99 protein-coding genes and 2 tRNA genes (2 of these 101 running past the window's edge) are annotated in these 113739 nt (G+C 65.4%); 54 read left to right on the top strand and 47 right to left on the bottom strand.

The features are described from left to right. On the top strand, window positions 1-456 hold the 3' end of the coding sequence (locus FFS35_RS03910; protein ID WP_137785796.1) for a glycoside hydrolase family 3 N-terminal domain-containing protein. It extends 555 nt beyond the left edge of the window; the window shows 456 of its 1011 coding nt (coding positions 556-1011); its start codon lies beyond the left edge, outside the window; it ends in the stop codon at window positions 454-456. A gap of 16 nt (window positions 457-472) precedes the next feature. Here the strand turns inward: FFS35_RS03910 and FFS35_RS03905 are convergent, their stop codons facing one another. Further along, complete coding sequence (locus tag FFS35_RS03905; protein WP_137785795.1) at window positions 473-1387, bottom strand: neutral zinc metallopeptidase; 915 nt, start codon at window positions 1385-1387, stop codon at window positions 473-475. Window positions 1388-1497: 110 nt separating this feature from the next. Here FFS35_RS03905 and FFS35_RS03900 point away from each other — a divergent pair, with 110 nt between their 5' ends. The 3 genes from FFS35_RS03900 to FFS35_RS03890 are packed head-to-tail and all read left to right on the top strand — an operon-like array spanning window position 1498 to window position 4106. Next, window positions 1498-2631: a patatin-like phospholipase family protein gene (locus tag FFS35_RS03900; RefSeq protein ID WP_137785794.1), complete on the top strand. Its 1134-nt coding sequence runs from the start codon at window positions 1498-1500 to the stop codon at window positions 2629-2631. A gap of 8 nt (window positions 2632-2639) precedes the next feature. Beyond that, window positions 2640-3425: a 3-hydroxybutyrate dehydrogenase gene (locus tag FFS35_RS03895; RefSeq protein ID WP_137785793.1), complete on the top strand. Its 786-nt coding sequence runs from the start codon at window positions 2640-2642 to the stop codon at window positions 3423-3425. A gap of 3 nt (window positions 3426-3428) precedes the next feature. Beyond that, window positions 3429-4106 (top strand): DUF4893 domain-containing protein, encoded by a 678-nt coding sequence (locus FFS35_RS03890; RefSeq protein WP_137785792.1) that lies wholly within the window; start codon window positions 3429-3431, stop codon window positions 4104-4106. A gap of 34 nt (window positions 4107-4140) precedes the next feature. On the opposite strand, the gene trpE is transcribed toward FFS35_RS03890, so the two are convergent. Both trpE and FFS35_RS03880 read right to left on the bottom strand, forming a co-directional pair. Beyond that, on the bottom strand, window positions 4141-5646 hold the full coding sequence (gene trpE, locus FFS35_RS03885) for an anthranilate synthase component I (RefSeq protein WP_137785791.1): 1506 nt from the start codon (window positions 5644-5646) through the stop codon (window positions 4141-4143). Continuing rightward, window positions 5630-7567 (bottom strand): peptidylprolyl isomerase, encoded by a 1938-nt coding sequence (locus FFS35_RS03880; RefSeq protein WP_137785790.1) that lies wholly within the window; start codon window positions 7565-7567, stop codon window positions 5630-5632. Before FFS35_RS03880 ends, trpE begins: the two co-directional genes overlap by 17 nt. A 118-nt stretch (window positions 7568-7685) precedes the next feature. Here FFS35_RS03880 and tpiA point away from each other — a divergent pair, with 118 nt between their 5' ends. Next, window positions 7686-8417, top strand: coding sequence for a triose-phosphate isomerase (gene tpiA / locus FFS35_RS03875; protein ID WP_137785789.1), 732 nt, complete (start codon window positions 7686-7688; stop codon window positions 8415-8417). A 301-nt stretch (window positions 8418-8718) separates the two neighbouring features. Here the strand turns inward: tpiA and FFS35_RS03865 are convergent, their stop codons facing one another. After that, window positions 8719-10098 carry a leucyl aminopeptidase family protein gene (locus FFS35_RS03865; protein ID WP_137785787.1) on the bottom strand — a complete coding sequence of 460 codons (1380 nt, stop codon included), beginning with the start codon at window positions 10096-10098 and terminating at the stop codon, window positions 8719-8721. Window positions 10099-10177: 79 nt separating this feature from the next. Here FFS35_RS03865 and trxB point away from each other — a divergent pair, with 79 nt between their 5' ends. Both trxB and FFS35_RS03855 read left to right on the top strand, forming a co-directional pair. Next, entirely contained in the window at window positions 10178-11146 is a 969-nt protein-coding gene (gene trxB, locus FFS35_RS03860; RefSeq protein ID WP_137785786.1) for a thioredoxin-disulfide reductase, read from the top strand. A gap of 63 nt (window positions 11147-11209) precedes the next feature. Beyond that, entirely contained in the window at window positions 11210-12733 is a 1524-nt protein-coding gene (locus tag FFS35_RS03855; protein ID WP_137785785.1) for a peptidase S10, read from the top strand. Here the strand turns inward: FFS35_RS03855 and FFS35_RS03850 are convergent. From FFS35_RS03850 to FFS35_RS03840, 3 genes are read right to left on the bottom strand one after another with little or no spacing between them, the layout of a single operon-like run. Beyond that, a complete protein-coding gene (locus tag FFS35_RS03850) occupies window positions 12717-13502 on the bottom strand; it encodes a hydrolase 1, exosortase A system-associated (protein ID WP_137785784.1) in 786 nt (261 codons plus the stop codon). The genes FFS35_RS03855 and FFS35_RS03850 overlap by 17 nt on opposite strands. Continuing rightward, window positions 13490-14098: a hypothetical protein gene (locus FFS35_RS03845; RefSeq protein ID WP_137785783.1), complete on the bottom strand. Its 609-nt coding sequence runs from the start codon at window positions 14096-14098 to the stop codon at window positions 13490-13492. Before FFS35_RS03845 ends, FFS35_RS03850 begins: the two co-directional genes overlap by 13 nt. A gap of 47 nt (window positions 14099-14145) precedes the next feature. Further along, the gene (locus FFS35_RS03840) at window positions 14146-14418 is read right to left on the bottom strand and encodes an acyl carrier protein (protein ID WP_137785782.1); all 273 of its coding nucleotides are present in this window, start codon (window positions 14416-14418) and stop codon (window positions 14146-14148) included. Window positions 14419-14496: 78 nt separating this feature from the next. On the opposite strand from FFS35_RS03840, the gene FFS35_RS03835 reads away from it, so the two are divergent. The 12 genes from FFS35_RS03835 (at window position 14497) to FFS35_RS03780 (ending at window position 29535) form a co-directional block, all read left to right on the top strand. Beyond that, window positions 14497-15987 (top strand): acyl-CoA ligase (AMP-forming), exosortase A system-associated, encoded by a 1491-nt coding sequence (locus tag FFS35_RS03835; protein ID WP_137785781.1) that lies wholly within the window; start codon window positions 14497-14499, stop codon window positions 15985-15987. Continuing rightward, window positions 15984-17216, top strand: a complete 1233-nt coding sequence (locus tag FFS35_RS03830; RefSeq protein ID WP_137785780.1) for a pyridoxal-dependent decarboxylase, exosortase A system-associated — start codon at window positions 15984-15986, stop codon at window positions 17214-17216. The genes FFS35_RS03835 and FFS35_RS03830 overlap by 4 nt, the downstream gene beginning before the upstream one ends. 94 nt (window positions 17217-17310) lie before the next feature. Further along, entirely contained in the window at window positions 17311-17958 is a 648-nt protein-coding gene (locus FFS35_RS03825; RefSeq protein ID WP_137785779.1) for an XrtA/PEP-CTERM system exopolysaccharide export protein, read from the top strand. A gap of 9 nt (window positions 17959-17967) precedes the next feature. Further along, window positions 17968-19482: an XrtA system polysaccharide chain length determinant gene (locus tag FFS35_RS03820; protein ID WP_137785778.1), complete on the top strand. Its 1515-nt coding sequence runs from the start codon at window positions 17968-17970 to the stop codon at window positions 19480-19482. Further along, entirely contained in the window at window positions 19479-20474 is a 996-nt protein-coding gene (locus FFS35_RS03815; protein WP_137785777.1) for an AAA family ATPase, read from the top strand. Before FFS35_RS03820 ends, FFS35_RS03815 begins: the two co-directional genes overlap by 4 nt. Next, entirely contained in the window at window positions 20471-22078 is a 1608-nt protein-coding gene (locus FFS35_RS03810) for a hypothetical protein (RefSeq protein WP_249341434.1), read from the top strand. The genes FFS35_RS03815 and FFS35_RS03810 overlap by 4 nt, the downstream gene beginning before the upstream one ends. A 33-nt stretch (window positions 22079-22111) precedes the next feature. Next, the gene (locus tag FFS35_RS03805) at window positions 22112-23131 is read left to right on the top strand and encodes an AAA family ATPase (protein ID WP_137785957.1); all 1020 of its coding nucleotides are present in this window, start codon (window positions 22112-22114) and stop codon (window positions 23129-23131) included. A gap of 3 nt (window positions 23132-23134) precedes the next feature. Continuing rightward, window positions 23135-23965, top strand: a complete 831-nt coding sequence (locus FFS35_RS03800) for an XrtA system polysaccharide deacetylase (RefSeq protein ID WP_137785776.1) — start codon at window positions 23135-23137, stop codon at window positions 23963-23965. Further along, the gene (locus tag FFS35_RS03795) at window positions 23962-24966 is read left to right on the top strand and encodes a FemAB family XrtA/PEP-CTERM system-associated protein (RefSeq protein ID WP_137785775.1); all 1005 of its coding nucleotides are present in this window, start codon (window positions 23962-23964) and stop codon (window positions 24964-24966) included. The genes FFS35_RS03800 and FFS35_RS03795 overlap by 4 nt, the downstream gene beginning before the upstream one ends. After that, a complete protein-coding gene (locus FFS35_RS03790) occupies window positions 24963-26126 on the top strand; it encodes a TIGR03087 family PEP-CTERM/XrtA system glycosyltransferase (RefSeq protein ID WP_137785774.1) in 1164 nt (387 codons plus the stop codon). Before FFS35_RS03795 ends, FFS35_RS03790 begins: the two co-directional genes overlap by 4 nt. Beyond that, window positions 26126-27643 (top strand): exosortase A, encoded by a 1518-nt coding sequence (gene xrtA / locus FFS35_RS03785; RefSeq protein WP_137785956.1) that lies wholly within the window; start codon window positions 26126-26128, stop codon window positions 27641-27643. The genes FFS35_RS03790 and xrtA overlap by 1 nt, the downstream gene beginning before the upstream one ends. After that, window positions 27643-29535, top strand: coding sequence for an XrtA/PEP-CTERM system amidotransferase (locus FFS35_RS03780; RefSeq protein ID WP_137785773.1), 1893 nt, complete (start codon window positions 27643-27645; stop codon window positions 29533-29535). Before xrtA ends, FFS35_RS03780 begins: the two co-directional genes overlap by 1 nt. 37 nt (window positions 29536-29572) lie before the next feature. On the opposite strand, the gene FFS35_RS03775 is transcribed toward FFS35_RS03780, so the two are convergent. The 3 genes from FFS35_RS03775 to FFS35_RS03765 all read right to left on the bottom strand — a co-directional run bounded on the left by FFS35_RS03775 (window position 29573) and on the right by FFS35_RS03765 (window position 32789). Continuing rightward, entirely contained in the window at window positions 29573-30232 is a 660-nt protein-coding gene (locus FFS35_RS03775) for a PEPxxWA-CTERM sorting domain-containing protein (RefSeq protein WP_137785772.1), read from the bottom strand. A gap of 137 nt (window positions 30233-30369) precedes the next feature. Then, window positions 30370-31449: a deoxyhypusine synthase gene (locus tag FFS35_RS03770; protein WP_137785771.1), complete on the bottom strand. Its 1080-nt coding sequence runs from the start codon at window positions 31447-31449 to the stop codon at window positions 30370-30372. Window positions 31450-31556: 107 nt separating this feature from the next. Further along, on the bottom strand, window positions 31557-32789 hold the full coding sequence (locus tag FFS35_RS03765) for an alanine racemase (RefSeq protein WP_137785770.1): 1233 nt from the start codon (window positions 32787-32789) through the stop codon (window positions 31557-31559). A gap of 139 nt (window positions 32790-32928) precedes the next feature. Here FFS35_RS03765 and FFS35_RS03760 point away from each other — a divergent pair, with 139 nt between their 5' ends. Continuing rightward, window positions 32929-33894 carry a pyridoxal-phosphate dependent enzyme gene (locus FFS35_RS03760; protein ID WP_171007494.1) on the top strand — a complete coding sequence of 322 codons (966 nt, stop codon included), beginning with the start codon at window positions 32929-32931 and terminating at the stop codon, window positions 33892-33894. A 58-nt stretch (window positions 33895-33952) separates the two neighbouring features. Here the strand turns inward: FFS35_RS03760 and FFS35_RS03755 are convergent, their stop codons facing one another. Next, window positions 33953-34120 carry a Flp family type IVb pilin gene (locus FFS35_RS03755; RefSeq protein WP_137785769.1) on the bottom strand — a complete coding sequence of 56 codons (168 nt, stop codon included), beginning with the start codon at window positions 34118-34120 and terminating at the stop codon, window positions 33953-33955. Window positions 34121-34258: 138 nt separating this feature from the next. Continuing rightward, window positions 34259-34465 (bottom strand): Flp family type IVb pilin, encoded by a 207-nt coding sequence (locus tag FFS35_RS03750; RefSeq protein WP_137785768.1) that lies wholly within the window; start codon window positions 34463-34465, stop codon window positions 34259-34261. Between the two features lie 39 nt (window positions 34466-34504). Here FFS35_RS03750 and FFS35_RS03745 point away from each other — a divergent pair, with 39 nt between their 5' ends. Next, window positions 34505-34921 (top strand): (deoxy)nucleoside triphosphate pyrophosphohydrolase, encoded by a 417-nt coding sequence (locus tag FFS35_RS03745; protein WP_137785767.1) that lies wholly within the window; start codon window positions 34505-34507, stop codon window positions 34919-34921. Here FFS35_RS03745 and FFS35_RS03740 read toward each other — a convergent pair. Beyond that, window positions 34918-35991 (bottom strand): sensor histidine kinase, encoded by a 1074-nt coding sequence (locus FFS35_RS03740; RefSeq protein ID WP_171007493.1) that lies wholly within the window; start codon window positions 35989-35991, stop codon window positions 34918-34920. The genes FFS35_RS03745 and FFS35_RS03740 overlap by 4 nt on opposite strands. Window positions 35992-36148: 157 nt before the next feature. Here FFS35_RS03740 and FFS35_RS03735 point away from each other — a divergent pair, with 157 nt between their 5' ends. From FFS35_RS03735 to FFS35_RS03725, 3 genes are read left to right on the top strand one after another with little or no spacing between them, the layout of a single operon-like run. Next, window positions 36149-37393 carry an efflux RND transporter periplasmic adaptor subunit gene (locus tag FFS35_RS03735; RefSeq protein ID WP_249341433.1) on the top strand — a complete coding sequence of 415 codons (1245 nt, stop codon included), beginning with the start codon at window positions 36149-36151 and terminating at the stop codon, window positions 37391-37393. Continuing rightward, on the top strand, window positions 37390-40548 hold the full coding sequence (locus tag FFS35_RS03730; protein ID WP_137785765.1) for a CusA/CzcA family heavy metal efflux RND transporter: 3159 nt from the start codon (window positions 37390-37392) through the stop codon (window positions 40546-40548). Before FFS35_RS03735 ends, FFS35_RS03730 begins: the two co-directional genes overlap by 4 nt. Next, entirely contained in the window at window positions 40545-41972 is a 1428-nt protein-coding gene (locus FFS35_RS03725; RefSeq protein WP_137785764.1) for an efflux transporter outer membrane subunit, read from the top strand. The genes FFS35_RS03730 and FFS35_RS03725 overlap by 4 nt, the downstream gene beginning before the upstream one ends. 7 nt (window positions 41973-41979) lie before the next feature. Here the strand turns inward: FFS35_RS03725 and FFS35_RS03720 are convergent, their stop codons facing one another. The 4 genes from FFS35_RS03720 to FFS35_RS03705 are packed head-to-tail and all read right to left on the bottom strand — an operon-like array spanning window position 41980 to window position 45623. Next, window positions 41980-42651, bottom strand: coding sequence for a response regulator transcription factor (locus tag FFS35_RS03720; protein ID WP_137785763.1), 672 nt, complete (start codon window positions 42649-42651; stop codon window positions 41980-41982). Window positions 42652-42692: 41 nt separating this feature from the next. Further along, a complete protein-coding gene (locus FFS35_RS03715) occupies window positions 42693-43247 on the bottom strand; it encodes a ParB-like protein (RefSeq protein WP_249341432.1) in 555 nt (184 codons plus the stop codon). Then, entirely contained in the window at window positions 43207-44895 is a 1689-nt protein-coding gene (locus FFS35_RS03710; RefSeq protein WP_137785761.1) for a SulP family inorganic anion transporter, read from the bottom strand. The genes FFS35_RS03715 and FFS35_RS03710 overlap by 41 nt, the downstream gene beginning before the upstream one ends. 53 nt (window positions 44896-44948) lie before the next feature. Further along, window positions 44949-45623, bottom strand: a complete 675-nt coding sequence (locus FFS35_RS03705; protein ID WP_212742162.1) for a TetR/AcrR family transcriptional regulator — start codon at window positions 45621-45623, stop codon at window positions 44949-44951. 89 nt (window positions 45624-45712) lie between these two features. On the opposite strand from FFS35_RS03705, the gene FFS35_RS03700 reads away from it, so the two are divergent. From FFS35_RS03700 to FFS35_RS03685, 4 genes are read left to right on the top strand one after another with little or no spacing between them, the layout of a single operon-like run. Next, on the top strand, window positions 45713-46939 hold the full coding sequence (locus FFS35_RS03700; protein WP_137785760.1) for an acyl-CoA dehydrogenase family protein: 1227 nt from the start codon (window positions 45713-45715) through the stop codon (window positions 46937-46939). A 21-nt stretch (window positions 46940-46960) separates the two neighbouring features. Then, window positions 46961-48001, top strand: coding sequence for an alcohol dehydrogenase family protein (locus tag FFS35_RS03695; RefSeq protein ID WP_137785759.1), 1041 nt, complete (start codon window positions 46961-46963; stop codon window positions 47999-48001). A 42-nt stretch (window positions 48002-48043) separates the two neighbouring features. Continuing rightward, on the top strand, window positions 48044-48223 hold the full coding sequence (locus tag FFS35_RS03690; protein ID WP_137785952.1) for a hypothetical protein: 180 nt from the start codon (window positions 48044-48046) through the stop codon (window positions 48221-48223). A gap of 9 nt (window positions 48224-48232) precedes the next feature. After that, on the top strand, window positions 48233-49411 hold the full coding sequence (locus tag FFS35_RS03685) for an NAD(P)/FAD-dependent oxidoreductase (protein ID WP_137785758.1): 1179 nt from the start codon (window positions 48233-48235) through the stop codon (window positions 49409-49411). Window positions 49412-49415: 4 nt separating this feature from the next. On the opposite strand, the gene FFS35_RS03680 is transcribed toward FFS35_RS03685, so the two are convergent. From FFS35_RS03680 to FFS35_RS03660, 5 genes are all read right to left on the bottom strand, one after another. After that, window positions 49416-50561, bottom strand: a complete 1146-nt coding sequence (locus tag FFS35_RS03680) for a DSD1 family PLP-dependent enzyme (protein ID WP_137785757.1) — start codon at window positions 50559-50561, stop codon at window positions 49416-49418. 92 nt (window positions 50562-50653) lie between these two features. After that, complete coding sequence (locus tag FFS35_RS03675; protein WP_137785951.1) at window positions 50654-51826, bottom strand: aminotransferase; 1173 nt, start codon at window positions 51824-51826, stop codon at window positions 50654-50656. A 40-nt stretch (window positions 51827-51866) separates the two neighbouring features. Then, the gene (locus FFS35_RS03670) at window positions 51867-52847 is read right to left on the bottom strand and encodes a phosphoribosylaminoimidazolesuccinocarboxamide synthase (RefSeq protein WP_137785756.1); all 981 of its coding nucleotides are present in this window, start codon (window positions 52845-52847) and stop codon (window positions 51867-51869) included. Window positions 52848-53007: 160 nt separating this feature from the next. Beyond that, on the bottom strand, window positions 53008-53382 hold the full coding sequence (locus FFS35_RS03665; protein ID WP_137785755.1) for a glycine zipper 2TM domain-containing protein: 375 nt from the start codon (window positions 53380-53382) through the stop codon (window positions 53008-53010). A 71-nt stretch (window positions 53383-53453) separates the two neighbouring features. Beyond that, complete coding sequence (locus tag FFS35_RS03660) at window positions 53454-54116, bottom strand: spermidine synthase (RefSeq protein WP_137785754.1); 663 nt, start codon at window positions 54114-54116, stop codon at window positions 53454-53456. Window positions 54117-54269: 153 nt separating this feature from the next. On the opposite strand from FFS35_RS03660, the gene FFS35_RS03655 reads away from it, so the two are divergent. From FFS35_RS03655 to yghU, 3 genes are all read left to right on the top strand, one after another. Next, complete coding sequence (locus tag FFS35_RS03655) at window positions 54270-55757, top strand: ATP-binding protein (protein ID WP_137785753.1); 1488 nt, start codon at window positions 54270-54272, stop codon at window positions 55755-55757. Window positions 55758-55975: 218 nt separating this feature from the next. Continuing rightward, window positions 55976-56176 carry a hypothetical protein gene (locus FFS35_RS03650; protein WP_137785950.1) on the top strand — a complete coding sequence of 67 codons (201 nt, stop codon included), beginning with the start codon at window positions 55976-55978 and terminating at the stop codon, window positions 56174-56176. A gap of 86 nt (window positions 56177-56262) precedes the next feature. Next, on the top strand, window positions 56263-57147 hold the full coding sequence (gene yghU / locus FFS35_RS03645; RefSeq protein ID WP_137785752.1) for a glutathione-dependent disulfide-bond oxidoreductase: 885 nt from the start codon (window positions 56263-56265) through the stop codon (window positions 57145-57147). 15 nt (window positions 57148-57162) lie between these two features. Here yghU and FFS35_RS03640 read toward each other — a convergent pair whose 3' ends face one another. The 5 genes from FFS35_RS03640 to rpoB form a co-directional block, all read right to left on the bottom strand. Next, entirely contained in the window at window positions 57163-57882 is a 720-nt protein-coding gene (locus FFS35_RS03640; protein WP_137785751.1) for a spermidine synthase, read from the bottom strand. A gap of 123 nt (window positions 57883-58005) precedes the next feature. Next, window positions 58006-58269, bottom strand: coding sequence for a hypothetical protein (locus FFS35_RS03635; protein WP_137785750.1), 264 nt, complete (start codon window positions 58267-58269; stop codon window positions 58006-58008). A gap of 23 nt (window positions 58270-58292) precedes the next feature. Next, a complete protein-coding gene (locus FFS35_RS03630; protein ID WP_137785749.1) occupies window positions 58293-58499 on the bottom strand; it encodes a cold-shock protein in 207 nt (68 codons plus the stop codon). 372 nt (window positions 58500-58871) lie between these two features. Further along, window positions 58872-63155 (bottom strand): DNA-directed RNA polymerase subunit beta', encoded by a 4284-nt coding sequence (gene rpoC / locus FFS35_RS03625; protein WP_137785748.1) that lies wholly within the window; start codon window positions 63153-63155, stop codon window positions 58872-58874. 77 nt (window positions 63156-63232) lie between these two features. Beyond that, complete coding sequence (gene rpoB, locus FFS35_RS03620) at window positions 63233-67381, bottom strand: DNA-directed RNA polymerase subunit beta (protein ID WP_137785747.1); 4149 nt, start codon at window positions 67379-67381, stop codon at window positions 63233-63235. Window positions 67382-67653: 272 nt separating this feature from the next. On the opposite strand from rpoB, the gene FFS35_RS03615 reads away from it, so the two are divergent. Both FFS35_RS03615 and FFS35_RS03610 read left to right on the top strand, forming a co-directional pair. Continuing rightward, entirely contained in the window at window positions 67654-69585 is a 1932-nt protein-coding gene (locus FFS35_RS03615; RefSeq protein WP_137785746.1) for a CocE/NonD family hydrolase, read from the top strand. Between the two features lie 42 nt (window positions 69586-69627). After that, window positions 69628-70812 carry a hypothetical protein gene (locus tag FFS35_RS03610; protein ID WP_137785745.1) on the top strand — a complete coding sequence of 395 codons (1185 nt, stop codon included), beginning with the start codon at window positions 69628-69630 and terminating at the stop codon, window positions 70810-70812. A gap of 134 nt (window positions 70813-70946) precedes the next feature. Here FFS35_RS03610 and rplL read toward each other — a convergent pair whose 3' ends face one another. From rplL to FFS35_RS03580, 6 genes are all read right to left on the bottom strand, one after another. Further along, window positions 70947-71324: a 50S ribosomal protein L7/L12 gene (rplL, locus tag FFS35_RS03605; RefSeq protein ID WP_137785744.1), complete on the bottom strand. Its 378-nt coding sequence runs from the start codon at window positions 71322-71324 to the stop codon at window positions 70947-70949. A gap of 66 nt (window positions 71325-71390) precedes the next feature. After that, entirely contained in the window at window positions 71391-71906 is a 516-nt protein-coding gene (gene rplJ, locus FFS35_RS03600) for a 50S ribosomal protein L10 (protein ID WP_137785743.1), read from the bottom strand. Between the two features lie 295 nt (window positions 71907-72201). Further along, window positions 72202-73371, bottom strand: a complete 1170-nt coding sequence (locus FFS35_RS03595; RefSeq protein ID WP_137785949.1) for an alpha-hydroxy-acid oxidizing protein — start codon at window positions 73369-73371, stop codon at window positions 72202-72204. 146 nt (window positions 73372-73517) lie between these two features. Further along, window positions 73518-74210 (bottom strand): 50S ribosomal protein L1, encoded by a 693-nt coding sequence (gene rplA, locus FFS35_RS03590; protein ID WP_137785742.1) that lies wholly within the window; start codon window positions 74208-74210, stop codon window positions 73518-73520. Window positions 74211-74212: 2 nt separating this feature from the next. Next, complete coding sequence (rplK, locus tag FFS35_RS03585; RefSeq protein WP_137785741.1) at window positions 74213-74644, bottom strand: 50S ribosomal protein L11; 432 nt, start codon at window positions 74642-74644, stop codon at window positions 74213-74215. Between the two features lie 154 nt (window positions 74645-74798). After that, window positions 74799-75563: a CAP domain-containing protein gene (locus tag FFS35_RS03580; RefSeq protein ID WP_137785740.1), complete on the bottom strand. Its 765-nt coding sequence runs from the start codon at window positions 75561-75563 to the stop codon at window positions 74799-74801. Here FFS35_RS03580 and FFS35_RS03575 point away from each other — a divergent pair. After that, window positions 75553-75870, top strand: coding sequence for a hypothetical protein (locus tag FFS35_RS03575; protein WP_137785739.1), 318 nt, complete (start codon window positions 75553-75555; stop codon window positions 75868-75870). The two genes, FFS35_RS03580 and FFS35_RS03575, sit on opposite strands and share 11 nt — an antisense overlap. A 54-nt stretch (window positions 75871-75924) precedes the next feature. On the opposite strand, the gene FFS35_RS03570 is transcribed toward FFS35_RS03575, so the two are convergent. The 5 genes from FFS35_RS03570 to FFS35_RS03550 form a co-directional block, all read right to left on the bottom strand. Then, the gene (locus tag FFS35_RS03570; protein ID WP_137785948.1) at window positions 75925-77235 is read right to left on the bottom strand and encodes an ATP-binding protein; all 1311 of its coding nucleotides are present in this window, start codon (window positions 77233-77235) and stop codon (window positions 75925-75927) included. Between the two features lie 38 nt (window positions 77236-77273). Then, window positions 77274-77993, bottom strand: coding sequence for a response regulator (locus tag FFS35_RS03565; protein ID WP_137785947.1), 720 nt, complete (start codon window positions 77991-77993; stop codon window positions 77274-77276). Between the two features lie 101 nt (window positions 77994-78094). After that, window positions 78095-78700 (bottom strand): hypothetical protein, encoded by a 606-nt coding sequence (locus tag FFS35_RS03560; RefSeq protein WP_171007492.1) that lies wholly within the window; start codon window positions 78698-78700, stop codon window positions 78095-78097. 121 nt (window positions 78701-78821) lie between these two features. After that, window positions 78822-79607 carry a thioesterase family protein gene (locus FFS35_RS03555; RefSeq protein ID WP_137785737.1) on the bottom strand — a complete coding sequence of 262 codons (786 nt, stop codon included), beginning with the start codon at window positions 79605-79607 and terminating at the stop codon, window positions 78822-78824. Next, window positions 79604-81136 carry a class I adenylate-forming enzyme family protein gene (locus FFS35_RS03550; RefSeq protein WP_249341430.1) on the bottom strand — a complete coding sequence of 511 codons (1533 nt, stop codon included), beginning with the start codon at window positions 81134-81136 and terminating at the stop codon, window positions 79604-79606. Before FFS35_RS03550 ends, FFS35_RS03555 begins: the two co-directional genes overlap by 4 nt. Before the next feature lie 31 nt (window positions 81137-81167). On the opposite strand from FFS35_RS03550, the gene FFS35_RS03545 reads away from it, so the two are divergent. Continuing rightward, window positions 81168-81995 (top strand): SDR family oxidoreductase, encoded by an 828-nt coding sequence (locus tag FFS35_RS03545; protein ID WP_212742161.1) that lies wholly within the window; start codon window positions 81168-81170, stop codon window positions 81993-81995. A gap of 135 nt (window positions 81996-82130) precedes the next feature. On the opposite strand, the gene FFS35_RS03540 is transcribed toward FFS35_RS03545, so the two are convergent. After that, on the bottom strand, window positions 82131-83339 hold the full coding sequence (locus tag FFS35_RS03540; RefSeq protein ID WP_171007491.1) for an MFS transporter: 1209 nt from the start codon (window positions 83337-83339) through the stop codon (window positions 82131-82133). A gap of 160 nt (window positions 83340-83499) precedes the next feature. Here FFS35_RS03540 and FFS35_RS03535 point away from each other — a divergent pair, with 160 nt between their 5' ends. The 4 genes from FFS35_RS03535 to FFS35_RS03520 all read left to right on the top strand — a co-directional run bounded on the left by FFS35_RS03535 (window position 83500) and on the right by FFS35_RS03520 (window position 88224). Further along, window positions 83500-84720, top strand: coding sequence for an acyl-CoA dehydrogenase family protein (locus FFS35_RS03535; protein ID WP_137785736.1), 1221 nt, complete (start codon window positions 83500-83502; stop codon window positions 84718-84720). A 119-nt stretch (window positions 84721-84839) separates the two neighbouring features. After that, a complete protein-coding gene (locus tag FFS35_RS03530) occupies window positions 84840-85904 on the top strand; it encodes an acyl-CoA dehydrogenase family protein (protein ID WP_137785735.1) in 1065 nt (354 codons plus the stop codon). 104 nt (window positions 85905-86008) lie between these two features. Continuing rightward, window positions 86009-87313 carry an MFS transporter gene (locus tag FFS35_RS03525; protein ID WP_137785734.1) on the top strand — a complete coding sequence of 435 codons (1305 nt, stop codon included), beginning with the start codon at window positions 86009-86011 and terminating at the stop codon, window positions 87311-87313. 248 nt (window positions 87314-87561) lie between these two features. After that, window positions 87562-88224 (top strand): helix-turn-helix domain-containing protein, encoded by a 663-nt coding sequence (locus tag FFS35_RS03520; RefSeq protein WP_171007490.1) that lies wholly within the window; start codon window positions 87562-87564, stop codon window positions 88222-88224. Here FFS35_RS03520 and FFS35_RS03515 read toward each other — a convergent pair. Then, complete coding sequence (locus FFS35_RS03515) at window positions 88221-89465, bottom strand: TetR/AcrR family transcriptional regulator (protein ID WP_137785732.1); 1245 nt, start codon at window positions 89463-89465, stop codon at window positions 88221-88223. The two genes, FFS35_RS03520 and FFS35_RS03515, sit on opposite strands and share 4 nt — an antisense overlap. A 155-nt stretch (window positions 89466-89620) precedes the next feature. Here FFS35_RS03515 and FFS35_RS03510 point away from each other — a divergent pair, with 155 nt between their 5' ends. The 6 genes from FFS35_RS03510 to FFS35_RS03485 all read left to right on the top strand — a co-directional run bounded on the left by FFS35_RS03510 (window position 89621) and on the right by FFS35_RS03485 (window position 95336). Then, window positions 89621-90928 (top strand): acyl-CoA dehydrogenase family protein, encoded by a 1308-nt coding sequence (locus FFS35_RS03510; protein ID WP_137785731.1) that lies wholly within the window; start codon window positions 89621-89623, stop codon window positions 90926-90928. Between the two features lie 71 nt (window positions 90929-90999). Further along, complete coding sequence (locus FFS35_RS03505; RefSeq protein WP_137785730.1) at window positions 91000-92088, top strand: Zn-dependent alcohol dehydrogenase; 1089 nt, start codon at window positions 91000-91002, stop codon at window positions 92086-92088. 68 nt (window positions 92089-92156) lie between these two features. Beyond that, complete coding sequence (locus tag FFS35_RS03500) at window positions 92157-93143, top strand: phosphotransferase family protein (RefSeq protein WP_137785943.1); 987 nt, start codon at window positions 92157-92159, stop codon at window positions 93141-93143. 14 nt (window positions 93144-93157) lie between these two features. After that, window positions 93158-93937 (top strand): SDR family oxidoreductase, encoded by a 780-nt coding sequence (locus FFS35_RS03495; RefSeq protein ID WP_137785729.1) that lies wholly within the window; start codon window positions 93158-93160, stop codon window positions 93935-93937. A gap of 15 nt (window positions 93938-93952) precedes the next feature. Then, entirely contained in the window at window positions 93953-94753 is an 801-nt protein-coding gene (locus FFS35_RS03490) for an SDR family NAD(P)-dependent oxidoreductase (RefSeq protein WP_137785728.1), read from the top strand. A 73-nt stretch (window positions 94754-94826) separates the two neighbouring features. Beyond that, complete coding sequence (locus tag FFS35_RS03485; protein ID WP_137785727.1) at window positions 94827-95336, top strand: nuclear transport factor 2 family protein; 510 nt, start codon at window positions 94827-94829, stop codon at window positions 95334-95336. A 70-nt stretch (window positions 95337-95406) separates the two neighbouring features. Here FFS35_RS03485 and FFS35_RS03480 read toward each other — a convergent pair whose 3' ends face one another. From FFS35_RS03480 to FFS35_RS03450, 7 genes are all read right to left on the bottom strand, one after another. Beyond that, window positions 95407-97230, bottom strand: a complete 1824-nt coding sequence (locus FFS35_RS03480; RefSeq protein ID WP_137785726.1) for a DUF885 family protein — start codon at window positions 97228-97230, stop codon at window positions 95407-95409. 26 nt (window positions 97231-97256) lie between these two features. Then, a complete protein-coding gene (locus tag FFS35_RS03475; protein ID WP_137785725.1) occupies window positions 97257-98174 on the bottom strand; it encodes an acyl-CoA thioesterase II in 918 nt (305 codons plus the stop codon). A 55-nt stretch (window positions 98175-98229) separates the two neighbouring features. After that, entirely contained in the window at window positions 98230-99357 is a 1128-nt protein-coding gene (locus FFS35_RS03470; RefSeq protein WP_137785724.1) for an acyl-CoA dehydrogenase family protein, read from the bottom strand. A gap of 51 nt (window positions 99358-99408) precedes the next feature. Beyond that, entirely contained in the window at window positions 99409-100593 is a 1185-nt protein-coding gene (locus FFS35_RS03465) for an acyl-CoA dehydrogenase family protein (RefSeq protein ID WP_137785723.1), read from the bottom strand. Next, on the bottom strand, window positions 100593-101912 hold the full coding sequence (locus FFS35_RS03460) for an amidase family protein (protein ID WP_137785722.1): 1320 nt from the start codon (window positions 101910-101912) through the stop codon (window positions 100593-100595). Before FFS35_RS03460 ends, FFS35_RS03465 begins: the two co-directional genes overlap by 1 nt. Next, window positions 101912-103936, bottom strand: a complete 2025-nt coding sequence (locus FFS35_RS03455) for a 3-hydroxyacyl-CoA dehydrogenase NAD-binding domain-containing protein (protein ID WP_137785721.1) — start codon at window positions 103934-103936, stop codon at window positions 101912-101914. The genes FFS35_RS03460 and FFS35_RS03455 overlap by 1 nt, the downstream gene beginning before the upstream one ends. Before the next feature lie 67 nt (window positions 103937-104003). Next, window positions 104004-105227: a serine hydrolase domain-containing protein gene (locus FFS35_RS03450; RefSeq protein ID WP_137785720.1), complete on the bottom strand. Its 1224-nt coding sequence runs from the start codon at window positions 105225-105227 to the stop codon at window positions 104004-104006. A gap of 114 nt (window positions 105228-105341) precedes the next feature. Here FFS35_RS03450 and FFS35_RS03445 point away from each other — a divergent pair, with 114 nt between their 5' ends. The 9 genes from FFS35_RS03445 to clpX form a co-directional block, all read left to right on the top strand. Further along, entirely contained in the window at window positions 105342-107078 is a 1737-nt protein-coding gene (locus tag FFS35_RS03445) for a class I adenylate-forming enzyme family protein (protein ID WP_249341429.1), read from the top strand. 95 nt (window positions 107079-107173) lie between these two features. Next, entirely contained in the window at window positions 107174-107896 is a 723-nt protein-coding gene (locus tag FFS35_RS03440; protein WP_137785941.1) for a Crp/Fnr family transcriptional regulator, read from the top strand. Window positions 107897-107959: 63 nt separating this feature from the next. Continuing rightward, window positions 107960-109228: an AI-2E family transporter gene (locus FFS35_RS03435; protein WP_137785719.1), complete on the top strand. Its 1269-nt coding sequence runs from the start codon at window positions 107960-107962 to the stop codon at window positions 109226-109228. 23 nt (window positions 109229-109251) lie between these two features. Further along, window positions 109252-109328, top strand: a tRNA-Asp gene (locus FFS35_RS03430). A 302-nt stretch (window positions 109329-109630) separates the two neighbouring features. Continuing rightward, window positions 109631-109715: transfer RNA gene (locus FFS35_RS03425), tRNA-Leu, on the top strand. Window positions 109716-109776: 61 nt separating this feature from the next. Then, window positions 109777-111402 (top strand): trigger factor, encoded by a 1626-nt coding sequence (gene tig, locus FFS35_RS03420; RefSeq protein ID WP_137785718.1) that lies wholly within the window; start codon window positions 109777-109779, stop codon window positions 111400-111402. Window positions 111403-111496: 94 nt separating this feature from the next. Continuing rightward, the gene (locus FFS35_RS03415; protein ID WP_171007489.1) at window positions 111497-112456 is read left to right on the top strand and encodes a glycosyltransferase family 2 protein; all 960 of its coding nucleotides are present in this window, start codon (window positions 111497-111499) and stop codon (window positions 112454-112456) included. Window positions 112457-112510: 54 nt separating this feature from the next. Next, entirely contained in the window at window positions 112511-113200 is a 690-nt protein-coding gene (locus FFS35_RS03410; RefSeq protein WP_137785717.1) for an ATP-dependent Clp protease proteolytic subunit, read from the top strand. Between the two features lie 100 nt (window positions 113201-113300). Beyond that, a protein-coding gene (gene clpX / locus FFS35_RS03405) for an ATP-dependent Clp protease ATP-binding subunit ClpX (protein WP_137785716.1) crosses the window boundary here: on the top strand, window positions 113301-113739 show its start. 827 nt of this gene lie beyond the right edge of the window; the window shows 439 of its 1266 coding nt (coding positions 1-439); the start codon lies at window positions 113301-113303; the stop codon falls past the right edge of the window.

Here is a 113739-nt window from a genome sequence, read left to right as displayed (position 1 = left end):
CCGCGGGTCGCCGCGAGCGATGCAGAACTCGATGAGGATCTAGCCCCTTTTCGCGCGCTGGCCGGTGCGCCGATGGGGATGACCAGCCATATTGTGTTCGACGCATGGGATCACGAACGCCCGGCGACGCTTTCGCCGATCGTCATCGAAGAGGTTATCCGTCGCCGCATCGGCTTCGACGGGCTGCTGATGACCGACGATATCGATATGAAAGCGCTCTCCGGCACGGCGGCCGACAAGGCCGCGGGGGCGATCGCGGCGGGATGCGATATCGTGCTCGATTGCTGGGCGCGAATGGATGAAATGGTCGATATCGCCGGCCGGCTCGGCGAGATCGCGGACTCGTCACGCATCCGGCTAGACCGGGCTATGGCCAGCGTCGGAAGCGCTGAGGGCGACATACCGACGCTGCTGGCCAAGCGCGACGCATTGCTGGAAATCCTCGGCGCGGCGTAACGGCACGCGCCGTCGGTCAGATCGCTCCCGAGAACGTATCGCATTGCGCCGGATCGCCTGAATCCAGACCCCGCTTCAGCCAGGCCTGGCGTTGCGCGGACGTGCCGTGGGTGAAGCTGTCTGGCATCACGCGGCCTTGCGCTTCCTTTTGCAGCGTATCGTCACCGATCGCCTGCGCGGCCGTCATGCCTTCCTGCACGTCGCCGGGATCGAGCCGGTCGCGATTTTGCGCGGCCCACACGCCGGCATAGCAATCCGCCTGCAATTCAAGCCGAACCGACAGGCGGTTACCCTCCACGTCGCTCGCGCGCGCTTGCTGCTGGCGAACTTGCTCGGATGTGCCGAGCAATTTCTGGATATGGTGGCCAAATTCATGGGCGATCACATAATCCTGCGCGAAATCGCCCGCCGCGTGAAAGCGATCCTGCAATTCGCGGAAGAAGCTGGTGTCGAGGTAGATGCCCTGATCGGTCGGGCAGTAGAAAGGGCCCATCGCCGATTGCGCGGCCCCGCAGCCCGATTGGCCACGCCCCGAATAGAAGACCAGCGTGGGCTGCTGGAAACGCTCACCGGAGCGCGAGAAGATCGCCGCCCAGGTCTTGTCCGCCGAACTGAAGGCGTTGCAAGCCGAGCGGCTCGATTCGTCGAGCGAGCAGGCTGTGGTCGCGCTTCCCGAGCCGGAAGAGCGCGCGCCTGTCTGTATCTGGGCTGTGCCGCCGACCCCGCCGCCCAGCATCGAGCCGAGGTTGCCCAGCCCGCCAAACACCGCAAGCAGCAGCAGCACGACGACGATGCCGCCGCACCCGAAGCGGCTGCCGATCAGCGGCAGCAACCCCAGCAGCAGCCCGCCACCGCTACCGCCTCCGCCGCCGAAGCTCTGGCCGCGCTGATCCTCGACATTGATGTTCGGATCGAAATCGTCGAGCCGCATCGCGCCTTCCCCTTTTGTTTCGGCCTTCCGCGACCATGAATGCGCGAGATGGACGGGCGGTTGCAAGCGTCGCGCTTGATCGCGGGCGCGGGGCCGTGCAGGAACGTGGCATGGCCGATATGGAATCCCGCCGGCGCCGCGCGCGGGCATTGCCGCTGCCCGATACGGTGGCGCTGGTGCTTCAGGGCGGCGGCGCGCTCGGCAGCTATCAGGCCGGGGTGATCGAGGCCCTGTCCGCCGCCCAGATCGAGCCGGACTGGATCGCCGGTATCTCGATAGGCGCGGTTAACGCGGCGATCGTCGCGGGCAACCCGCCCGAACGGCGGGTGGAGCGGCTGCGGCAGTTCTGGGATCAGGCTACGAGCTGGCTGCCCAGTTTTCCGATCCTGCCCGATGACATGGTACGCGAGTTGATTCACGAATGGTCGGCCGGCTTCGTGGCGATGGCGGGCGTGCCGGGCTTTTTCGGCCCGCGCTTCCTGCCGCCCTTCATGGCGGTGCCAGGAACGCCGGAGGGGATGAGCTTCTACGATTCGACCCCGCTGAGGGACACGCTCGACGCGCTGGTCGATTGGGAACGCCTGAACGACGGCCCGATCCGGCTATCGGTGGGCGCGGTCGATGTTGAGAGCGGCAATTTCCGCTACTTCGACACGGAGGATGAGCGGCTCGACGCGCGTCACATAATGGCATCGGGCGCGTTGCCGCCGGGGTTGCCCCCCGTCGAGATCGACGGGCGCTGGTATTGGGATGGGGGCCTCGTATCGAATACTCCGCTTCAGCACGTGCTCGATAACCAGCGTGAGGAGATGGTCGTCTTTCAGGTCGATCTCTTTTCCGCTGCCGATAAACGGCCGCGCACCATCATGGATGTGCTCGCGCGCGCCAAGGAGATCACCTTCTCCAGCCGCACCCGCCAGATCACCGATCAGCTGATGAAGCTGCGCAAGGAACGCGAGCTGGTGCGGCGCGTGCTCGCCAAGCTGCCGGCGGAGCTGCGCGACGATGCCGAGGTGGAGGCGCTGACGGTGATGGCGGCCGAGCAGCCGGTGAGCCTCGTCCACCTGATCTATCGCGCGAATGCCTGGGAGGGCGGGGCGCGCGATTTTGAATTTTCCACCCGCACGATGCGCGAGCACTGGGCGGCGGGGCAGGCGGCAGTAGAGGCGACGATGGCCAATGCAGAGCTGGTCGCCGAGAACATTCTTACCGGCCGAACGGCGGCCTTCGATCTGGCGAGATAGGAGTAATCATGTTTCTGAAGGGCAAGAGCGCGATCGTCACCGGATCGACATCCGGCATCGGCCTCGCGATCGCCAAGGCGCTCGCGGGTGAGGGGGCAGCCGTGGTCATCAACGGTTTTGGTGATGCGGCGGCGATCGAGAAGGAGCGCGCCGGCCTGGAAGCGATCAGCGGTGCGCAGGCGCTCTACGACGCGGCCGACATGACAAAGCCCGACCAGATCGAGGCGATGATCCAGCGCGCGCATGAAAAGCTTGGCGGCCCGGACATCGTCGTCAACAATGCAGGCATCCAGCATGTCGCGCCGGTCGATGAGTTTCCGATCGAGAAATGGGATGCGATCATCGCGATCAACCTGACCAGCGCGTTTCACATGATGCGTGTTGCGGTGCCCCTCATGCGCGCAAGGAAATGGGGGCGGATCATCTCAACCGCATCGGCGCACAGCAAGGTCGCCAGCCCCAACAAGTCGGCCTATGTCGCCGCCAAGCACGGCATCGACGGGCTCACCAAGACGGTGGCGCTGGAAACCGCGACCAGCGGCATCACCGTCAATTGCATCTCCCCCGGCTATGTCTGGACCCCGCTGGTGGAAAACCAGATCCCCGATACGATGAAGGCGCGGAACATGACGCGTGAGCAGGTGATGAACGATGTGCTGCTTGCCGCTCAGCCGACCAAGCAATTCGTCACGCCCGAGCAGGTCGGCGCATTCGCGTTGTTTCTGTGTCGCGAAGAGGCCGCGCAGATAACCGGCGCGAACCTGTCGATCGACGGCGGCTGGACGGCGGCCTGAACAATGGGATTGCTGGTCGCTCTAGCTGCCGTCGCGGCTTGCCAAGCCGGTGCCGTCGGCGCGGTGCAAATCCCGCCGCAAGAAGCCGAAGCGGTAGTGCGGGAACATACCCTTCCCGATCGCGCTGCCAAGTGCGGAGGCGTGGAATCCGCCTGGCGGCAAGCATCGACGCAGCGCGATCGTGAGCGGCTGCGCAACTGGCGCACCACCTGGCTCGATGCGGTGGCACGCGCCAAAGCCGGTGGCGGGGGCGAGGCGATCGCGCGCGATGAAATGCTCTACGATCCGGATCGCGCGCTCGACAACCCGATCATCCCCGCCGGAAATTATCGTTGCCGCATCATAAAGCTTGGCGCGAAGCGGCCGGTGAACCGGAATTTCGTGGAGCTGCCAGCCGCACGTTGCACGGTTGGACAGGATGACGGCGAGACCTGGTTCACCGTCAATGATGGCACGCAGCGGCCGATCGGGCGCTTCTTCGCCGGGCCGCCCGGACGCGGCGTTTTCCTGGGCACGCTTGAGCTAGGCGACGAACGCCTGCCGCTCGAATATGGCGTCGATGCGAAACGCAACATGATCGCGTATCTCGATCGCATCGGCGAGGCGCGCTGGCGCCTGATCGTGCCGGAGCCGCAATTCGACGCAGTGGCCGAACTGGTGGAGATCACCCCGGAACGCTGAGCGATCGTGCCGCCGCCTGATCGGTGGCGGCGCGCTATTGCCCGAACCCGGCGGCGCTCGCCTCGGCGATCGCCTCGCGCGCGGCGGCGATCAGCGCGCCCGCCTTCGCCTCGCACTCGCGCTGCTCATAAACCGGATCGGAATCGGCGACGATCCCGGCACCAGCCTGCATGTGGATCGTCCCGTCCTTCACCACCGCCGTGCGTAGCACGATGCAGGAATCCATCGATCCGTCGGGGGAAAAATAGCCGACGCCACCGGCATAGGCGCCGCGCTTTTCCTGTTCCAATTCGGCGATGATCTGGCATGCGCGCACCTTGGGCGCGCCGCTGACCGTGCCGGCGGGAAAGCCGGCGAGCAACGCGTCGATCGCGTCATGCGCCGGATCGAGCCGGCCGACGACGTTCGAAACGATGTGCATCACATGGCTGTAGAACTCGACCATGTAGCTGTCGGTCACCGTCACGCTGCCGGCGGAGGCGACGCGGCCGACATCGTTGCGTCCCAGATCCAGCAACATCAGATGCTCGGCGCGTTCCTTGGGATCGGCGAGAAGGCCGGTGCGGTTCGCCTCGTCCTCACTCGCCGTCTTGCCGCGCGGTCGCGTGCCGGCGATCGGACGGATCGTGACCTCCCCGTCGCGTGCGCGGACAAGAATTTCCGGGCTTGATCCGGTCAGCGCGAAACCTGGCAGGTCGAGGTGATAGAGGAAGGGCGACGGATTGATCCGCCGGAGCGCGCGATAAAGCTCGAACGGCGGCAGCGCGAAGGGCGCCGTGAAGCGCTGCGCGAGCACGACCTGAAAGATGTCGCCCGCTGCGATATAATCCTTCGCGCGCGCCACCATCTCCCCATAGCGGCCCGGCGCGAGCACGGGGTTGAGCGCGATCGCCATCGGCTCGCCCGTCGCCCGCGCCGGCAGGGCGGCGGTGGACAGGCTCGCCTCCACCGCGTCGAGCCGTTCCTCTGCTTCCGCAATCAGCGTGGGAGCATCTCGGCTCGCATCTGGCCATACGGGGGCGACGAAGAACAGCGCATCGGCCAGTCGGTCGAACACCAGGATCACCGTCGGCCGCACGAACATCATGTCCGGTAGGCCGAGCGGATCGGCCTGGGGCACCGGCAGGTTTTCCGCCAGCGCCATCGTTTCATAACCAAAATAGCCGACCAGGCATGCCAGCGCGCGCGGAAGTTCGGCCGGCACTTCCGCACGACATTCCGCCACCAGTTTGCGCAACGCCGCCAGCGTCGGCTCAGCGCATGGCGTGAAGGCTTCCCGATCGGTCAGCCACTGCGCGTTGATCGCGGCGCGGTGGCCCTCTGCGCGAAAGACCAGATCGGGAGCGAGGCCGATCAGGCTGTGGCGCCCGCGAACGGAGCCGCCCTCGACCGACTCGAGCAGAAAATCGCCGCGCCCCGGCTCGATCAGCTTCAGCGCAGCGGCGACCGGCGTTTCGGTATCCGCGACGCGCCGACGCCATAGCAGCGCGGGGCGCCCGGCAGCGAGCGCGCTTTCGGCGGCGTTACTGATTTGACGCATCCTTGCCCAGAAGATCGGCCTTCACCCGCGCGATATCGGCCGCGTTGCGCTGCACCTTAAGCTCAGCCTTCACCGCGTTGGTGAACTGCATGGCATATTCGCGACCGACCAGCGTGCCCAGCTCTCGTTTTGTGGAGGCGACCAGCGGCGGCACCTTGCCGGCATCGCCCGCGGTGATCGTGGCGACCTTCACCACTATCCAGCCGGTGTTGTTCGCCGCCTCCAGCATCCGGGCCGCGCCTCCGGGCAGGCTGAACATCAGCGCCAGCGCCGGATCGGCGCCACGCTGCTGCGCGATCTGCCCGCGTACGCCGGCGAGCGGGCGGATCGCGACGCCGTTCACGCCGGCTGCAGCCTGTGCGAGCGGCGTGCCCTTCTGCACCTTGGCCAGCACTGCCGCAGCTGCCTGACGCGCTGCCTTGCGTGCGCGATCGGCGATAAAGTCCTTGGCCACAGCCTCGCGCACCTGCGTCAGCGGGCGCGGCGCGCTGTGGACGATGCGATCGAGCGCGACCAGCGCGAAGCTGCCGTCCGCCGCCGTCTGCACCAGCGTCGGCGAATCGCCTTCCTCGGCCGCGAAGCCGGCCTTGACGATCTCGGCCAGCGCGGGATCGGCTTTGGATGCGGGGTCGTCCGGATTGATGCCGGTGGCGGCCAGCGCGGGGCTTGTTTCCGCCGTCAGCTTGTTATCGGCTACCAGTTCGCTGAAATTGGCGTTCTCGGCGCTGGCGTCATCGAGCTTGTCATGGATCGAGCTCATCGCGGCGGTGGTCTTCTGAACGGTCAGCGCCTTGGCAATCTCATCGTGCACCTGCGCGAGCGTCTTGGCCGGCACCTGCTCGATCGCATCGACCTTGACGACGACAAAGCCGACACCACCCTTGATCGGGCCCACTACCGCGCCTTTGACCGCGCCGAACGCGGCGTCCGCGGCGGCGGCGGAGGTCTGCGTGGCATAGGCCGACTTCTCGACGCTGCTCAACGTGCGCGGTTCGAGCCCGGCGGCTCGCGCGGCGTCCGCGATCGAGCCGGATCTGGCCTTGGCGACGAGCGCGTCGGCCGCTTTCCGGTCAAGCACCACCACCTGGGTGAGCGAGCGCTTCTCCTTCGCCGCATATTTGGCCCGGTCCGCATTATAGGCCTGGGCAATCTCCGCCTCGGTCGGCTGCGCCTGCGCCTTCACCATTTCCGGGTTGACGCGCGCATAGCGGATCACGCGGCGCTCCGGCACGGTGTAGCGCGCGACGTTACGCTTGTAGAAATCGGCGAGTTCAGCGTCCGTTGGCGCCGGACCGGCGGCCGTCGCGGCGGCGGGAATGAACGCCGCCTCGCCGGTGCGTCGCTCGAGCAGCAGCGAGGCATAAGGCAGCGCCACCGAATCCGCCACCTGCGCCGCGCCCACCGTCGCGCCCAGCAGGAAGCGCGCCATCGCCTGCTGCGCGATCTCGGCCTGCACCTGCTTGTCGGTCATGCGGCGCTGCTGGAGGATGCGCTCATAGATTGCCTGATCGAACTTGCCGGTCGGCCCAATCAGCGCGGGGATGCTCTGCAACTCGCTGCCGACCAGCGCGCGGCTCACCGACATACCCTGATCCTGCCCGAACTTCTCCAGCGCGATGCCGCTGATAAGCTGGTCGAGAATACTCTCCACCCCGCCGTCCGCGATCAGCGTTGGCATGTCGATCGCCGGGTTCTGCTGGCGGATCTCATTGAGCTGATCGGTGACGCGCTGCTTGAGCTGCGCCTCACCGATTGCGGTGTTGCCGATGCGCGCGACCGTCGTCTTCGTCATGCCGCCGCTGCCCGAGCGCAGGCCGGTAACGTCCCCCGCGGCAAAGGCCAGCGCGATCATGCCCAGTATGACGAAGGTGATGACGAGCCCGACCTTGGAATTGATGAGCCGCCGAAAGAAACCGAGCATGCGCGTGAAAACCCGTAATGTTGCAGCGGAGGCTTTAGGGTCGGCTTCGGGTGGCATCAAGCGCCGAGCGCGGCTAACGAGCGGGCGGATGGAGATTGTTGCCGCCAAGGGGAGGAATATGCGTCGCAAGCTTGTTGCCGGAAACTGGAAGATGAACGGTTCGCTTGCGAGCCTCGCCGAGCTCGACGGGATCGGTGCGGCGCTCGATCCGCGCGTCGATGTCGCGATCGCGCTGCCCGCGACGCTGATCGCCCCGGCGGCGGCCCGCGCCGCCTTTCCGATCGGGGCGGAGGATGTGCATGCCGCGGACAGCGGCGCGCATACTGGCTGTATCTCGGCCACGATGGCCAGGGAGGCCGGTGCCACCTTCTCGATCGTCGGCCATTCGGAGCGCCGCCAGGGCCAGTGCGAAAGCGATGCGGATGTGAAGGCGAAGGCCGGGGCGCTGCGGCGCCATGGCATGGACGCGATCCTGTGCGTCGGCGAGACGCTGGAACAGCGCGAGGCCGGTAATGCCGAGGCGGTGGTGACGTCGCAGATTCGCGCTTCGCTGCCCGAAGGCGCGGCGGGGGACTGGCTCGCGATCGCCTATGAGCCGATCTGGGCGATCGGCACGGGCCGCACCGCGACGGTTGCGGACGTGGAAGCGATGCACGGCGCGATCCGCGCGACGCTGGCGGCGGTGCTGGGAGCCGAGGCGGCGGCAGCCGTGCGGTTGCTTTACGGGGGATCGGTGACGGCGGAGAATGCCGCCGCGCTGCTCCACGCGCGTGATGTCGATGGCGCGCTGGTCGGCGGCGCGAGCCTGACGGCGGCGAAGTTCGCGCCGATTATCGCCGCGGGTGCCTGAGCGCCCGCTCGGCGCACCGGGACCGATAGCGTGAGTTGCGTGATCTCGCCGGTCGCCGCGCCGGTTTTCTCACGCACCGCATTGCTGATTGGCACGAGATAGCCGCCGTCGCGCGGGAATAGCGAGGTAGTGAATGTGACGTCGCCTGGCGCCACGTTGACCGGGACGCCGCCACAGCTCGCGGTGCGTGCCGCGGATCGCGTCCGCATATTTCTCGGGCACCGGCGCGAAGAAGAAAGGTGCCGGCCCGCCCATTGGATGACCACCGCCGCGAAAGTGATTTCCACCGGCGGCGGGTCGCTCATGAATAGCGCGCCTTCAGCACCTCCCACGCCGCCCGCAGGCCGAGCGCGTCGCCGCCCTTGGGGCGCCCCGCCTTCGCCGCCGGCCGCCAGGCGAAGGTATCGACATGCGCCCACGGGATCGCTGCCGGCACGAAGCGCCGCAGGAACAACGCGGCTGTCACCGCGCCGGCGAACCCGCTGTCGGGCGCATTGACGATGTCGGCCACATCGGATTTCAGCATCTCGTCATATCCATCCCACAAGGGCATCCGCCACAGGGGGTCGCCGACGCGCGCCGCAGCCGACAGAAGCTCTTCCGCGAGCGGCTCGTCGTTGGCGAACAGCGGCGGCAGATCAGGCCCAAGTGCCACTCGCGCGGCGCCGGTGAGCGTGGCGAAATCGAGGATCAGCGCCGGTTCCCCCTCGACCGCCCTCGCCAGCGCGTCGCCAAGGATCAGCCGGCCCTCCGCGTCGGTGTTGGTGTTCTCGACCGTCAGGCCAAGCCGTGTCCTCAGCACGTCGCCGGGGCGGAACGCGTTGCCCGCGATGGCATTTTCGACGGCCGGGATCAGCAGGTGAAGCCGAACCTTGAGCCGTGCGCCCATCACCAGCCCCGCCAGTGCGAGCATGTGCGCTGCGCCGCCCATGTCCTTCTTCATCAGCCGCATCCCGGCGGCAGGCTTGATATCGAGACCGCCGGAATCGAAGCATACGCCCTTGCCGACGAGCGCGACGCGCGGATGCGTCGGGTCGCCCCATTCCAGCTCGATGAGGCGCGGGGCATTCTCCTTCGCCGCCGCCTGCCCGACCGCGTGGATCATCGGATAGCCGATCGCGAGCGCGTCGCCGCGCGTCACGCTGAAAAGCGCGCCGTGTTTCTTCGCCAGCGCCTCGGCGATGTCCTCGAGCTGCGCCGGGCCAAGATCGGATGCGCCGGTGTTCACGAGATCGCGCACCAGCGCGGTCGCCTCGGCAACGCGCAGCGCTTCCTCGATCTTCGCCGGTTCGCCGGATAGCAGCACGCGCGGCTCGCCAGGGTCGGCGCGGTACCGCTCGAAACGATATTGTCCCAGCAGCCAGCCGAGCATCGCCGCCCCCGGCTCGCCGGAGGCGAGCCGGTATGTGCCTTCCGGCAGCGAAGTGCCGAGCGAGGCGATCCGCCACGGCGAGCTTTCCGCTTCGTTGCATACCAAAAGGTACGACCAGTCCTCCGCCGCATCGCCCGGCAGCACCGCCCGCTCGCCCGCCTTGCCCGCGACCCTGTTGGCCGCAACGGCGCTCCGCACGCGCGGCGGCTGGCCGGCGAGCCAGTCCGTGAAGGCATCGGGATGGATGACATGGATCGCACGCGCCGTCTGCCCGCGATCGGGCTGCAACATGGGGGTAAAGTCCGTCATGCCGCCACCAAAGCAGGAGTTGCGCGTCCACGCAACGCGGGCGGTTTGCAACTGTCGAACGGCGTTCTACATCGCCGATATGACCACGCACACTACTCGCATGCTGATTCTCGGCTCTGGCCCGGCGGGCCTTTCGGCGGCCATTTATGGCGCGCGCGCCGGGATGCAGCCGATCGTCGTCCAGGGCATCCAGCCCGGCGGCCAGCTCACCATCACCACCGATGTGGAAAATTACCCCGGCTTCGCGGATGTGATCCAGGGCCCCTGGCTGATGGAGCAGATGCAGAAGCAGGCCGAGCATGTCGGCACGCGGCTGATGTGGGATACGATCGTCGAGGTGGACCTGACGAAGCGCCCGTTCCGGCTCGTCGGGGATGGCGGCGATATCTACGAGGGCGAGGTGCTGGTGATCGCGACCGGCGCGCAGGCCAAATGGCTCGGCATCGACAGCGAGGAGCCGATGAAGGGCAAGGGCGTCAGTGCCTGCGCCACGTGCGACGGCTTCTTCTATCGCGGCAAGCAGGTGGCGGTGATCGGCGGCGGCAATACCGCCGTGGAGGAGGCGCTGTACCTCACCAATCATTCCGATGACGTCACGCTGATCCACCGCCGCGATTCGCTACGCGCCGAGAAGATCCTGCAGGAGCGGCTCTTCGCCCATCCCAGCATCAAGGTGTTGTGGAACAAGGAAGTGCGCGAGTTTGTCGACGGCGGCGGCGCCGCCGGGCTGGTCGCGCTCGATCTGCGCGATACGGTGACGGGGGAGGCGTCGCGGCTCGACGTGCAGGGCGGTTTCGTCGCGATCGGGCATCACCCGGCGACCGAATTGTTCCGTGGGCATCTGGAGCTGGACGCCGACGGCTATGTCGCGGTGCACGCGGGATCGACACGCACCAGCGTGCCGGGCGTGTTCGCGTGCGGCGATGTGATGGACAAGGTCTATCGCCAGGCGGTGACAGCGGCCGGCACTGGCTGCATGGCCGCGCTGGACGCGGAACGCTTCCTTGCCGAGGCCGATTTCGAGAAGATCGCGGAAGCCGCCGAGTAGGGTTGCATGGCCCCCCTTCGTGGCGCAAACGTCTCGCCGGAAAGCCATAATTTGGGGGGAATGATGAAATTTCGGATCGCACTCGCTCTGTCTGCGGCGGGCATCATGCTGGCCGCGCCTGCCATCGCGCAGGACAGGAAGGGCGAGGAAAAGCCGCCGGTGGAAAAGGGCGGCGATCCGGCGATTCCTCCCCCGGTCGTCTCGGTCACGCATCATAACGGCACGTTCGGTGGCACGAAGATAGCGTTTCGTGCGGTCGCCGGTGACACCTATCTGAAAGACAAGGACGGCAAGCCGCTCGCCTCGATCACGTCATACAGCTACATCAAGGAAGGGCCGACCGATCCCAACCGCCCGGTGACGTTCCTGTGGAATGGCGGGCCGGGTTCGGGTTCGCTGTGGCTGCAGATGGGGGCGTTCGGGCCGAAACGCGTGGTGCTGCCGGATGCCAAGGATGATGGCGCGCCACCCTATCGGATCATCGACAACAATGCCTCGCTGCTGGACGTGACCGATCTGGTCTTCATCGATCCGGTCGGCACCGGATTCAGCCGCGCGCTCGGCAAGACCGATCCGAAGGATTATTGGGGCGTCACCGCCGACGCCAAATCGATGGCGCGCTTCATCCGGCTGTGGCTTGACGCAAACGGCCGCTGGAACGCGCCCAAGTTCATCGGTGGCGAAAGCTACGGCACCACGCGCTCTGCGGCGGTCATCAACGAGCTTGAGGGCAGCTACACCGATGTCGCGGTCAACGGGATCATCCTGATTTCCTCGATCATGGATTTCAGCCAGGCGGCGGAGGCGCCGGGCAACGAGCTTGGCTATGTCACCAACCTGCCGTCGATGGCGGCGACCGCCTGGTATCACGACAAGGTGCCGAACAAGCCGGCGACCGTGGAGGAATTCGTCGCGCAGGCCCGCGCCTTCGCGATCGGTCCCTATGCTTCGGCGCTGTTGAAGGGCAATGCGCTTACCGTTCAGGAGCGCGCGCAGATCCTGCCGCAGCTTTCCCGCTTCACCGGCGTATCGCAGACGTTTCTTCAGAACGCCGATCTTCGCCTGTCGCCGGGCCGGTTCTACAAGGAATTGTTGCGTGATCGCGGGCTGACGATCGGGCGGCTCGACACTCGCTACACCGGCAGGGACTATGACGCCGCCGGGGAAGAGCCGGATAACGATCCGAGCTTCTACGGCATCGACGGCTCCTATACGTCGGCGATGAACTGGTGGGCGCGAGAGGGTCTGAAATATTCGCCGGAGCTGGTCTATTCCTCGATCGGCGCCGTGCGTGACTGGGACTGGAAGATTCCCGGGCCCCGTGGCGGCGACATCTATGTCAATGTCGCGCCCTATATCGGCCGGGCGCTGCGCGAGAACAGCGGGCTGCGCGTGTTCGCGGGTCAGGGCTATTATGATTTCGCCACGCCGTTCTTCGGGGCGGAATATTCCTTTTCACGCACCGGAATGCCGACGGATGGCAGGATCGAGTGGCATTACTATCATGCCGGGCACATGATGTACGTGCGCGACGAGGATTTGCAGAAACTTTCGAACGATATCCGGGCGTTTATTCGCAAGCGGTGACAAGATCGCGGATCGCCGCCGTCAGCGCGGCGGCGTCCGCCGATCGCGCGAAGCTGTGTGAGGCGGTGGGGATCGTGATCGTGCGCGGCGCGATTCCAGCCCGCCGCGCCGCATCGGCATAGGCGATCGCGGTCGCATCCCGCGCGGCGAGCATGATGGTCACGTCAGCACCCCAGCGTGCGATCGCCGCCAACACGTCGTTGGCAAGGGTGTCCGTTTGGGGTTTTGGTAGAGATATGCGCCGCAAGCCACGGAGAAGCTTAGGGAACGAAACGCCTCCTCGTATCATGCGGCGCCACGTCGCCGGATCGCGGAGGCGCGCCGCGTAATGCGCGCGGATCGCCGCGGGCGGGGGAAGCTCGTCGGCCCGCGCTACGGTCCAGGGATTGGCGAGCATCGCCCGCTCGATCCCTGCGTCGCGGCCGTGGATCGCGATCGTCGTCGCCGCGTCGCAGTTCCCGAATGCCACGATTCGCGTCAGGTGCGGCGTGTGGGTCCGAAACGCAGCGCACGCCGCGATCAGATCATCGCGTGCCTCAAGAAACTGGCGATTGACCCCGCCAGAATCGCCGATCCCGCGGCGATCGTAGCGAAATACCGGCACTCCTTCGCTCGCCAGCGTCGCCGCCAGCGCCGCCATCCCGCGATGCGCGCCTGCGCGGATCTCGTTACCGCCCGATACTATCAGCAACCCGATCGCCCCGGCCGCCTCGTCCAGCGATCCAATCAGCGTATCGCCATCACAAGGGAAAGCGATCAGCCGGCGCATGTCGCGATCCATTGTAGAATATCGGATGCCACCGCTTCCTGTAGCACCGCGTCGACGGCCGGCTCGCTGCCACGCCATAATGCCCGGCCCGGCAGCCGGACGACGGCGTCGCGCGGATCGTCAGCCAGCCGGGCGGTGCGAACCATTCCGCGTGTCGATGGCAGCGCCGTGCCCAGCTCATCGACAAATGTCGGCGACAGGCGATTGCCGGCATAATCCTCGCCACCGCCAAGCTGGCGAACGCGCATCAGTTCGCGATGCTGTGCCGCGCCGCTCACGGGCGACAGGTGCCACCGCGCGGCAAGCGCCGCATCGCCATCGATCAGCGCGCCGCCGCGCCAGGCCATTGCGAACACCGCCTCGGGGAGTGTCGCGGCAGCGGCGGCGAACGCCGCCCGCCAGTCCGCGAGCGTGGCCTCTTCCGTCGGCACCAGGCTTTCATTCGTGCCGGGCAGATCGGGCAGCGCGCCGCCGATCCCCCGCGCCGCCAGCCGGCGCAGCACATCGACCATCGCGGCACGCGTGCGATTGGCCTCCTCGAACAGCGGTGCCGCCGCAATGACGACCGGGCCGTGATCCGGCCCGAAACGCAGCATCGCCTCGCGGCCGCCGCGCCATTCGTAATCGGTGACGCGCGGGGCGCTCAGGCAGCCACCTTTTCCGCCGCGAAGCGGGTGAGCGCGCCGAATGTCTCGAGAATGTCGCCATCCACATCATCATCGTCGATGGTGATGCCCAGGCGATCCTCCAATTCGGTCAGCATGCCCGCCACTGCCATCGAATCGAGCTCGGGCAGCGCACCGAACAGCGGGGTTTCGGCGTCAAAGCTCGCCACCTGCGCCTCCGGCAGCCCCAAAGCGTCACGCAAAACCTCGCGCACCGCGTGCTCGATCTCGTCCGTGCCTTCCCGGTTCATGCGCGATCCCTGTGCCTGCCTGCGACGCGCGTTAAGACGGGGGGATGAAATCCGCAACGGCTTCGGTCATGGAGGGGCATGGTTCCGCTCGATCCCGCCCCGCAACCGATCGATCATGTTCTCGCCGGGAATGGCGAGGCGCCCGCGCTGATCGAGCGGGGTGCAACGCTCACCTATCGCGAACTGGAGCAGGCGGTGGCGCGGCTGGCGGGCTGGCTTGCGGCATTCGGTTTCGCCCGCGGAGCGCGCGTCGCGAGCTGGTTGCCCAAAACGCGTATCGCCTGCCTGATGCCGCTTGCCGCCCCGCGCGCCGGATTGGTGCACGTGCCCATCAACCCGCTGCTGAAGCGCGCGCAGGTGGCCCACATCCTTGCCGATAGCGGCGCGCGGCTGTTGCTCACCCAGCCGCCCCGTGCCGCCACGCTGGAGCCGGGCGATCTCCCCGCCGGGGTGCGGCTGGAACTGGAAGCTGGCGATGGCGACGCGCTGGCCCCTTCGACGGCGGCGCCGGATGCACTGGCGGCGATCCTCTATACTTCGGGCTCGACGGGCCGGCCGAAAGGCGTGATGTTGAGCCACGCCAATCTCTGGCTTGGTGCGAACTCCGTTGGGCATTATCTTGAGATCGAACCGGAAGATCGCGTGCTGGGCGTATTGCCGCTGAGCTTCGATTATGGCCAGAGCCAGCTGCTGTCGACGTGGGCGGCCGGGGCTGCGGTCGCGCCGCTTGATTATCTCACCGCGCGCGATGTGGTGAAGGCGGTGGATCGTGTCGGCGCGACCACGCTCGCCGGGGTGCCGCCGCTGTGGGTGCAGCTTGTCGAGGCGGAATGGCCGGCGGAGACGGCCGCCCGGCTCAGCCGGATTACCAATTCCGGCGGCGCGCTGACGCCGCGGCTCGTGCGTGCGCTGCGGACGACTTTCCCGGCGGCGCGGCTTTACCCGATGTACGGGTTGACCGAGGCATTCCGCTCGACCTTTCTCGATCCCTCGCTCGTGGATAGCCACCCGGAGTCGATGGGCAGCGCCATTCCTCATGCGGAAGTGCTTGTGGTTCGTCCTGACGGCGCGCGTGCGGGAGCAGGAGAGGCCGGCGAACTCGTCCACGCCGGTCCGCTCGTCGCGCAGGGCTATTGGCGCGATGCGGTTCGGACAGCGCAGCGGTTTCGTCCTGCGCCGGCGTTTTCGCGCTATGGCGGAACGGCGGTATGGTCCGGCGATACGGTGGTGGCGGATGCGGAGGGGTTGCTGCGGTTTGTGGGGCGCAACGACGAGATGATCAAGAGCGCCGGTAACCGCATCAGCCCGGCGGAGCTCGAGGAAGCGGCGGTCGCCGGCGGCGAGGCACAGGAGGCGGTGGCGATCGGCGTGCCCGATGCGCGGCTGGGGCAGGCGATCGTGCTCGTCGTGCGCGGCGATTATGCGCGAGAGGCCGCGCTGCGCGAGCGGTTGAAGCGTGATCTGCCCAATTTCATGCAGCCGGCGCGGATCGAGTGGCGCGACGATCTGCCGCGCAATCCCAACGGAAAGCTTGATCGCGCGCGTCTCCGTGCGGAGTTGACGCCATGAAGCCGATGGGGCCGATCCCGCCTGAATTCGCCGGGCAGCACGGGCCGCTCACGATCGCGGGGCGCACCGCCGATATGTGGATCCGGGAGGCAGGCTCGCCCTGTTTCATATACGATCCGGCGATCGTGGCGTCGCGCATCGCGCGGTTCCGGGCCGGGCTGCCGGGGATCGATCTTCATTATGCGATGAAGGCGAATCCCAATCCGGCGATGCTGGCCGCGATTTCGCCGCTGGTGGATGGCATCGACGTCGCCTCCGCCGGCGAATTGTCGATGGCGCTGAAGGAGATGCCCGCCGCGCGCATCAGCTTCGCGGGACCGGGCAAGCGTGATGCCGAATTGCAGGCGGCGATCGCAGCCTGCGCCACGATCAACGTGGAATCGATCGGCGAGGCGCATCGCGCCCTCGCGATCGGCGACCGGCTTGGCATCCGCCCGCGCCTGGCGGTGCGGGTGAACCCGGATCTCGAGCTCAAAGGATCCGGCATGAAGATGGGCGGTCGGCCGTCCCCGTTCGGCATCGATGCGGAGCAGGCGGCGGCGGTGGTAAGGCTTATTCGCGATGCCGGGGCGGATTGGCGCGGCTTCCACATCTTCGCCGGCTCGCAGGCGCTTGATCCGGCCGCGATCATCGAGACGCAGGCCGCCACCATCGCGCTGGCAGCGCGATTGGCTGAAGAGGCGCAGGCTGCCCCGCCGCTCGTCAATCTGGGCGGGGGCTTCGGCGTGCCGTATTTCGCCGGAGACAGCCCGCTGGATATCGAACGGATCGGCGCGGCGCTGGGCGAGGCGCTGGCGCGGCGCCCCGCTATTCTCGCGTCCGCCCGCTTCGCGATCGAACTGGGCCGATGGCTGGTGGCGGAGGCGGGCGTTTACCTCACGCGCGTGATCGACCGGAAAGAGAGCCGCGGCGAGACGTTCCTGGTGGTCGATGGCGGGCTGCACCATCAACTGGCGGCAAGCGGCAATTTCGGCACGGTCGTGCGCCGGAACTATCCGATCGCGGTGGCGGGCGACATGGGGGCGTCGGAGACGGAGGCGGAGACGGTCTCGGTGGTCGGTTGCCTGTGCACCCCGCTGGATCGCCTGGCCGACCGGGTCGCATTGACGCATACGCAGCCCGGAGACATCATCGCGATCTTCCTCGCCGGTGCCTATGGGCTCACCGCGAGCCCCACGGCATTCCTCGGTCATCCCGCTCCGGCGGAGCGTGTCGCGAGTCTTTCCTAACGCTATCTTCACCTCTTCGCCTCATAGGCCGAAGGCAAGTGTCCTCGACGGGAAAGACGTTTCCTGCCGGTTCGGGCGCGCCAAGGAGATTATTATGCGTTTCGGCAATGGTTCCCGTGGCTTGGTGGCGGCAGCGATCGTATCGATGCTGCTCGCCGGATGCGCGGGAGACAAGGCGCGGCCCGCCGCGCTGCCGCCCGCCGCGTTTGTCGCCAAGGCGGAACAGCCGGGCGAGGAATATGTCATCGGCCCGCTCGATTCGCTCCAGATCTTCGTCTGGCGCAACCCGGAGCTGTCGGCGAAGGTGCAGGTGCGCCCGGACGGCCGCATCACCACGCCGCTCATCAACGACATGCCGGCGGTGGGCAAGACGCCCGCGAAGCTCGCCGACGACATGAAGGCGGCGCTGGGCGAATATATCAAGGATCCGATCGTCTCGGTGATCGTGGAGAATTTCTCCGGCACCTACAGCCAGCAGGTGCGCATCGTCGGTGCGACCGAAAAGCCGGCCTCCCTGCCGTTCCGGGCGAATATGACACTGCTTGATGCGATGATCGCGGTCGGCGGCCTGTCGCAATATGCCGCCGGCAACCGCGCGCGGCTGATCCGCTACGATCGGGCGACCGGCAAGCAGCACGAATATCAGCTCAAGATCAATCGCCTGCTCAAGAGCGGCGATCCTTCCGCGAACGTCAAGCTGGAGCCCGGCGACGTTATCATCATCCCCGAGAGCATGTTCTGAGGGCGCGGCGTGTCGGGATTGCTCGAAGAGATACGCATCGCCGCGCACATGATGTGGACCCGCCGCTGGCTTGCGCTGGCGGTGGCGTGGGGCATCTGCGTGATCGGCTGGCTGTTCGTCAGCCAGATACCGAGCCGCTATGAGAGCCACGCCCGCATTTTCGTGCAGGTGCGGCAGGTGTTGCCTACGGGCGCGAATGGCGGGGGCGCGGGCGATCAGGCGCGCGACATAGACACGGTGCGCCAGACGCTCACATCGGCGGTCAATCTCGAAAAGGTGGTGCGCGGCACCGATCTGGCGCAGGGTGCGACCACCGATCGCGCCGTCGCCGATCGGGTCGCGGGTTTGCAGAACGCGATCAAGATCACCGCGCAGCAGGACAATCTGTTCGAAATCGCCACCACCGCTTCTTCTCCGCGCACCGCGCGGCAGGTCACGCAGAAGCTGATCGACCTGTTTGTCGAGCAGAATTTGTCGGATGATCGCAGCCAGAGTTCGCAAACGCTGCAATTCCTCGATTCCCAGCTTCAGGCGCTTGGCGCGAAGCTGCAGGATTCGGAGGGCAAGCGCGCGGATTTCCAGAACCGCTATCTCGGGTCGCTGCCGGGCACCGGATCGGTGAGCGATCGCATCGGCGCGGCGCGTGCCCAGATGGGCCAGGTGGATAGCGATCTTGCCGCGGCGCAGGCGAACCTTGCCGCGCTCAACGGCCAGATGGCGGGCGTGCCGCGCAATGTTCCGGGTGCCGGGCCGGTGCCGGGAATGGGGCCGGCCCGCGCGCGGCTGGCGGCGATCCAGGGCCAGCTCGCCGATGCGCGAGCGCGCGGATATACCGACAACCACCCCGATGTCGTCGCCCTGCGCGCGCAACTCGCACAGGCACAGGCGGATGCCCGCAGCGAGCCGGCCGCCAGCGCCGCGACGGCTGACAACCCGGCGTTCCTCTCGCTCCAGTCGACGCGCGCGGATCGCCAGGCAGCGGTGACGGCGCTGCTGGTGCGCAAGCGCCAGCTGCAGGGTGATCTCGATACCTTGAATGCCAAGCTGGCGCAGGATCCGGCGGTCGCGGCGGAGCAGGGCGGGATCGATCGCAACTACAGCGTGCTCAAGGATCAGTACGACCAGCTTCTCGCCCAGCGCGAGCAGGTCGCGCTCCACAGCCAGGCGCAGACGCAGACCGATGCGGTGAAGTTCAGCGTGATCGATCCGCCGACCAGCCCACGCACGCCGACCGCTCCCAACCGCCCGCTGCTGTTGACGGGGGTGCTCGCTGCCGGCCTGCTTGGCGGGCTCGGCGCGGCCTTTGCGCTGGGGCAGGTGCAGGCGACATTCCCGACCGGGCAGCGGCTCGAAAAAGCCTCGGGCATGCCGGTGATCGGGTCGATCGGCGAGATGGTGACCCGCGTACAGGCAGAGGATCGCAGCAGAAAGCTGAAATGGCTGGCGGGGGGCACGGCGGCGCTGCTCGCGAGCTATGTGATCCTCCTGGGGGTCGAGATGCTGCAACGGGGGATGGCGGCATGACCAAGGCGCCCGTCTCCCGCGACGAATCGCTGATCGAGCGCGCCGCGCAGATCTATGATTTCGACGCGCAGTTCCGCGTGCGACGCGCCGCGTCGATCATCGCGCGGCCCGAAGGTGACGATCCGGCGCCGGCGCGCCTGCCGCCTGTCGAGGCGATGTCGCCGGAAGTGGCGGCGACGCTGGCGGCCATCCCGCTCGAACTGCGTGATTTCGCGGTATCTTCCGATGGTGAGGACGATCGGGGCGCGCCGGCGGGGATAGCGCATCTCGATCGCGCCATGCTCGCCGAGAAGGGCATGCTGGTGCCCGGCGCCCCGATCGGGGCGCTTGCGGAGGAATTCCGGCTGGTGAAGCGGCAGTTGCTGCTCAACGCGCGCGCCATCGCCGCCGGCACGCCGGAGCGCCGCGCGCGCACCGTATTGGTCGGATCGGGCAAGCCCGGCGAGGGCAAGACGTGGTGCGCGATCAATCTCGCGATCAGCCTCGCCGCCGAGAAGGACGTCGAGGTGCTGCTGGTCGATGCGGATTTCGCCAAGCCCGATGTGATGGCCTCGCTGGGGCTGGAGGATGCGACCGGGTTGCTCGATATCCTCGGCGATCATTCGATCGATCCGGAACTGTGCGTCATCAAAACCGATGTGCCGCAGCTGTCGTTGCTCCCGGCCGGCGCGCGCACGCATGCCGATACGGAGCTGCTGGCCAGCGCGCGCACCGCGCATGTCCTCGATCGCCTGCTCGCGGCCGACCCGCGCCGCATCATCGTGTTCGATTCGCCGCCCGCGCTCGCGGCGTCGCCCGCATCGGTGCTGGCGCTGCTGGTGGCGCAGGTGATGCTGGTGGTGCGCGCGGATCGCACGACCGAGCATGACGTGCGCGAAGCGGTGGCGCTGCTGGACGGCTGCGAACATATCAGTCTCGTGCTCAACGCCGTATCCTATGAGCCGCATCGCGGTCGGTTCGGCAGCTATTACGGTCAGGGGGACCGTCGATGAGGACAGTGATGTTCACCGCCGCGCTGGCGGGCGGGGCGCTCGCCGCCGCACCCGCGCTGGCCGATACGCGCTATGTCGCGCCCTATATCGAACTGGGGCAGGCGATCGGCGCCGATCTGACGCATGACGATGTGGTGACCTGGACGCAGGTGGCGGTCGGCGTGGATGCGGGCGTGTCCAACGGGCGGGCCGAAGGGCAGATCAGCGCGCGTTACGAGCGGCGCATCCCGTGGAACGGCTCACTGGCCGACGTGGACATGATTTCCGGTCTCGCGCGCGGCTCGGTGAAGCTGACGCCAAACTTCTCGATCGACGCGGGCGGCCTGGCGACGCGCACGCGTGCCGACATCAACGGCCCGGCGCCGGGGCTGTTCAGCGACAATTCCGCGAACGTCTCGAACGTCTATTCCGCCTATATCGGGCCGCAGTTCGCCGCCAATGCCGGGCCGGCTCAGGTGAGCGCCGCCTATCGCTTCGGCTACACGAAGGTCAGCGTTCCGGGTTTCTCCAGCCTCGCGCCCGGCGCACCGCGGCAGGATTATTTCGACGATTCCACCAGCCATCTCGCGATGGCCTCGATCGGGGTTGGCGCGGGCCGCATCGCGCCATTCGGCATCACGGTGAGCGGCGCGTTCGAGCGCGATTTCGCCAGCCAGCTTTCGCAGCGCTACGAGGGCGAGTTCGCCCGCGTCGACGTGATCCAGCCGGTCAGCCGCACCGTCGCGGTCCGCGCTGGGGTGGGCTATGAGAAGATCAGGGCGACTCAGCGCGATCCGCTGATCGACGGGAATGGCAATCCGGTGCTGGACGGGAATGGCCGGTTCGTCACCGATCCGAATTCACCGCGCCGGATCGCCTACAATACCGATGGCCTGATCTACGACGCGGGCGTGGTATGGCGCCCGTCGCCGCGGCTGGAGCTTCAGGCGAGTGCCGGCTATCGCTACGGCGGCGAGACGTACTTTGGCTCGCTCTCGTGGCGCCTGTCGCCCACCAGCGCGGTGCGCGCGGTCGTCTATGATGGCGTCACCACCTTCGGTCGTCAGCTTCGCGACGGCCTCTCGACACTGCCGACGAGCTTCCAGACGCAGAACGACGGCTTCGGCCAGCAGTTCGCCGGTTGTGTCTTTGCCGCGCAACCCGCGACCGGCGGGGCGGGCGGCTGCCTCAACAGCGCGTTCCAGTCGGTCAGCACCGCCGTCTATCGCACGCGCGGCATCGACGTGGTCTATAGCGAGACGCAGGGGCGCTCGCGCGTCGGGCTGGGCTTCGGCTATGCCAACCGCAGGCTTTATGCGCCGCCGGCCGCGCCGGGCATCGCCATCCTCGGCACCAACGATGAAAGCTATTACGCCCAGATATTCTACGCCCGCGCGCTTAGCCGCGTGTCGGAGGTCGATGCCAATCTGTTCGTGAACTATTACGACGGCGGTGTGCCGGGTGCGCAGGGCGTGCTTGGTGCGGGGTTGACGGGCAGTTACCAGCATCGCTTCGGCCGTCTGGGCACCATCGCGTCACTCGGCATCTACACCTATGATCAGCGCGGATTCGACAGCACCTGGTCCGCGCAGGGGCTCCTTGGCGCGAGGTATACGTTCCAGTGACGAGGCGGTGTGAAAGACAAGGGACATCGCAAGATGTATGAGGATCATTTCGGGTTGAGCGAGCGACCGTTCCAGCTCACGCCCGACCCGAAATACTGGTTCGACAGCGCCACGCATCGCAAGGCGATGGCGTATCTCGGCTATGGGCTGGCGCAGGGCGAGGGCTTCATCGTCATCACCGGCGATATCGGCGCGGGCAAGACGACGCTGGTGGGCCATCTCACCTCGCGCATCGATCCGGCGAACCTCAACGTGATCTCGCTCGTCTCCAGCGCGATCGAGGCGGACGATCTGCTGCGCATCGTGGCGAGCGGCCTGGGCGTCGCCGATGCGCCGCGCAACAAGGCGGAACTGCTCACCGTGATCGAGCGCGGGCTGAACGCCGTCGCGCGCACCGGGCGCCGCACGTTGTTGATCGTCGATGAGGCGCAGGCGCTGGATATCTCCGCGGTCGAAGAATTGCGGATGCTGTCCAATTTCCAGTCGGGCGGGCGGGCGCTGCTCCAGATTTTCCTGCTCGGCCAGCCCGAGTTCCGCGAACGGCTGCACGGTTCGCAAGCGCTGGAGCAATTGCGCCAGCGCGTGATCGCGATCCACCACCTCGATCCGATGGGGGAGGATGAGATCGCGGAATATGTCGGCCACCGCCTTCAGGTCGCCGGCTGGCAGGGAAAGCCCGATTTCGCCGAGGACGCGTTTCCCCTGCTTCACCGCATCACGAACGGGCTGCCGCGTCGTGTGAACCAGCTCATGGGCCGCGTCATGCTGCACGCCGCGATCGTCGGCGCGACGCTGATCGATGCGGCGCTCATCAACGATGTGCAGGCGGATGCGGTGCGTGATCTGCCGACCGCCTCGCCATCCGCCGCGACAGCGGCGATCACCGGCACGGACGCGGCGGCGCTGGCGCAACGCATCGCCGCGCTGGAGGCGCGGATCGAGGAGCAGGATGCGGCGCTGCGACGCGTGCTGACCTTGCTGGTCGACTGGGTGGAAAATGAGGTCGGCCCGCCGTCCTCGCGGCTGGAGGCGGTGCGCGGCGCCGCTGCCTGAGCCATGGCTGTGCTGAACGGCCTGTCGGTCGATATCGAGGAATGGTTCCAGGTCGGCGCGTTCGAGAAGACGATCGTTCGCGGCGATTGGGATGCGCTCCAATCGCGCGTCGAGCGCAACACCGGCATCGTGCTGGATCTCTTCGCGGAGGCAGCGGTGAAGGCGACGTTCTTCACCCTTGGCTGGGTCGCGGCGCGTCATCCCGCGCTGATCCGCCGCATCGTGGCGGAGGGGCATGAGCTGGCCAGCCACGGCTGGGATCACGCGCGCGTCTTCACGCTGGACGCGGCCGCCTTTCGCGATGATCTGCGCCGCACGCGCGCCACGCTGGAGGATGCCGGGGGCGTCGCCGTCACCGGCTATCGCGCGCCGAGCTTTTCGATCGACGCGCGCACGCCCTGGGCGCATCAGGTGCTGGCGGAGGAGGGCTATGCCTATTCCTCCAGCGTCGCGCCGATCGCGCACGATCATTATGGCTGGCGCGAAAGCCCGCGCTATGCCTGGCATCCGCTGAAGGACGCCGCGCTGGTCGAATTGCCGGTAACGGTCGCGCAGGTCGGCGGCCGCAGGCTGGCAACCGGCGGCGGCTTCTTTCGTCTCTTGCCCGCCGCGCTCACCGATTTCGCGGTGCGACAGGTCAACGCAGCCGGGCAGCCGGCGATCTTCTATTTTCATCCGTGGGAGGTCGATCCCGGCCAGCCGCGGGTCGCGAGCGCGCCGCTCCGCTCGAAATTGCGGCACTACAGCAGGCTTGGCGCGATGGCGGGCAAGCTGAGGGGGCTGGTCGGGCGTCACCAATGGGGGCGGATCGACGCGATCGCGGCAGGCCGATGAGCTGCGTCGTCGCGCGTCAGGCCGCGCGGTCGGATGATGCGGCGATCGCGGCATTCGTCCATGCGCAACCGGGGGCGACGCCGTTTCATCTCCCGGCCTGGAGCCGTGCGGTCGAGCGCGGCTGCGGCCAGCGCGCGCGTTATCTCGTGGCGCAGCGCGGCGACGCGATCGTCGGCCTGCTTCCGCTAACCGAGATGCGCTCGCCGCTGTTCGGCAATGCACTGGTCTCGGCCGGGTTTGCGGTCGATGGCGGATTGCTCGGCGAAGGGGCGGACGTTCTGATCGCGGCGGCGCGGTCGTTCGGCCTGCCGTCGATCGAATTGCGTGGCGGCCCGGCGCCCGATGGCTGGGCGATCGACGACACCACGTACCTCGGCTTCGTCCGCCCGCTCGCCAGTGACGATGATGCCGAACTCGCGGCGATTCCACGCAAGCAGCGCGCGGAAGTGCGCAGGGCGCTGGCGAACGATCTGCAAATCGCAAGCGGCGGCATCGAGTGCGCGGACGAGCATTATGCGGTCTATGCCGAATCGGTCCGCAATCTCGGCACCCCCGTATTCCCGCGCGCGCTATTCCGCGCGGTTCTGGAAACGATGGATGCCGACGTGGTGACCGTGCGCCACAAGGGGCGCCCCGTTGCCAGCGTTCTCAGCCTTTATCTCAACGATACGGTCTATCCTTACTGGGGTGGCGGCACCGTGGCGGCGAGAGACCTGCGCGCCAACGACCGAATGTATTTCGCGCTGATGTCGCACGCGCGCGCGCGCGGCTGCACCCGCTTCGATTTCGGCCGGTCGAAGGCGGGGACGGGCGCGGCGGCGTTCAAGCGGAACTGGGGCTTTGCGGGGGTGCCGCTGGTTTACGCGCGGTGGAGCGAGGGCGCGGCACGCGCGGTCAATCCGCTCAATCCGAAATATGCGCTGATGGTGCGGACGTGGCGGCGATTGCCATTGCCGCTCGCCAATCTGATCGGGCCATGGATCAGCCGGGGCCTGGGATGAGCGAGATATTGTTCCTGGCCCATCGCGTGCCGTTTCCGCCGGATCGCGGCGACAAGATCCGCAGCTTTCATGTGCTGCGTCATCTGGCGGCGCGCGCACGGGTGCATCTGGTGGCGTTCGCCGATGATCCGCGCGATCTGGCGCCCGCCCCGCCGCATCGCGCGCTGGTGGATGAATGCGTCATCGTCCCGCGCACCAAATCGCGGATCCGCGCGTCGGTAGAGGCGCTCGCGACCGCGCAGCCGGTGTCGCTGGCCGCCTTCGCGCATCCGCAGGTCGAACGCGCGGTGCGCGATATCCTCGCGCGGCGGCCGATCGACGCCATCTACGTCTTTTCCGGGCAGATGGCGCAGTATCTCCCCGTGTCCGGGCCGCGCACGATCATGGATTTCGTCGATCTCGATTCCGCGAAGTTCGCCGCCTACGCGCAGGATGCCGGCGGCGTGACGCGGCATATGATGCAACGCGAGGCCCGGTTGCTCGCCACGTTCGAGCGAGAGGTGGCGGGGCGTGTCGATGCCAGCCTGTTCGTGAGCGGTGCGGAGGCGGCGCTGCTGCCCGGCAGCCTCGCGGTCGAGAACGGCATCGATACCAAACGTTATGATCCCGCCGTGCCGCATGTGCCGGTGGTGGGGCAGGGGCCGCTGGTCGTCTTTACCGGGCAGATGGATTATCGGCCCAATATCGAGGCGGTATTGTGGTTCGCGCGCGAGATGCTGCCGCGCATCCCGGATGTGCGCTTCGCGATCGTCGGCCGCGCGCCGGATGCGGAGGTGCGCGCTCTGGCGCGCGATCGCGTGATCGTCACCGGCGAGGTGGCGGACGTGCGCGGCTGGCTTGCCGCGGCGAGCGTGGTGGTGGCGCCGCTGAAGCTCGCGCGCGGCGTGCAGAACAAGGTGCTGGAGGCGATGGCGATGGCCCGTCCGGTCGTCGCTTCCTCGGCGGCGGAGGGCATCGATCATGACGGCACCATCCGCGTTGCAAGCGATGCCGATGCGTTCGTCGCGGCGGTGAATGCGCTGCTTACCGATCCGGCCGCCGCGCGCGCGCTGGGGGATGCCGCGCGCGCGCGGGTGATCGCCCGATACGATTGGGGCGCCGCGCTGGCGCCGCTCGATCGCCTGCTCGGCCTTTCGCCGGAGACGCGGGCGGCGGCATGATGCTGGCGCTCGCCCCAGCCGCCGCGCCGCGATCGGCCACGCCGGAATGGCGGCGATCATTGCTCGCGCTGGGATTGGTGACGGCGCTGATACTTGCGACCTTTCATCACGATCTGTTCCACCTCGTGTCGATCTGGTGGACCAGCACCACCTTCGGCCATTGCCTGTTCATCGGCCCGGTCATCGGCTGGCTGGTGTGGATCCGGCGGCGCGAGCTGGCGGCGTTGCAACCGCATGCCTGGTGGCCCGGGCTGGCGATCGTCGCGGCGGGCGGCTTCGGCTGGCTGGTCGGCGACGCGGCGGGTGTGGCGTTCGCGCGGCAATTCGGGCTGGTGATGATGCTGCAGGGCGCGGTCGTTACGCTGCTGGGCGCCAATGTCGCGCGCGGGCTGATGTTTCCCTTGTGCTACGCCCTGTTCCTCGTGCCGTTCGGCGAGATGCTGGAGCCGCCATTGCAGCGTGTGACGGTGGCGATCACCTTGCCGCTGCTCCATCTGGTCGGCGTGCCGGCGGTAGTCGACGGCGTGCTGATCCACGCCGGCCGCTATTACTTCGAGGTAGCGGAAGCCTGCTCCGGCGCTAAATTTGTTATCGCGATGCTCGCTTATGGCGTGCTGGTGGCCAACCTGTGCTTCACCGCGTGGCGGCGGCGGGCGATGTTTCTCATGGTCTGCATCATCGTACCGGTGATCGCCAACGGTGTCCGCGCATTCGGCACGATCTATGCCGCGAATCTCACATCGGTGGAGCGGGCGACGGGGTTCGATCACATCGTCTATGGCTGGTTGTTTTTCGGCGCGGTGATGGCCGTTGTGATGGCGATCGGCTGGCGGTGGTTCGATCGTGCGCCGGATGACCCCGCGTTCGATCCGGCCGCATTGTCGCACGCGTTCGGCCACAGGCTTGCGCTCGTTCCGGCGGCAGCGCTGGTATTGGCGACAGCGGGGCTGTTCGCGGGGTGGAGCGCCGCGATCGCTGCTCGCGCCGCGCCGCTTCCGGGCCGGATCACGCTTCCGCAGGTGCCGGGCTGGCAGCGCGCGCCGCTCAGCGTGGCGGCGCCGTGGCAACCTTATTATCCCGCTGCCGATCATTACCTTTTCGGCCGTTATGCAAACGGTGCCGGGGAGGTGGTGGACATGGCGGTCGCCGTCTTTGCGAGCCAGCGCGAAGGGCACAAGCTCGCCGCGTTCGGCACCGGCCCGCTGCGCGAGAATGATGTGTGGGTGCGCGTGTCGGACGAGCCGGCCGTGGCGGGCGGCAGCACGATGCGGATCACGGCGCCCGGCCCGGTGGAGCGGATGGTGGCGTCATGGTATCGCGCCGGCGGCATGGTCACCGGGGAAGAGACAATCGTGAAATTCGCCACGTTGAAGGCGCGGATGCTGGGCGGCGATCAGGCGGCGGTCGCGATTCATCTGTCGGCGGAGGGGCCGAACGCGCGCGCCGCGATCGAGCGCTTCCGTGCGGCGCTCGGCCCGATCGATGGGGTCGCCGATCGCGTGACGGCGCCGCGCTGATGTGCGGCATCGCCGGGCTCTACTATTCGGGTACGCCGAAGCCGGTTGATCCCGCCCGTGTGCGCGCGATGGCCGATGCGATGACACACCGCGGGCCGGATGGAGCTGGCGTGTGGACTGCGCCGGGCGTCGGTCTCGGCCATCGCCGGCTGTCGATCATTGATGTCGCGGGCTCGCCCCAGCCGATGGCGAGCGCAGACGGCGCGCTGACGATCAGCTTCAACGGCGAGATCTACAATTACCGCGAGCTTCGTCGCGAACTGGCCGCACGCGGCTGGGCCTTCCGCAGCGACGGGGATACCGAGGTGCTGCTCGCTGCCTGGGAGGCCTGGGGGCCGGCGATGCTCGATCGCCTGGTCGGCATGTTCGTCTTCGCGCTCCACGATGCGCGCGCGAACACGCTGTTCCTTGCGCGGGACCGGCTCGGCGTAAAGCCGCTTCACTATGCCGAACTGGCCGATGGGGCGCTGGCCTTTGCATCGGAATTGAAGGGGTTGCTCGCGCATCCGTTGGTGCGGCGCGTGCCGGATGTGCGCGCGGTCGAGGATTATCTGGCATTCGGCTATGTCCCGGATGATGCCTGCATCGTCGCCGGCGTGAAGAAGATGCCGGCGGGCCATTACCTGCTCGTCGAGCGCGGCAAGCCGGTGCCCGCCCCGCGCCGCTGGTGGGATATCTCCTTCGCCGATCGCGTGCCGGGCAACGCTGACGCGCTGGGGGCGCAATTGCTCGCGCACATGCGGGAGGGGGTTCGCTCGCGGATGGTGGCGGATGTGCCGCTAGGCGCTTTCCTGTCGGGCGGTGTCGATAGTTCCGCTGTCGTCGCGCTGATGGCAGAGGAGTCGCCGCACGCGGTGAAGACCTGCACGATCGGCTTCGACGCTTCCGACTATGACGAGCGTGCCCATGCGGCTGCCGTCGCCACGCGCTTCGCGACCGATCATCGCGAGCGGATCGTCGACGCGAATGATTTCGGCCTGATCGATACGCTCGCCCACGCTTTCGACGAGCCGTTCGCCGATGCGTCGGCGCTTGCGACGTGGCAGGTGTGCTCGCTGGCGCGGGAGCAGGTGACGGTCGCGCTGTCCGGCGACGGGGCTGATGAGGCGCTGGCCGGCTATCGTCGCTATCGGTTTCATGCCGCCGAGGAACGGGTGAGGGGGATGCTGCCGGCCGGGCTGCGCGCGGGCCTGTTCGGATCGCTGGGGCGGATGTATCCCAAGGCGGATTGGGCGCCCCGGCCGCTGCGCGCCAAGGCAACCCTGCTCGAGCTGGCGGCGGACGGGGGCGAGGCTTACGCCCGCGCCGTAGGCGTGACGACGCCCGAGTTGCGCGGCGCCTTGTTCAGCGACGTGGCGCGGCGCGCGCTGGCCGGTCATCGGGCGGAGGATCGCTATGTCATCGCGATGCGGGATGCACCTGCGCGTGACGGGCTGGATCGTGCGCAATATGCCGACATGAAGATCTGGCTGCCCGGCGATATCCTCACCAAGAGCGATCGCACCAGCATGGCGGTGAGCCTGGAGGTGCGAGAGCCGCTGCTCGATCACCGGCTGGTGGAATTCGCCGCCCGGCTGCCGGGCTCGATGCGGTTGCGGCACGGGCAGGGCAAATGGCTGATGAAGAAGGCGCTGGAGCGCTATTTGCCGCAGGATATACTCTATCGCCCGAAGATGGGCTTCGTCACGCCGGTCGGCGCGTGGTTTCGCGGCCCGCTGGCGGCGCAGGCGGCGGCGCTCGCCAGGTCACGCACGCTGTCCGATACCGGATGGTTCGATCTCGATCGCATCGCGCGGCTGGCGGAGGCGCACCGGGTCGGCCGTGAGGAACACGGCCGGACACTGTGGCAGTTCGTGATGCTGGAAAAAAGCCTGACGCGGCTGTTCGGCTGAGCGGAACGATATCCATCATTCCGCTCAGCCGATCGAATCAGGCGAACGACACCTTCGCCTTGCGATGGCGCATAGATCCGGCGATTCCGGCAAAACCGAAGATCAGCATGGCCCAGGTCGCCGGTTCGGGCACGGCGCCGCCCGCGACCACGGGCACGTAGGGAGCCTGATCGGTCACGGCGTTATTGCCGATGTTGATGTAGCCATTGACCAGGCTGTTGAAGCCGGGATTGCCCTGATTATCGAGCGCCACGACGGAAATACTGCCGCCCTGGATCTGCAACTGGTAATTCGCGCCCTGGAAGGCGAAATCGGAAATGTAGAAGAAGCCGTTGAAATTGCCGTTGTTATACTGAACGGCGGCCGGCGACGCTGCGTTGGCGGCGTTGAATGTCAACGGTCCGAAATTGAACGTGAACAGGTCCGCGGCGGGAATGTTTGCATAGTCCGGGAAACTGTTTCCGAAAACATTGACATAGCCCGAACCCGCGGCCGGAATAAGATTGTTGTCGAACACGAAGCTGCCGCTGAACGTCTGACCGGGAAAAAACCCGTTGCCGCTGAAGGGAGACTGGACGTTTGCGCCGCCCCCGAAAGTGCCGCCCGAGAAACTGGCTTTGGTATAGGTGTCGGCAAGGGCTGGCGTCGCGGCAGCAAGCGCGGCGATCGCGATGGATGGTGTCAACATGCGCAGCATTTCTATTCTCCCGGATCAGATTTATCAGTTTTACCTTCTGTCCCGGTAGTAGCTTTTGATTACAATATAAAGGTGAATGCCCGCCTGCCGACGGATGCCATCCCGTTTTGGAACAGCACCCGCCGGCTTTTGCCGGTTCAGGCGAAGAGCTTCGCCCAGCGGCGCTCCGGCCGATCCTTCCAGTGCCCGCGATGATAGGCGTCGGATGCGAGCAGCGGCATTACCGATCCGGCTTCGGCGAACACCATCTGTTCGATGCCGGTGTTCACCTTGCCCCAGCTCGCCGCCTCCTGCAGCGTTGAGGAGGAGCAGGCGCCGTCGCGCACATCGGCGACGGTGATCTGCACGGCGTATTTATGCACCTCGACATCCTCGTGGCCGAGGATTTCCGCGCACACCACGGTGTCCTGGATGAAATTCTTGGGCACGCCGCCGCCGATCATCAGCAGGCCGGTGGTACCGGCCTGGATCTTGATCTCGGTAAGTTCGCGGAAATCGGCCACCGCGTCGATCATCAGATAGGGCTTGCCGGCCCTGGCATTGTCCACTTGGTGCTTGACGAGGCCGAAGCCCGCCGACGAATCCACGAAAGCGGGGCAGAAGATCGGCACGTCATGCTCATAGGCGAGCTTGACGAGGCTGTTCTCCTTCTTGCCGTGCTCGGCGAGATACTTGCCCATCTCGCGGATGAAGGCCCGGCTCGAATATGCCTTCGGCTCCAGTTCGTTGGCGATCTTGTTGATCGTGAAGTCGCAATCCTGAAGCTGCTCCTCGTCGATATAGGTATCGTAGATGCGATCGATGTAGAGCGAGCGCAGCGTGTCGTCGTCGGGGATTTCCTGCGCCTGATAATGCTTGTGGCCGAGGCCTTCGAAGAAATCCATGTCCACGATCGTCGCCCCGGTGGCGACCACCACATCGACCATCTTGTTGCGGATCAGCTCCGCATACAGATCCATGCAGCCGCCCGCGGAGGTGGAGCCGGCGATCACGAGGCAGACGGTGCAATCCTTGTCCGCGAGCATCTCGTTGTAGATCTTGGTGGCGCGGCCGAGATCGCGGCTGGTGAAGCTCATATCGGCCATCGCGTCGACGATCGGGCGCGCGTCGAAGCTCTTGATGTCGATATGCTTCACCTGCTTCGAGAGCAGTTCCGCCTTGCGGGTGTCGTTGATCGGCGCGTTTGCCGCGGCGGTTTTGTTGAGTGTGTCGGTCATGGGAAACTCCCGCATGCGATACCGTCGTCATTGAAGGGGACGCGGAAACCCCAAGGGCGGCGGCGCGCCAAAAGCGCGCTGCCGCCCGAAACCCTGCCCTGCGGCTGTTACAGCGTTACGACGTTGTTCGCGACCTGCGGCTCGGCGAGCGTGTAGAGCGATACCATCGGCTCATCGAGCGCGACGATCGTCTCGTCCGATCCGAAGCCGTTGAACGCGGTGCGCATCGCCGCGCCATAGGCGCCGAGCATTCCGATCTCGATATAATCCCCGGCCTGCACGTCCGCCGGCAGCAGGAATGGCCCCGCCATATGATCCAGATCGTCACAGGTCGGGCCGTAGAAGGAGAACGGGTGATCGCGCACGGTCGATTCCGGCTCGCGCAGCAATATGACCGGAAAGCGCCAGCCGATATGCGCCGCGTCGAACAACGCGCCGTAAGCGCCGTCGTTGACATACAGCTCGTTGCCGCGACGCTTTTCCACGCGCACCACGACGGAGCTGTATTCGGCGCACAGCGCACGACCAGGCTCCGCCCACAGTTCCGCCGAATAGCTGATCGGCAGGCTTTCGAAGGCACGGTGAATCGTCTCGAAGAATCGCTCCAGCGGCGGCGGTTCCATTCCCGGATAGGAAGAGGGGAAACCCCCGCCCACATCCACCACGTCGACGGTGACCGCCGCATCGACGATCGCCTGCCGAACGCGTTCCATCGCCTCGGCATAGGCTTCCGGCGTCATCGCCTGGCTGCCGACATGGAAGCAGATGCCCAGCGCATCCGCCGCCTGCCGCGCTGCCATCAGCAGCGGCTTCGCTTCGTGCGCCGGCACGCCGAATTTCGATGCGAGGCTGAGCTTGGAATGTTCGGATGACACGCGCAGGCGCACGCACAGCGTGAGATCGCTTGCATTGCGGGTCGCGCGGGTGATCTTGTCCAGCTCTTCCAGGCTGTCCAGGCTGAATACGCGCACGCCATGCGTGAAATACGCCTCGGCGATCGCCTCCTCCGCCTTCACCGGATGCATGAAGCACAAGGTGGCATCGGGCGCGACACGGGCGACCAGCCGCACCTCGGCGATCGAGGCGACATCGAAATGCGTAATGCCGTTTTCGAACAGCGTTGCGATCAGCTCGGGGCTGGGGTTCGCCTTCACCGCATACATCGAGCGGCCCGGAAACTTCTCCGAAAAGAAGCGGGCGGCCCGCGCGGCGGCGTGCGGACGGATCAGCGTCACCGGCTGAACCGGCTTCCGCTTCGCAATGTCAATGGCTCCGCCGACGATGGTGGCGGAAACTATCGAGGGGGCAGCTAGCCCCAGCGCGCTATGATGCTGGTGCAACTCAAGGGACCTCCAATTGCCTTGCGGCGTCGAGCGAAAAAAGCTGCCTTGCGGTTGGAAGTCCCATGGGGCAGCGGACGGGCGAGTTAGGATCGCTGGCCCCGATTGTAAAGTGGATTTAGACAATGAGAGATCGATTGTGACGATTGTGCGACAGCCCACTCGGGCGGGGGTGCGCGATGCCGCCGCAAAGATCGCCGCGATCCTGCCGCCGACGCCGCTTTTCGTTCATGAAATCAATGGTGTGCCCGTTGCCTTCAAGGCCGAGTCGTTGCAGCCGATCGGCGCCTTCAAGATCCGCGGGGCATGGCACCGGCTGACGGCGCTGGATGCGGATTCGCGCGCGCGGGGGGTGGTGGCCTTTTCGTCCGGCAATCACGCGCAGGGAATCGCCTGGGCGGCACGGCGCCTCGGCATCGCCGCGACGATCGTGATGCCGGCCGATGCGCCGCGAGCGAAGCGCGAATCGACCCTCGCGCTGGGTGCGGAAGTGGTGGATTACGACCGCGCCACCGAAAGCCGCGAACTGATCGCCGCCCGCCTTGCCGAGGCGCGAGGCGCGACCTTGGTGCCCAGCTTCGATGATCCCTGGGTGATCGAGGGGCAGGGGAGCGCCGCGATCGAGGCTGTCAGGCAGATGGCGGAAGCAGGGCTGGGATCGCCTTCCCACGCGGTCATTCCGTGCGGGGGCGGGGGATTGGCGGCCGGGATCGCGCTCGCGCTGCCCGATGCGCGCATCACCATCGTGGAGCCGCAGGGGTGGGACGATATGGCGCGGAGCCTCGAGTCGAGCTGGATCGAGCCGGTCGGCCCCAATCCACCGCCGACTGCATGCGATGCGCTTCAGACGAAACAGGTGTCGTCGCTCACCTTCGACGTGCTGGCCCGCCGCGATGCGAAGGGGATCGCCGTCAGCGAGGAGGAGGTCGCGGCGGCGCAGCGCTGGGCGGCGGAGCGGTTGCGCCTGGTGGTCGAGCCGGGTGGCGCGGTGGCGCTGGCGGCGCTGCTGGCCGGGCGGGTCGCGGTCGAAGCCGGGATGCTCGTGATCCTCTCGGGCGGCAACGTCGATGTCGCGGCTTTCGGCGCGGTGCTTGCCCGCGGATAGAGAAAGGGCGACGAACCGATGGTTCGCCGCCCCTTCCGCTATTGAAGAACCTGAAGGATCAGGTGGCCTTCATGTTGCTCGACACGTTGTTGAACGTCGTCGTCAGCTTGTTGCCCAGCGCGCCCATCGCGCTGATGGCTGCAACGGCGATGAGCGCGGCGATCAGGCCGTATTCGATCGCGGTCGCGCCCTTCGAATTCTTCAGAAAGGTACGAATCTTCTGCATCTTCGATCTCCAGTGGTAGCCAAAGCTTCAGTCACCCGACTGGATCGAGGGTCCCCCTATCCAGTGAGCGAATCGATAGACTGGTCAGGTTGAGGAATGTTTAAGGACGGAATTTCTTTGCCGCCGGTCGCGGGCCGGTTATTGCGCGTTGACGACTTTCGACGCCACGTTGTTCCACATGCCGGTCGTCGTCGACGCGACTTCCACGATGCTGACGATCATCACCACCACGATCAGCGCGGCGATCAGGCCGTATTCGACCGCCGTCGCCCCGCGCCGGTCACGCCGCAGCCTCGCGCCGAACGCGCGAAATCCTGGCAGGCGAGATGGTCGCTGTCGGAACATGAGCCAAAAATGGCAGGACAGGTTTAACGAATTGTCGACATGACCATCCAGATCGAACTTTTTCCGGTTGTCGCCGTGGCGCTCACCGATCCGGCCGGTCGCGTGCTCATGCAGCGCCGGCCGGCCGGGAAGGCGCTGGCAGGGCTGTGGGAGTTTCCCGGCGGCAAGATCGAGCGCGGCGAATCGCCGGAGGACGCCTTGTGCCGGGAGCTGAAGGAGGAACTGGGCATCGTCGTGCACCCGGCCGATCTCGCGCCGGTGACCTTTGCGAGCCAGCGGCTCGATGCACGGCATCTTGTATTGATGCTGTTCCGCTGCCGTCGCTGGAGCGGCGAGCCGGATGCGCTGGAAGCCGCGGAATTGCGCTGGGCCGACGTGGAAGCGCTATCGGCGCTGCCAATGCCTGCCGCCGATGAGCCGCTGCTGGCTGCATTGCGGGCGGAGCAGGCTCGCTAGCGGGTTTCAGCCGCTCGTGAGGAGTCGGCGTCGTGCGCGGCCATGGGAAAATGCAGCGTCGCGATCGTCTGCCCGTCGCGGCGCGCCATCGCGATGTCCCCGCCCAGTTGCGAGGCGAGCGCCGCGATCAGGCGATGGCCCAGATGCGTGCCGTTGTCAGCCGCTGGCGTGAAGCCGACGCCGTCGTCGCTGACCGTCAGTTGCATCGCATCGGTTCGGAACGGATGTGGCCGCAGTTGCACGCTCACGTTACCCGGCCGATCGTCGGGATAGGAATGTTTGGAGATGTTGGTGAGCAGCTCGTTCGTGATCAGGCCCAGGATCACCGCCTGTGCGAGCGGAACCGCGCATCGATCAACATCGACCTTCAGCGAGATCGGCCGCATGCTGAAGCGGGTCTGCTGCATATCGTTGCAAAGGCTGCCCAGGAATGTGCTCAGTTCGACCTGCTCGCTGGTGGCTTCATCCACGCGCAGGCGCTGATAGACCCGGCTAAGCACGATGAGGCGAGACATCAGGCTCTCCATCGCGGTGACGGTTTCGGGATTGCTGGATTGGCGCGAAGCCAGCGAGGCGGTGGAAACCAGCATCGCGAGATCGTTGGCCAGCCGATGCGAAAGTTCGCGCAGCAGGGCGGTGGCGCGATCGCGGTCCGCCGTCGTTTTCTCGAGCTCCGCCGCAAGCAACTCGTAGCGTCTGGCCGAACGCGCGGCGAACCACACGACGAGCAAGCCAAGCGCCACCGTGGCGACCAGCGCTAGCGCATCATCGGGGTTCAGCACGGCCAGACCCTCACCCGGCAGCGCGAACGCTAGCGCAAGCGCCCCGAGGCCGACGCTCGCGAACCCCGCGTTTCGACCAGCCGTGATCGCGATGACGACGAAGCTCAGCGCCATGAAAACGAACAGGAGCCACGGGCGATCCGGCCACAGATGAAGCGACGCTGCGGTGACGCCCGCGATCAACAGAAAACAGCCGAGCAGCGAGGCGGCAGCGCGAGGGAGGGATGGAGACACGTCAGGCTTCTCCCGCCCGCGCGGGATACGGTGATGCGGGCCGATCGTGGGCATCGTGCGCATCGTTGCTTACGTCGGCCTTACTGCCGGATCGGTGCTATCCGCGCGTGGTGCTTAACGTAATGTCCATGTAAGCGACGTGGAATAGAGCGCGCCAATTAGGCTCGCCAATCCGGGGGGCGTGGCACCAGCTGGCTGCGGGTAGAGCATTTTGACCGACCATTCAGTTTCTCACTCACCATTGCCGCCGGCGCGCAAAATCGGCCGCGGCGGGCAGATCAGGCTTGTCGCGCTGGTGGCGGCGGCGGTGATCGCGATCCTGTTGCTGATCGCCGGCGTGCGTGCGCTGTTCACGACCACGCCGCCGCCTGCGGCCAGGTTGCCAGCCGGCGCTTTCCGGCCGACCCGCGAGCAGCTCGCGCAGCTCACGATCGCGCCGGTGACGGCCGGGGCGGACGCGCAGCTCGTCCGCGCGAGCGGCGCGATCGCGGTCGATGGCGATCGCAGCGCGCCGGTCCTGTTGCCTTTCTCCGGGCAGGTGCTGGCCGTCTATGTCGAGCCGGGGCAGCGCGTCGCGAAGGGGCAGCCGCTGCTCCGCATCGCCTCGCCGGAAATGGTGGACGCGCGCAACGCGCTGCTGACGGCCAGCGCACAGCGCGCGACCGCCGCCGAATCGCTCAGGGTGGCGCAGGCCAATGCTACGCGGCAGAAGGCGATCTACGAAACCGCCGGCGGCGCGCTGAAGGATTTCTCGCAGGCGCAGGCCGATCTGGTTGCGGCGCAATCGACGTTGCGTACCGCGGAATCGTCCGTGCGGGCGGCGCAGAATCATCTGGCGATCTTCGGCCGGCGCGGCGACGGAGACGGGCGGCCGGGGCAGCCCGCAACCGTCTATCGCGCGCCGGTCGCGGGGCTGATCGCAGACCGCAGCGTCGCGCCGGGGCAATACATTGCCGCCGGCAGCGGCACGCCCTTGATGACGATCACCGATCCAACCCGAGTGTGGCTGGTCGCCCAGGTGGCGGAAAGCGATGCCGCCGCCGTGCACGTCGGCGATCAGGTGCAGGTGACGACGCCGGCGCTCCCGGGCCGCAGTTTCGATGCGCGGATCGAGAATGTCGGCGCGGCGCTCGATCCGAACAGCCATCGGCTGCCGGTGCGCGCCTCGATCAGCAACCCCGATGGCGCGCTTAAGCCACAGATGTTCGCCTCGTTCACGATCCGCCGGCAACTCAGCGGTGACAATGCCGTGCTGGTGCCGGGATCGGCGATAATCCACGAGGGGGATAACGCCCGCGTCTGGGTGCTCGGTCGAGACGGGCTGCTGTATGCCCGGGCCGTGCGCGCCGGTGCCAGCGATGGCGGTTTTACTCGTATCCTTCAGGGGCTGAAGGCGGGCGATCGTGTGGTCACCCGGGGCGCGCTGTTCGTGAACGAGGCGGGTCTCGATCAATGAACCGGCTGGTGGAGCTGGCGCTGCGCCAGCGGATGCTTGTCCTCACGCTCCTGATCGGCCTTGTCATGGCGGGGGCGGTCGGCTTCGCGAACCTCAATATCGAGGCGTATCCGGATCCCGTGCCCCCGATGGTGGAGGTGTTGACGCAGAGCGACGGCACCTCGGCCGAGGAAATGGAACGCAATGTCACCACCCCGATCGAGGTGGCGATCGCGGGGCTGCCGCATGTGACGGCGGTGCGCTCGATCTCGTTGTTCGGCCTGTCCGACGTGAAGATCCAGTTCACCTACGACGTGACGTTCCGGGAGGCGGAGCAGCTCGTGCTCGGTCGCCTCTCCCAGATTCCGCCGATGCCGAATGGCGCGCAACCCACGCTGTCACCGACCAGCCCGATCGGCGAAATCTACCGCTACCAGGTGGTCGGGCCGCCCGGCTATTCGGTGATGGACCTCAAGACCCTTCAGGACTGGGTGCTCCAGCGCCGCTTCAAGCGCCTGCCGGGCGTCGTGGACGTTACCGGCTGGGGCGGGAAGCTGCGTACCTATGAGGTGCAGCTCGATCGAGACCGGCTGGTCGCGCACGGCGTGACGGTGCCGGCGGTGCTGGCGGCGCTCGGCAAGAGCGACGGCAATGTCGGCGGCCAGACGGTGAATTTCGGTGAGCAGGCGGCGATCGTGCGCGGCGTCGGGCTGATCCACTCGGTCGATGCGATCCGCGACACGATGGTCGGCATGGCCGGTTCGACGCCGGTGCTGTTGCGCGATGTGGGCACGGTGAAGATCGGCAACATGCCGCGCCTGGGCATCGCCGGGGATGGGGCCGACGACGATATCGTCATGGGCATCGTGCTGATGCAACGCGGCGCACAATCCATGCCGGCGATCCGCGCGGTCGAGCAGGAGGTGGAGACGATCAACGCGGGCGGCGTGCTGCCGCCGGGCGTCCACCTCGAACGCATCTACGACCGTTCGAACCTGATCGGCGTGACGACGCATACCGTGATGCACAACCTCGTCATGGGCGTGCTGCTGATCTTCGCCCTGCAATGGCTTTTCCTCGGCAATCTGCGCAGCGCGCTGATCGTGGCGGTGACGATCCCGTTCGCGCTGTCGGTCGCCGTGCTGGTGCTGATCCTGCAAGGGGAATCGGCGAACCTGCTGTCGCTGGGCGCGCTCGATTTCGGGCTGATCGTCGATGCCGCGGTCATCATGGTGGAGGCGATCTATCGCCGCATGGCCGAGCGTTCGCATGCGATCGGCAGCGGGCGGATCAACGCCAGCACGGCAAACCGCTTTTCCGCGATCCTCCATGCCTCCACCGATGTCAGCCGGGGCATCTTCTTCGCCGCGGCGATCATCATCGCCAGCTTCCTGCCGCTGTTCACGCTGACGGGGGTGGAGGGGCACATCTTCGGCCCGATGGCCAAGACCTATGCCTATGCCATCGCCGGCGGGCTGGTGGCGGCCTTTACCGTGGCGCCGGTGCTGTCGGCGTTGCTGCTGCCGGACAAGCTTGCCGAGGTCGATACCTGGGTGGTGCGGCAATTGCGGCGCGCATCCGAGCCGGCGGTGTCGTTCGCGCTGGCGAACCGCGTGCTGACGCTGGGGTTGACGGGCATCGCGCTGGCGGTGTCGCTGTTCGCGGTGCGTGCGCTTGGCGTGGAATTCCTGCCGCATCTGGAGGAGGGCAATCTCTATATCCGCGCGTCCCTCCCGGCGTCGATCTCGCTGGAGGCGGGCCAGCCGGTGGTGAACGGCATTCGCCGCATCGTCGCCGAGCGGCCGGAGGTGGAGCGCGTCGTCTCGACCCACGGCCGCCCCGATGACGGGACAGACGCGACCGGCTTCTTCAACGCCGAATTCTATGCGCCGCTGAAGCCTGCGGAGGATTGGCCCGCCGGGGCGAGCAAGGAGAAGCTCACCGCCGAACTGCAACAGAAACTGCAGGCGAAATATCCCGGCGTGGATTTCGAATTCTCGCAATATATCCAGGACAATGTCGACGAGGCGTCGTCGGGCGTGAAGGGGGCGAACTCGGTCAAGGTGTTCGGCAGCGATCTGGAGACGCTGGAAAAGGTGGCCGCCGAGATCAAGGCGCAGATGGCGCAGGTGCGCGGCATCGCCGATCTCGGCGTATCGGACTCGCTGGGCCAGCCGACCGTCCGCATCGATATCGATCGCAAGGCGGCGGCGCGCTATGGCCTCGCGCCGGACGACATCAATCAGACGATCGCGGCGGCGATCGGCGGTGGCTCCGTGGCGAACCTCTACGAAAAGGATACCGACCGCTATTTCCCGATCGTCGTCCGCCTCGATCCCGCGCAGCGCGGCGATATCGAGGCGCTGCGACGCATCACGGTGGGAGCGCCGTCGCCGGGTGGCAACGGGCTGGTCCAGGTGCCGCTGTCTGAGGTCGCGACGATCCGGCTGACGTCCGGCGCCTCCTTCATCTATCGCGAGCATCAGGAACGCTACGTCCCGATCAAGTTCAGCGTGCGCGGCCGCGATCTGGGAAGTACCGTGGACGAGGTGAAAGCCCGGATTGCCAGGCATGTCGTGCTGCCGCCCGGCTATCATCTCGAATGGGCGGGCGAGTTGGGCAACCTTGCCAATGCGGTGGCGCGGTTGCAGATCGTGGTGCCGATCAGCCTGTTGCTCATCATCGTGCTGCTGTTCGCGAATTTCGGTTCGATCCGCGATACGCTGCTGGCGTTCAGTGTGATTCCGATGGCGCTGATCGGTGGCGTGCTGGCGCTGGCGCTGACGGCAACGCCGTTCAGCATCTCCGCGGCGATCGGCTTTGTCGCGCTGTTCGGCATCGCGGTGATGGACGGCATTCTCGTCGTCGCGACGTTCAACAGCCACGTCAACGAAGGCTACGGGCATGAAGAGGCGATCGCGATCACGGTGCGCAATTGCCTGCGTCCGGTGGTGATGACGTGCCTTGCCGCCGCGATCGGGCTGCTGCCGGCCGCGATCTCCACCGGCATCGGCAGCCAGGTGCAAAAGCCGCTCGCGCTGGTGGTGGTGGGCGGCATGACGCTCGCGCCGGTGCTGATCCTGCTGGTGCTGCCGGTGCTCATCATGCGCTTCTCGCGTCACGAAAGCCTCGCCACGCGCGGGCCGTCGGCTGAGAGCCGGGGAGAGCCGGCATGACGCGCAACCTGTCCATTGCGGCATGCGCCGCGCTGCTCGTCGGCTGCACGGTTTCGCCGCGCCATCCATCTACCGAGGCCGCGCTGCCGCCCGCGCGCGCACAGGAAACGATCGTCTCGAACAGCGGCACCGCGCAGCGGCTGGATGTGGGCGCGCCCGCGCTCGCGGACTGGTGGCGCGCGTTCGGCAGCGTGAAGCTCGATGCGTTGGTGCAGATCGCGCTTGCGCATAACGAGGATCTCGCCAGCGCCGATGCCAGTCTCCGCCAGGCACGCGAACTCGCGCGCGCCGCGGCTGGCGCACAGGGGCCGCAGGTCGACGCCAACTATCAGGCGCAGCGCGCGCGCGTGTCCAATGCGTTGCAGACGCCGCTGAACGATCAGGGGCTGAATCCCTACACGCTGCATACCGCGCAGGTCACGGTGGCATATCCGCTCGATCTGTTCGGCGCAGGGCGAAACGCGGTTCGCTCCGCGCGGGCGGCGGCCGAGGTCGCGGCGCATCGGCTGGACGCGGCGCGCATCACCGCGGTTTCCAGCCTGGTCGTGGCCGTGATCCAGCATGCTGCGCTTGAAGCGCAGGTCGCCGCGACGCAAAAAGCGATCGCCGACAATCGCGCGCTCGTCGCGATGCTCGAACGCCGGCGCGCGCTCGGCGATGTGGGGCTGGTTGATGTCGCCGCGCAGCAGACCGTGCTCGCCAATGTCGAGGCGACGCTTCCGGGGCTGGAGCGCCAGCGCGATCATCAGGCGGGGTCGATCCTGTCGCTGATCGGCCGCCCTGCGGGGTCTGCGCTGCCCGATCTCCCCACGATCGACGAACTGCGCCTGCCGGCCGATCTGCCTGTGTCGCTACCCGCCGATATCGTTGCGCACCGCCCCGATGTCCGTGCGGCCGAGGCGCAGGTGCGCGGTGCGGCGGCGGACGTGGGCGCGGCGATCGCGGCGCGGCTGCCCTCGATCACGCTCAGCGGCAACGCCGGCGGCTCCGCCACGCGCTTCCTGGATATGTTCGCGAGCGGCAATCCGTTCTTCACGCTGCTCGGCAGCATCACCCAGCCGATCTTCCACTCCGGCGAATTGCGTCATCGCCAGCGCGCGGCAGAGGCAGCGCTGGACGCGGCCAAGGCGCAGTATCGCGCGGCCGCGCTCCAGGCGTTTCTCGATGTGGACGACGCCTTGTCGGGCCTGCGCACCGATGCCGCGGCGCTGGACGCCGCGACGCGTGCGGATACCGCCGCCAGCAGCACGCTGGCCATGACCCGGCGGCAGCTGGAGCTCGGCGCGGTCGGCACGCTGGGGCTGCTCAACGCCTCGTCTGCAGCATCGCAGGCACGCGCGCAGCGCATCCAGGCGGCGGCCGCGCGGCTTACCGATACGGTGGCGCTGTTCCAGGCATGCGGCACGCCGGTGACGGCGCGCTGATACCGGCTCACCGGGTCTGCAGCATGTAACCGACGCCGCGCACCGTTTGCACGGTCAGCGCCAGCCCGGCCTCTTTAAGATGCTTGCGGATACGGTGGATATAGACTTCCACCGCGTTCGATCCGAGCGTGTCGCCCGCGCCGAAAAGCTGATCTTCCAGCACGCGCTTCGGCACGACGCGATCGAGCTGGCGCATCAGCAGCTCCACCAGCTCTCCCTCACGGACGGAGAATTCCACCGGCGCGCCATCGACGCGAAACTGTCTCGCCTCCGTATCCAGCTCCAGCGCTCCGGCGCGCAAGAGGCGATCCTTGTAGCCGGATTCGCGCCGCAGGATCGCCAATACGCGCGCGTGCAGCTCGTCGAAGTGGAAGGGCTTCGACATGTAATCGTCGGCCCCGGCGCTCAGGCCGAGGATGCGGTTCTCCACCTCGCCGCGCGCCGTGACGACGAGGATCGGTTCGTTATGTCGCGCCGAACGCAGCCGCCGCAACAGATCGATCCCGTCTTCGTCGGGAAGCCCGAGATCGAGAATGACCAGTGCATAACGCGTCGTGCGGATCAGTATTTCCGCATCGCCCGCGTCATGCGCGATGTCGCAGTGCAGATGGCGCCGGCCGAACGCCTCGCTCATCGCCTCCGCAAGCTCGGCATTGTCCTCGACGATCAGCAATCTCATCGCGGTGCCATGGGGCGGGCGAGCCGTCGGTTCAACGCCGTTCAGCCATGCGGCCCTGCATATCCCGGCAGATAGGCGGCGTCGGCCCCGTGCGCGATCTTCAGCGCCCGTTCCACCGCGGTATCGAAATCCTTGTCGAGCAGCGCCGGCTTGAGCCGGGTGCGCAGGAAATCAGCCCACAGAAATTCGGAGAACGGCGTGTCGCTCTTGGCATAGCCGCCCGCCCGGCGCAGCTCCCCGGCCAGCGAACGGTAGGGGTCATCCGCCAGCTTGGTGATCTTTTTCGGCAGGTCGTCGATCGACTGCCGCGTGCCCCTCGCGTCATAGGGATGGAGCCAGTTGCGATTGTCCATGAACGTCAGGAAGGATTTCGGTGCGAGGTGGCTGAGATCGGCGACGACGCGCACCAGTACGCTTTCCTGACCCGCCTCGTGAAGCGCGAGCGCGAGATGATGGTTGTCGATCAGCCACGGGCGCTTTTTCGGGCCGATCACGGCGGGAACGAGATGATGCGACAGGAAATGCGCGTCCGCGTCCTTGGGGCGCTCCTGCCAGTCACGGCGCTTCCGCGCGACCTCTCGGTAGCCGACCGTCATCTGCGTCGGCCGCAGGTCCAGGATCGGGGTGGGTTGAAGCGCGGGGGTAAAATCCTGCATCGCCATTTCCTCTTATCGTCGCCACCGCATCCGCGACGCTGAAGCTGCTGCGCGCCACGAGCCTGTCCTGTCCCGCACGCAGGAACAGATCGCGGATATGATCGTGAACGCGCGCGAGTTGCAACCGGATGCCGTCGCGCGTCAGCCGGTCGTCGAATTCGATCAGGCAATCGAGCGCGGTACTGTCGAGGTCGGAGCTTTCCTCAAGACTGAGTACCAGCGCGTGATCGCCGTTCAGCCGCTTCGCGACATCGCCGAACACGCGCTCCGCATTGCCGAAGAACAGCGTCTGGGCGGGCCGCAGGATCGTCACGCCCGGCACGGGCCTTGCGTCCGGGTGGCGCCTCATATCGACGAAATCGTGCCCGCCGTCGAGCTGTCCGAGGTTCGCGATGTTCGGCGCGGCCATGCGCTGGATCAGCGCCGCGAGCGACAGGCCGATCGCGATCAGCATCCCATCCAGCACCCCGAACATCAGCACTGCCGCGGCGGCGGCGAAAGCGATGATCTCGTCACGACCGATCTTCCACAGATGCACGAATGGCGCGGGCGATAGCGCGTGGGTCAATGCGGCGATCACCACCGCCGCCAGCACCGCATCGGGCAGGTGCGCGATCGCCGGACGCCCGAACCATGCCAGCAATGCCAGCGCTACGCCCGCGACGACGGAGGTCCAGCGGGATGTGGCGCCCGCCGCCTCGCTTGCCGAGCCGCCCGAGAAACCCGCGCCCACCGGCATGCCCTGTACGAGCGCGGCGGCGAGATTCGCGCCGCCGATCGCCGCCAGCTCGCGATCGGGGTCGATCATATCGCCATGCCGCAGCGCGAGCGCGCGCATCGTGCCCCAGCTTTCCGCAAACAGGATCAGCGCCAGCGGCACGACAAGCTGGGCCAGCCGGGATGCCTGTCCGAACGAGAGGTTCGGCACCGTCGGCAGGCGCGGCGCCAGCGCAATGTCGCCGACGGTCTTTACGCCGTGTGCCGGCAGATCGAGCAGCACCGATGCCGCGATGCCGAGCGCCAGCACGACGAAGGCAACGGGCAGGCCGTGGAATCGCCGCAGCCCCAGCAGCAGCGCCAGCGCGAGCGCTCCCGCCGCCACGCTTGCGCCGTGCCATGCGCCGATATTGCCGCCGAGCGTGGTTATCAGCTTCAGCAGGTTGCCACCCGGCACCGCGATGCCGGTGATCGCCGGCAATTGTCGCAGGATGATCGTGATCGCCAGCCCGAGCGCGAAGCCGCGCAGCACGGGGCGGGCGATGAAGTTTGTCAGTGCGCCCAGCCGCAAGGCAGCGGCGGCGAGGAACACTATCCCCGCGAACGCCACCGCGATCGTTGTCAGCATCGCGCGGGTTGCGGCATCGCCGGGCATCGCGGCCAGCGCCGCGGCGAGGATCGCGGCGGAGGACGAAGTTGGCGATACGATCGCGAAACGGCTTCGCCCGATCGCGGCATAGGCGAGGCAGCCGGCGACGGCAGCGGTGATCGCGCGGGCAGGCTCCAGCCCGGCGATACTGGCATAGGCTACCGCCTCGGGCAGCAGCAGCCCGGCCACCGATATCCCTGCGACGATGTCCGCCCGCGCCATGTGCCGAACGCTACGCGCTTTCGCGCGCGGGGCAAGCCGCATCCGTCTGGATGTCAGCGCTGTTCGACCAGCGCCGCGATCGATTTCGCGATATGGGAAAGCGTGGCGTCGCGAGACCACATCGCGTGCGGGCGTGAATGATCCGCCAGTTCATTCTCTCGCGCGGCCATGATGCCGCCCAGCGCCGCGCCCATGAATACGAGGCGCTGGTTGAGCGATGCCGGGGAGACGTCGGCCATCAGCCGGCGAATATGCCGCAGGCACCGCTGATAGCCGGAATTCCACCGGTCGCCGAGCGCATCGGTCAGGATGTTGCGGTTCGACATCTGCACGCCGATCAGGAAGCGGTTATAGCATTCGCTGCACGTCGGCGCATCGAGCGAGACGGAGGTGCGGACGAGGCATTCCATTACTTCCAGCACCGTGCGGGGGCCGCCGCCCGCCTCCGCCTGATCGAGCCACGCGTTGCGGCGATCGTCGATCGCGCGCGCGCCATCGACGATCAGTTCGCGGATCAGCCGGTCCTTCGATCCGAAATGATAGGTGAGGGCGGCATGGTTCTTCTGCCCGGCGGCGGTCGCGATCTCGCGAACCGAAACGCCGTCGATCCCGCGTTCCGCGAACAGTTTCAGCGCGACCGCCTTGATCTGCGCGGCCGGCTCCGCGCGACCTGGTGTCACCGGGGTTTTCATCGCTGGCGGCGTGGCATTGACAGCCGACCGAGTCAAATGCTCTTATCCATATGGATAACCATGATGACGTGGGATAACCGGCGGCGCACGCGCCATCCCGGCAATGCCTTCGGGAGGGCTAGAGGATGAATTTCGAGTTTACCGAAAAGGTGGCCGATCTGCTGGCGCGGCTCGATTCCTTCATGGACGAGCATATCTATCCCAACGAGCGTGCCTATTACGATTTCGTCCACGACCAGGCGAACCTGTGGAAGGAATGGCCGGGGATGGAGGCGCTGAAGGCCAAGGCGCGCGAACAGGGCCTGTGGAACCTGTTCCTGCCGCACGAATATGGCGCGTTCTCGCCCGGGTTGTCCAATCTCGAATATGCGCCGCTGGCGGAGGCGATGGGGCGGGTGCCGTGGTCGAGCCAGGTGTTCAACTGTTCCGCGCCTGACACCGGGAACATGGAGGTGCTCGCCAGGTTCGGTTCGGCCGAGCAGCAGGAGCGATGGCTGAAGCCGCTGCTCGCGGGCGAGATTCGCTCGGCGTATGTGATGACCGAGCCGCAGGTCGCCTCCTCCGACGCCACCAATCTGGAGCTGTCGATCATCCCCGACGGCGGCTATTACCTCATAAACGGCCGCAAATGGTGGATCTCGAATGCGATGCACCCGCGGTGCGACATTTTCATCGTGATGGGCAAGACCCATTTCGACGCACCGCGCCACGCACAGCATTCGCAGATCCTCGTTCCGCGTGGCACCCCGGGCGTTGAGGTGGTGCGGCATCTCACCGTATTCGGCTCGCATAATTCACCGGGTGGCGAGGTGGAGCTGCGTTTTGACAACGTCCGCGTACCCAAGGAGAATCTTATCCTCGGCGAGGGTCGCGGGTTCGAGATCGCGCAGGGGCGGCTCGGGCCAGGCCGCATCCATCACTGCATGCGCTCGATCGGGCAGGCGCAGCGCGCGCTGGAATATATGGCGCGCCGCGTCGACAGCCGGGTCGCATTCGGCAAGAAGCTGGCCGATCAAAGCAGCATCCGTCAGGATGTGGCGCGCAGTTTCTGCGAGGTCGAGATGGCTCGATTGCTTACGCTGAAGGCAGCCGATGCGATGGATCGATATGGCAACAGGCGGGCGAAGGATCTGATTGCGGCCATCAAGGTGATTGCGCCGAAAATGGCGCAGACCGTTTCCGATCGCGCGATTCAGGCGCACGGCGGGATGGGAGTCAGTGACGACACGCCGATCGCATATTTCTTCACACTGAATCGTTACGTGCGGCTGACCGATGGGCCGGAAGAGGTGCATATGTCGCAGCTCGGCAAGCAGAAGATCGCCGAATATGTCGCCGCGAACGTGCGGTAAGCGTGCAGGGAGGTACGCGGGATGAAGGCTCTTCGCTATTACGGTGCGCGCGATGTCCGTTACGAGGGAATGGACGATCCCATCCCGCAATCGGATCGTGACGCCATCATCAAGGTGGAAGCGTGCTCAATCTGCGGCAGCGATCTTCATATCTACCATGGCCACGGCTTTTCCGAGGATATCGGCTTCTGCGTCGGTCACGAGGCGGTGGGCGAGGTGGTGGAAACAGGACGCGCGGTGAACCGGCTGAAGATTGGCGACAAGGTCATGATCCCGGCGGCGGCCGGTTGCGGCGCGTGCCGCTATTGCCTTGCAGGCGTGGTCAATCGCTGCGAGTTCGGGCTAGGCGGCTGCTACGGCTTGTCGGCGCGACTGCAGGGTTCTCAGGCGGAGGCGGTGCGGGTGCCCGCTGCCGACATGAACGCGGTGATAATCCCCGATGGCGTGTCTGCGGAACAGGCGCTGATGATGACTGATGCGATGGCGACGGCTTGGTTCGGCGCGCGCAACGCCGATATCGTGCCCGGTAGCAGTGTGGCGGTGATCGGGCTGGGGCCGATCGGGCTGATGACCGTGGACAGTGCCTTCGTCATGGGCGCGCATATCGTCTATGCAATCGATCCCGTGCCTGAGCGGCGCGCGCTCGCGGCGGACGCGGGCGCGATCGCGCTCCATCCGGAAGAGGCGTTGGAGAAAATTCGGGATGCCACCGCAGGTCGCAAGCTCGATTGCGCAGTCGAGGTGGTCGGCAGCGATGCGACGGTCGATCTGGCGCTTCGGCTGGTGCGCCCGCGCGGCACCGTCTCTGTGATCGGGGTACAGCAGTCGCGGCGTTTTCCCTTTCCGCTGGAGCGGGCGTTCGCGGCTGGGCTCACCTTCCGCACGGGAACCTGCTCGGTGCCGGAAGAACTGCCGGTGCTGTTTCCGCTAGTCCAATCTGGCCGTTTGCGACCGGAGAAATATATCACCCACCGCCTCCCGCTAAGTGAAGGCGCGGAGGCCTATGCGCTGTTCGAGCGGCGCGAGGCAGGCGCATTGAAGATGGTGCTTACGCCTGGTTAGAAGTGTCATAGCGATCCGCGCTTGGCTCAGCTACAGTATCGCATGGCCGAACGCTTTGAACGACACCGCCAGCCGTGGCGCCAAGACGAAATTCAGAAGCTCCACACGCTCGCCAAGAAGGGCATGGCGCTGAAGGCGATCGCCAAGGCGATGACACGCAGCGAGGAATCGGTGAAGGAGCGGGCGAAGCTCGATGGCCTTTCGATCGCCAAACTACACTGATCGATCCTGATGCCTAACAGAAGTTATGACGCGATCGTGCTTGGCGCGGGGGCGGCGGGGTTGATGTGTGCGGCGACGGCCGGGCAGCGCGGCCGGCGCGTGCTGCTGATCGACCATGCGGATCGGCCGGGCAAGAAAATCCTTATCTCCGGCGGCGGTCGCTGCAACTTCACCAATCTCGGAACGGCGCCCGATCGCTTCATTTCCGCGAACCCACATTTCGCGCGCTCGGCGCTGGCGCGTTATGGCCCGGCGGATTTTCTGGAGCTGGTCGGGCGGCATCGCATCGCATGGCATGAAAAGACGCTCGGGCAGCTTTTCTGCGATGGCTCCGCGCGGCAGATCGTCGACATGCTGCTAGAGGAATGTGATCGCGGCGCGGTCGACCTCACGCTGGGCGACAAGGTAGCTGGCATCGATCACGCCGATGCGCGTTTTTGCGTCAGCTTGGGGGAGCAGACGGCAAGCGCGCCAGCTCTGGTGATTGCGACGGGTGGTCCATCCATTCCTAAGATGGGCGCAACGGGCTTCGCCTATGACGTGGCGCGCCGATTTCGCCTGAAAGTGGTGGAGCCGCGCCCGGCGCTTGTACCGCTGACGCTGGGTGAGAACGAGCAATTGTTCCGCACGCTTTCCGGGGTGTCCGCCGATATCGTTGCGAAGGCTGGCAGGGCAGCCTTCCGGGAGGCGGCGCTGTTCACGCATCGGGGCCTCTCCGGTCCTGCGATTCTGCAGACGTCTTCCTATTGGCGGCATGGCGACGCGGTGGCGATCGATTTCCTGCCCGATCACGCGGCGGGCTGGCTCAAGCAAGCAAAGCGAACCTCGCCGCGAATGACGCTAGGCAAGACGCTGGCAGGCGTCTTGCCGGACCGGCTTGCGGCCACATTATCGGATCGGATCGGGCTGACCGGCGAGCTGGCCAACATTCCCGACGCCCGGCTGAACGATGCCGAGCAGATGCTCGCCGGATGGCGCTTCACACCCAACGGCACCGAAGGGTTCGCAAAGGCGGAGGTGACCGCTGGCGGCGTCAGCACGGCTGAGCTTTCATCGCAGACCATGGGAGCGCGCAGGATCCCCGGCCTGCATTTCATCGGTGAAGCGGTGGATGTGACGGGCTGGCTTGGCGGTTACAACTTCCAATGGGCGTGGGCGAGCGGCTGGGCGGCGGCACAGGCTTTGTAGCCCATCAACGCGAGCGGCCACGCGCAGAAACTGGCCAGATATCCACCAATGTATTGCCGCTTACCACATGATAGAAATCATATAGGTTGACGGTAGGATCACAATGCGGGGCGCCCAGCGTCACCGTGTCTCCAAGCTTCGGCAGAGCGCCATTGGGGTTTATAAGCGCGCCCTGCTCGTCTCCCATGAAGAAATAGACGGTTCCTTCCGCCACGCCGCCAACGGGAAGCGGCGGTCTCGCGTCGGTAGCCATGGATTTAATTCCGGCATCCAGCGTCACTAGCCCCTTTGTGTTGGCGCTGATGACGCGTGTGTCGATCAGCAGCGATGTCTCAAACGGTATTTCTCCCTCGTCTGGAGTCAGCGCGCAGGCCCGGTACTGATCGTCCATGAAAACATACGACCCGACCTGAAGCTCGGTGAACAGGTCCAGCGTCGCATCGATACGGTGCGTTCCGGTGCCGCCGCCCGAGACGATCGACGGTTTTCCTCCGGACGCGTCTAGCGCGGAGATGACGGTACGGAGATATGCGGCGCGATCGCGCATCGCGGCCTCTCGCTCAGCATAGCTTTCGATATGCTGCTGCGAGCCGCAATAATATTGAATGCCGGCGTAAACGAGTTCGGGTAAGCTCGCGATCGCGCGGTACAGCTCGGTCGCAGCTTCGCGTGTCGCAACCCCGGTCCGGTGAATGCCGGGATCGACGTCGATCAGCACGGTCAGCGGTTTCCCGCTCCGTGCATTGATCGCCGCCGCAATCGACCGCACGACATCTGGGTTGTCGACCGTGCACATCAGCCCGTCCGCTCGTTCGTTCAGCGCAACGAGTCGCGCGATCCCGGGCGCGGAAACCACCGGCGAGGTGATGAGCAACCCGGCGATTCCGAAATCCGCAAGCGCCTCCGCCTCGCCCAGCTTCGCGCAGCATTGCCCCACGGCACCGGCGGCGATCTGGCGCCGTGCGACATCGGCGCTCTTGTGCGTCTTCGCATGCGGGCGAAGCTTCAGCCCGTTGGCAGTTGTGAAAGCGGCCATCCGCGCAATGTTACGATCGAGCGCATCGCGATCGATCAGCAGCACGGGCGTGTTGAGATCGCGGCGCGATCCTTGCCGGCCAACCAGATGGCGATGGAGTTGTTCGTCGTTCATTATCCCAACTTTCTATGACGAACAGTCGGGCGAGATCGGCGTCGCGAGCAATGTGCCGGAGAACCATGCGCCCACGATTGCCGCCTCGCGGATCACCCGTCATCCCTCTGTTTTTGCGCCGTCAACCAACTGCCAAGTCGGCCGACGGCTTCCTCCAACATTTCATCTGGCTTCGCAAAACATAGGCGGATCAGACCGACGGGCGGCGGGCCGCGCATATAGAAGGGTGAGAATGGAATGCTGGCCACCCCCGCTTCGCTCAAGATGCGCCGAGCGAGGACGCCATCGTTACCGGATACACCAGAGGCGGCGAGGTCGACGGTTACAAAGTACGTGCCCTCGCTGGCCAACGTCGTGAATCCTGTCTTGGCCAAAAGATCCACGAGGCGGTCGCGCGAATGCTCCAGTGCAGCCTGCATGGTGGCGAAAAAGCCGTCGTCGAGTCCAAGACCGTGCGCGACGGCGATCTGGAGATTTGGCGGGGTGGTGAAGGTTAGAAATTGGTGCGCGCGACCAATCGCCTGCAGGAGGCTCGGCGCGGCAATGGCGAACCCGACCTTCCAGCCGGTGAGGCCGAAGATCTTGCCCGCTGATCCTATCTTGATCGCGCGCTCCGCCATGCCTGGCAGCGCGATCATCGGGACATGCGCGCTGCCGTCAAAAACGACATGTTCCCAGACCTCGTCGCAGACTGCGATCAGATCGCGTTCCACGCATATAATCGCAAGCGCCGCGAGTTCCTCATGCGAGAATACGCGCGCTGCCGGATTGTTCGGATTGTTTAGGACGATCGCGCGGGTGCGCGGCCCGATCGCGGCGGCAACTTCATCGATCGGAAGCCGCCAGTGCGGCGGCCTCAGCGTTACCGGTCGTGGCACGCCGCCTGCGCGCTGGATCAGTGGCGAATACGCATCGTACATCGGCTCGAACACGATCACCTCGTCGCCCTCGGAAATTACGGCGAGAAAAGCAGCGGCGATCGCTTCCGTCGCGCCCGAGGTGACGAGCACGTTGGCAAAGCCAATGTCGAGCGATTGGAAGCGACGATAGTGCGCGGCCACGGCCTCACGCAGCACAGGCAAGCCGACCGAAGGAGGGTATTGATTAGGCCCGGTCAGCACGGCATCGGCCGCTGCGCCTAACAACTCGGGTGGCCCGATCGTATCAGGAAAGCCCTGTCCGAGATTGATCGCCCCGCTCTCTCTGGCAAGGCCTGACATTTCCTCGAAAATCGTGGTCCTCATCGTGGCAAAGATGGGGTTCACTTGGGAGATCCTCGATGCGAGGGAGGGAGACTGTTGCGGGTCAGGCGTGGCCGAACAACGGCGCGAGTCGCGCCCGGATACGCTCGAGTACCGTTGCGCCTTCAAGGTCGGGGTCGAATATCCGACCGGTGATCGTCTCGAACGCGGTTACGTAGGTTTCCGTAGTACCTAGGATCAGTTCCGGTGGTATTTCGGGAATTGCATCCCTGTATGGATCGCAGCGGGCGGCGACCCATGAGCGGATGAAATCCTTGTCGAAGCTATCGGGTCGCTCTCCCGCCTCGAACCGCGTTTCATAAGTCGATTTCAGCCAATAGCGGCTGCTGTCGGGCGTGTGGATCTCGTCGGCGAGAACGATCTTGCCGTCGGTATCGATGCCGAATTCATACTTGGTATCTGCCAGGATCAGTCCGCGTTGTTCCGCGATCTTCTGCCCGCGCGCAAACAGCGCGAGTGCGACGGCGCTTACCTCTTCCCACTGCGCCGGGGTGAGCAGTTCGCGATCGAGTATCTCCGCAGGGGTGAGTGGCTCGTCATGTCCCCCATCGAACTCCTTGCTCGTTGGGGTGATGACAGGCGCGGTCAGACGCTGGTTATCGCGCATTCCGTCAGGCAAGGTAATGCCGTACATCTCGCGCTGCCCCGCCTTGTAGCGTTTGAGGATCGATGTATCGGTCGTTCCGGCAAGATAGGCGCGAACGACGATCTCCACTGGCAAAATGTCCAGGCGTCGGCAGATCAGAACGTTCGGGTCCGGATATTCCAGAACGTGATTGGTGCAGATATCGGCGGTTGCCTCGAACCAGAAACGCGCCGTCTGGGTAAGAAGTTCGCCCTTTAAAGGCACGGCGCACAGAATGCGATCGAACGCACTCAGCCGGTCCGACGCGATGATAATGCGCCGGCCGTCAAGCAAATCGTAATTGTCGCGTACCTTGCCGCGATAATGGTGCGGCAGCTCCGCAATCGTTGCGTCATTCAGCGTTCGCGAAGAGTAGCGAGAATAGTCGCGATCGGCCATACGCAAGTCCCTAATCGGCGAAAGACGCGCCTGATAGCCCGCGCGGCCGCCGCTGTCAGGAGCACATTCGCTTTTTCCGACAATCCGTGATCAGGCTGAATGCTATTATTCAGGCGTCCCCGGCCCGAGCGTCGAAGCGCCCGGACCGGGGCGATGTTAACTATCGGCAGCGGACCTGACCGCGATCGACCGACCGACCAAGCAGCGCGCCACCTGCGCCGCCCACAAGCGTACCAAGAGTGCTACCCGTCAGCGCATTGCCAAGTAACCCGCCAGCAACCCCGCCAATCACGAGGCCGGTGGTGCCGTCGTTGCGCTTGCAATAATAGCGGCCGTCGCGACCACGATAGATGCGATCGTCGCGGCTGAGCTGCCGTTCGCGATACCGCCCGGCGCGATACGAGCGCGACGCATCCCAATTGTCCCGATCACCGTTCCACCGATAGTCACGGTGCTGCGCCACCGCGGGCGCGGGCATCGCGACCGGCAGGGCGACGGCGGCCATGAGCATGGCGCTGGCTAGTTTCATACGCATCAACAATCTCCTTTTGCCGAGGCGAGAACACTTTCGAGGGGGATTTCGTTCAATCCCCCGCGTACGAGCGCCTATCTGCGCGCGATCCAGATGATATGCCGCGCGCCCTTTCCGCTGGCGCGCGCGCGGATCACCTCCTCCTCGACACCGAAGCCGGCGCGCACCAGCGCGCGCGCGAACGCCGGATCGGGCGCGGCGGACCAGATCGCGAGCAGCCCGCCGGGCCGCAACGCCGCTTTCGCCGCCGCCAGCCCCGCCGCCGAATAGAGACGGTCGTTACCCGCCCGCGTCAGCCCGTCCGGGCCATTGTCCACATCGAGCAATATCGCGTCGAACGTGCCGGGCGAGGCGGCGATCACCGCGCCGACATCGTCGAGCACCACATCGACGCGCGGATCGGCGAGACAGCCGGCGGCAACCTCTGCCATCGGCCCGTTGGCCCAGTCGATCACCGCCGGCACCAGCTCTGCCACCGTCACCCGCGCATCCGGCGCCAGCCGCGCCAGCGCGGCACGCAGCGTGAAGCCCATGCCATAGCCACCGATCAGCAGCCGGGCGTCGCCGCGCACGCGATCGCAGGCGAGCGTCGCCAGCGCCTCTTCCGATCCGCTCATGCGGCTGCTCATCAGCTCCTCGCGCCCCAGCATGATGAACCAGTCGCGTCCGCGCTGCACCAGCCGCATCTCGGCCCCGCCGGGCACGAGGGTCGTGTCGATCGTAATGCGCGGGAGCATCGAGGTTCCTTCTGCGACCAGGGCCGGATCGGCGGCGCGATAGGCGGAACCGTGAATTTCCGCAAACCGGGGCGGGGCGCGGGCCGGCCCGAGCGATATTCGCCTGACGCAATCCGCTTGCCCCCGCGTCCGTGCATTGCCATCGGACGGCGGATGACTGCCAAGATCGACATGGGATTCGATGGATCGGGGCGCCCGGTCGAGCTGGACCTGGAGGAACTGCTCGCCACGCGCCTGCTCGTTCAGGGCAATTCCGGCTCGGGCAAGTCGCATCTCCTGCGCCGCCTGCTCGAAGGGAGCGCCGGGCTGGTGCAGCAGGTCGTCATCGATCCCGAGGGCGATTTCGTCTCGCTGGCGGATTCGTTCAGCCATGTCGCCGTGGATGCCGCGCACTACAGCCTGATCGAGATCGAGCGGCTTGCGGCCCGCGCGCGTGAGCATCGTGCCTCGATCGTGCTCAACCTCGACGGGCTGGAGGTGGACGATCAACTGCGTTGCACGGCGGGCTTTCTGTCCACGCTGTTCGATGCGCCGCGCGAACAATGGTATCCGATCCTCGTGGTGGTCGATGAGGCGCAGCTTTTCGCGCCTGCCGCCGCGGGGGAGGTGGGCGAGGAAGCGCGCCGCGCCTCGCTGGCGGCGATGACGAACCTCATGTGCCGTGGCCGCAAGCGCGGGCTGGCCGGGGTGATCGCCACGCAGCGGCTGGCGAAACTGGCGAAGAATGTCGCGGCGGAGGCATCCAATTTCCTGATGGGGCGGACCTTCCTCGATATCGACATGGCGCGCGCCGCCGATCTGCTGGGGATGGAGCGGCGGCAGGCCGATCAGATCCGCGATCTGACGCGCGGCGAATTTCTCGCGCTCGGCCCGGCGATCTCGCGCCGCCCGATCAGCGTGAGGATCGGCAGCGTCACCACCTCGGCGCGCAACGTCAGCCCCAAGCTGATGCCGCTGCCGGAAGCGGATGTGGACGGCCTGCGCGAACGACTGTTCACCGCCGGCGCCGATGACGCGCCGCCGCCGCTTCCCGCGCCCCCGCCGCCGTCGATCTCGGAACTGATGCAAAGCGCGATGGCCGCGCCGGATCCGGTGGCCGTGCCCGATCTGCCCGAGCTGGACGAAGCGGCGCAGGAAGCCGTGCGCGCGGACGTGATGGCGCAGATGGCGGGGGAGGGGGCGCGGATGCCGCTGCCGCAACTGTATCAGGATTATCAGGTGCGCTGCCGGATGCGCGGCGTGATCGCGAACGAGCCGCTGGACCGTTTCCGCCGGCAGTTCGCGATCGCGCGCGCGGGGCTGGGCCCGGACGAGGACTGGGCCGATGTGCTGGCGCTCGGCGACGCGCTGCCGGAGGAGATGCTCGCGCCGTTCCTCGGGCTGGCGCGCGCGGCGCGCGCGGAGGAGCCATGCCCGGACAACGCGGCGCTCGCCATCCTCTACGACACGGCCTCGCCCAGCAGAGCCAGGCGGATGCTCGATTTCATCGAGGAGAAGGGTCTGATCGTCGTGCGTGTCGATCTGGTCGGCAAAAGATCGATCACCCTGCCGCATTTCGGATGGACCACGCGGCCGGCGATTCCCGAACCGCCACGCGCGCATGTGCCGCGCCGCGTCGCCACGACGCGGCGGCGGGCGTAGTCCGGCCGGGCGCCACTTCGGCACGCTTCCAAGGTCGTACGCCAGGCGCAGCGCCGCTCCCGGCCAGGTGCTCACCGTCTAGGAACCGGGCGTTCGGCCGGCCGGATCTCTTGAACGCCCTGGTCATTGTTCGCGCGGCGAGGCGGGCCGCCGTCGCGAGGGATTTTCCCGTCGCATCACGCTGGACAGCGCTCGCCGCCGGTCGCTATCCGCCCGCGATGCCGATCATCGCCACCATCATGAATTCGACCACCGGGCAGCCGATCCAGCGCTTCACGTTCGGCCGCGTGCCCAAGCCGTGGGTTTCATTCACGCTCGAAACCGGCGAACTGGTGACAGCGGATCGCGTCGATATCGGCAAGCCCGCGCCGGGCAAGGTCGTCGTGCCCGTTTCGGTCTGGGTCACGCCGAAACAATGAGCCGCGACGACGCGCTATATTGAGCGACGGACTGGCGCTGCCGCCGCGCGACCCTATCTACAGGTTCGACTATCCTGGAGGACCGCATGGCAGACGCCGACGACGCCGCTAACAACCAGCCGGCAGGCTATGTGCCACCCCGCGTGTGGACGTGGGACAAGGAAAGCGGCGGTCGGTTCGCCAATATCAACCGGCCGATCTCCGGCGCCACGCACGACAAGGAACTGCCGGTCGGCAAGCATCCGTTGCAGCTCTATTCGCTCGGCACGCCCAACGGGCAGAAGGTCACGATCCTGCTCGAAGAGCTGCTCGCCGCAGGCCATGCCGGCGCCGAATATGATGCGTGGCTGGTCGATATCGGGCAGGGCGATCAGTTCGGCAGCGGCTTTGTCGCGATCAATCCCAATTCGAAGATTCCCGCGCTTGCCGATCATTCCACCGATCCGGTCACGCATCTGTTCGAGAGCGGCTCGATCCTGTTCTATCTGGCGGAGAAGTTCGGGGCGTTCCTGCCGACCGAGCATCACGCACGGGCGCAGACGATGAACTGGCTGATGTGGCAGATGGGCTCGGCACCGTTCGTGGGCGGCGGCTTCGGCCATTTCTACGCCTATGCGCCGCTGAAGATCGAATATGCGATCAACCGCTATGCGATGGAAGCGAAGCGCCAGCTCCATGTGCTCGATACCCATCTCGCGACGCACGAATATCTGGCCGGAGACGTCTACACGATCGCCGATATGGCGGTGTGGCCGTGGTATGGCGGGCTGCTGACGGGAACTTACGACGCGAAGGAATTCCTGTCGGTTGACGAATATCCGCATCTGCGTCGCTGGGCGGAGCTGCTCGGCGCCCGTGAGGCGGTGCAGCGCGGGCGGATCGTCAATCGCACCTTTGGCGAGCGGCAATTGCGCGAGCGCCACGATGCCGCCGATTTTGAAGCTGGCGACGATCGATCCGACGGCGATTGACAGGATCGAGGCGGATCAGTCGCGCCTGGTCGCCAGCCAGATTACATGCGGCGCCTCGTCATCGCCGCCACCGGTCGGCTCCCGGACTTCTTCCACGTCAAATCCGGCGCCGGCCAGCCGTTCGGCAAACTCGTCGTCCCGGAATGCGGACCATATCGCCAGCACGCCACCGGGGCGCAGCGCGCGGTGCGATGCCTTCAGCCCCCAGTTGCAGTAGAGCCGCTCGTTGGCGAGGCTCACAAGCCCCTCCGGGCCATTGTCAACGTCGAGCAGGATCGCGTCGAACTCACCGCGCCGCTCAACGATAAGGTCATGAACGTCGCGGATTTCGATCGTGACACGCGGATCGGCGAGTGAATCCCCGAAGATGTGCGCAAGGTGGCCACGCGCCCAGGCTTCCACCTTGGGCACCAGCTCCGCCACGACGATCGTGGCGGCGGGCGATAGCGCGGCGCGGGCGGCGGCGAGGGTAAAACCCATGCCCAGCCCGCCGATCAGGACACTATTGGCACGCTCGCCAAGCCTGTCGACCACCAGCGTGGCGAGCGCCTTTTCCGAGCGATACGCCCAACTGCCCATCAATTGCTCTTCGCCGAACAGGATCTCATAATCCTGTTCGTGGCGATAGAGATGAAGGTGGCCACCGCCGGGGATGGCGGCTGAATCCAGAAGAGTGCCGAAGGGCCAGCAGTCATCCTCGCCGACGGCCTTGGTCGCAAGACCGGGCGCGCTCAAACGCCGGCCCCTGGATCAGATCGCGGATTGCAGGCGCCGCGCAACAACAGGTCGATAATGCCGGCCACCTCGTACAAACGAATTTTCTGTTCAAGCGCAGGGAGGATCCCCGGCGCCGACCGTTCAGGTCGCGGCGTGATTCAGTTCGGCGCCGTCACCGAGCCCGGCAAGCAGCTTTTCAGCGGCCGTTCGTATGCGGGAATTTTCCGCACGCTCGCTGCGGGCGGCCAACGCCGCCCAGGCATTGGATGCGCGCTGGCAGCGCTCACGCACATTATCAAGCGTTGCAGCATCCGCTGCCGCCTGCTGTTGCGCGGCCTGCTCGCGATAGAAGAACAGGGTGGACATGGCATTCTCCTGAAACGCGAGGAAACTGGCGGGGATCATCGACCCCCGCCCTTCAACCTGCTTCAGGCAGCCTGAAGATTGACCGCCGAGGTCTTTCCGCGACGATCGGTTTCAAGCTCGTACGTGACGCGCTGGTCCTTATCGAGCGTGCGCATCCCGGCGCGCTCGACCGCGGTCACATGCACAAAGGCATCGCCGCTGCCGTCTTCCGGCGCGATGAAGCCATAACCCTTGTCGGCGTTGAAAAATTTTACGGTTCCGGTGATCATATGGAATTCCTTGTCCCAATATGTGACGGGCATGCGCCAAAAGCAGCGCATCCCGGCGTCGTGAGGCTAGAAAGGGACAAAGGGGAGCATGAGTGCCCGATATCCGTCGCAGGCGACGTCAGCCCCAGGAACATAGGGGTTCCCGCGAGGAAAGATAGTGCCGCCCCGGCGAATTATCGGCCGCGCCGGGTAAATAGGGCGTGAATCCGTCAACCGCGGTAGCCGGGCGCGGGCGTGTCACCAGAAGGCGACGTGGAGCATTAGCCAGATCACTCCACCGAAATAGGGCCTAGAGCGTCGAAGACGGCGGAAAAAGAAACCGCCGCCCGGCATCCCGGGCGGCGGTTCCTCGTGTCACGAAGGATCCGTCGATCAGTCGTTCAGATACTCGCCCGCAGCTTCGTCGCTGCCGTCGCCGGAGGCGACTACCGCGGCGAGCGGATCGGGCCCGGTGCCCTGCGAATCACGCGCGGAGCGGGCCATTTCGGCGGCATGCTCCTGCGCCGCACTGGTCGGCGCGGTGATCGCCATCGCTTCCGACAGCTTGCGCTGCTGGACGCGGAGCGCCGCATCGCGACTGGAGGCCGCGACGCGCAGGCGGTTCATGCCTGCGCCTGTGCCAGCCGGGATCAGGCGGCCGACGATCACATTCTCCTTCAGGCCCATCAGCGTATCCTGCTTGCCCTGGACGGCCGCCTCGGTGAGGACGCGGGTCGTTTCCTGGAACGACGCGGCCGAGATGAACGACCGGGTCTGCAGGCTTGCCTTGGTGATGCCGAGCAGGACAGGCTTGCCCTGCGCGGGCGCCTGGTTCTTTTCCAGCCGGTCGTTCGTCGCGTCCATCTCCTCGCGATCGACCTGCTCGCCCTTGAGCAACGTCGTATCGCCGCCGTCGGTGATTTCCACCTTCTGCAGCATCTGGCGAACGATCGTCTCGATGTGCTTGTCGTTGATCTTCACGCCCTGGAGACGATAGACCTCCTGGATTTCCGAGACGAGATATTCGGCCAGCGGCTCGATCCCCATCGTTTCCAGAATGTCGTGCGGATTGGGCGAACCGCCGATCAGGTTGTCGCCACGCTTGACGTAGTCGCCTTCCTGAACGTCGATAACCTTGGACTTCGGCACGAGATATTCGACGACCTCGCCGCCATCCTCCGGCTGGATGCCGATCTTGCGCTTCGCCTTGTAATCCTTGCCGAACACGACCCGGCCGGAAACCTTGGCGATGATCGCCGCTTCCTTGGGAATACGCGCCTCGAACAGTTCGGCGACACGCGGCAGACCGCCGGTGATGTCACGCGTCTTGGCGCTTTCGCGCGCGACACGCGCCAGCACGTCACCAGCCTGCACAGTGGCGCCATCCTCGACCGAGAGCACCGCGCCCGGCGCCAGCATGTAGCGCGCGGACTCGCCCGAGCCTTCGTCGAGCAGGGTGATGCGCGGACGCAGATCCTCCTTCGACTTGGTTCCGGCGCGGAATTCGGTGACGACGCGCTGGGTGATGCCCGTCGCCTCGTCCACCTGCTCCGCGAGCGTCTTGTTCTCGACGAGATCCTGGAATTTCACCGAGCCGCCGGTTTCCGTAATCACCGGCATGGTGAACGGATCCCATTCGGCCATGCGATCGCCCTTGGAGACGATATGGCCGTCGTCGAACATCACATAGGCGCCATAAGGGATGCGATCGACCGCCAGTTCACGGCCGTCCATATCCTTGATGACCATCTCGCCCGACCGGCTCAGCACGACGCGACGGCCGCGCTGATCCTCGATCACGCGCAGATCGCGGAATTCCACCGTGCCGTCGGCGTGCGCCTCGAGGTTCGATGTCTCGTTGAGCTGCGCCGCGCCGCCGATGTGGAAGGTACGCATCGTGAGCTGCGTGCCCGGTTCGCCGATCGACTGCGCCGCGATCACGCCGACCGCCTCGCCGATGTTGACCGGCGTGCCGCGCGCCAGATCACGCCCGTAGCACTTGCCACAGACGCCGACCTTGGATTCGCAGACCAGCGGGCTGCGGATCTTGACCGATTGCGTGCCGATGCCCTCGATCAGCGCGACCGTCGGCTCGTCCAGCAGCGTGCCGGTCGGGACGACGACATCGTTGGTCTTGGCATCGACGATATCCTCCGCCGTGGTGCGGCCGAGGATGCGCTCGCCCAGCGACGCGATCACCGTGCCGCCCTGCACGATCGCCTTCATCTCCAGCGCGCGCTCCGTGCCGCAATCCTCTTCGACGATCACGCAATCCTGCGACACGTCGACGAGGCGGCGGGTGAGATACCCCGAGTTCGCGGTCTTCAACGCCGTATCCGCGAGACCCTTGCGGGCGCCGTGGGTGGAGTTGAAATATTCAAGAACGGTCAGGCCTTCCTTGAAGTTCGAGATGATCGGCGTTTCGATGATCTCGCCCGACGGCTTGGCCATCAGGCCGCGCATGCCCGCAAGCTGCTTGATCTGCGCCTGCGAACCACGCGCACCGGAATGCGCCATCATGTAGATCGAGTTGATCGGCTTCTCGCGACCCGTCTCGGGATCGACCTTTACCGCCTTGATCTCGTTCATCATCGAGTTCGCGACCTGATCGCCGCAACGGCTCCAGGCGTCGATCACCTTGTTGTACTTCTCCTGCTGCGTGATCAGGCCGTCCTGATACTGCTGCTCGAAGTCCTTCACCTGGTCGCGCGTCTCGTCGACAAGCTTCTCCTTGTCGCCGGGGATGACCATGTCGTCCTTGCCGAACGAGATGCCGGCGCGGAACGCATGACGGAAGCCAAGCGCCATGATCGCATCGGCGAACAGCACGGTCTCCTTCTGCCCGGTGTGACGATAGACCTCGTCGATAACGTCGGTGACGTCCTTCTTGGTCAGCAGCCGGTTGACCGTTTCGAACGGCACCTTGTGGCTCCGGGGCAGGCACTCGCCGAGCAGCATGCGGCCCGGGGTCGTTTCATATCGCTTGAGATACTGGTTGCCGGCTTCGTCGGTCTGCGGAACGCGGCTGATGATCTTCGTGTGCAGGGTCACCGCGCCGGCATTCAGCGCCTGATGCACCTCCGACATGTCGGAGATCATCATGCCTTCGCCCGGCTCGTTTTCCTTGAGCATCGACAGATAATACAGGCCAAGCACCATGTCCTGCGACGGCACGATGATCGGCTTGCCGTTCGCCGGGGACAGGATGTTGTTGGTCGACATCATCAGGACGCGCGCTTCCAGCTGCGCCTCGAGGCTCAGCGGGACGTGCACGGCCATCTGGTCACCGTCGAAGTCGGCGTTGAATGCCGAGCAGACGAGCGGGTGAAGCTGGATCGCCTTCCCCTCGATCAGCACCGGCTCGAACGCCTGGATGCCGAGGCGGTGGAGCGTCGGCGCGCGGTTCAGCAGCACCGGATGCTCGCGGATCACCTCGTCAAGGATGTCCCAGACTTCCTTGCGCTCCTTCTCGACCCACTTCTTCGCCTGCTTCAGGGTCATGGAAAGACCCTTGGCGTCGAGACGGGCGTAGATGAACGGCTTGAACAGCTCGAGCGCCATCTTCTTCGGCAGGCCGCACTGGTGCAGCTTGAGTTCCGGCCCGGTCACGATGACCGAGCGGCCCGAATAATCGACGCGCTTGCCGAGCAGGTTCTGGCGGAAGCGGCCCTGCTTGCCCTTGAGCATGTCGGACAGCGACTTGAGCGGGCGCTTGTTCGCGCCGGTGATCGTGCGGCCGCGGCGGCCGTTGTCGAACAGCGCATCGACGGCTTCCTGCAACATGCGCTTTTCGTTGCGGACGATGATGTCCGGCGCGCGCAGCTCCATCAGCCGCTTGAGGCGGTTGTTGCGGTTGATGACGCGGCGATACAGATCGTTCAGATCCGACGTCGCGAAGCGGCCGCCGTCCAGCGGCACCAGCGGGCGCAGCTCGGGCGGGATGACCGGGATCACCTCGAGGATCATCCACTCCGGCCGGTTGCCGGATTCAAGGAAGCTTTCGACGACCTTCAGGCGCTTGATGATCTTCTTCGGCTTCAGCTCGGACTTGGTGGTGGCAAGCTCTTCCAGAAGCTGGGTCTTCTCGCCCTCCAGATCGAGGCTTTCGAGCATGATGCGCACGGCTTCCGCGCCGATCCCGGCGGAGAAGGCGTCCTCGCCATATTCGTCCTGCGCCTCGAGCAGCTCGTCCTCGGTGAGGAGCTGATATTTCTCAAGCGGGGTCAGGCCCGGCTCGATGACGATATAGGCTTCGAAATACAGCACGCGCTCGAGCTGCTTGAGCTGCATGTCGAGCAGCAGGCCGATGCGGCTCGGCAGCGACTTCAGGAACCAGATGTGCGCGACCGGGGCGGCCAGCTCGATATGGCCCATGCGCTCGCGGCGGACCTTGGAGACGGTAACCTCCACGCCGCACTTCTCGCAGACGATGCCCTTGTATTTCATGCGCTTGTACTTGCCGCACAAGCATTCGTAATCCTTGATCGGGCCGAAGATGCGCGCGCAGAACAGGCCGTCACGCTCGGGCTTGAACGTGCGGTAGTTGATCGTCTCGGGCTTCTTGATCTCGCCGAACGACCAGGAGCGGATGCGATCCGGGGAGGCAATGCCGATCTGGATCTGGTCGAAGGTTTCGGGCTTCGCGATCGGGTTCGCGAAAGGTGTCATCTCGTTCATATCTTCATCCCTCTAGAGGGTAAATCTGCTGGGTGGAGAGGGGGCAGGGCGCCGCCATCGACGGCGCCCGTTCCCTGTTACTCCGCCGCTTCGGCGAGACCGTCGTCCTCGTCCATCGACTTCAGATCGACGTTGAGGCCGAGCGAGCGCATTTCCTTGACGAGCACGTTGAAGCTCTCCGGGATGCCGGCCTCGAACGTATCGTCACCCTTGACGATCGCCTCATAGACCTTGGTGCGGCCGACCACGTCGTCGGACTTCACCGTCAGCATTTCCTGGAGCGTGTATGCCGCGCCATAAGCCTGCAGCGCCCACACTTCCATTTCGCCGAAGCGCTGGCCACCGAACTGGGCCTTGCCGCCGAGCGGCTGCTGGGTGACGAGGCTGTACGGGCCGATCGAACGCGCGTGGATCTTGTCGTCAACAAGATGGTGGAGCTTCAGCATGTAGATGATGCCCACGGTCACCTTGCGATCGAACTGATCGCCGGTGCGCCCGTCGAACAGGTCCGACTGGCCGGACGAATCCAGACCCGCCAGCGCCAGCATATCGGCGACGTCGGCTTCCACCGCGCCGTCGAACACCGGGGTGCCCATCGGAACACCGGCTTTCAGGTTCTGCGCCAGCTCGACGATCCCGTCGCCATCGCGTGAATCGATGTCGGCAAGATAATGCTCGCCATAGATCGTCTTGAGGCGTTCCTTCACCGCTTCCGGCATTGCACCGGCCTTGGCATCGGGATTTGCCTCGCGCCAATCCTCCAGCGCCTGCGAAACCTGCTGGCCAAGGCCGCGCGCGGCCCAGCCGAGATGCGTTTCGAAGATCTGCCCGACGTTCATGCGCGAAGGCACGCCCAGCGGATTGAGCACCAGATCAACCGGCGTGCCGTCGGCGAGGAACGGCATATCCTCCACCGGCAGGATGCGGCTGATGACGCCCTTGTTGCCGTGGCGGCCGGCCATCTTGTCGCCCGGCTGCAGCTTGCGCTTCACCGCGACGAACACCTTGACCATCTTCAGCACGCCCGGCGGCAGCTCGTCGCCACGTTCCAGCTTCTCGCGCCGGTCGTGGAACTTGTCGGTGATCCGCTTTGCGGCCTCGTCATACTGTGCCTTGACGGTCTCCAGGTCGCCCTGGACCTTGTCGTCCTGCACGGCGAACTTCCACCATTCGTGGCGGTCCACCGAATCGAGCAGGTCGGCGTCGATGGTCACACCCTTCTTGATGCCCTTGGGGGCCGCGGTGGCGACCTGATCCAGCAGCATCTCGCGCAGGCGGCTCCAGGTCGCCCGGTTGAGGATCGTGCGCTCGTCGTCCGAGTCCTTCTTCAGGCGCTCGATCTCCTCGCGCTCGATCGCCATCGCGCGCTCGTCCTTGTCGATGCCGTGGCGATTGAAGACGCGAACGTCCACGATCGTGCCGGCAACGCCCGGCGGCAGACGCAGCGACGTATCGCGCACGTCCGATGCCTTCTCGCCGAAGATGGCGCGCAGCAGCTTCTCTTCCGGCGTCATCGGCGATTCACCCTTGGGGGTGATCTTCCCGACCAGGATGTCGCCCGGTTCCACCTCGGCACCGATATAGACGATGCCCGCCTCGTCGAGGTTGCGCAGCGCTTCCTCGCCGACGTTCGGGATGTCGCGGGTGATATCCTCCGGCCCAAGCTTCGTGTCGCGGGCGGCCACTTCGAACTCGTCGATGTGGATCGACGTGAACACGTCGTCCTTCACGATCCGCTCGGAGATGAGGATCGAATCCTCGTAATTGTAGCCGTTCCACGGCATGAACGCGACGAGCGCATTGCGGCCCAGCGCCAGCTCGCCGAATTCGGTCGACGGGCCGTCCGCGATGATGTCGCCGGCGCGCACCACGTCGCCCACCTTCACCAGCGGGCGCTGGTTGATGCAGGTCGACTGGTTGGAGCGCTGGAACTTCATCAGCGTGTAGATGTCGACACCCGATTCCTCGGCCGAAACCTCGCCCGTAGCGCGGATGACGATGCGGCTGGCATCAACCTGATCGATGATGCCGGCGCGCTTGGCGGCGATCGCGGCGCCCGAATCGCGCGCCACGGTCTCCTCCATGCCGGTGCCGACGAACGGCGCCTCCGCCTTCACCAGCGGAACGGCCTGCCGCTGCATGTTCGAACCCATCAAAGCGCGGTTCGCGTCGTCGTTCTCCAGGAACGGGATGAGCGAGGCGGCGACGGATACGAGCTGCTTGGGCGAGACGTCCATCAGCGTGATCTGATCGGGCAACGCCATCAGGAACTCGCCCGCCTGACGCGAGGAAACAAGCTCCTCGGTGAAGCGGTTGTCCGCGTCCAGATCGGCGGAGGCCTGCGCGATCGTGTGCTTGGCCTCCTCCATCGCCGACAGATAGACGACCTCGTTGGTCACCTTGCCATCGATGATCTTGCGGTACGGGGTTTCGATAAAGCCGTATTTGTTGACGCGGCTGAACGAGGCCAGGCTGTTGATGAGGCCGATGTTCGGGCCTTCCGGCGTCTCGATCGGGCAGATGCGGCCATAGTGCGTCGGGTGAACGTCGCGGACTTCGAAGCCCGCGCGCTCGCGGGTGAGACCGCCCGGCCCGAGCGCCGAAACGCGGCGCTTGTGCGTCACTTCGGAGAGCGGGTTGGTCTGGTCCATGAACTGCGAGAGCTGCGACGAACCGAAGAACTCGCGCACCGCGGCCACCGCCGGCTTCGCGTTGATAAGGTCGTTCGGCATCACCGTCGACACGTCGACCGATGACATACGCTCCTTAACCGCGCGCTCCATGCGGAGCAGGCCGACGCGATACTGGTTCTCCAGAAGCTCGCCCACCGAACGGACGCGGCGGTTGCCGAGATTGTCGATATCGTCGATCTCGCCCTTGCCGTCCTTCAGATCGACGAGCGTCTTGACGACCGCGAGAATATCCTCGGTGCGCAGCGTGGTCACCGTGTCCTCGGCGTCCAGCTCCAGTCGCATGTTGAGCTTCACGCGGCCGACGGCGCTAAGATCATAGCGGTCGGGATCGAAGAACAGGCCGCCGAACAGCGCCTCCGCCGTTTCCAGCGTCGGCGGCTCGCCCGGGCGCATCACGCGATAGATGTCGCTCAGCGCCTGCTCGCGCTCCTCGGCCTTGTCGGCCTTCAGCGTGTTGCGAATCCACGGACCGGTCGTGACGTGGTCGATATCGAGCAGCTCGATGCGCTCGATGCCAGCCTTGTCCAGCTTTTCGAGGTTTTCGGGCGAAATCTCATCGCCCGCCTCGACATAGATTTCGCCGGTGGTCTCGTTGATGAGATCGAACGCGGAATAGCGGCCGAAGATTTCCTCGGTCGGGATCAGCAGATCGGTCAGGCCGTCCTTCGCCGCCTTGTTCGCGGCGCGCGGGCTGATCTTCTGGCCGGCGGGGAACACCACCTCGCCGGAATTGCCGTCGACGATGTCGAACATCGGCTTCACGCCGCGCCAGCTTTCCGCCTGGAACGGAATCTTCCAGCCGCCATCGCCACGCACGAAGGTGAGACGGTTGTAGAAGTGGTTGAGGATCTCTTCCGAATTGAGGCCGAGCGCATAGAGCAGCGCCGTGACCGGCAGCTTGCGCTTACGGTCGATACGGACGTTGACGATATCCTTCGCGTCGAACTCGAAATCGAGCCACGAGCCGCGATACGGGATCACGCGCGCGGCGAAGAGATACTTGCCGCTCGCATGGGTCTTGCCGCGATCGTGATCGAACAGCACGCCTGGCGACCGGTGCATCTGGCTGACGATGACGCGCTCGGTGCCGTTGATGAAGAAGGTGCCGTTCTCGGTCATGAGCGGCATGTCGCCCATGTACACGTCCTGCTCCTTGATATCGAGCACGGAGCGGGTTTCCGTATCGGGATCCACCTCGAACACGATCAGGCGCAGCGTGACGCGCATCGGCGCGGCATAGGTGATGCCACGCTGGCGGCATTCCTCGACGTCGAACTTGGGATGCTCAAGCTCGTAATTCACGAAATCAAGCTCGGCGGTGCCGGCGAAATCGCGGATCGGGAAAACGCTGCGCAGCGTCTTTTCCAGGCCGGAGACATAGCCGATCGACGGATCGGAGCGCAGGAACTGTTCGTAGCTTTCGCGCTGAACCTCGATGAGGTTCGGCATCTGCACCACTTCGTGGATATTGCCGAACACCTTGCGGATGCGCCGCTTGGGCGTGGTCGCGCCCTCGATCGCCTTGGATGCCATGTAGCTGTCAGCCCTCAGTAAAAAACATTAGAGCGCGATAAAGACGCGAAAAGGCCGCGATCATCCCCACGATCGGAGCGATTGCAGCCTGAAGCGTCTTATGAACCGGAAGCCTCCATTCGTGCGATACGGTGCGCGACGCCGCATCATGTCCCGAAGCTCCAGCGAAGACGGCGATATAGGAGCCATGTCCGGCAACGTCAATCTACGAGGGACAGGTTGATCGACGCGCGCCACTGCGCATAACGGGCAACAGTCAAACAGGAATATTCATGACCCGCAAGACGCTTGCCCTGGCCTGCCTCGCACTGTCCGCCGCTCCGCTCGCCGCGCAAGAGCAGGGAGTCGTGCGACCCGGGGGCGATATTCCGGCGCACTTCGCCTATTCCACCGACGCGAATGACTATGTGCGGCGCGAGGTGATGATCCCGATGCGCGACGGGGCGAGGCTCCACACCGTCATCGTCATCCCGAAGGGCGCCAGGAATGCGCCGATCCTGCTGACCCGAACGCCCTACAATGCGTCTGGCCGGGTGGCGCGAATGGCGAGCCCGAAAATGCTCTCGATCCTGCCGCAGGGCGACGAACCGTTCGTGCGCGCCGGATATATTCGCGTGTTTCAGGATATCCGGGGCAAATATGGCTCGGAAGGGGAGTATGTCGTCACCCGGCCAGTGATCGGCCCGCTGAACCCGACCAAGGTAGATCACACCACCGATGCGTGGGACACGATCGACTGGCTGGTGAAGAAGGCGAACCTGCCCGAATCGAACGGTCGCGTCGGCATGCTCGGCTCCTCTTACGAGGGGTTCACGGTCGTGATGGCGCTGCTGCACCCGCACCCTGCGCTGAAGGTCGCTGCGCCGGAAAGCCCGATGATCGACGGCTGGATGGGGGACGACTGGTTCCATTACGGCGCGTTCCGGCTTGCGAACATCGGCTGGCTCGGCGAACAGACCGGCTTCAAGGCGGCGGGCGACGAGCCGGCTTCCGGGTTCTACGACGATTACGAGCAGTTCAGGCGCGTCGGCTCGGCAGGCGCCTGGGCGGAGAAATCCGGCTATGCCGCCTTACCTTTTTGGCAGCGCATGGCCGCGCATCCCGCTTATGACGCTTTCTGGCAGGGGCAGGCACTCGACAAGCTGGTCGCCGCCAATCCCTCGAACGTGCCGACGATGTGGGAGCAGGGGCTGTGGGATCAGGAGGACATGTATGGCGCGATCCACGCCTGGGAGGCGCTGAAGGCAAAAGGCAAACTGGCCAGCAATTTCCTCGTCATGGGCCCGTGGCGCCATAGCCAGGCGAATTACGACGGCTCTTCGCTGGGTGACTTCAAGTGGAACGGCGACACCGCCACGCAATGGCGCGACAAATATCTGTTTCCGTTCTTCGATCAGTATCTGCGCGATGGCCGGCCGGCGTTCACCCCGCCGCAGGCGCTGATCTACAACACCGGCGCGAACCATTGGGACAGCTTGGCGCAATGGCCGATGGCGTGCGAGGCGGGATGCGCCGCGCCGCTGAAGCCGATCTATCTGGAAGCCGACGGCGGGCTCGGCTTCGACAAGGGCGGGGAGGGGGGTGACAGCTACGTCTCCGATCCCGCAAAGCCGGTGCCGCATCTGCCGCGCCCGGTTAATTTCGGCGATGACGAGCGCTGGAAGACGTGGCTGGTGCAGGATCAGCGCTTTGTCGATGGTCGGCCGGATGTGATGACCTATCAGACCGCGCCCTTGACGCAGCCGATGCGTGTTTCCGGCGCGCCCATCGCGGACCTGTTCGCCAAGACCACCGGCACGGATGGCGATTTCGTGGTGAAAGTGATCGATGTCTATCCCGATCAAATTGCGAACGATCCGAAGAAAGGCGGCTATCAGCTTTCGATCAGCCAGGACATTTTCCGGGGACGGTATCGCGACGGCTTCGACAAGCCGGCCGCCATCCCGGCGAACAGTGTTCAGCGCTATCGTTTTCGGCTGCCGACCGTGAACCATGTATTTCAGCCAGGGCATCGCATCATGGTGCAGGTGCAGTCGTCGCAATTCCCGCTCTACGATCGCAACCCGCAGAAATATGTCCCCAATATCTTCTTCGCGAAGCCCGAGGATTATCAGAAGGCGACGATCACGCTCGTGCGAGGGGGAACGAAGGCGAGCGCTGTATGGCTGCCAGTCGTGCCGGCGACGGGCCCGGCCGAGCAGTGACGATAGGGTGCGGTTCAGCTTCGACGGGATAACGCGCAGGGAATGAAAATAGGCATCACAGGGCTGACGCTGGCCGGGGCGGCGTTGGCCGGAGGATCGGGAATCGCGCAGACGATCCCGAAAACAGCACCGGAAGATCTGACGCCGGCGCCGATCATCGCGCCGACGCCGACCGCGACGAATGCCGCGCTGCCGGCCAGCGAGCAGCCGATCGCGCTGATCCCGGTAGAGCCGTCCAGCGCGCCACAGGCCGCGCCGCGCGCGCGCTCGACCCCGCGCGCAATTTCGCTGCCGGCGGTGCCGGGACCGCAACCGCGCCCCTCATCATCGCCTTCCGCCCGCGTCACGCCAGTGCCTGTCGTGGCGGCGCCAGCACCCGCGCCCGCACCCGCACCCGCACCCGCGCCCACAGGGTCGCCCTCGACGCCGGTGGCCAGCCCGGTTCCTGTTGCCGCGACGCCCGCGTCGTCGCCGGACGTTGGCGAAGGTTTGCCTGGCTGGCTGGTGCCGGCAGGGCTTGGCGGGCTTGCTGCGCTCGCGGCCGGCTTCGTGGCGTGGCGGCGGCGGTTGCTGCCGGGCGAGGATCGCGGCACGGACGAGCCGATCGAGAATGTTTCACTGCCGGCGGCAGCGCCCGATCCGCCGGTCGCGCGGAGCGCTACCGGTGCAGCACCGCCTGCGCCGGAGCCGCCGCAATTTCTCGAACGCCCTGCGCCGAGCGAGCGCGCCTGGATCGATGTTGCCCTGCCGGTGGTGCATCGCGCGGGCATCAACCTTGTCACCGCCACCGCCGATGTGGGGCTGACGGTGCGCAATGAAGGGATCGCGATCGCACGCGGGGTGCGCGTCGCGATCCGGCTCACGAGTGCGCAGCAGGGTCAGGATACGGTGCTCGCCGGCCTTTATGCGGAGCCGGTCGACCGGCCGGTCGTGCCCCCGTTCGATCTCGCGCCTGGTGAGGAGCGGCCGGTGCGCGGGATCGCGACGCTGCGGCGGGAGGATATTGTCGCGCTGGAGGCGGCCGGTCGCCCGATGTTCGTGCCCGTGGTGGCGCTCAACCTGCTGTATGACGCGGCCGCGGGATCGCCGGGGCAGACGACTGCGGCTTTCGCGGTTGGCGTGGATCGCGGCGACGGCGGCAAGCTGGGCCCGATGTGGCTGGACGAACCCGCCCGGATGCACGATGCGATCGCTATCCGCGCGCACGGGGCCACGGTGAAACGGTAACAGCAAAAAAAAGAGGCGGCTCCCACGCGGAAGCCGCCTCCTTCTGTTTTGCTCGCGCCACCACTGACAGGCTTGTTAAAGCTGGCCGCGGAGGCGGGATCGAGCGCGGATCATGCCCGCGCTCGACGTGAGGCTTACTTGAGTTCGACGGTCGCGCCGGCTTCTTCAAGCTGCTTCTTGACCTTCTCGGCCTCGTCCTTCGACACGCCTTCCTTGACGGCCTTCGGAGCGGACTCGACGAGCGCCTTGGCTTCGGTCAGGCCGAGGCCGGTGATCGCGCGGACCTCCTTGATGACGTTGATCTTCTTGCCACCGTCGCCGGTGAGGATCACGTCGAACTCGGTCTTCTCTTCGGCGGCCGGAGCCGCTGCACCGGCGCCGCCGGCTGCAGGAGCCGCAACCGCCGCAGCGGCCGAAACGCCCCACTTCTCTTCGAGAAGCTTCGAAAGCTCAGCCGCCTCGAGGACGGTCAGTTCGGAAAGCTGGTCAACCAGCGCGTTCAGGTCTGCCATTGTTACTTCCTTCAAATCGCAAGCCCCGGTGGGGCTTTGAGTTTCGTTTGATAAAACCGCCGGAAATCAGGCGGCTTCCTTCTCCGAATATGCCTTGAGCGCGCGGGCAAGCTGCCCGGCGGGCGCCTGGGTGATGGTCGCCAGCTTCGTGGCGGGTGCCACGATAAGGCCGACGATCTTCGCCCGGAGCTCGTCCAGCGACGGCAGCGTGGCGAGCGCCTTCACGCCCTCCACGTCGAGCGCATTCGCGCCCATCGCCCCGCCCACGATTTCGAACTTGTCGTTCGTCTTCGCGAATTCGACCGCCACCTTCGCCGCAGCGACGGGATCGATCGAAGAGGCGAGACCGACCGGACCCGTGAGCAGATCGCCCAGCGAGAGATAGTCGGTGCCGTCGAGCGCGATCTTGGCAAGCTTGTTCTTCGAGACCTTGTAGCTCGCGCCGGCTTCCCGCATCTTGTTGCGCAGCTGGGTTGACTGCGCGACGGTCATTCCGCGGTTACGGGTGACAATCACCACGCCGACCTCGGAAAAATTGCGGTTGAGCTCGGCGACGGCCGCGGCCTTTTGAGCACGATCCATGCCATTCTCCACGTTCTGGGCATGAGCCGAAGCGCATGCCCGGTTGCATTTCCCCACACGCCTTGCGAGCGGATGGGTTGTCCAGCGATGGGGAATGGGAAGCAGACGCAGCCACGCTCAATCGCGGACCGCGGCAGACCGGCGCGTCACATCGATGACCAGCCGGCAAAATCCTGTCCCCGCCTCGGTAGGAAATTAAGCCGGCATTCCGGCACCTACTGTCTCGGACGGTGCCCGGCGGCACGAAGCTGCCGGGCGAGCGCGGGCCAATACAGGCTTGCGCGTGAAAGTCAATCTATCGGTCGGTCCGCCTCGCGCCCTCCGCGCGAACCGCCGCCAGATCGGGATAACCGTTCACGGCCATCAGCAGATCCGCTTCGGCGAGGATCGATTTCAACACATGCGCCGCGCCCTCCGCGCCGCCAAGCGCGAGTCCGTAGGTATAGGGGCGGCCGATCCCCACCGCATCCGCGCCCAGCGCGATCGCCTTGATCACGTCGCTGCCGGATCGAATGCCTGAATCGAACAGCACCGGCACACGGCCATCCACCGCCGCCGCCACGCCCGGCAACATGTCGATCGCGGCGATCCCGCCATTGGCCTGCCGGCCGCCGTGGTTCGAGACGTAAATGCCGTCCGCGCCGCCATCCAGCGCGCGCCGCGCATCATCGGGATGACAGATGCCCTTCAACACGATCGGCAGCTTCGTGAGCGATTTGAGCCATGGCAGATCGTCCCAGGTCAGCACCTTGCCGAAGGTCGCGCTCCACGTGTTGATCGCCGCGCGCAGATCCTCCTCCGCCGGCTTCGCCAGCAAGGCGCGGAAGGCAGGATCGACGAAATAGTTGGTCAATACGTGCCCGCGCAGCTGCGGAAAGTTCGACACGTTCAGGTCACGAGGCCGCCAGCCCGTTACCCACGTGTCGAGCGTTACCACGATCGCCCTGTATCCGGCCGCCTCCGCGCGGCTGACCAGACTGGCGGCGACATCCTTGTTGCGCGGAGTATAGAGCTGGAACATCGCCGGCGTCGTGCCGCTCGCGTGGAGCACGTCCTCCAGCGGATCGTTCGCCAATGTCGATGCGCACAGCGGCACGCCAGTGGTGGCTGCGGCGCGCGCGGCGGCCAGATCGCCGTGCTGGTCCTGAGTTACAATCCCGGTCACGCCGATCGGCGCCATGAAGAGCGGGGAGGGGAGCTTATTGCCGAACAGGTCGATCGACAGGTCTCGGCTCGTGCAATCGACCATCATGCGCGGCACCATGCCCCAGTGCCGGAAGGCCCGGGCATTTTCGTCCTGTGTGAATTCGTCGCCGCATCCGCCCTGTACATAATTGAGCACCGAGGGCGGCATCGCTGCCTCCGCCCGCGCTTTCAGCGTCGCGAAATCTACCGGAAGCGTCGGCTGCACGCCGGTGAGGCCGGCGCCGTAGATCGAATTCTGGAAATCGCCGTAATGCGGCATCCGCTGCCTCCCCCAGTCACAATTGCGTGCGGGGTTTTCGGCAGCCTTGGCGACGGCGTCAAGGAACGTTGGCATCGGCTGCCCGCCTGCAAACAAAAAGGGCCGGGATCGCTCCCGGCCCTTTTCGGCATTGATGTGTCGTAAAATCAGGCGCCGGCGACTTCCGCCACGTCCACCTTGATGCCCGCGCCCATCGTCGAGCTGACGGCCACCTTGCGAACGTACTTGCCCTTCGCACCCGATGGCTTGGCTTTCACCACGGCATCGACCAGCGCATCGAAATTGCGACGCAGGTCTTCCTGGCTGAAAGATGCCTTGCCGATGCCGGAGTGGATGATGCCGGCCTTCTCGACGCGGTACTCCACCTGGCCGCCCTTGGCCGCCTTCACCGCCTCGGCGACGTTCATCGTGACGGTGCCGAGCTTCGGGTTCGGCATCAGCCCCTTGGGACCGAGCACCTTGCCGAGCCGGCCGACGATGCCCATCATGTCCGGGGTCGCGATGCAGCGATCGAAATCGATCGTGCCACCCTGGATCGTTTCCATCAGGTCTTCCGCACCGACGACATCGGCGCCCGCTTCGCGCGCCTCGTCCGCCTTCGCACCCTTGGCGAACACGCCGACGCGCACCGTCTTGCCGGTGCCGGCCGGGAGCGTGACGACGCCGCGCACCATCTGATCGGCGTGGCGCGGATCGACGCCGAGGTTCAGCGCGACTTCGATCGTCTCGTCGAACTTAGCGGTGGCGCCCGCCTTGGCCAGCGCGATCGCCTCGTCCACGTTGTGCAGCTTCTCGCCATCGACCTGGTTGGCCTTCTGCTTCTTGGTCAGCTTAGCCATGTTCAGCCCTCCACCACTTCGAGGCCCATGGCCCGCGCGCTGCCTTCGATGATCTTCGTCGCGGCTTCGATATCGTTCGCGTTCAGATCCTTCATCTTCACCTGCGCGATTTCCGAAAGCTGCGAGCGCTTGATCTTGCCCGCGACCACCTTGCCGGGCTCCTTCGAGCCGGACTTCAGGTTCATGGCCTTCTTGATGAGGAAGGTCGCCGGCGGGGTCTTCGTCTCGAACGAGAACGAGCGATCGGCATAGACGGTGATGACCGTGGGGAGCGGCGCGCCCTTTTCCATGTCCTGCGTCTGCGCGTTGAACGCCTTGCAGAATTCCATGATGTTCACACCGCGCTGACCGAGCGCGGGGCCGATCGGCGGCGAGGGATTGGCGGCGCCCGCAGGCACCTGCAACTTGATGTAACCCGTAATCTTCTTTGCCATGTCACTCTCTCAATCCGGCCGCGCCCACGGGAGACGGCCTGGTTTCAAGTTTAGCGGTTCGATCGGGCCAGAGCCCTCCCGCAAGCATTTCCGTCGCTGTCACGAGGAAGGTGGGGCCGTTAGCCGAAACGGCGCCCGGTTGCAACCGCGCCGGTCAGACGACGCGGAACGTGTAGGTGTAGCTGGTTTGCGGCGCGCCGGAAACGCCGCTTATCTTCACCGTATAGGATGTTCCGGCCTGCAGGCCGGTCACACGCCACTGGATGCTGTTCGGCACGCCATAGCCCTGATTGTCGGTGCTGATATCGGTCACGGTCATCGCGCCGGCGGGACCGGTCACGGTGATCGTTGCGCTGGCGAAGCTGACCGCCTGATTGGCCCATGAGCTGCTGGTGCTGCTGATCGCGGTAAACGACAGATAATTGCCGAGGCCGAAATAGCGCTGCGGATAATCACCGTAGGGATAGGCGACGAAGGGGGGGATGCCGCTCGGCACCGCGGGGCTGGTATGAAAGTTAAACACCCGCATCGACGCAGCGCTCGCGCGCGATCCGTCCGCCAGCACCACAGCGACGCGACCGTAGGAGGTCTTGCCGAGGAACGGGCTCAGGATCCAGCGGCGGTGGCCGATATCGGCGGAACCGTTCTCGGTGAGCCACAGGCCGAGATAATCGTCCTCGCTGTTGAACGGCAGGCCGGTGCCCCAGCCGCCGACAAGGTTGCTCGATCCCGCGCCCGCCGCGCCGCTCGAACTGTAGCATGGCCAGGTCGTCGCCGGCGTGTGGCTGAGCTGCTTCGCCACCGCCATCATCAGCGAGGTATCCTGCTCCTGGCTGTCCTCCTCATTCGAATAGGCGACTGCCGGCAGATTGTGCAGCGCGCGGATCGTGTTGAGCTGTGCAAGGAACGTGGCCTTCACGGAGTCTTTCAACGTGCCGGAAGTGCAGGCGGTGGCATCGGGCTGCACATCATACATCGCCGCTGCCTGGCCAGCCCAGGTCGTTGAGGTGGGCGTACCGGTCGGTGTACCGGTCGGCGTTGCCGTGGGGCTGGCAGTCGGGGTTCCGGTCGGGCTCGCGGTAGGCGATGTGGAGGGGCTGGCGACGGGGGCGGCGCTGCCACTCGAGCCGGTTCCGTCCGAACCGCCGCAGCCGGAAACAAGCGTGGCAAGGGCAAGAGCGGCGAACGATCGTGAGGAGATACGCATGGGAGACGATTACCGGTAAAATACTGCGAATTCGCAAAGACCTTCGGTCAGTTCGTCGATTCGTTCGGGCGGCTCATCGCGCGGGCAGCGTAACTATCGCCTCCAGCCCTCCGCCCGCGCGATTGGCGAGCGAGAGTTCGCCCCCGGCCTCGCGCACGATCGCGCGGGCGATCGCCAGCCCAAGCCCGCTCCCCCCGGTATCGCGATTGCGGGAGGTTTCCAGCCGGACGAAAGGCTCGAACACATCGGCGAGGCGCTCGGGCGGAATGCCCGGCCCGCGATCGGCTACCGCGATCGCCACTGAAGCTGTGCCGGGCTGTATCGAAACCTCCGCCGCGCCGGCATATTTAACCGCATTCTCGATCAGGTTGCGCACCGCGCGGCGGATCAGCGACGGGCGAATATGCACCGGCAGCCGCACGGCATCGGCGAAGCTTACCGCATGACCCAGATCGCGGAAATCCTCGACCACGGCATCGACCAGCGCGGCGAGATCAACTTCGGTGACCGGCTCACTGGGGCGACCCAGCCGGGCAAGGCTCAATATATCGTCGAGCGTGCGGTTCATCTCCGCGATCGTATCGGCCATCCGGACCCGGTCGTTTTCATCGTCGACCGATTCGATACGGACACGCAGCGCCGCCAGGGGTGTGCGAAGATCATGCCCGATCGCACCCAGCATCCGGTCCTTCTCGTCGAGCATCGCGCGCACGCGCACGCGCAGCGCATTATAGGCGGCAATCACCGCGCGCACGTCCGCCGGGCCGGCCTCCGGCACAGGCGTCGTCTTGCCCTCCAGGGAGACTCGGCTGGCGTCCTGTGCCAGCGCGTTCAAGGGACGTGAGATGCGCCGCGCGAGCCAAAGCACCGGCGCCAGCACCATGATGTAGAGGAAAAGCGTCTGGGCGATCAGCCGCCACAGGATCGCGGGGCCGGGAGAGGGCCACGCCGCGCGAGTCACCAGCCAGCCTTGCCCGGGCAGCTCCACCGCGATCAGGATTGCGCGCCGTGGTCCGCGCTCCACGCCGCCCCGCAGGCGGCGACGGCGCATGTCGGGCGCAGGCGTGTCCTTGGGGCCGTCAAGGATTGCAGCGTCCACCTTGCCGCTCGCGATGCTCATCCGCGCGAGATTGGCGCGGACGGCCTCGGCCACGTCATCGCGGCGTGGCAGCGAGTCAGGGATCGGATTGCTCGCGACGTGTCGCACTCTCCCGCGATCGGACGAGATTGGCCGTCCGCCCACTTCCCGGTCCAGCGCTTCGGCGATACGCAGCGCCGGAAGCGCGGCCGCTTGCTGGATCCGGTTTGCCGTGCGATCGCGGACGATCAGCGCGAAATTCACCGCCTGGGCCGCGAAAAGCGCGATCGCCACGAGCAGCGCCATCTGCCCGGCCAGGCTGCGCGGCCAGCCGAGCTTCGGTGTCACAGGCGGGTTACGTCGGCGGTGAAGGAATAGCCGCCGCCCCATATGGTCTTGATGATTTCCGGCGATTTGGGATCGGCCTCGATCTTTCGCCGCAGCCGGCTCACCTGATTGTCGATCGACCGATCGAATGCCGCCGCCTCGCGCCCCTGGGTCAGATCAAGCAACTGATCCCGCGTCAGCACATGGCGCGGCCGGGTGACGAGGGCGAGCAGCAGGTTATATTCGCCGGTCGAAAGCGGAACGGACACGCCGTCGCGATCCACCAGCGTGCGCTCGCCCGTCTTGAGCACACGGCCGGCGAAAGCATAGGCACCGCTTTCCGGCGGGAGCTGGCGCGCGCCGCCGGCGTGCACGCGGCGCAGCACCACCTTGATCCGGGCGGACAACTCACGCGGAGAAAATGGTTTCACGACATAATCGTCGGCGCCCATCTCCAGCCCGACGATCCGGTCGGTTTCCTCCGTCCGCGCGGTGAGCAGGATGACGGGCAGCTCGCCGGTTTCGCGGATGTGGCGGCATAGCGACAGGCCGTCCTCGCCGGGCATCATGATATCGAGCACAACGAGATCGATGGCATAAGCGGCAAGCCGCGCCCGCGCCTGTTCCGCATCGGCGGCCTGCGTCACGCGGAAGCCCTGCTTCGTCAGATAGGCGGCGAGCGGTTCGCGGATCGAACGCTCGTCATCGACAAGCAGCAGGTGCGGCGTTTCCCCCATCGCATCGGCATGTAGCACGTCATCACTCCAGGAAAAGCGCCGTCGGGATAAAGGCGTCGGGTGGCCGGAGGATGCCACCCGACGCCGCCGGCCAACGCCGGTCAGTTGGTGCGCGGTGCAGGGGCAGGGGCTGGCGCCGGCGCCGGGGCGCCATCGGCCGGCGGCGGCCCGCGACGATCGCGGCGCATTTCCATCCGCTCGCGGAATTTCTCTCGCATCGCCTGATGGGCTGCCTTGCGCTCATCGGGGGTGATGCGGCCGTCGTGGTTCACATCGACGCGATCGAACCGCGCGGCCGCCTTCTGCCGCCATTCCTCGCGCGTGATGACGCGGTTCGGATCGCCGCCGCCGCGCTTGCCCATGCCGTCCCGACGGTGATCGCCGCGACCGCCCCATTTGCCGCCATCGGCGCCGGGCGCGGGCTGCGCCTGATCGGGGTGACGCGCCTGCCAGCGGGCACGCATCTTGTCCCGGCGCTGTTCGCGTGCGACCCGCATTTCGTCAGCGGTGATCCTGCCGTCGTGATTGGTGTCGACGGCATCGAACTTCCGGTCCGCCCTGGCGAGCGCCTCGTCGCGGGTGACGATGCGGTTGGGGTCGTGCGCTGCGTGTGACGCGCCCGGCGGCGGGGCGGGCGGGGTTTGCGCGAACGTCGGGCCAGCGAGCGTGGTTGATCCCATTGCAAGCGCGAGCAACAGCTTCTTCATCATGCGATCCTCGTGGTGCGGCGGAAGGATTTTCCCGCCGTTGCTCACCGATCTAGAAGCGTCTTGTCGCGCAGGTTTGTCGGCGCGTCTGAAGAATTGTCGCAAATTGTCGCGGCGGCCGTCACGCGAACAGCGCGACCGACTGCATCTGCTCCGCCACCATTTCCCCGGCCGCGTTCCAGATCCCCATCTGCTGCGAGGAACTGCCCGCGCGCACATAGTCAGCGTTCGAGCGCAGCAGCCACCAGCCATCGTCAGTGCGCGGCAGCGGGCCGAGCAGGTTGAGTATCCACGTCATCGAACTAATCGGCACGTTGCGGCCAAGCAGGCGCAACGCCGCGGGAGGCAGACAATCGCCGATCGCGATCAGCTCCACCATCGGATCGAGCCCCTCGCGATCGTTGAGCCGGGTCCAGCGCAGCCATTCCGCGGGCTTCAGCCCCGGCCCCTCGCGCCGATCGAGGAATTCGAAATTCTGCGTGAAGGCGACGTGCGGATTGCCCTTGTACGTCGTTTCGTCCGGCCCGGGCTGCGGGAACGCGGGGAGGGTGGTGGTCTGGTAGTCAACCTCGCTCTCGATCGCGCGCATGAACACGAAGGTGCAGCGCAGCCCCAGCCCCGCCTCGCTTTCGATATCGGCCTGGATGAACGCCGCGTTCTTTCCGCGTCGCAGCTTGTGCGCCGTCACCATGATCGGGCCGGCGAGCGGGCCGATGAACGATACCTGCGCCGAACGGAGCGGCGGCAGATCCGGCTCCGACTGCATCGCGCAATGCAACGCGATCGCGGCGGAAAGCCCGCCATAGGCCGTGCGCCCCTGAAGCCAGTTATCCGGGATCGTGCCGCGCCAGGCGGGAGCATCGGGCATCGGTTCAAGTGTTTCGAGAAGCTGTTTAAGGCTGGTCATGCAAATTCCCCCGCTGCGAGCCGATCGCGCAGCTCGCGTTTCAATACCTTGCCGATCGCGCTGCGCGGCAGCTCGGCCGCGACATGCAGCGCCGACAGCCGCTGCGTCTTGCCGAGCCGTGCGTTCACCCACTGGCGGATTTCCTCCGCCGGCGCCGCCGACCCCGCGCGCGGCACGAAGAAGCCGATCGGCGTCTCCCCCCATTCCTCGCTCGCGACCCCCACCACGGTGCAGTCGGCGACCGCCGGATGCTGGGCCAGTACCGCCTCGAGATCGGAGGGGTAGATGTTGAACCCGCCGGAGATAATCATGTCCTTCTTGCGGTCCATCAGCGTGAGGAAGCCGTCCTCGTCGAACCGGCCGACATCGCCGTGGCGCAGCCAGCGATTGCCCTGCGCGTCGAACCATTCGGCATCGCGGGTCGCCTGATCGCGGCCGTGATAGCCGTTCATCATCGCGGGTGAGCGGCCGACGATCTCGCCGATGCCCCCGGGGGCCACTTCGTTGCCCGCCTCGTCGAGCAGCTTCGCCTGATGCCCCGGCGCGAGGCGGCCGACGGTGTGCAGCTTGTCGGGAAACTCGTCCGCGATCAGGACGAACGACGCGCCGCCCTCTGTCATCCCGTAATATTCCACCAGCTTGCCGGGCCAGCGATCGAGCACGTCGCGCTTCAGCTCGGCCTTGAACGGCGCGGACGTGCACGTCTTGAAGCGGAAGGCCGACAGGTCGAAGCGGTCGAAATCCGGCACCGCCATGATCCGTTGATATTGCACCGGCACCAGCATGGTGTGCGTCGCGCGATATCTTTCCGCCAGCTCGAGGAAGCGATGCGCCTCGAACTTCTTCATCAGCACCACCGATCCGCCCCACGCGAGCGTCGGCAGGAAGCTGACCAGCGTGGTATTGGAATAGAGCGGTGTGGACAGCAGCGTGACGGCCGTGTCGTATCCCGCACCGGCGTTACGCGAGAAATGCTGCCAACGCATCGCATGGCTCTGCACGATCCCCTTCGGAATGCCGGTGGTGCCGGATGAATAGATGATGTTGAAGCCATCCTCCGGCGCGATCTTGACCGGGGCGGGCCGCGCCCCTTGGGGTGCGACCCATTCTTCCAGTTCCTCCAGCCGGATGATGCGCGCGGACAGCGCCTGATCGCGCAGGGCCCCGGCATTGGCGGCATCGAGGAAGACGAGGTTCGCGCCGCTGTCCCTGATCATGCCGGCGATCTGCTCGGGCGTGGCGGAAGGCTGGATCGGGGCGGCGATGCTGCCGGCGCGGAGCGCGCCGAAAAAAACGATTGCCTGCTCCACCGATGGATAGGCCACCATCGCCGCCGCCTGCCGCTGTGCAGTGCCGTCGCGTTGCAGCGCGGTGGCGACGCGATCCATCGCGCGATCCAGTTCGGCGTAGCTGATCTGCGTATCGCCGTCGGCGATCGCGAGCTTCTCCGGCTGGCTTCGGGCGTGGTGGCGAATGAGGTCCGGCAATAGCCCGAACGGCTCGGCGAGCATCGCGGCAGTGTCGATCATGGCTGAAGCCGCTAGGCGATGCGATCGGGGAATGCCATACGCGATTTTCGAAAACGAGCTGGAGAGCGTGATGAAGGGATCGGTGGCGATCGTGACGGGCGGGGGCACGGGCATCGGCGCGGCGGTGGTGCGTCGACTCGCGCGGCGCGGCGTATCCTGTGTCATCAACTATGCGCACAGCCAGGCCGAGGCGGAGGCGCTGGCCGACGAGGTGGGTGAGGGGGCGATCGCGGTGCAGGCGGATATCGTCGAGGATGCGGCATGCCGGGCGCTGGCGGCCGCCGCGCAGGAGCGGTTCGGGCGGATCGACTTCCTCGTCAACAACGCCGGGCGGACGAAGCACGTGGCGCATGAGCGGCTCGACGGGCTGGAGGCCGAGGACTTCATCGATATCTACCGGCTGAACACGATCGCCGCCTTTCAGATGACACGCGCGGCGGCAGCGGCGATGGCCGAAAGCCCGCACGGCGCCGTCGTGAATGTCGCCTCGGTCGCGGGGCTGCACGGGATCGGCTCCTCGATCGCTTATGCCGCGTCGAAGGGCGCGATGCTGACGATGACGCAGAGCCTGGCACGCGTGCTTGCGCCGCGCATTCGCGTCAACGCGGTCGCGCCTGGCTACGTCGGCACCGGATGGTTCGAAAAGGCGCTTGGCGCGGAGGGCAAGGCCGCGCTCGATTCGCGCATCGCGAGCATGACCCCGCTGGCGCTCGCTCCGCAGGCCGAAGAGATCGCCGGCCCGATCGAGATGCTGCTCGATCCGGCGACGCGCGCGATCACCGGCGAAGTGTGGCGGGTCGATGCCGGCGCGCATCTGGACGTGGGGCTAAGCCGCCGACCTGGCCGGGACATGGGGTGACGGAAAGGGGCTATAGACGGGTGGATAGCCGACGATCTTCAGACTGACGGCCATTCATTTCACGGTGCCAGGGGGTAGTGACCAACTTGCTGAGAGTGTTCCGAGCGCGCGCAGCCCGGCCGCTCGCGAACGCCATTACGCCAACGCCCCACGCCGCCGCACGACGCCCAGCCAGATCGTTACAAGCGCCAGCCCCGCCAGCGCCCCCGCGAGGAGGAAGGCCGCGCCCGGCAATCCGCGGTCGGCGCCGAACGCCAGCGATTGCGTCATCACGAGCGGGCCGACGATCGCGGCGATGCTGGAAAGGCTCGCCATGCCGCCCTGCAGCGCGCCTTGATGCGTTGCATCGACCCGGCTGGACAGGATCGCGTTGATCGACGGGAAAACCAGCCCCGCCAGCGCGCCGAACAGGATCAGGGTGTAAACCTCCCAGCCCCTGGTGGCGAACGCGATCAGGCAGAATTCCACCATGCCGACCGCAAGGCCGATCAACACCGTACGCTCCTCGCCGAAGCGCTTTATCGCGCGGCCGATCAGGAAGATCTGCACCAGCATCATCGCCGCGCCCGTCGCCGCCAGCGACCAGCCGATCGCCCGCCCGTCCCAGCCGAGCGCGATCTCGGCGTAAAACGCCCATGTCGCGGGATAGACCATGTGCGCGATCTGCCACAAAAGCGCGGCGGCCAGCAGCGGCGTGGCGCCGCCGGCGCGCAGCAGGGGGGCGAAGGCGCCGAACACATTGGCGCGCTTCCAGTCGAACGGCCTGCGGCGTTCCGGCGGCAGCGTTTCCGGCATGATGAACGCGATGGTCGTCGCATTGGCGAGCGCGAGGCAGGCTGCGGCGACGAACGGCGCGCGCGGCCCCAGTGTCGATAGCAGCCCCCCGATCGCGGGGCCGAGGATGAAGCCTGCGCCGAACGCCGCGCCGACCAGCCCGAACGTCGCGCCGCGCTTTTCAGGCGGCGTCACATCCGCGATCACGGCGTTGACCGGGCCATAGGTGGCGCCGGTGATGCCGGCGATGATACGACCCAGGAACAGCCAGCCGATCGTCGGCGCGAGCGCCATCAGCGCGTAATCGGCGGCGAAGGCGGTCATCGCCGACAGCAGCACCGCGCGCCGGCCGAACCGGTCGCCGAGATTGCCCAGGATCGGCCCGGCAAAGAATTGCGCCACCGCAAAGGCGATCAGCATGTAGCCGCCGATGCGCGTCGCCTGTGGCAGATCGACGCGCGCGAGATGAACGATCAGCGTCGGCAGCACGGGGATGACGATGCCGAAACCGATCGTGTCGATCAGGATCGCGGCAAGCGCGATCGGCACCGCGCGGTGGTGGAAACGCATCGAAACCCCTCTTGCGACGGCTCTGCACGGCCGCTTTCGTGATCGATCCGCACCATTCTAACGGCTGGCGGACGCGTTGTCCCTTTGCATATTGGATCGAGTCGTGCGATGCGGGCCGCCATACCCGATCTTCAGATTCGAACTTGTGGGAGTGATGTCGATGGCGACCGCCGCGAACCTGGACCGACCGTCAGACAGCCTGGAGAGCTTCCGACAGGAAGCGCGCGCATGGCTCGAGGCGAATTTCACGCCCGAACTGCGCGGCGCGGATAATGCCATGTCCGCCGTCGAGGGCCCTAGCGAAGAAACGCCGGCGCAGAGGAAATGGCGCGAGGCGATGGGCGATAAGGGCTGGGGCGTGCCGACCTGGCCGAAGGAATATGGCGGCGGCGGCCTTTCGCGCGAGGAAGCGCGCGTTCTGCAGGAGGAAATGGCGCGGATCGGGGCATGGAACCCGATCGGCGGCATGGGCGTGATGATGTTCGGCCCGACCTTGCTGGAATATGGCAACGAGGCGCAGAAGCGCGAACACATTCCCGGCATCGTGCGCGGCGAGGTGCGCTGGTGCCAGGGATATTCCGAACCGGGCGCCGGCTCTGACCTTGCCAGCCTGCAGACCTTCGCGGAGGACAAGGGCGATCACTATCTGGTCAACGGCCAGAAGACGTGGACGTCGGGCGGCCAGTGGGCGGATAAATGCTTCGCGCTCGTCCGCACCGACAAGTCACAGAAGCATGCGGGCATCAGCTTCCTGCTGATCGACATGACGAGCGACGGCGTGGAGACGCGCCCGATCCGCCTGATCTCCGGCTCGTCGCCGTTCTGCGAAACCTTCTTCACCAACGTGAAGGTGCCGAAGGAGAATCTCGTCGGCCGTGAAGGGCAGGGCTGGGAAATCGGCACGCGCCTGTTGCAGCATGAACGCAATTCGCTGTCGGGCGGCGGCGGTTCGGCCGGGCGGATGAGCCAGGGCACCAGCGTGCCGGAAATCGCCCGGAAATATCGCGGCACCGATGCGGAGGGGCGGCTCGATGACGCCGATCTGCGCACCCGCATCATCAAGCACGAAATGGATCAGCGGGCATTCGCGCTCACCTTGCGCCGCGCCGCGCTGGAGGCGAAGGGCAATGGCGGGCCATCCGCCGCGACCAGCGTGATGAAGAATGTCGGCGCGCGCATCATACAGGATCGTGCGGAGATCAACGTGGAGATCATGGGGATGCAGGGCCTGGGCTGGGAAGGCGAAGGCTTCTCAAGTGAGGAGCTTGAGCAGACGCGCACGTGGCTGATGGGCAAGGCGGTGTCGATTTACGGCGGCTCCAGCGAGATCCAGAACAACGTGATCGCCAAGCGCATCCTCGGAATGCTCGATCACCAGTAAATTCCTGCAATGATTCCGTTTGGGCGCATCGGGCGGAACCGGGCGCCCGGAAAGGGCAGGCGGGAGGAGAGCGCGTCAAGCGCTTTCCTCCGCGATAAAATCCGAAAGGCAAGACGATAATGGCCGCGTTGAACGAAGAACAAGTGATGCTGCGCGATATGGCGCGCGAATGGTCCGACAACGAAAGCCCGATCGCCGCATTCCGCAAACTGCGCGACAGCGGGGCCGGCAAGGGCTTCGATCCCGGGGCGTGGCAGGCGATCGGCGGGATGGGCTGGGCCGGAATCGTCATTCCCGAGGAGTTCGGCGGATCGGCGTTCGGTTATCTCTCGCTCGGGCTTGTCGTCGAGCAGCTTGGGCGCAACCTCGCCGCCTCGCCGCTCGCCTCGACGGCGGTCGCGGCCAGCGCGATCGTGATGGGTGGGTCGGACAGGGCGAAGAGCGAGTGGCTGCCCAAGCTTGCGTCAGGCGAGACGATCGCAACGCTCGCGATCGACGAGGGGGGCCACCATGATCTGAAGTTGGCGACCAGCGTTTCCGATGGAAAACTGAGCGGCGCGAAGAAATTCGTCGCGGAAGGGGACGGGGCGGACGTGTTTGTCGTCGCGGCCACCGACGGGCTTTATCTCGTCGCGAAGGGCGAGGGCGTGACCGTCGCGACGCGCCGGATGGCGGATAGCCGCAGCCATGCGGACGTGACGTTCACGAATGCGCCAGCCGAGAAACTGGGGGACACGGCGCTGACCCAGGCGATCGCCGATCGCGCCACCGCCGTCACCGCCGCCGAGATGCTGGGCATGGCGGAAAGCGCCTTCGGCCAGACGCTCGATTATCTCAAGCAGCGCGTGCAGTTCGGGCAGGTGCTGTCGACGTTCCAGGCCTTGCAGCATCGCATGGCGAAAATGCTCACCGAACTGGAACTGATGCGCTCGGCGGTCGAAGGCGCGCTGGAGGCGATCGACGCGGGCCGCTCCGATATCGATCAGGCCGTCAGCCTCGCCAAGGCTGTCGCCAACGATACGCTGCGCCTCGCCAGTCGCGAGATGGTGCAGCTTCATGGCGGTGTCGGGATGACCGACGAATATGCCGCCGGGCTTTATCTGAAACGCGCCGCGACGCTGGAGGCGATGTGGGGCACCGCATCATATCATCGCGATCGTTTCGGACGGCTCAACGGTTATTGAGAGGCGCAAGGCGGAGCAAATAAAACATAATGTTGCTCCGCGTTTTTAAGGTCGTGATTCAAGTTTCGGCACGATAACCTCGATCGGGAACGAGGAGAGGGCCGATGGAGAGGTCGACTGCCCCGCGCATCGCGGATGCGCGGGCCCTGGCATCGCGGCGGCGCGGGCTGACGCTCGCGTTGCTGACGATCACTTATTTCTTCAGCTTCATGGATCGGCAGATACTCGCCATCCTGCTCGAGCCGATCAAGGCGGATCTGAAGCTCAGCGACACGCAACTGGGCCTGCTTTCCGGGCTCGTCTTCGCGATTTTCTACGCAACGCTTGGCATCCCGGTGGCGCGCGTTGCGGATCGCGCGAACCGGCGCAACATCATCGCGATAAGCCTCGCATTGTGGAGCGGGGCGACCGCCGCTTGCGGACTGGCGCAGAATTTCGCGCAGCTGATGCTGGCGCGGATCGGCGTTGGCGTGGGCGAGGCGGGATCCGGGCCGCCGAGCCACTCGATCATCGCCGATCTTTATCCGCCGGAAAAGCGGGCCAGCGCGATGTCGATCTATTCGCTCGGCGTGCTGCTGGGCGGAGGCATGGGCATGGCGATCGGTGGCATCATCGCCAGCGCGCATGGCTGGCGCGCGGCGATGTTTGTCGTCGGGCTGCCGGGATTGCTGCTCGCGCTGATCGTGCGGCTGCTGGTGGTGGAGCCTCCACGCGGCCTCTCCGACGGGGGTGCGGTGCCCGAGCGCCATGCCGCGCCATCTCTTTTTCAGGGCATCACGTCGATCTGGCGTGATGCGGCGGCGAGGCACCTGATCGCCGGCATGACCGTCACCTCGCTGGTCGGTTACGCGGTGACGGGCTGGGGGCCGAGTTATATGCAGCGTTCGCTCGGTTTCTCGTTGCTCGATATATCGCGCTACGTTGCGCTCCCGGCCGCGCTGGTCGGTTCGGCCTCCGCCCTGATCGGCGGGTTCCTCGCCGACCGTGCCGCGCGGCGCTCCGGTATCTGGGCGCAAAGCCGCGTGGTCGCGGGGATGAAGGTGATCGCCTTCCCGTTCAGCATCGCGTTCTATTTCGTCGAGGATGCGTCGCTCGCGATCGGCTGCTATTTCGCGTCCTACATATTCGCCGGCGCCTACATCGGGCCGACTTTCTCGATGATCCAGCATCTCGCTCCACTGCGGCAGCGGGCGACCTGGGCGGCGCTGTCATTGCTGACAATCAATCTGCTTGGTCTGGGTATAGGGCCGCTCGCGGTCGGGCAGATCAGTGACTGGCTGCGGCCAGCCTATGGCGCCGAATCGCTGCGCTACGCGATGCTGGGCGTCTCGCTGCTGACGCCGTGGGCCGTTTACCATTATTGGCGGGCAGGCCATTTGATGCGTAAAATGTCCGAACAGCCTGTATAATTGTAAGAAACTCCTACCTTGGGCACTTGTTTTTAATGCTACCGCATCCTCGTTGATCGAGGGGCGGAATGGCGGATTCGGATGACGCGCCGGTCACTTTCTGGCGGGCAAGTGAAAGGTTTGCAGGACTAGTAACGGGGTTCCATCGCTTTCGTCTTGGATTACCCGTCGGCTCGGTTTTTCGTGACGTATTCTTTCCAAGCCTCGCTACCATTCGCTTCGGGATCGAGGGGCCGCAGCCTTGGTCGATGCGTCTGGGCGCACGCAAATTCGATATGCCGCTCGCCTCCTTCACCGGGCCGACCAGCGTGGCCGGCTGGATCGAGGCGACCGGGGGGACGGTCGTCGGCATCGGGATTCACGCGCAGGGGTGGGCGCGGCTGTTCGGCGGCGATCTTTCGGTTTATGCCAACCGCGTGGTCCCGCTCGCCAACCTGGACGGTTCCGCGCAGCGACTATTGGAGGCGCTCGATGGTGGCGAGCATCCGCCGATCGCGTTCGAGCGCTGGCTCGATCGCAGGCTCGCAACCGATCGCGCGCCTGACCCCTTGCTTGAACGGCTCGAAGCGATGATCGCGGACGTCGCCGTTATGCGAATTGAAACGCTGGCCGAGGAACTGCAGCTCACCTCCCGTCAGCTTTCCGTGCTGACGCGGCAGAATTTCGGGTTTACCCCCAAGCTGCTTTTGCGTCGCCGACGCTTTCTTCGCGCGCTCAGTGCGACGCTGGACGCGTCGCCCGAGGAATCCGGCGCGCTGCTGGCGGCGGCTGGCTATTGGGATCGCTCGCACTTTCTGCGCGACGCACACCTGTTTCTAGGGTGTTCGATCCGTGAATTTCGCCAGCGCCGCGGGCCGCTCAACGCGCTGGTAATGCGGACGCGCGCGGATGTGCTGGGCGCGGCGGTCTAGCCTTCGATCAAGCGATCGTCGAAAAGCCCGAAGGTGAGTGTGGAGGCATAAAGCGCGATGGCGCGTTCTCGCGGCATCGACCATGCCCATTTGCGCATATCAAACGCGGCGTTGAGAAACGCCATCAGCGCCTGCGCCGCTATCAACGAATCGACCGGGCGGATCGTCCCTTCCGCGATCCCATCGGAGATCGTGCCGGCGAAACGGCGTGCGATGCGGTTCGATCGCTCCACCATTACCTGCCGCACGCCGATCGGCAGCGCGGTTAGCGCCGTGGTGCGCAGCAGCGGCCCAAGCTCCGAGAATTGCACGTCAAGCAGCGTCGCAATCGTTCCCGCCAGGCGATCCCACTGGGTGCCGCCGCGTTCGTCAGCACGCTGCTGCGCGGTCGCGATCGTATCGAAGCTGCGCTTGTAACAAGCGACGACCAGATCGTCTTTGGCGTCAAGATGGTGATAGAAGCTGCCCTTGGTGACATTCAGCTCCGATGCGATCCGCTGCACCGAGGCGCCGCGATAGCCGAGTTCGTTGATGAGCCGCGTCGCCGCCAGCAGGAAGGCCTCGCGCCCGGGCACGGCCTCGTCATGCGGCAAGTCGACCGGAGCCGGGTTCCACACCGCACCGGAACCGGCGATGCCGTGGCGGAATACGTCCATCAGCCGCGCTTCGGCGCGTGCATATTGATCGGGATCGTACCGCACGAGCCACACCGGCAACCAGAAGGTGTTCTCCAGCAACACATGCGCGCGTGCGCCGTTCAGATCGGTCGTGCCGCGCGTGTCGGACGGCCCCCACAACAGCCGCGTACGGCGGAACACTTCCCGCCATTGTGCCATCAGGCGGGAGCGCACGGGCTCGTCCGTGGCACGCAGATCTGAGAGGCCGGCCATCTGCCGCTCCTCGCCTCGCTGCACCCGTGCAAGCCGTGCCATGTTCAGCACAAGATAACGCTCGACGCGCGCTTCCGGCGTCGATTCGAGCATCGATTCCTCGAGCATCTGAAGCAGATAGTCGAGCGTATGCTCGAACGCGGCTGCCGCCAGATCCTCCTTGCGTTTGAAATAATAGGTGACGCTGGTGGTGTTCAGGCCTACGCGTCGGGCAACGTCCGCGAAAGTCATGCCTTTCGCGCTTTGTTCGTTGATCGCGTCTGCGGCCGCGGCAAGGATCGCATCACGCTTCGCCCGGAAGCGCCGCGTGCTCGTATCCTCTCCTTGGCCGGTATCCCCCGTGCCGTGCATCCGAATACTCTTAGCATCTACATTTCGAAGAAACAGTCCTCTTTTCGTCAGCGCGCGACCGGCCGTTTCCGTTGGGGCAAAATGATGATTCATACGCTTTACCGAAAGATGGGTACGGTTTAGAGCCACTGCGAAACAGGCTTTGGAGGGATGTGATGGACTTCACGCTGAGCGAGCGCGAAACCTATTTCCGGGACCGGGTACGCGATTTCATTGATCAGCATATCCGCCCGCGGCAGGCCGAGTACGATCGCCAGCATCATGAAGGCGATCCGTGGAAGGTGATCCCGGTAATCGAGGAAGTGAAGGCCAAGGCCAAGGAGGCCGGCCTGTGGAATTTCTTCATGCCGCCGCATTCCGGCCAGCATCATGTTGACGACACGTTCGAGTTCGAGGGGACGCAGCTCACCAATCTCGAATATGCGCTGTGCGCCGAGGAGATGGGCAAGATCGGCTGGGCGAGCGAATGCTTCAATTGCTCGGCGCCCGATACCGGCAACATGGAAGTTCTTCACCGCTACGGCACGCGCGAGCAGAAGGAGCAGTGGCTCCGCCCGCTGATGAACGGTGAAATACGGTCCGTCTTCCTGATGACCGAGCCGCAGGTCGCCTCTTCCGACGCCACCAATATCGAGACCCGGATCGAGCGCGACGGCGATCATTATGTCATCAACGGCCGCAAATGGTGGTCTTCAGGCGTCGGCGATCCGCGTTGCAAGATCGGCATTCTGATGGGCAAGACCAGTTTCGAGGGTTCGCGCCACCAGCAGCAGAGCCAGATTCTCGTGCCGATGGACACGCCGGGTGTGAAGATCGAGCGGATGCTGTCCGTCTATGGCTATGACCATGCGCCGCACGGCCACGGCGAAGTGACGTTCACCAACGTCCGCGTGCCGGTGGAGAACCTGTTGCTGGGCGAGGGGCGCGGGTTCGAGATCGCGCAGGGCCGGCTCGGGCCGGGGCGTATCCACCATTGCATGCGCTCGATCGGCGTCGCCGAAGTCGGCATCGAGAAGATGGCCAGGCGGCTCGTGAGCCGGGTCGCATTCGGCAAGCGATTGTCGGATCACAGCGTATGGGAACAGCGCGTCGCCCGCGCCCGCATCGATATTGAGATGACGCGCCTGCTGTGCCTCAAGGCCGCCGACATGATGGACAAGGCAGGCAACAAGGCTGCGAAGCTGGAGATCGCGATGATCAAGGTTTATGCGCCCAACATGGCGTTGCAGATCCTGGACGATGCGGTGCAGGCCCATGGCGGCGGCGGCGTGGCGGAGGATTTCGGGTTGGCTCATGCCTGGGCCGCGATGCGCACCTTGCGGCTCGCGGACGGGCCGGATGAGGTGCACGCCCGCACGATCGCCCGCGACGAGTTCGGCAAATATGCCGACTGGAAAGCGGAGCGCCCGGCGGCGCATGGCGGCAGCGAGGTATCGAGTGGGGATATCGGCGTTTCGCGCTGATCGGCCGCATAAATGATGAAATGTAACGCCCCGGTCGCGGCCGGGGCGACGGAACCAGACAGGAGAGGCGCATGAAGGCCGCCGTATTGTTCGAAGCAAAGAAGCCGCTGGAAGTGACCGATGTGGTCGTTTCCAAACCTGGCGCGCACGAGGTGTTGATCCGCACCCTGGCGTGCGGCGTGTGCCGCTCCGATCTGCATTTCGTCGATGGCGCCTATCCGCATCCGCTGCCCGGCGTTCCGGGCCATGAGGCGGCAGGTATCGTCGAGGCGGTGGGTGACGAAGTGCGAACGGTGAAGCCGGGCGATCATGTCGTAACCTGCTTGTCGGTGTTCTGCGGACATTGCGAATTCTGCGTGACGGGGCGGATGTACCTCTGTCTTGGTGCAGAGACGCGTCGTGCTGCTGGATCGGAGCCGCGGCTGCGGCTGGCGAATGGCGACCCGGTCAATCAGATGCTCAACCTTTCGGCCTATGCCGAGATGATGCTGGTGCACGAGCATGCCTGTGTCGCGATCGATCGGGACATGCCGCTCGATCGCGCCGCGCTGATCGGCTGCGCGGTGACGACCGGGGCGGGCGCGGTGTTCAACACGACGGATGTATCGCCGGGCGAGACCGTATGCGTCGTCGGGTGCGGCGGCATTGGCCTGGCAGCGGTGAATGCCGCGAAGATCGCCGGCGCGGGCAAGATCATCGCGCTCGATCCCGTGCCGGAAAAGCGCGCCATCGCGGAGAAGCTGGGCGCCACGCACAGCTATGACCCGCTCGCGGACAATACGGTCGCCGAGGTGATCGAGCTGACAAAGGGCGGCGTCCACCATGCAATCGAGGCGGTTGGCCGCCCGCAATCGGCGGAAACCTCGGTGAAGGTGCTGCGGCGTGGTGGCACCGCGACTATCCTTGGCATGATGCCGCTCGGCGACAAGGTCGGCCTGTCGGCGATGGACTTGCTGTCGGGCAAGCGCCTGCAAGGTGGGATCATGGGATACAACCGCTTCCCGGTCGATATTCCGCGTCTGGTGAATTTCTACCAGCGCGGCCTGCTCGATCTCGACACGATCATCGCCGAGCGGCTGCCGCTCGCGCGGATTAACGACGCATTCGACGAACTCCGCAAGGGCGATTCCACCCGCAGCGTGATCGTGTTCGACCAGTGAGTGACGCGAGCCTGCAGGAAGAGATCGCCGATCGAGATCGCCTTGATACCGGTCGCCTCTCCGTTTGGATGGCCGACAACGTGCCGGATTACGCTGGCCCGCTGAGCTATGCCAAGTTTGCGGGCGGCCAGTCGAACCCCACCTACAAGCTTTCCACGCCGGGGCGCGATTATGTGTTGCGGCGCAAGCCGATGGGGGATCTGCTTCCTTCGGCGCATGCGGTGGACCGCGAATATCGCGTCATCGCGGGGCTTCACCCCACCGGCTTTCCGGTGCCGCGCCCGTTCGGCCTTTGCGAAGACGATGCGGTGATCGGATCGGCCTTTTACGTCATGGAAATGGTCGAGGGGCGGACGATCTGGGACGGCGCGTTCCCCGGCATGGATTCCGACACGCGGCGCGCGCATTACAACGCGATGATCGATACGCTGGCGGCGCTGCACAACGTCGATCACGTCGCCGCGGGGCTCGAGACCTTCGGACGCCCCGGCAATTACTTTGAGCGGCAGGTGTCGCGCTGGACCAAGCAATATCGCGGCGCTGAAACCGAGCATATGCAATCGATGGAGCAGCTGATCGAATTTCTGCCCCGCACGTTGCCGCCGCAGACGCGCACGTCGATCGTGCACGGCGACTATCGTTGCGATAACATGAAGTTCGCGCCTGGGCTGGAGCCACGCGTGACAGCTGTGCTGGATTGGGAGCTGTGCACCTTGGGGGATCCGATCGCGGACCTCTCCTATTTCCTCATCTCCTGGGTAACGGAGCCAGAGGGGCGCTCCGGCGTGATGGGGCTGACAGGGGAGGCGACGGGGATCCCGACCATCGAAGAGGTTGTCGCACGCTATTGTGAAAAGACCGGGCGACCAGAGGGATTGCCGGACCTTAACTGGTATATCGCGTTCAATCTCTTCCGCCTTGCCTCGATCGTGCAGGGGATCAAGAAGCGCTTCCTGATCGGTACAGCCTCCAATGCGAATGCAGAGGCGTCCAGCGCGCGGGTGCCGCTGCTGGCCGATGCCGCCTGGGCGTTCGCAGTCAAGGCCGGGGCATAATTGGAGGTACTGAGATGTCGCTGTTCGATCTGACCGGCAAGGTCGTGCTCATCACCGGTTCCTCGCGCGGGATCGGCAAGGCGTCCGCCATCGCCTGTGCTGAGCAGGGGGCCAAGGTGGTGATATCCAGCCGCAAGCAGGATGCCTGCGATGCGGTAGCGTCCGAGATCGACGCGCGTTTCGGCGCGGGCACGGCGATCGCGGTCGCCGCCAACATCTCCGACAAGGCGGGGCTCCAGCATCTGGTTGACGAGACGCGGCGCGCTTTCGGGCGGATCGACTGCCTGGTCTGCAACGCCGCGTCCAATCCCTATTACGGGCCGCAGGAAGGGATCGCGGACGAACAGTTCCGCAAGATCCTGGACAACAACATCGTGTCGAATCACTGGCTCATCACCATGGTCGCGCCCGAAATGAAGGAGCGGGGCGCCAGAGGTGACGAGGGGGGGTCGATCGTGATCGTCTCGTCTATCGGCGGGCTGCGCGGATCACCGATCATCGGTGCTTACTGCATCTCAAAGGCAGCCGATATGCAGCTCGCGCGCAATCTGGCGCATGAATACGGCAAGCACGGCATCCGCGTGAACTGCATCGCGCCGGGCCTTATCAAAACCGATTTCGCCAAGGCGCTGTGGGAGGATGAGGCGGCAGTGGCGGAGCGCAATCGCACCACGCCGCTACGCCGTATCGGCGAGCCGGAAGAGATCGCGGGCGCGGTCGTCTATCTCGCGTCGAAGGCGAGCGGCTTCATGACCGGGCAGGTGATGGTAATCGACGGCGGCGTTACGATTTAAGAGGAGAGTGCGGGGATGAGCAGGTTCACCGGCAAGTCGATCATCGTCACCGGCGCGGGCTCCGGCATCGGCCGCGCAGCCGCGACATTGTTTGCGGCGGAAGGCGGCAAGGTGATCGTCGCGGACGTGTCTGACAGCGTCGAGGAAACCGCGCGGGCGATTTGCGATGCGGGCGGGATGGCGGAGGCGATCCGTATGGACGCAGGGGCCGAGGACGATGTGATCCGGACGATCGCGCTCGCTGTCGATCGCTATGGCGGGCTCGACGTAATGTTCGCCAATGCCGGCATCTCGGGAGGGATGGCGAATATCTTCGACACAGATGTGTCGCTCATCACCGAGGTGTTGCGCGTCAATCTGATCGGCCCGTATCTGGCGATAAAGCATGCCGCACCCCGCATCGCCGAACGCGGCAGGGGCGCTATCGTCCTCACCGCCAGCGTGGCCGGCATCCGCTCCGGCGCGGGATCGCCGGCCTATTCCGCGTCAAAGGCGGGTGTCATCAATCTCGCGCAGGTTTCCGCGCAGCAGCTTGCGGGATCGAACGTGCGGGTCAACGCGATCTGCCCCGGCCTTACCGAGACGGGCATGACCAAACCGACCTTCGATTATGCGCGCGATGCGGGAAAGATGGATCGCGTTGGCCGTCTGAACCCGTTGCGCCGCGGCGCGCAGCCGGATGAACTCGCGAAGGTGGCGCTGTTCCTCGCTTCCGATGACGCCAGTTACGTCAACGGGCAGGCGATCGCGGTGGATGGCGGCTTGTCTTCCAGCCATCCGGTTACCAAGCAGGAATATGGGCGGACGGCTGTTTAGGGCGGGCTGACCCGCCTGCCCGGATAACCCGAAACAGCGTCGATGGCGGTCTTGAGCGGCAGAAGCCCATAAAGTGCCGAAAATCCTGGACCAGTTCGTGCGCAAGGCTCTGAAGATGGCGAGCTTTTTTGCAACGTTGTTTTCTGTGTCGGCGATCCTCGCGTCGGCACCGGTCGGCGCGCAGGCCGATCACTCCTTGCGTTGTGATGGAGCGGACACGGAGAGTTGTGCTTTCCTTCTTGCCGCTACCAGGGCGTTCACAGACATGCTCACGACGGCGGACCCGGAACCCCTGCGGCGCAATCTCGATCGACGAGCACTTTGGGTGTCGTCCGATGGCAAAGTGCGGTCCGGCGCTGAGTTTATCGAAGCGGTCCGTCGCGATAGACGGCGTGCAACGGCAAGGCTCGATCGTGCGGAAGTCCGGTTTTTTGACAACACTGCGGTTGTTTCATGGCAGGAATCGTGGACCGATCCAGATGCGGCGGTGAAGGCTGGCCACCTGGCTGGCGTGGACACCTGGGTAAAACGAGGCCAGCGCTGGCGCGTTGTTTCCACGGTTGAAACACCTCCGGCACTGTAGCTCGGTATTTTGGAACGGCCGCAATCGAGCGTTTCGGCGGCTATCGCCCCCCGACCACCCTCTCGTCCACCTACACCGCCCAGCGATCCACCACCTTCGCCAGTACGCCTAGCGGCACGCCGCCCGTCTGCACCACCGCGTCGTTGAAACCGCGCACGTCGAAGCGCGTCCCCAGCTTGGCTCTGGCCGCGTCTCGCAGGCGGTTGATCTCGTTGTGGCCGGTCTTGTAGCCGAGCGCCTGCCCCGGCCAGGTGCAATAGCGGTTGAGCTCGGATCGCGCCTGGCTGGCAGTGAAGCCGGTGGTGGCCATGAACCATTGCATCGCCTGATCCATCGTCCAGCGTTTGTGGTGGAGCCCGGTATCAGCGACAAGCCGCGCGGCCCGGAAGTTCATGGACTGGAGATAGCCGATTCGACCGAGCGGATCGTCGGCGTAGAAGCCGGTCTCGTCCGCGATCTGCTCGGCGTAGAGCCCCCAGCCTTCGGAATAAGCGTTGAAGCTAAGCAATGTGCGGATCAGCGGCAGATCAAAAGTATATTCACCCTGCCAGATATGCCCTGGAATCCCCTCATGGAAGGTGAGCGTGGGCAGGGAATAACGCGGCCAGATGCCGGTGTCGCGCAAGTTGATATAGTAGGTGCCCGGGATCTTGCCGTCCATCGAACCGGCGCCGGCATAGCCGTTGGGCGCGCCATCCTGGATCGCGGGCGGCACGCGCTTGATGTTCAGGTTGCCGTGCACGAGCTTGCCGAACGCCTTGGGCATCAGCGGGCGCACCTTGGCGACGACGGTGTTGAGATAGGCGAGAAGCGCGGCGCGGCCGGCGTCGGTGTTCGCGAAAAGCAGGTCGGGCCGTTTTCCGAGTTGGGTGAGCCGCTCGCCGGCAGTCCCCTGCGTCAGACCCTGCGCGCGAAGCAGCGGGTCCATCTCCGCCGCAAGCGCCTTGCACTGTTCCAGCCCGGCGGCGTGGATTTCCTCTGGCGTACGCTTGGTGGTGGTGCCGGCCTCGGCAAGCCAGCCGTAGATGTTTTCCGCATCAGGAACCTGCCACATGCCCGCCACATCCGGTGCTTTCGGGCGGAGCGCGACGAGGGCGTCGGCCTGCGCGGCAAGTGCCGGGGCGATCTCCCGCTCCGCGATGCGCGCGGCGCGGGCGGCCCAATCGCCGCTTAGATGCGCGGCGCGTGCCTTCTCGCCAAGCCCCGTGACGATCGACCACGCACCGGGCTTCTCCGCGCCGGCGCGCAACTGACGCGCGGTGATGTCGTTGAGGAAGTCCGGCAGATAAACGCCCTTTGCCGCGTCGGCCTTCAGCCGCTCGGTCTCGTCGCGCAGCTCCTTGGCATAGGCGCGCATCCGGGCGAGATACGCTTCCGCATCGGCGATCGAGGCGACCTGATGCTTGTTTTCCAGCATATCCGGCACGTCGACGAATGCCCCATTGCCCTGACTGACGATATACGGTGTCGAGCGGAAGCCGTTGGCGGATAGGAACGCCATATCGCCCACCGGCATCCGCCGCCAGCCGTCGAGCGCGATCTCGTACGCGACGGTGGCGGTCTCGACATGCGTGGTGACGACGGGGGAGAGGCGGGTCTGATCGATGGCGCGCAGCTCGGCGAGGCGGCTGGTGGCATCCGCCCGGCGCTGCGCCTCAGCTGCTGCGCTGTGATCCGACAGCATGGATTTGAGCGGTGCACGCTTGCCGGTGTCGATACCCAGCATCGCCGCATTCTCGGGGTAGGCGAGCAATAGTTGTTCGGCGTGGCGACCCAGCAGGTCCATGGCGGGCGCGTCACCTGGCGCGGTTGCAGCGCCGGCGCGGACGGGAAGGGCGGCAGTTGCGCCGAGCGCGGCGGCGGCCGTGACGAAACCGCGACGATCGAGCTGCATAGGATGTCCTCTGTTGGCTTGGTAACTCACGCGCGGGGCGTGCGCTGGCGGATCAGCCCTTCCTGCGCGACGGTGGCGACCAGCCGGCCATCGCGCGTGAAGATCTGGCCACGGTTCATCCCTCGTGCATGGCCCGCCCACGGGCTGTCGGTTGCGTAAAGCAGCCAGTCATCGGCGCGGAAATCCTCGTGCAGCCAGATCGCGTGATCGAGGCTGGCGGTCTGGAAGCCCGGCGTCGTCCAGTTCACCCCATGCGGGAGCATACAGGTGCCAAGCAGCGACATATCCGACGCGTAGGAGAGGATCGCGCGATGCATCGCCTGATCGTCGCCGATCGGCGCGACGACACGGAACCAGCTATGCTGGATCGGCGCGGTTGGCGTCGGCTCGAACCATTTGCGGGGATAGGCTGGCCGAATCTCGATTGGGCGCGGACGAGTGAGCTGGCGACGAAACTTCTCGTCGATGTTCACGCTTTCGCGCGCACGGATCTGCGCTTCGCTTTCCAGCGATTCGGGTGGAGGAACGTCGGGCATCGCATCCTGATGATGGAAGCCCTGCTCCGGCACCTGGAAAGACGCCGCCATGTTCAGGATCGGCGCGCCGCGCTGCATTGCGATGACACGGCGGGTAGCGAAGCTGCGTCCCTCGAAATCGCGCACGACGCGATAGATGATAGGGTAATTCTCGTCGCCCGCGCGCATGAAATAGGCGTGGAGGGAGTGCGCCGTCTTGGGCGCATCGGTCGAGCGCTGCGCCGCCTGCAACGCCTGCGCGATCACCTGTCCGCCGAATACGCGGCCCACGCCGCCACGCGACCGGCGCCCGCGATAAAGGTCGGTATCGATTTCCTCGACATCCAGCAGATCGACGAGATCGGCGGTGAGTTCTTCTGCGGTGGGCGGGGGATTCTCTGACACGCTGTTCGGCTCCTGCCTTTTCATCGTTTCGGTAGAAGAAGCAGGAGCCCTTGGGCAAGGCCGGGATGCGCGCGCTACATCAATAGCCTGCGGCGCGTGCGATCAGATCGGCGTGGAAGTTGGCATCGCCGAACATCTCGGCGAGCACCCGTTGGCGCTTCATGTAGAAGCCGATGTCATATTCGTCGGTCATGCCGATGCCGCCATGCATCTGCACGCCTTCCTGTACGCTGAGCATCGTCGCGACACCCGTCATCGCCTTGGCGATCGAGACGGCGGTATCTGCCTTCGCGTCGCCCGCATCGAGCAGTTGCTGTGCCTTCAGCACGGCGGCGCGCGCCACCTCCATCTCGCTATACAGATGCGCTGCGCGATGCTGGAGCGCCTGGAAGCTGCCGATCAGCGTGCCGAACTGCTTGCGCTCCTTGAGATAGTTGACGGTCATATCCATCGCGCCCGCGCCGACCCCCAGCATCTCTGCGGCTGCGCCGGTGCGGCCGGCACGAAGCAGCCGATCGAGCGGCGCACGGCCGGCATCGACCTCGCCGATCACCGCATCGGCATCCAGTTCCAAACCATCCAAGTCGATTCGCGCGGCGATGCTCGAATCGGCCAGCCGCTCTGGCGTGACAGTCATTTTCGCGGCGTCCTTCGGCACCGCGAACAGGGTGACGCCGGCGTCGTCATTGGCCGATCCCGCGGTGCGTGCGGCGACGATCAAGAGGTCAGCGATGTGCCCGTGCGTGACGAACTGCTTCTTGCCCGTCAACCGGAAGCCGTTACCCGCGCGCTCCGCCTTCAGGCCGACGCTTGCGCGGTGTTTGGCGCCTTCATCGATCGCGAGTGCGGCGACGGTCTCGCCTTTCAGGATACCGGGATACCAGCGTTCGGCATGGCCGGTGCCCTTGAGCGCCTCAACGGCGGCGACGGCGGTGGACAGAAATGGTGACGGCGAGAGGTTGCGACCAATTTCCTCCAGCACCACACCCGCCTCGACATGACCGAGGCCAAGGCCGCCGCGATCCTCCTCGATGAGGATGCCGGTGAAGCCCATCTCGGCGAATTGTCGCCACAGATCGCGGCTGAATCCGGTCGTGTCCTTGGTATCGCGCAGCTTGCGCATGTGGCTGACAGGGGCATTCTCGGCGACGAAATCCTTCGCGGTGTCGCGCAGCATCGTCTGCTCGTCATTCAGGAAAAGCGGCATTTGATTCTCCCTCGTTCCGGCCTGGCCGGAATCGCTTGATGTCTTCTCGGCTTACGCGCCCGGCAGGTTCAGAATGCGCTTTGCGATGATGTTAAGCTGCACTTCGGACGTGCCGCCCTCGATCGAATTGGCCTTCGTGCGCAACCAGGCCCGCGCTTCATGGCCGTTCGAGGAGCGATCGCTTTCCCATTCCAGCTCGTCCGAGCCGCCCGCGGCCATCATCAGTTCATGCCGCGACTTGTTCAGCTCGGTCCCGTAATATTTCATCATCGACGGCTGGGCGGGATGCGCACGGCCGGCTTTCAGCTCGTCAATGAAACGTTCGGACTGTGCCGCGAACGCCTTGGCCCGTACCTCGAACAGCGCGATCTGCGCACGCAATAGCGGATCGGCGAGGCGGCCATCATGATCCAGGCCGATCGTCGCCAGCGCGCCCTCGATCAGCGGGTTCTTTCCGCCCGAGCCAAGGCCCATGCCCGATATCATCTCGCGTTCATGCCCGAGCAGATATTTCGCGACGTCCCAGCCCTTGTTGAGTTCGCCGACGAGATTTTCCTTCGGCACCTTCACATTGTCGAAGAAAGTTTCGCAGAACGGCGAGTAGCCGGAGATCAGCAGGATCGGCTTGGTCGACACGCCAGGCGTCCGCATGTCGAACAGGACGAAGCTGATCCCGTTATGCTTGTTCGCGGGATCGGTGCGCACCAGGCAGAAAATCCAGTCCGCCTTATCGGCGTAGCTGGTCCACACCTTCTGCCCGTTGACGAGGAAATGATCCCCCTTGTCCTCAGCCTTGGTGGCGAGGCTGGCGAGGTCCGACCCGGCGTTCGGCTCCGAATAGCCCTGGCACCAGCGGATTTCCCCGCGCGCGATCTTCGGGAGGTGCTCCTTCTTCTGCGCTTCATTGCCGTATTTGAGCAGCGCCGGCCCGAGCATCGAAATACCGAACGACGACAGCGGGTTGCGACAGCGCAGCTTCGCCATTTCCTCGCGCAGCACCTTGGTTTCGGCCGCGCTCAGGCCGCCGCCGCCATATTCCTTTGGCCAGTCCGGCACGGTCCAGCCGCGCGCGCCCATGCGGTCCATCCACTGCTTCTGCGCGGGCGTCATCTCACCCTGGTCTCGGCCGCCCCACACCGAATCCTTTTCGGTACGGATCGGCTCGCGCATTTCGGGCGGGCAGTTTGCTTCCAGCCACGTGCGCGTTTCCGCGCGGAACTCTTCTAGGTCGCTCATCACTTGCTCCAGACTAGATCATGCGCCGCGCGCGCGGCGGCGATCGAAAGATGGTCCTGATAACGGTCGGCGATCACCTGCACGCCGATCGGCAGCCCGCCCGCGCCCATCGCGACCGGCACGCTTGTGGCAGGCAAGTTCGGGAATGTGGCAAGGCCGGCCCAGGCGAATTGCGTCGCGAACGCGGTGTCGCGCCCGTCGATCTCCAGCCTGCGCCCTGGCAGGGGCGTGTCGTCGTGCGCAAAGGCAGTGGTGCCGAAGACCGGCGCGATAACCGCATCATAAGCACCGAATAGCTCGTGCCACTTGCGGACATTGCGCGCCTGATGATCGGCAAGATCAAACCATTCCGCGAGCGTCGGCGTGCCGCGCACCGGATCGGGCGCCCCGCGTGTCATCGCGATATTCAGCATGTGCATGTAGTGGCGATGCTGCGCCGACAGATCGGGCAACAGGCCGCTGCGATAATCCACGCTTGCGCCGACACGGGCAAACCCCGCGCCGATTTTCTCCAGCGCGGCGCGCATCTCCGTCGCGATGCTGGCTTCGGGATGATCGGCGAGAATGAGGATGCGCCACTCGTCTGGCCGGCGGGCAGGTGCTGGCGCCACGGGGTGGTCGGCGAGCACGTCAAGCGCGGCGGCCAGATCGTCAGCATCGCGCGCCATCGGGCCGCAGACGCTGAGCGCGACGCGCGCGCCATCCGTCCCGGGGAAATTGTGGCCGCTGGTGGACAGCAGCCCGAACGTAGGCTTCAATCCCCATACGCCGTTGAAGGCCGCCGGCGTGCGGATCGAGCCGCCGATGTCGGAGCCGATCTCCAGCGGCACCATGCCGGTCGCGAGCGCCACCGCGCTGCCGCCGGACGAGCCGCCGGCTACGCGGCCATGATCGCGCGGATTGACCGTCCGGCCATAGATCGGATTGGTCGACTGAACGTCCGCCAGGCCGACGGGCACGTTGGTCTTGCCAAGGATGATTGCGCCGGCGCGTTTCAGCCGCCGCACCAGCGCGGCATCGCGCGTCGCGGTGAAATCGCGATGCTCGGTGAAGCCCCATGTCGTCTTGAGGCCGGCCAGGTCATAGCTTTCCTTGATCGTCATCGGCACGCCGAGCAGCGGCGCGTCGAAGCCATGCTTGATCCGCTGGTCCAGTTCCGCCGCCGCATGGCGCGCGCGGTCGAAATCTCGCACCACCACCGCGTTGAGCGGTCCGTCGCGCGCCTCGATCCGGGCGATTGCCCCTTCGGTTTCGAGCAACGCGCCGGATTCGCCCGAGCGGACGGCGGCGGCGGTCTGGAGAGCGGAGCGCTCGGTCATTACAACGGGCTGCCGTTCTCGGCAGCTGCCTTGAGGCTTTCGGCGACCTTGAAGCCATGCTTCTCAAGGCCGGTTACAACCTTTTTCAGCCCCTCGGTCTGCGCCCAGAACATCGGGCCACCGCGATAGACCGGCCAGCCATAGCCATAGATCCATACCACGTCGATGTCCGACGCGCGCTGCGCCTTTCCCTCCTCCAGGATCAGCGCGCCTTCGTTGACCATTGGGTAGAGCGTGCGCTCAACGATTTCCTGATCCGTGATCTCGCGCTTCGCCAGGTTGGATTTCTGGCGGAATTCCTCGATGATCTCCGCGACCCGCGCAGAAGGGGTGGGGTTACGTTTCTCGTCGTAATCATAGAAGCCGGCCTGCTTCTTCTGCCCCCAGCGGCCCTCGGCGGCGAGCGCGTCCCGGATGCTCTCGATGCGGGTGGGGTCGCGGTGCCAGCCGATATCAACGCCCGCGAGATCGGCCATCTGGAATGGCCCCATCGGCATACCGAAATCGACATGTACCTTATCAATCTGCTGCGGCGTCGCGCCTTCCATCAGCAGTTTGTTCGCCTCGATCTGGCGCGGAGCTAGCATGCGGTTGCCGATGAAGCCGTGGCAGACGCCAGCGACCACCGCGACTTTCCGAATCTTCTTGGCGAGCGCCATGACGGTGGCGAGCACGTCTTTCGCGGTCTTGTCGCCGCGCACCACCTCCAGCAGCTTCATGACGTTGGCGGGGGAGAAGAAATGCATCCCCACCACATCTTCCGGCCTGCCGGTGGACGCGGCGATCTCGTTCACGTCGAGGTAGGACGTGTTCGACGCCAGGATCGCGCCGGGCTTTGCAATCTTGTCGAGCTTGCCGAATATGTCCTTCTTCACATCCATATTCTCATAGACCGCCTCGATAATGAGGTCGCAATCCTTGAGGTCTTCGAGCTTGAGCGTGGGGGTGAGCAGCGCCATCGCCTTTTCCGGCGCGTCGGGCTTGATGCGGCCCCTGGCAGCGGACGCCTCGTAATTCTTGCGCACGACGCCAATGCCGCGATCTAGCGCTTCCTGCTGCATCTCGACGATAGTGACCGGCACGCCGGCCGAGAGGAAATTCATGCTGATCCCGCCGCCCATCGTGCCCGCGCCGATCACGCCGACGCGGTTAATCGGGCGGAGCGGCGTCTTGGGATCGACGTCATCGATCTTCGCGGCCTGACGCTCGGCGAAGAAAATGTGGCGCTGCGCGGCGGACTGGACGCCGGTCATCAGCTTCATGAACTCTTCGCGTTCGTATTTCATGCCCTCGTCGAAGGGGCGGTCGGTCGACGCTTCCGCGCATCGAATATTGGCTTCGGGCGCGTCGAAGCCGCGGAACTTCCGGGCGTTGGCCTTGCGGAATTCGGCGATCGCCTCCGGGTCCGCCTTCGCCTGCTTGTCGCGGATACGCGGAATCGGGCGCTTCGATGCGACTTCACGGGCGAAGGCGATCGCGTCTGCCTCAAGGCTGTCCTCGCCGACGACGCGATCGATCAGTCCAAGTTCCGCGGCCTTCTTCGCCGGCACGGGATCGCCGATCGCGAGCATCGGGAGCGCAGCCTTCATGCCGATCAGGCGCGGCAGGCGCTGCGTCCCGCCCGCTCCGGGAAGCAGGCCGAGCTTCACCTCAGGCGTGCCGATCTGGGCGGAGGGCACGGCGACGCGATAATGGCAGGCGAGCGCCGTTTCACACCCGCCGCCGAGCGCCGTGCCGTGGATCGCCGCGACGATCGGCTTGGACGAGGCGTCCATCATATCGATCACCTCATGGAGCGATGCGCCCTTCGGCGGCTTGCCGAACTCGGTGATGTCGGCCCCCGCGAAGAAGGTGCGACCGTCGCAGCGCAACACCATCGCGACGATCGAGGCATCGGCAATTCCCTCCTTCACGCCCGCTTCCAGCCCGTCGCGCACGGCCGCACCCAGTGCGTTCACCGGCGGAGAATCGGAGATGATGACAAGGATATCGCCATGGCGTTCGGTGCGGACGGGTGATGTCATGGGAAAATACTCCAGTTTGGTGCATCCCCCGTCGCCGGGGGCGTCAATCGAAAGGGCGGGTGGCCGGTCACGTCAGCGCGGCATAGATCATCGTCTTCAGTTCACGGCGGATCGGGTAGATCATCGAGGGGGACAATTGCGTCATAAAAACCATCGACAGCCGCTCGACCGGGTCGATGAAGAAGGCGGTCGAGAACATGCCGCCCCAATAATATTCGCCCACCGATCCCGGCATCATCGATCGTGCGACGTCGATCGTCACGGCGAATCCAAGCCCGAAGCCGGTGCCGGCATTCTGCGTTTCGCTGAACAGCGAATCGGACATCGCGGCGAGGTCTGCGTTACCGGGCAGGTGGTTCCGGGTCATCAGGTCGATCGTCTTGAGACCAAGGATGCGCGCGCCGTCCAGTTCGCCGCCGTTGAGGCACATCTGGCAGAAGCGGTGATAGTCTAGCGCGGAAGATACGAGGCCGCCGCCGCCAGACATGAATTTGAACGGCGTGGACCACATGCTCTCGCTCGCGCGATCGAACATCTGGCGGCCCTTGCCGGGGACCAGCGTGTAGCAGTCCACCAGCCGATCGATCTTTTCAGCCGGCACGGTGAAGAAGGTGTCGTGCATCTTGAGCGGCTTGAATATTCTCTCCTCGAAGAAGCGCTCCAGCGGCATTCCCGACACGCGCTGGACGACCAACCCGAGCACGTCTGTCGCAACCGAATAGTTCCAGCGCGTGCCCGGGGAAAATTCCAGCGGCAGCTTGCCGAGTTCGCTTATGAACCCGTCCAGGTCGAAGCCACCGTGCCAGTTTTCCAGCTTCAGTTCACGATGGGCCGCATCGATATTGGATCGGTTCTGGAAGGAATACGTGAAGCCGGCAGTGTGTCGCAGCAGATCGACCATTCGCATCGGTTCGTCGGTCGGCCGGGTCATGAACGGCACACCCGCACCGCCGCCGGCGTAAACGCCAACCCTTTTCAGTTCCGGCAACACGTGGTGCACTGGTGTGTCGAGGGCAACCTTCGCCTCCTCCACCAGCATCATGAACGCAACGGAGGTGATCGGCTTGGTCATGGAAGCGATGCGGAAAAGCGACGTTTCGTCGATCGCTTTCCGCTCGCCCTCGCGCGCCGCTCCCTGCGACGAGAAATGCGCGATCTCGCCATCGCGTGCGATGAGCAATTGGGCGTGAGGAAACTCGCCCGGATCGAGATAGCGTTCTTTCAGCAGGCGGTCGATCGCGGCGAGCCGGCCTGAGTCAAAGCCCAGTTTTTCTGGCTTGGCGATCTTCATGCCTATCCATACCCCTATTTCAAATCGGGTTCATGCCCTATCGCTTGAGCGGCGCTGAAATCAATCCTAACCTCGCACCGGACAAACCCGTTTTTCTAGTAAGAGAGGATCGCCGTGGATAAACAGTCGACAGCGCTACCGGCATGGCCGGTCGTGTCGCTGGCGGAGGCGACGGCGATTCTCACCGCGCCGGGCAGTCGTTTTGAAATGCAGACCGTTGCGATTCGCGGCCTGCCCACCCGCGTATGGAAGAACGCGCCGCCGCATATGGCCGCACTGGTCCGGCTATCACGCGGGCACGGCGCGGCACTGGCGACGATCTATGAAGACGAGCGCGTCAGCTATGAAGCGCAGTTCCGTGCGATCGCGACGCTGGCGGCGGATCTGCGCGCGCATGGCGTGGAGAAGGGCGATCGGGTGGCGGTCGCGATGCGCAACCTGCCCGAATGGATCATCGGGTTCTTCGCGGCCGCGGTAATTGGCGCGATCGTGGTGCCACTCAACGCATGGTGGACGAGCGACGAGCTTGCCTATGGTCTGAGCGACTCGGGCGCGAAGGTGCTGATCGCCGACGACGAGCGCTGGGCGCGGGTCGCGCCGCATCGCGCCGCGCTTCCCGCGCTGCGACGTGTGCTCGTTAGCCGGGCGGCAGGGCCGTTGGCTGGCGCGGAGCGATTGGAGGTCGTGATCGGCACGCCCGGCGACTGGGCCACTCTCCCGGATCGCGATCTTCCCGAGGCCGATCTCATGCCCGACGATGATGCCTCGATTCTCTATACCAGCGGAACGACCGGCAATCCGAAAGGGGCACTCGGGACGCACCGCAATTTCATGACCAATATCCTCTCTACCGGCTTTGCGATGGCGCGGATGTTCATACGGCGCGGCGAACCGTTGCCGGAGCCCACCCGGAAGGTGGCGCTGACAGTGATTCCGTTGTTCCACGCCACCGCGCTCTCGGCCGGTCTCATGGGATCGATGGCGGCGGGAAACACCACGATCTACATGCGCAAGTTCGAGGCGCTGCGCGCGATGGAGATCATCGAACGCGAGCGGGTGAATTCCACCGGCGGCGTTCCCACGATCGCCTGGCAGTTGCTGGAGCACCCGGATCGACATCGCTTCGACCTCTCCAGCCTGGAGACGATCGGATATGGTGGCGCGCCATCCGCGCCCGAGCTGGTCCGCAAGATCGCCGCGGATTTGAAGGCGCTGCCCGCCAACGGCTGGGGCATGACCGAAACGACCGCCACCGTTACCACCCATGGCGCAGAGGACTATCTTAACCGGCCGGAAAGCTGCGGACCACCGGTGGCGGTCGCAGACCTGAAGGTGATGGACGCGGAAGCCGCGCGCGAACTGCCGACGGGAGAGATCGGCGAACTGTGGGCGCGCGGCCCGATGATCGTGAAAGGCTATTGGAACAAGCCGGAGGCGACCGCCGCGACTTTCGTGGACGGGTGGGTTCGCACCGGGGATCTTGCGCGGCTGGATGAAGAGGGGTTCTGCTTCATTGTCGATCGCGCGAAGGATATGGTGATCCGGGGCGGCGAGAACATTTATTCGAGCGAGGTTGAGAATGCGCTCTATGCCCACCCCGCCGTCACGGATTGCGCGGTGATCGGCCTGCCGCACCGCACGCTCGGCGAGGAGCCTGCGGCCGTCGTGCACCTCGCGCCCGGCGTTAGCGCGAGCGAGGCGGAGTTGCAGGCGTGGGTGCGTGCCCGGCTCGCCGCCTTCAAGGTGCCAGTGGCGATCCGCTTCACCGCGGAAACCTTGCCGCGCAACGCCAATGGCAAAATCATGAAGCGCGATTTGAAGGCGTTGTTCGAAGATTGTGCGGCTGCTTGAGAAAGAGCGGGGTGTTCCGCGGAACGGTTTCGAGGGCGAAACATTGAGGCTAACGGGAGCTTTATGACGTTCGGGGGAGCAATTGCGTGGACCGCATGACGGACTTTCTGCGCGGGCGGCGGCGCAGCGAATTGACGGTCGAGGAAAAAGCGGCGCTGGAAAATGTGATTTCAGAGGTGGTGGTCGTGCCGCCGCGTCATGTGATCGCACGTCGTGGGGACAGGCTGCACAACAGCACCTTGCTGATCGATGGCTTCATCTGCCGCTACATGGATGCGCGTGATGGCTATCGTCAGCTCGTTTCCTATCAGATCCCGGGCGATTTCGTCGATCTGCACGGCTATCCGACCAGGCACATCGATCACGATATCGCAAGCCTGACCGAAGCGCGAATCGCGCTGGTGCCGCATGAGCGACTCGACGCCGTCATGGCGACGATGCCGCACCTCGCGAAGCTTCTCTGGTTCAGCACTATTCTTGATGCCGCGCTCCATCGTGAATGGATTTTCCGGATTGGAAGGCTGGATGCGTTGGGACGGGTCGCGCACTTCCTGTGCGAAACGAATTTGCGGATGGCCTGCGTCGGCCGCGCGGTTGATGGTCGCTTCGCTCTTCCCTTGACGCAACAGGATCTGGGCGAGGCGTGCGGTTTGACGAGCGTGCATGTCAACCGCACGTTGCGCCGTCTGCGAGAGGAGGGCGTCGCGCAAGTCGCGCGGGGATATGCGCACGTTCAGGATTTCGCGCGACTGGCCCGCATCGGCGAGTTCGATCCCGATTATCTGTATCTGGAAGATGGGCCGTGGCACAAAGTCTGAGCGCGCCGGCCTGATCCTCGTACGAGGCTGGCGGTGTTCACGGTTTGTCGTTAAAGTCGTGATATGGCCGATCGGTCCCCTGATGCTTTCGACACGCCGGCCCCGCCGACGCCCTCGTCAAGTCCGAGCGAGGGGGCGTTCGGGCTTCCGCTGACGGCGAATGGTGTCGAGGATGCGCGAATAGCGCTTCGGCGAGACCGCCTGCTGGCTGCGTTGACGCTGCTTGCCGGTCTTGGTGTCGCGTTGGGCACGCCCTTCGCGCTGAAAGCGGGTGCGGAGTTCTTTCTGCCCACGACGGTTGCGCTGGTGGTCGGTATCGCGCTGATCCCATTGCTGGAATGGCTGGAGCGCCGGCGCGTTCCGTCCGCCCTTGCGGCGCTGATCTGCGTGCTGCTGTTCCTGCTGGCGGCGAATATCGTGGTCGCATCGATCGTTTTCCCGGCGATCGACTTCTTCCGGCTGCTGCCGAAGCGTATCGGGCGCATCCAGGAAAACCTCGCGCCGCTCCTCGATCTCTATTCGAACCTCGAACGTTACGCGAACCGCACGCTGCACCAGATCGCCTCCACCCCGACCCGCCCGACGCCTACCCCGACCTTGACCCAGCCAGGGTCAATTATCGAATTCTTCGCAAGTTCGGCACCTGCGGCGATCGTGCAATTGTTCTATGCAGTCCTCGTCGCTTTCTTCTTCCTGTCGGGATGGACGCGGCTTCGCGAACGCACCATCACCAGCCGCACCAGTTTTGGCGGTGCGATGGCCACGGCGCGGGTGATCCAGGACGTGGTGGATCACGTTTCGTCGTATCTCGGCACGATTACCGTTATCAACATCGCGCTAGGGCTGACGATCGCTGGCGCGCTCCACCTGATCGGTATGCCGTTTCCGCTCATGTGGGGCGGGATCGTCGCGATGCTCAACTACATCCCTTATTTCGGCCCGGTCGTGGCGGCGTTTTTGATCGCGATCGGCGCGCTCATGACGTTCGGCGATATATGGACCGCGCTTGCTGCTCCGGGAATCATGTATGGTTGTCATCTGATCGAGGCGAACGTGCTAACCCCTTTGATCGTCGGGCATCGGCTGACGATCAATCCGATCCTCATCCTCATCTCGATAAGTTTCTGGGGCTGGATCTGGGGTACACCGGGCGCGCTGTTGGCCGTGCCGTTGCTGGTCATCATTCAGACGGTCGTCAGCGCCGCGGGTAAGCCGGACATCGCCGGATTTCTTTTCGAGCACGGTACGCTGGTTCGCCCCGACCGCCGGCGGTCGCGCCGATTTGAAAAAGGTTCGTCGACGGCTGTTGACAGCCCCGGATCACCCGCCTAGTTGGCGCGCCTCACGCTTTCCAAGCGGGTGTAGCTCAGTTGGTTAGAGCGCCGGCCTGTCACGCCGGAGGTCGCGGGTTCGAGCCCCGTCACTCGCGCCATCCCTTTTGATGGAAGGCGTTTTCAAACATTAGTTGGGATTGACCGGTGGTGGTTGCCCTCCGGGATCGGCAGGCGCCGGCACGTCAATGTCGGGGCCCGGCGGCGCGATCTCCGGCGGCGGAGCGCTGGGCTCCGGCGGCTGGCTTGGTTGCGGCACGTCGGGCGGTGGCGCGGGTGGCGGGTTAGTTGCCATGATCGTTCCTTCCGACAGATAAACGCGGGACTTGGCACACGGTTGCCGCGTGCCGCTTGCCGAAGCGTGCCGGGCGGTATAGAGGCGCGCACTTCGGCGGTGTCCCAAGCGGGCGTGGCGGAACTGGTAGACGCGCTGGATTTAGGTTCCAGTATCGCAAGATGTGGGGGTTCGAGTCCCTTCGCCCGCACCAGTCACCCGCACGTTGCGGGGCGGCACCTCCTCCCGGATTATTTCCTTTACGAAGGCTGACGATGCAGACTGTCGAGACGTTGAACGAAGGGCTGAAGCGCGCCTACACGCTGACCATCACCGCAAAGGACATCGACAAGAAGGTCGATGCCGAGCTGAAGCGCGTCGCGCCGCAGATCCGCATGCCCGGCTTCCGCCCAGGCAAGGTTCCGGCAAATCTGGTGCGCAAGATGCACGGCCCGGCGCTGTTGCAGGATGCGCTCAACAATTCGATCCAGGAAGGCGTGCAGACGCTGATCGCCGACAAGCAGCTCCGCCCCGCGATGCAGCCGTCGGTCGAACTTGGCGAAGGCTATGAGCCGGGCAAGGATGCCGAGGTGAAGGTCGAGCTCGAGGTACTGCCGCAGGTGCCGACCCCGTCGATCGACGCGCTGAAGCTGGAGCGGCTGACCGTACCGGTATCCGACGAGGCGGTGGACGAGCAACTCAAGAAGTTCGCCGACCAGATGAAGCGGTGGGAAGACGCGAAGGCGACGTACAAGGCCAAAATCGGCGATCAGGTGACCGTGGATTTCGTCGGCAAGACCCTGGACGGCGTTGCATTCGAGGGCGGCACCGGCACCGACATGGCGATCGAGCTGGGCGAAGGTCGTCTGATCCCCGGCTTCGAGGATCAGGTCGTCGGCGTGAAGACCGGCGACGAGCGTCAGATCAAGGTGACGTTCCCGAATGACTATCCTGCGAAGGAACTGGCTGGCCAGGACGCGACCTTTGACCTGACAGTCAAGTCCGTGAAGACGGCCGCGGAAAGCAAGATTGACGAGGATCTTGCGAAGAACCTCGGCCTCGAGAGCCTCGAGCAGCTCAAGGGCCTGCTCAAGGGCCAGATCGAGCAGGAGCATAACGGGCTCACGCGCACCTATATGAAGCGCAAGCTGCTCGATCAGCTCGCCGCTGGCCATGATTTTGAAGTGCCACCGTCGATGGTCGAGGCGGAGTTCGCGCAGATCTGGCAGCAGCTTGAGCATGAAGCGACGCACGAGGCCGATCCAAAGGCCGCGCTGGAAGAGCTGGAAGGCGACCGCGACGATTACCGCAAGATCGCGGAGCGCCGCGTGCGTCTGGGCCTGCTGCTCTCCGAGATCGGGCAGGCGAATGGCGTCGATGTAACGCAGCAGGAAATGAACCGTCTGATTGCGCAGGCGGCACAGCAGTATCGCGGCGAAGATCAACAGCGCTTTATCCAATATATTCAGCAGGAGCCGATGGCCGCCGCCCAGCTCCGCGCGCCGCTTTACGAAGACAAGGTGGTCGACTTCCTGTTCGAAAAGGCTGAAGTGACCGATCGCGAAACCACCCGGGGGGAGCTGGAAGCGGCGATCGAAAGCGATGACGGTTTCTCGACCGGTACGCACACCCACGATCACGACGATCACAAGCCGCGCAAGAAGCCCGCTGCAAAGAAGGCCGATACCGGCGCGGATGCCGCCGAGAAGCCGGCCAAGAAGACGCCGGCGAAAAAGGCCGTGGTAACCGATGAGTCGCCGGCAGCGGAAGAAAAGGCCGCCAAGCCCGCCGCGAAGAAGGCACCGGCCAACAAGGCAGCGCCGGCGACCGATGAGGCGGATGCCAAGCCGGCTACGAAAAAGGCGCCGGCTAAGAAGGCCGCCGCGAAGAAGGAAGCGTGACGCTAGCGCCTAGGCACTGGTAGTTTCATTTTCACCGAGCCTGTCCGGGTTCCGCCTTTCCTGTTAGTGAGGGGCGGGGGCCGCGACAGGCTCGATGCGTTTTTGCCCAGGGGTGTCCGTGCCGACCCAACCGACGATCGCCGTACTGCTGCCATGCTATAATGAGGAAGCCGCGATCGCGCAGACGATCTCGGGGTTTCGCGCTGCGCTGCCGGCTGCCGCGATCTACGTCTATGACAACAATTCCAGCGATCGCACCATTGAGGTGGCGCGCGCCGCTGGCGCGATCGTGCGCAGCGAGCGGATTCAGGGCAAGGGCGCCGTGGTCCGCCGAATGTTTGCGGATGTGGATGCCGACATCTACGTGATGGCGGATGGCGACGCCACCTACGACGCGGCTTCCGCGCCGGCGCTGGTGGCGCGGGTACTGGACGAGCAACTCGACATGGTGGTTGGTAGCCGGATCGGCGAGGCAACCGAAGCCTATCGGCGTGGCCATCGGTTCGGCAACGCACTGCTGACGGGGATGCTGACGCGGCTGTTTGGGCGCAGCTTCACCGATATCCTATCCGGCTATCGCGTGTTCTCCCGCCGTTTCGCTAAAAGCTTTCCCGTGCTTTCCGCGGGGTTCGAGATCGAAACCGAGATCAGCGTACACGCGCTCGAACTGAAAATGCCGGTAGCCGAGGTGGAAACGGCCTATTTCGCGCGGCCGGAAGGCTCTACCTCGAAGCTGTCCACCTATCGTGATGGCTGGCGCATCCTGCGCACCATTCTGATGCTCTATCGCATCGAGCGGCCCCTGTGGTTCTTCGGGGCGGTGGGCGCATTGCTGTTGCTGCTGGCGCTCGTTCTCGCCGCGCCGCTGATCGTCACTTATGCGCAGACCGGGCTCGTGCCGCGTTTCCCCACCGCGATCGTGGTGACCGGGCTTATCATTCTCGCGGCGCTGAACGGTTTCGCGGGACTGATCCTCGATACCGTGGTGCGCGGGCGGCGCGAGGTTCGGCGGCTGGCATATCTTGCCTATCCCGCGCCATCGCGCGGGGCTTGAACAAGGCTCACGAAGCGCCGATGTTGGCGGTCCATCACGCAAAGAGAGTTTTCCATGCATAATCCGTTCGACACCGGTGATTTCGCGGGCAAGCTGGCCAGCGCGGGCCTTGGCCTGCAGCAGACCCAGGCGGGCCTCGTGCCAATCGTCATCGAGCAGTCGAACCGCGGCGAGCGCTCGTTCGACATCTTCTCGCGCCTGCTGCGTGAGCGAATCGTCTTCGTCACTGGCGGCGTGGAGGATGGCATGGCCAGCCTGATCACCGCGCAGCTGCTGTTCCTCGAATCGGAAAATCCGAAGAAGGACATCTTCATGTACATCAACTCGCCGGGCGGGGTCGTCACGGCGGGCATGGCGATACATGACACCATGCAATATATTCGTCCGCGCGTCGGCACCGTCTGCATCGGGCAAGCTGCGTCGATGGGCAGCTTCTTGCTCGCTTCGGGTGAGCCAAAGATGCGCGTGGCGCTCACCAACGCGCGAATCATGATTCACCAGCCTTCGGGCGGGGCGCAGGGAATGGCGGCGGACATCGAGATCCAGGCGCGCGAAATCCTGCGGATGCGTCACTTCCTGAACACTCTCTACGCTAAATATACGGGCAAGCAGCTCGAAGAGATCGAGAAAGCGATGGATCGTGACAAGTTCATGTCTGCCGATGAGGCCAAGGAATTTGGGCTGATCGACGAAGTTTTCGATAAACGGCCCGCTCCCGCGGACGACGTCCAGGCGGCGGCCTGAGTATTAGGCACTTTCAGGCATTGCCGTTTTATGACGGGCCGGGTTACGGTGCCCGGCCCGAAAGTCGCTCTCATACTGGGAGCGCGAAAGGATCGATTGAATGACGAAGCTCTCCGGCGGCGACTCCAAGAGCACCCTCTACTGCTCGTTCTGCGGCAAATCGCAGCACGAGGTGCGCAAGCTTATCGCCGGCCCGACGGTCTTCATCTGCGACGAGTGCGTAGAGCTGTGCAACGACATCATTCGTGAAGAGACGAAATCCGCGCTCGTCTCCAAGAAGGATGGCGGCGTACCCACGCCGCAGGAAATATGCGACGTGCTCGACGATTACGTGATCGGTCAGAAGCAGGCGAAGCGCGTGCTTTCTGTCGCGGTGCACAATCACTACAAGCGACTCAATCACGGCGCAAAAGGCGCGGACGTCGAACTCGCCAAATCGAACATCCTGCTCGTCGGCCCGACCGGCTGTGGCAAGACGCTGCTGGCCCAGACGCTGGCGCGCATCCTCGACGTGCCGTTCACCATGGCCGATGCGACAA

This window comes from Sphingomonas sp. 3P27F8, from assembly GCF_005502745.1.
Lineage (GTDB): Bacteria > Pseudomonadota > Alphaproteobacteria > Sphingomonadales > Sphingomonadaceae > Sphingomonas.
This window is presented reverse-complemented; position numbering and strand designations above follow the sequence as displayed.

What these genes read in the sequence shown, in the direction of transcription:
- FFS35_RS03720 (WP_137785763.1), bottom strand. Translation starts at nt 42,651, where the DNA reads ATGAGATTGCTGATCGTCGAGGACAATGCCGAGCTTGCGGAGGCGATG.
- trxB (WP_137785786.1), top strand. Translation starts at nt 10,178, where the DNA reads ATGACCACGCACACTACTCGCATGCTGATTCTCGGCTCTGGCCCGGCG.
- FFS35_RS03455 (WP_137785721.1), bottom strand. Translation starts at nt 103,936, where the DNA reads ATGACATCACCCGTCCGCACCGAACGCCATGGCGATATCCTTGTCATC.
- rplL (WP_137785744.1), bottom strand. Translation starts at nt 71,324, where the DNA reads ATGGCAGACCTGAACGCGCTGGTTGACCAGCTTTCCGAACTGACCGTC.
- trpE (WP_137785791.1), bottom strand. Translation starts at nt 5,646, where the DNA reads ATGCGTCAAATCAGTAACGCCGCCGAAAGCGCGCTCGCTGCCGGGCGC.
- FFS35_RS03650 (WP_137785950.1), top strand. Translation starts at nt 55,976, where the DNA reads ATGCCGATCATCGCCACCATCATGAATTCGACCACCGGGCAGCCGATC.
- FFS35_RS03825 (WP_137785779.1), top strand. Translation starts at nt 17,311, where the DNA reads ATGCGTTTCGGCAATGGTTCCCGTGGCTTGGTGGCGGCAGCGATCGTA.
- FFS35_RS03725 (WP_137785764.1), top strand. Translation starts at nt 40,545, where the DNA reads ATGACGCGCAACCTGTCCATTGCGGCATGCGCCGCGCTGCTCGTCGGC.
- FFS35_RS03865 (WP_137785787.1), bottom strand. Translation starts at nt 10,098, where the DNA reads ATGACGGACTTTACCCCCATGTTGCAGCCCGATCGCGGGCAGACGGCG.
- FFS35_RS03740 (WP_171007493.1), bottom strand. Translation starts at nt 35,991, where the DNA reads ATGCCCACGATCGGCCCGCATCACCGTATCCCGCGCGGGCGGGAGAAG.
- FFS35_RS03895 (WP_137785793.1), top strand. Translation starts at nt 2,640, where the DNA reads ATGTTTCTGAAGGGCAAGAGCGCGATCGTCACCGGATCGACATCCGGC.
- FFS35_RS03665 (WP_137785755.1), bottom strand. Translation starts at nt 53,382, where the DNA reads ATGCGTATGAAACTAGCCAGCGCCATGCTCATGGCCGCCGTCGCCCTG.
- FFS35_RS03730 (WP_137785765.1), top strand. Translation starts at nt 37,390, where the DNA reads ATGAACCGGCTGGTGGAGCTGGCGCTGCGCCAGCGGATGCTTGTCCTC.
- FFS35_RS03680 (WP_137785757.1), bottom strand. Translation starts at nt 50,561, where the DNA reads ATGAACGACGAACAACTCCATCGCCATCTGGTTGGCCGGCAAGGATCG.
- xrtA (WP_137785956.1), top strand. Translation starts at nt 26,126, where the DNA reads ATGCTGGCGCTCGCCCCAGCCGCCGCGCCGCGATCGGCCACGCCGGAA.
- FFS35_RS03660 (WP_137785754.1), bottom strand. Translation starts at nt 54,116, where the DNA reads ATGCTCCCGCGCATTACGATCGACACGACCCTCGTGCCCGGCGGGGCC.
- FFS35_RS03770 (WP_137785771.1), bottom strand. Translation starts at nt 31,449, where the DNA reads ATGACCGACACACTCAACAAAACCGCCGCGGCAAACGCGCCGATCAAC.
- FFS35_RS03540 (WP_171007491.1), bottom strand. Translation starts at nt 83,339, where the DNA reads ATGCGTTTCCACCACCGCGCGGTGCCGATCGCGCTTGCCGCGATCCTG.
- FFS35_RS03510 (WP_137785731.1), top strand. Translation starts at nt 89,621, where the DNA reads ATGGACTTCACGCTGAGCGAGCGCGAAACCTATTTCCGGGACCGGGTA.
- FFS35_RS03500 (WP_137785943.1), top strand. Translation starts at nt 92,157, where the DNA reads ATGGCCGACAACGTGCCGGATTACGCTGGCCCGCTGAGCTATGCCAAG.
- FFS35_RS03475 (WP_137785725.1), bottom strand. Translation starts at nt 98,174, where the DNA reads ATGAAAAGGCAGGAGCCGAACAGCGTGTCAGAGAATCCCCCGCCCACC.
- FFS35_RS03495 (WP_137785729.1), top strand. Translation starts at nt 93,158, where the DNA reads ATGTCGCTGTTCGATCTGACCGGCAAGGTCGTGCTCATCACCGGTTCC.
- FFS35_RS03410 (WP_137785717.1), top strand. Translation starts at nt 112,511, where the DNA reads ATGCATAATCCGTTCGACACCGGTGATTTCGCGGGCAAGCTGGCCAGC.
- FFS35_RS03835 (WP_137785781.1), top strand. Translation starts at nt 14,497, where the DNA reads ATGGTTCCGCTCGATCCCGCCCCGCAACCGATCGATCATGTTCTCGCC.
- FFS35_RS03555 (WP_137785737.1), bottom strand. Translation starts at nt 79,607, where the DNA reads ATGACCAGCCTTAAACAGCTTCTCGAAACACTTGAACCGATGCCCGAT.
- FFS35_RS03530 (WP_137785735.1), top strand. Translation starts at nt 84,840, where the DNA reads ATGGCCGCGTTGAACGAAGAACAAGTGATGCTGCGCGATATGGCGCGC.
- FFS35_RS03545 (WP_212742161.1), top strand. Translation starts at nt 81,168, where the DNA reads ATGCCATACGCGATTTTCGAAAACGAGCTGGAGAGCGTGATGAAGGGA.
- rplJ (WP_137785743.1), bottom strand. Translation starts at nt 71,906, where the DNA reads ATGGATCGTGCTCAAAAGGCCGCGGCCGTCGCCGAGCTCAACCGCAAT.
- rpoB (WP_137785747.1), bottom strand. Translation starts at nt 67,381, where the DNA reads ATGGCATCCAAGGCGATCGAGGGCGCGACCACGCCCAAGCGGCGCATC.
- FFS35_RS03630 (WP_137785749.1), bottom strand. Translation starts at nt 58,499, where the DNA reads ATGATCACCGGAACCGTAAAATTTTTCAACGCCGACAAGGGTTATGGC.
- FFS35_RS03505 (WP_137785730.1), top strand. Translation starts at nt 91,000, where the DNA reads ATGAAGGCCGCCGTATTGTTCGAAGCAAAGAAGCCGCTGGAAGTGACC.
- FFS35_RS03710 (WP_137785761.1), bottom strand. Translation starts at nt 44,895, where the DNA reads ATGGCGCGGGCGGACATCGTCGCAGGGATATCGGTGGCCGGGCTGCTG.
- FFS35_RS03460 (WP_137785722.1), bottom strand. Translation starts at nt 101,912, where the DNA reads ATGACCGAGCGCTCCGCTCTCCAGACCGCCGCCGCCGTCCGCTCGGGC.
- FFS35_RS03855 (WP_137785785.1), top strand. Translation starts at nt 11,210, where the DNA reads ATGAAATTTCGGATCGCACTCGCTCTGTCTGCGGCGGGCATCATGCTG.
- FFS35_RS03670 (WP_137785756.1), bottom strand. Translation starts at nt 52,847, where the DNA reads ATGGCCGATCGCGACTATTCTCGCTACTCTTCGCGAACGCTGAATGAC.
- FFS35_RS03655 (WP_137785753.1), top strand. Translation starts at nt 54,270, where the DNA reads ATGACTGCCAAGATCGACATGGGATTCGATGGATCGGGGCGCCCGGTC.
- FFS35_RS03810 (WP_249341434.1), top strand. Translation starts at nt 20,471, where the DNA reads ATGAGGACAGTGATGTTCACCGCCGCGCTGGCGGGCGGGGCGCTCGCC.
- FFS35_RS03595 (WP_137785949.1), bottom strand. Translation starts at nt 73,371, where the DNA reads ATGCCGCATTACGGCGATTTCCAGAATTCGATCTACGGCGCCGGCCTC.
- FFS35_RS03450 (WP_137785720.1), bottom strand. Translation starts at nt 105,227, where the DNA reads ATGAAGATCGCCAAGCCAGAAAAACTGGGCTTTGACTCAGGCCGGCTC.
- FFS35_RS03635 (WP_137785750.1), bottom strand. Translation starts at nt 58,269, where the DNA reads ATGATCCCCGCCAGTTTCCTCGCGTTTCAGGAGAATGCCATGTCCACC.
- FFS35_RS03800 (WP_137785776.1), top strand. Translation starts at nt 23,135, where the DNA reads ATGGCTGTGCTGAACGGCCTGTCGGTCGATATCGAGGAATGGTTCCAG.
- rplA (WP_137785742.1), bottom strand. Translation starts at nt 74,210, where the DNA reads ATGGCTAAGCTGACCAAGAAGCAGAAGGCCAACCAGGTCGATGGCGAG.
- FFS35_RS03525 (WP_137785734.1), top strand. Translation starts at nt 86,009, where the DNA reads ATGGAGAGGTCGACTGCCCCGCGCATCGCGGATGCGCGGGCCCTGGCA.
- FFS35_RS03715 (WP_249341432.1), bottom strand. Translation starts at nt 43,247, where the DNA reads ATGACGGTCGGCTACCGAGAGGTCGCGCGGAAGCGCCGTGACTGGCAG.
- FFS35_RS03700 (WP_137785760.1), top strand. Translation starts at nt 45,713, where the DNA reads ATGAATTTCGAGTTTACCGAAAAGGTGGCCGATCTGCTGGCGCGGCTC.
- FFS35_RS03480 (WP_137785726.1), bottom strand. Translation starts at nt 97,230, where the DNA reads ATGCAGCTCGATCGTCGCGGTTTCGTCACGGCCGCCGCCGCGCTCGGC.
- FFS35_RS03490 (WP_137785728.1), top strand. Translation starts at nt 93,953, where the DNA reads ATGAGCAGGTTCACCGGCAAGTCGATCATCGTCACCGGCGCGGGCTCC.
- tig (WP_137785718.1), top strand. Translation starts at nt 109,777, where the DNA reads ATGCAGACTGTCGAGACGTTGAACGAAGGGCTGAAGCGCGCCTACACG.
- FFS35_RS03690 (WP_137785952.1), top strand. Translation starts at nt 48,044, where the DNA reads ATGGCCGAACGCTTTGAACGACACCGCCAGCCGTGGCGCCAAGACGAA.
- yghU (WP_137785752.1), top strand. Translation starts at nt 56,263, where the DNA reads ATGGCAGACGCCGACGACGCCGCTAACAACCAGCCGGCAGGCTATGTG.
- FFS35_RS03795 (WP_137785775.1), top strand. Translation starts at nt 23,962, where the DNA reads ATGAGCTGCGTCGTCGCGCGTCAGGCCGCGCGGTCGGATGATGCGGCG.
- FFS35_RS03695 (WP_137785759.1), top strand. Translation starts at nt 46,961, where the DNA reads ATGAAGGCTCTTCGCTATTACGGTGCGCGCGATGTCCGTTACGAGGGA.
- FFS35_RS03830 (WP_137785780.1), top strand. Translation starts at nt 15,984, where the DNA reads ATGAAGCCGATGGGGCCGATCCCGCCTGAATTCGCCGGGCAGCACGGG.
- FFS35_RS03815 (WP_137785777.1), top strand. Translation starts at nt 19,479, where the DNA reads ATGACCAAGGCGCCCGTCTCCCGCGACGAATCGCTGATCGAGCGCGCC.
- FFS35_RS03560 (WP_171007492.1), bottom strand. Translation starts at nt 78,700, where the DNA reads ATGAAGAAGCTGTTGCTCGCGCTTGCAATGGGATCAACCACGCTCGCT.
- FFS35_RS03550 (WP_249341430.1), bottom strand. Translation starts at nt 81,136, where the DNA reads ATGATCGACACTGCCGCGATGCTCGCCGAGCCGTTCGGGCTATTGCCG.
- FFS35_RS03745 (WP_137785767.1), top strand. Translation starts at nt 34,505, where the DNA reads ATGACCATCCAGATCGAACTTTTTCCGGTTGTCGCCGTGGCGCTCACC.
- FFS35_RS03470 (WP_137785724.1), bottom strand. Translation starts at nt 99,357, where the DNA reads ATGCCGCTTTTCCTGAATGACGAGCAGACGATGCTGCGCGACACCGCG.
- FFS35_RS03845 (WP_137785783.1), bottom strand. Translation starts at nt 14,098, where the DNA reads ATGCTGCGTTTCGGGCCGGATCACGGCCCGGTCGTCATTGCGGCGGCA.
- rplK (WP_137785741.1), bottom strand. Translation starts at nt 74,644, where the DNA reads ATGGCAAAGAAGATTACGGGTTACATCAAGTTGCAGGTGCCTGCGGGC.
- FFS35_RS03890 (WP_137785792.1), top strand. Translation starts at nt 3,429, where the DNA reads ATGGGATTGCTGGTCGCTCTAGCTGCCGTCGCGGCTTGCCAAGCCGGT.
- FFS35_RS03565 (WP_137785947.1), bottom strand. Translation starts at nt 77,993, where the DNA reads ATGGGGGAAACGCCGCACCTGCTGCTTGTCGATGACGAGCGTTCGATC.
- FFS35_RS03535 (WP_137785736.1), top strand. Translation starts at nt 83,500, where the DNA reads ATGGCGACCGCCGCGAACCTGGACCGACCGTCAGACAGCCTGGAGAGC.
- tpiA (WP_137785789.1), top strand. Translation starts at nt 7,686, where the DNA reads ATGCGTCGCAAGCTTGTTGCCGGAAACTGGAAGATGAACGGTTCGCTT.
- rpoC (WP_137785748.1), bottom strand. Translation starts at nt 63,155, where the DNA reads ATGAACGAGATGACACCTTTCGCGAACCCGATCGCGAAGCCCGAAACC.
- FFS35_RS03905 (WP_137785795.1), bottom strand. Translation starts at nt 1,387, where the DNA reads ATGCGGCTCGACGATTTCGATCCGAACATCAATGTCGAGGATCAGCGC.
- FFS35_RS03755 (WP_137785769.1), bottom strand. Translation starts at nt 34,120, where the DNA reads ATGCAGAAGATTCGTACCTTTCTGAAGAATTCGAAGGGCGCGACCGCG.
- FFS35_RS03850 (WP_137785784.1), bottom strand. Translation starts at nt 13,502, where the DNA reads ATGCGCCGGCTGATCGCTTTCCCTTGTGATGGCGATACGCTGATTGGA.
- FFS35_RS03570 (WP_137785948.1), bottom strand. Translation starts at nt 77,235, where the DNA reads ATGGCGCTGCTCGTGGCGATCGCGCTTTTCGCGGCCCAGGCGGTGAAT.
- FFS35_RS03440 (WP_137785941.1), top strand. Translation starts at nt 107,174, where the DNA reads ATGACGGACTTTCTGCGCGGGCGGCGGCGCAGCGAATTGACGGTCGAG.
- FFS35_RS03840 (WP_137785782.1), bottom strand. Translation starts at nt 14,418, where the DNA reads ATGAACCGGGAAGGCACGGACGAGATCGAGCACGCGGTGCGCGAGGTT.
- FFS35_RS03750 (WP_137785768.1), bottom strand. Translation starts at nt 34,465, where the DNA reads ATGTTCCGACAGCGACCATCTCGCCTGCCAGGATTTCGCGCGTTCGGC.
- FFS35_RS03515 (WP_137785732.1), bottom strand. Translation starts at nt 89,465, where the DNA reads ATGCACGGCACGGGGGATACCGGCCAAGGAGAGGATACGAGCACGCGG.
- FFS35_RS03615 (WP_137785746.1), top strand. Translation starts at nt 67,654, where the DNA reads ATGACCCGCAAGACGCTTGCCCTGGCCTGCCTCGCACTGTCCGCCGCT.
- FFS35_RS03780 (WP_137785773.1), top strand. Translation starts at nt 27,643, where the DNA reads ATGTGCGGCATCGCCGGGCTCTACTATTCGGGTACGCCGAAGCCGGTT.
- FFS35_RS03610 (WP_137785745.1), top strand. Translation starts at nt 69,628, where the DNA reads ATGAAAATAGGCATCACAGGGCTGACGCTGGCCGGGGCGGCGTTGGCC.
- FFS35_RS03520 (WP_171007490.1), top strand. Translation starts at nt 87,562, where the DNA reads ATGCGTCTGGGCGCACGCAAATTCGATATGCCGCTCGCCTCCTTCACC.
- FFS35_RS03685 (WP_137785758.1), top strand. Translation starts at nt 48,233, where the DNA reads ATGCCTAACAGAAGTTATGACGCGATCGTGCTTGGCGCGGGGGCGGCG.
- FFS35_RS03880 (WP_137785790.1), bottom strand. Translation starts at nt 7,567, where the DNA reads ATGCTCGGTTTCTTTCGGCGGCTCATCAATTCCAAGGTCGGGCTCGTC.
- FFS35_RS03435 (WP_137785719.1), top strand. Translation starts at nt 107,960, where the DNA reads ATGGCCGATCGGTCCCCTGATGCTTTCGACACGCCGGCCCCGCCGACG.
- FFS35_RS03775 (WP_137785772.1), bottom strand. Translation starts at nt 30,232, where the DNA reads ATGCTGCGCATGTTGACACCATCCATCGCGATCGCCGCGCTTGCTGCC.
- FFS35_RS03805 (WP_137785957.1), top strand. Translation starts at nt 22,112, where the DNA reads ATGTATGAGGATCATTTCGGGTTGAGCGAGCGACCGTTCCAGCTCACG.
- FFS35_RS03415 (WP_171007489.1), top strand. Translation starts at nt 111,497, where the DNA reads ATGCGTTTTTGCCCAGGGGTGTCCGTGCCGACCCAACCGACGATCGCC.
- FFS35_RS03790 (WP_137785774.1), top strand. Translation starts at nt 24,963, where the DNA reads ATGAGCGAGATATTGTTCCTGGCCCATCGCGTGCCGTTTCCGCCGGAT.
- FFS35_RS03465 (WP_137785723.1), bottom strand. Translation starts at nt 100,593, where the DNA reads ATGAGCGACCTAGAAGAGTTCCGCGCGGAAACGCGCACGTGGCTGGAA.
- FFS35_RS03900 (WP_137785794.1), top strand. Translation starts at nt 1,498, where the DNA reads ATGGCCGATATGGAATCCCGCCGGCGCCGCGCGCGGGCATTGCCGCTG.